Annotated in this window: 107 protein-coding genes, 1 tRNA gene and 1 pseudogene; 67 read left to right on the top strand and 42 right to left on the bottom strand. The window is 69.4% G+C overall.

Going from position 1 to position 113171, the window contains the following annotated elements; translation table 11 throughout:
• Positions 1 to 49: 49 nt before the first annotated feature.
• The 3 genes from ABS78_RS05880 to ABS78_RS05870 all read left to right on the top strand — a co-directional run bounded on the left by ABS78_RS05880 (position 50) and on the right by ABS78_RS05870 (position 3117).
• Positions 50 to 1225, top strand: a complete 1176-nt coding sequence (locus ABS78_RS05880) for a VWA domain-containing protein (RefSeq protein WP_293376008.1) — start codon at positions 50 to 52, stop codon at positions 1223 to 1225.
• A gap of 65 nt (positions 1226 to 1290) precedes the next feature.
• A complete protein-coding gene (locus tag ABS78_RS05875; protein ID WP_293376006.1) occupies positions 1291 to 1950 on the top strand; it encodes a TetR/AcrR family transcriptional regulator in 660 nt (219 codons plus the stop codon).
• Complete coding sequence (locus ABS78_RS05870) at positions 1951 to 3117, top strand: MFS transporter (protein WP_293376004.1); 1167 nt, start codon at positions 1951 to 1953, stop codon at positions 3115 to 3117.
• Here the strand turns inward: ABS78_RS05870 and ABS78_RS05865 are convergent.
• Genes ABS78_RS05865 through ABS78_RS05855 form a run of 3 tightly spaced genes read right to left on the bottom strand, consistent with a single transcriptional unit; the run spans position 3106 to position 7418 of the window.
• Positions 3106 to 4545, bottom strand: a complete 1440-nt coding sequence (locus ABS78_RS05865; protein WP_293376002.1) for a UdgX family uracil-DNA binding protein — start codon at positions 4543 to 4545, stop codon at positions 3106 to 3108. The two genes, ABS78_RS05870 and ABS78_RS05865, sit on opposite strands and share 12 nt — an antisense overlap.
• Complete coding sequence (locus ABS78_RS05860) at positions 4542 to 5768, bottom strand: putative DNA modification/repair radical SAM protein (protein WP_293376000.1); 1227 nt, start codon at positions 5766 to 5768, stop codon at positions 4542 to 4544. The genes ABS78_RS05865 and ABS78_RS05860 overlap by 4 nt, the downstream gene beginning before the upstream one ends.
• 54 nt (positions 5769 to 5822) lie before the next feature.
• Positions 5823 to 7418, bottom strand: a complete 1596-nt coding sequence (locus ABS78_RS05855; RefSeq protein ID WP_293376331.1) for an NAD(P)/FAD-dependent oxidoreductase — start codon at positions 7416 to 7418, stop codon at positions 5823 to 5825.
• A gap of 81 nt (positions 7419 to 7499) precedes the next feature.
• On the opposite strand from ABS78_RS05855, the gene ABS78_RS05850 reads away from it, so the two are divergent.
• The 4 genes from ABS78_RS05850 to ABS78_RS05835 all read left to right on the top strand — a co-directional run bounded on the left by ABS78_RS05850 (position 7500) and on the right by ABS78_RS05835 (position 10643).
• Positions 7500 to 8378: a transglutaminase family protein gene (locus ABS78_RS05850; protein ID WP_293375998.1), complete on the top strand. Its 879-nt coding sequence runs from the start codon at positions 7500 to 7502 to the stop codon at positions 8376 to 8378.
• A 35-nt stretch (positions 8379 to 8413) separates the two neighbouring features.
• Positions 8414 to 8560, top strand: a complete 147-nt coding sequence (locus tag ABS78_RS05845) for a hypothetical protein (RefSeq protein ID WP_293375996.1) — start codon at positions 8414 to 8416, stop codon at positions 8558 to 8560.
• Between the two features lie 84 nt (positions 8561 to 8644).
• A complete protein-coding gene (locus ABS78_RS05840) occupies positions 8645 to 9256 on the top strand; it encodes a DUF6134 family protein (protein WP_293375994.1) in 612 nt (203 codons plus the stop codon).
• 229 nt (positions 9257 to 9485) lie between these two features.
• A complete protein-coding gene (locus ABS78_RS05835; protein WP_293375992.1) occupies positions 9486 to 10643 on the top strand; it encodes an MFS transporter in 1158 nt (385 codons plus the stop codon).
• Here ABS78_RS05835 and ABS78_RS05830 read toward each other — a convergent pair.
• The gene (locus tag ABS78_RS05830) at positions 10607 to 11062 is read right to left on the bottom strand and encodes a hypothetical protein (RefSeq protein WP_293375990.1); all 456 of its coding nucleotides are present in this window, start codon (positions 11060 to 11062) and stop codon (positions 10607 to 10609) included. The genes ABS78_RS05835 and ABS78_RS05830 overlap by 37 nt on opposite strands.
• 261 nt (positions 11063 to 11323) lie before the next feature.
• On the opposite strand from ABS78_RS05830, the gene ABS78_RS05825 reads away from it, so the two are divergent.
• The gene (locus ABS78_RS05825) at positions 11324 to 12652 is read left to right on the top strand and encodes an MFS transporter (protein ID WP_293375988.1); all 1329 of its coding nucleotides are present in this window, start codon (positions 11324 to 11326) and stop codon (positions 12650 to 12652) included.
• 205 nt (positions 12653 to 12857) lie between these two features.
• Positions 12858 to 13316: pseudogene (locus ABS78_RS23890) on the top strand (GNAT family N-acetyltransferase); the annotation flags it as partial.
• A 25-nt stretch (positions 13317 to 13341) separates the two neighbouring features.
• Here the strand turns inward: ABS78_RS23890 and ABS78_RS05820 are convergent.
• The 6 genes from ABS78_RS05820 to ABS78_RS05795 form a co-directional block, all read right to left on the bottom strand.
• Positions 13342 to 13914, bottom strand: a complete 573-nt coding sequence (locus ABS78_RS05820) for an AAA family ATPase (RefSeq protein ID WP_293375986.1) — start codon at positions 13912 to 13914, stop codon at positions 13342 to 13344.
• 2 nt (positions 13915 to 13916) lie between these two features.
• On the bottom strand, positions 13917 to 14993 hold the full coding sequence (locus ABS78_RS05815) for a Glu/Leu/Phe/Val dehydrogenase dimerization domain-containing protein (RefSeq protein ID WP_293375984.1): 1077 nt from the start codon (positions 14991 to 14993) through the stop codon (positions 13917 to 13919).
• Between the two features lie 59 nt (positions 14994 to 15052).
• Complete coding sequence (locus ABS78_RS05810) at positions 15053 to 16078, bottom strand: alpha/beta fold hydrolase (RefSeq protein ID WP_293375982.1); 1026 nt, start codon at positions 16076 to 16078, stop codon at positions 15053 to 15055.
• An 80-nt stretch (positions 16079 to 16158) separates the two neighbouring features.
• Positions 16159 to 16413 carry a DUF3253 domain-containing protein gene (locus ABS78_RS05805; RefSeq protein ID WP_293375980.1) on the bottom strand — a complete coding sequence of 85 codons (255 nt, stop codon included), beginning with the start codon at positions 16411 to 16413 and terminating at the stop codon, positions 16159 to 16161.
• Positions 16413 to 17561, bottom strand: a complete 1149-nt coding sequence (locus ABS78_RS05800) for an acyl-CoA dehydrogenase family protein (protein ID WP_293375978.1) — start codon at positions 17559 to 17561, stop codon at positions 16413 to 16415. The genes ABS78_RS05805 and ABS78_RS05800 overlap by 1 nt, the downstream gene beginning before the upstream one ends.
• Before the next feature lie 30 nt (positions 17562 to 17591).
• On the bottom strand, positions 17592 to 18329 hold the full coding sequence (locus ABS78_RS05795) for a hypothetical protein (RefSeq protein ID WP_293375976.1): 738 nt from the start codon (positions 18327 to 18329) through the stop codon (positions 17592 to 17594).
• Between the two features lie 145 nt (positions 18330 to 18474).
• On the opposite strand from ABS78_RS05795, the gene ABS78_RS05790 reads away from it, so the two are divergent.
• From ABS78_RS05790 to ABS78_RS05720, 15 genes are all read left to right on the top strand, one after another.
• On the top strand, positions 18475 to 18939 hold the full coding sequence (locus tag ABS78_RS05790; protein ID WP_293375974.1) for a PaaI family thioesterase: 465 nt from the start codon (positions 18475 to 18477) through the stop codon (positions 18937 to 18939).
• A 78-nt stretch (positions 18940 to 19017) separates the two neighbouring features.
• Entirely contained in the window at positions 19018 to 19431 is a 414-nt protein-coding gene (locus tag ABS78_RS05785) for a DUF2147 domain-containing protein (RefSeq protein WP_293375972.1), read from the top strand.
• Positions 19432 to 19521: 90 nt separating this feature from the next.
• A complete protein-coding gene (locus tag ABS78_RS05780) occupies positions 19522 to 19878 on the top strand; it encodes a hypothetical protein (RefSeq protein WP_293375970.1) in 357 nt (118 codons plus the stop codon).
• 66 nt (positions 19879 to 19944) lie between these two features.
• Positions 19945 to 21108 carry a glycosyltransferase family 4 protein gene (locus tag ABS78_RS05775; protein WP_293375968.1) on the top strand — a complete coding sequence of 388 codons (1164 nt, stop codon included), beginning with the start codon at positions 19945 to 19947 and terminating at the stop codon, positions 21106 to 21108.
• Complete coding sequence (locus tag ABS78_RS05770) at positions 21108 to 22106, top strand: glycosyltransferase family 9 protein (RefSeq protein WP_293375966.1); 999 nt, start codon at positions 21108 to 21110, stop codon at positions 22104 to 22106. Before ABS78_RS05775 ends, ABS78_RS05770 begins: the two co-directional genes overlap by 1 nt.
• Positions 22107 to 22212: 106 nt before the next feature.
• Positions 22213 to 22734, top strand: coding sequence for a translation initiation factor IF-3 (gene infC, locus ABS78_RS05765; protein WP_293375964.1), 522 nt, complete (start codon positions 22213 to 22215; stop codon positions 22732 to 22734).
• Positions 22734 to 23621: a subclass B3 metallo-beta-lactamase gene (gene bla / locus ABS78_RS05760; protein ID WP_293375962.1), complete on the top strand. Its 888-nt coding sequence runs from the start codon at positions 22734 to 22736 to the stop codon at positions 23619 to 23621. Before infC ends, bla begins: the two co-directional genes overlap by 1 nt.
• Before the next feature lie 150 nt (positions 23622 to 23771).
• The gene (locus ABS78_RS05755) at positions 23772 to 25007 is read left to right on the top strand and encodes an MFS transporter (protein WP_293375960.1); all 1236 of its coding nucleotides are present in this window, start codon (positions 23772 to 23774) and stop codon (positions 25005 to 25007) included.
• A complete protein-coding gene (locus ABS78_RS05750; protein ID WP_293375958.1) occupies positions 25004 to 26206 on the top strand; it encodes an MFS transporter in 1203 nt (400 codons plus the stop codon). The genes ABS78_RS05755 and ABS78_RS05750 overlap by 4 nt, the downstream gene beginning before the upstream one ends.
• Before the next feature lie 111 nt (positions 26207 to 26317).
• Positions 26318 to 26674 carry a hypothetical protein gene (locus ABS78_RS05745; protein ID WP_293375956.1) on the top strand — a complete coding sequence of 119 codons (357 nt, stop codon included), beginning with the start codon at positions 26318 to 26320 and terminating at the stop codon, positions 26672 to 26674.
• A 173-nt stretch (positions 26675 to 26847) separates the two neighbouring features.
• Positions 26848 to 27048, top strand: coding sequence for a 50S ribosomal protein L35 (gene rpmI, locus ABS78_RS05740; RefSeq protein ID WP_293375954.1), 201 nt, complete (start codon positions 26848 to 26850; stop codon positions 27046 to 27048).
• A 13-nt stretch (positions 27049 to 27061) separates the two neighbouring features.
• Positions 27062 to 27418: a 50S ribosomal protein L20 gene (rplT, locus tag ABS78_RS05735; RefSeq protein ID WP_293375952.1), complete on the top strand. Its 357-nt coding sequence runs from the start codon at positions 27062 to 27064 to the stop codon at positions 27416 to 27418.
• Positions 27419 to 27668: 250 nt separating this feature from the next.
• Positions 27669 to 28778: a phenylalanine--tRNA ligase subunit alpha gene (gene pheS, locus ABS78_RS05730; protein WP_293375950.1), complete on the top strand. Its 1110-nt coding sequence runs from the start codon at positions 27669 to 27671 to the stop codon at positions 28776 to 28778.
• Positions 28775 to 31639, top strand: a complete 2865-nt coding sequence (pheT, locus tag ABS78_RS05725; protein WP_293375948.1) for a phenylalanine--tRNA ligase subunit beta — start codon at positions 28775 to 28777, stop codon at positions 31637 to 31639. The genes pheS and pheT overlap by 4 nt, the downstream gene beginning before the upstream one ends.
• Before the next feature lie 46 nt (positions 31640 to 31685).
• A complete protein-coding gene (locus tag ABS78_RS05720; protein ID WP_293375946.1) occupies positions 31686 to 32240 on the top strand; it encodes a TIGR00645 family protein in 555 nt (184 codons plus the stop codon).
• Between the two features lie 92 nt (positions 32241 to 32332).
• On the opposite strand, the gene ABS78_RS05715 is transcribed toward ABS78_RS05720, so the two are convergent.
• Together ABS78_RS05715 and ABS78_RS05710 are read right to left on the bottom strand one after the other, a co-directional pair.
• Positions 32333 to 33028: a PEPxxWA-CTERM sorting domain-containing protein gene (locus tag ABS78_RS05715; RefSeq protein ID WP_293375944.1), complete on the bottom strand. Its 696-nt coding sequence runs from the start codon at positions 33026 to 33028 to the stop codon at positions 32333 to 32335.
• 151 nt (positions 33029 to 33179) lie between these two features.
• Complete coding sequence (locus tag ABS78_RS05710) at positions 33180 to 33794, bottom strand: DUF1134 domain-containing protein (RefSeq protein WP_293375942.1); 615 nt, start codon at positions 33792 to 33794, stop codon at positions 33180 to 33182.
• Between the two features lie 213 nt (positions 33795 to 34007).
• Here ABS78_RS05710 and ABS78_RS05705 point away from each other — a divergent pair, with 213 nt between their 5' ends.
• Positions 34008 to 34592 (top strand): GNAT family N-acetyltransferase, encoded by a 585-nt coding sequence (locus ABS78_RS05705; protein ID WP_293375940.1) that lies wholly within the window; start codon positions 34008 to 34010, stop codon positions 34590 to 34592.
• Between the two features lie 6 nt (positions 34593 to 34598).
• Here the strand turns inward: ABS78_RS05705 and lepA are convergent, their stop codons facing one another.
• From lepA to ABS78_RS05690, 3 genes are all read right to left on the bottom strand, one after another.
• The gene (gene lepA, locus ABS78_RS05700) at positions 34599 to 36407 is read right to left on the bottom strand and encodes a translation elongation factor 4 (RefSeq protein ID WP_293375938.1); all 1809 of its coding nucleotides are present in this window, start codon (positions 36405 to 36407) and stop codon (positions 34599 to 34601) included.
• 71 nt (positions 36408 to 36478) lie between these two features.
• Positions 36479 to 36847: a DUF2784 family protein gene (locus ABS78_RS05695; RefSeq protein ID WP_293375936.1), complete on the bottom strand. Its 369-nt coding sequence runs from the start codon at positions 36845 to 36847 to the stop codon at positions 36479 to 36481.
• Between the two features lie 56 nt (positions 36848 to 36903).
• Positions 36904 to 37098, bottom strand: coding sequence for a hypothetical protein (locus ABS78_RS05690; RefSeq protein ID WP_293375934.1), 195 nt, complete (start codon positions 37096 to 37098; stop codon positions 36904 to 36906).
• A 252-nt stretch (positions 37099 to 37350) separates the two neighbouring features.
• On the opposite strand from ABS78_RS05690, the gene ABS78_RS05685 reads away from it, so the two are divergent.
• From ABS78_RS05685 to ABS78_RS05665, 5 genes are all read left to right on the top strand, one after another.
• Positions 37351 to 37488: an entericidin A/B family lipoprotein gene (locus tag ABS78_RS05685; protein WP_293375932.1), complete on the top strand. Its 138-nt coding sequence runs from the start codon at positions 37351 to 37353 to the stop codon at positions 37486 to 37488.
• Between the two features lie 92 nt (positions 37489 to 37580).
• Complete coding sequence (locus tag ABS78_RS05680) at positions 37581 to 37976, top strand: DUF983 domain-containing protein (protein ID WP_293375930.1); 396 nt, start codon at positions 37581 to 37583, stop codon at positions 37974 to 37976.
• 77 nt (positions 37977 to 38053) lie between these two features.
• Positions 38054 to 38212, top strand: a complete 159-nt coding sequence (locus ABS78_RS05675) for a DUF3309 family protein (RefSeq protein ID WP_293375928.1) — start codon at positions 38054 to 38056, stop codon at positions 38210 to 38212.
• Between the two features lie 60 nt (positions 38213 to 38272).
• A complete protein-coding gene (locus ABS78_RS05670) occupies positions 38273 to 39607 on the top strand; it encodes an MFS transporter (RefSeq protein ID WP_293375926.1) in 1335 nt (444 codons plus the stop codon).
• Positions 39608 to 39611: 4 nt separating this feature from the next.
• Entirely contained in the window at positions 39612 to 40331 is a 720-nt protein-coding gene (locus tag ABS78_RS05665) for a DUF599 family protein (RefSeq protein WP_293375924.1), read from the top strand.
• Here the strand turns inward: ABS78_RS05665 and ABS78_RS05660 are convergent.
• Both ABS78_RS05660 and msrA read right to left on the bottom strand, forming a co-directional pair.
• A complete protein-coding gene (locus ABS78_RS05660; RefSeq protein WP_293375922.1) occupies positions 40297 to 40635 on the bottom strand; it encodes an MmcQ/YjbR family DNA-binding protein in 339 nt (112 codons plus the stop codon). The genes ABS78_RS05665 and ABS78_RS05660 overlap by 35 nt on opposite strands.
• Positions 40636 to 40657: 22 nt before the next feature.
• Positions 40658 to 41311: a peptide-methionine (S)-S-oxide reductase MsrA gene (msrA, locus tag ABS78_RS05655; protein ID WP_293375920.1), complete on the bottom strand. Its 654-nt coding sequence runs from the start codon at positions 41309 to 41311 to the stop codon at positions 40658 to 40660.
• A gap of 202 nt (positions 41312 to 41513) precedes the next feature.
• Between msrA and ABS78_RS05650 the strand changes: the two genes are divergently transcribed.
• Positions 41514 to 41603 (top strand) — tRNA-Ser (locus ABS78_RS05650).
• Positions 41604 to 42444: 841 nt separating this feature from the next.
• Positions 42445 to 42912, top strand: a complete 468-nt coding sequence (locus ABS78_RS05645; protein ID WP_293375918.1) for a hypothetical protein — start codon at positions 42445 to 42447, stop codon at positions 42910 to 42912.
• 628 nt (positions 42913 to 43540) lie between these two features.
• Here ABS78_RS05645 and ABS78_RS05640 read toward each other — a convergent pair.
• The 4 genes from ABS78_RS05640 to ABS78_RS05625 all read right to left on the bottom strand — a co-directional run bounded on the left by ABS78_RS05640 (position 43541) and on the right by ABS78_RS05625 (position 50962).
• Positions 43541 to 44983, bottom strand: coding sequence for an MmgE/PrpD family protein (locus ABS78_RS05640; protein WP_293375916.1), 1443 nt, complete (start codon positions 44981 to 44983; stop codon positions 43541 to 43543).
• Between the two features lie 121 nt (positions 44984 to 45104).
• A complete protein-coding gene (locus tag ABS78_RS05635) occupies positions 45105 to 48032 on the bottom strand; it encodes a TonB-dependent receptor (protein ID WP_293375914.1) in 2928 nt (975 codons plus the stop codon).
• A gap of 102 nt (positions 48033 to 48134) precedes the next feature.
• Entirely contained in the window at positions 48135 to 49544 is a 1410-nt protein-coding gene (locus ABS78_RS05630) for an AMP-binding protein (RefSeq protein WP_293375912.1), read from the bottom strand.
• A gap of 11 nt (positions 49545 to 49555) precedes the next feature.
• Positions 49556 to 50962: an MFS transporter gene (locus ABS78_RS05625; RefSeq protein ID WP_293375910.1), complete on the bottom strand. Its 1407-nt coding sequence runs from the start codon at positions 50960 to 50962 to the stop codon at positions 49556 to 49558.
• 225 nt (positions 50963 to 51187) lie between these two features.
• Between ABS78_RS05625 and ABS78_RS05620 the strand changes: the two genes are divergently transcribed.
• Entirely contained in the window at positions 51188 to 51931 is a 744-nt protein-coding gene (locus ABS78_RS05620; protein WP_293375908.1) for an IclR family transcriptional regulator, read from the top strand.
• Here ABS78_RS05620 and ABS78_RS05615 read toward each other — a convergent pair.
• The 5 genes from ABS78_RS05615 to ABS78_RS05595 all read right to left on the bottom strand — a co-directional run bounded on the left by ABS78_RS05615 (position 51928) and on the right by ABS78_RS05595 (position 59081).
• Complete coding sequence (locus tag ABS78_RS05615) at positions 51928 to 53193, bottom strand: malonyl-CoA decarboxylase family protein (protein ID WP_293375906.1); 1266 nt, start codon at positions 53191 to 53193, stop codon at positions 51928 to 51930. The genes ABS78_RS05620 and ABS78_RS05615 overlap by 4 nt on opposite strands.
• Positions 53190 to 54326: a serine hydrolase gene (locus ABS78_RS05610; RefSeq protein WP_293375904.1), complete on the bottom strand. Its 1137-nt coding sequence runs from the start codon at positions 54324 to 54326 to the stop codon at positions 53190 to 53192. Before ABS78_RS05610 ends, ABS78_RS05615 begins: the two co-directional genes overlap by 4 nt.
• Positions 54323 to 55738 (bottom strand): serine hydrolase, encoded by a 1416-nt coding sequence (locus ABS78_RS05605; protein WP_293375902.1) that lies wholly within the window; start codon positions 55736 to 55738, stop codon positions 54323 to 54325. The genes ABS78_RS05610 and ABS78_RS05605 overlap by 4 nt, the downstream gene beginning before the upstream one ends.
• A 10-nt stretch (positions 55739 to 55748) precedes the next feature.
• Positions 55749 to 57350, bottom strand: coding sequence for a carboxylesterase family protein (locus ABS78_RS05600; RefSeq protein WP_293375900.1), 1602 nt, complete (start codon positions 57348 to 57350; stop codon positions 55749 to 55751).
• Positions 57351 to 57593: 243 nt separating this feature from the next.
• The gene (locus ABS78_RS05595; protein ID WP_293375898.1) at positions 57594 to 59081 is read right to left on the bottom strand and encodes a leucyl aminopeptidase; all 1488 of its coding nucleotides are present in this window, start codon (positions 59079 to 59081) and stop codon (positions 57594 to 57596) included.
• Between the two features lie 276 nt (positions 59082 to 59357).
• Here ABS78_RS05595 and ABS78_RS05590 point away from each other — a divergent pair, with 276 nt between their 5' ends.
• Positions 59358 to 60407: a putative sulfate exporter family transporter gene (locus tag ABS78_RS05590; protein ID WP_293375896.1), complete on the top strand. Its 1050-nt coding sequence runs from the start codon at positions 59358 to 59360 to the stop codon at positions 60405 to 60407.
• Between the two features lie 3 nt (positions 60408 to 60410).
• Here ABS78_RS05590 and ABS78_RS05585 read toward each other — a convergent pair whose 3' ends face one another.
• Positions 60411 to 61451: an ABC transporter substrate-binding protein gene (locus ABS78_RS05585; RefSeq protein ID WP_293375894.1), complete on the bottom strand. Its 1041-nt coding sequence runs from the start codon at positions 61449 to 61451 to the stop codon at positions 60411 to 60413.
• A gap of 65 nt (positions 61452 to 61516) precedes the next feature.
• Here ABS78_RS05585 and ABS78_RS05580 point away from each other — a divergent pair, with 65 nt between their 5' ends.
• The 5 genes from ABS78_RS05580 (at position 61517) to ABS78_RS05560 (ending at position 68615) form a co-directional block, all read left to right on the top strand.
• Positions 61517 to 62638, top strand: coding sequence for a hypothetical protein (locus tag ABS78_RS05580; protein ID WP_293375892.1), 1122 nt, complete (start codon positions 61517 to 61519; stop codon positions 62636 to 62638).
• Entirely contained in the window at positions 62635 to 63369 is a 735-nt protein-coding gene (gene hutC, locus ABS78_RS05575; protein ID WP_293375890.1) for a histidine utilization repressor, read from the top strand. Before ABS78_RS05580 ends, hutC (ABS78_RS05575) begins: the two co-directional genes overlap by 4 nt.
• A 63-nt stretch (positions 63370 to 63432) precedes the next feature.
• Positions 63433 to 64401 carry a 2-oxoglutarate and iron-dependent oxygenase domain-containing protein gene (locus ABS78_RS05570; RefSeq protein ID WP_293375888.1) on the top strand — a complete coding sequence of 323 codons (969 nt, stop codon included), beginning with the start codon at positions 63433 to 63435 and terminating at the stop codon, positions 64399 to 64401.
• A 253-nt stretch (positions 64402 to 64654) separates the two neighbouring features.
• Complete coding sequence (locus tag ABS78_RS05565; RefSeq protein WP_293375886.1) at positions 64655 to 67081, top strand: TonB-dependent receptor; 2427 nt, start codon at positions 64655 to 64657, stop codon at positions 67079 to 67081.
• Positions 67082 to 67247: 166 nt separating this feature from the next.
• Positions 67248 to 68615: a TIGR00366 family protein gene (locus ABS78_RS05560; protein ID WP_293375884.1), complete on the top strand. Its 1368-nt coding sequence runs from the start codon at positions 67248 to 67250 to the stop codon at positions 68613 to 68615.
• Positions 68616 to 68649: 34 nt separating this feature from the next.
• Here the strand turns inward: ABS78_RS05560 and hutU are convergent, their stop codons facing one another.
• From hutU to hutI, 4 genes are read right to left on the bottom strand one after another with little or no spacing between them, the layout of a single operon-like run.
• Positions 68650 to 70317: a urocanate hydratase gene (hutU, locus tag ABS78_RS05555; protein ID WP_293375882.1), complete on the bottom strand. Its 1668-nt coding sequence runs from the start codon at positions 70315 to 70317 to the stop codon at positions 68650 to 68652.
• Positions 70318 to 70324: 7 nt separating this feature from the next.
• On the bottom strand, positions 70325 to 71140 hold the full coding sequence (gene hutG / locus ABS78_RS05550; RefSeq protein ID WP_293375880.1) for an N-formylglutamate deformylase: 816 nt from the start codon (positions 71138 to 71140) through the stop codon (positions 70325 to 70327).
• On the bottom strand, positions 71137 to 72681 hold the full coding sequence (gene hutH / locus ABS78_RS05545) for a histidine ammonia-lyase (protein ID WP_293376329.1): 1545 nt from the start codon (positions 72679 to 72681) through the stop codon (positions 71137 to 71139). Before hutH ends, hutG begins: the two co-directional genes overlap by 4 nt.
• Positions 72666 to 73871, bottom strand: a complete 1206-nt coding sequence (gene hutI, locus ABS78_RS05540) for an imidazolonepropionase (RefSeq protein ID WP_293375878.1) — start codon at positions 73869 to 73871, stop codon at positions 72666 to 72668. The genes hutH and hutI overlap by 16 nt, the downstream gene beginning before the upstream one ends.
• Before the next feature lie 84 nt (positions 73872 to 73955).
• Here hutI and ABS78_RS05535 point away from each other — a divergent pair, with 84 nt between their 5' ends.
• The 6 genes from ABS78_RS05535 to ABS78_RS05510 all read left to right on the top strand — a co-directional run bounded on the left by ABS78_RS05535 (position 73956) and on the right by ABS78_RS05510 (position 81251).
• Positions 73956 to 75317, top strand: a complete 1362-nt coding sequence (locus tag ABS78_RS05535) for a formimidoylglutamate deiminase (RefSeq protein ID WP_293375876.1) — start codon at positions 73956 to 73958, stop codon at positions 75315 to 75317.
• Positions 75314 to 76027, top strand: coding sequence for a histidine utilization repressor (hutC, locus tag ABS78_RS05530; RefSeq protein WP_293375874.1), 714 nt, complete (start codon positions 75314 to 75316; stop codon positions 76025 to 76027). The genes ABS78_RS05535 and hutC (ABS78_RS05530) overlap by 4 nt, the downstream gene beginning before the upstream one ends.
• Before the next feature lie 196 nt (positions 76028 to 76223).
• Complete coding sequence (locus ABS78_RS05525) at positions 76224 to 77276, top strand: hypothetical protein (protein ID WP_293375871.1); 1053 nt, start codon at positions 76224 to 76226, stop codon at positions 77274 to 77276.
• A gap of 142 nt (positions 77277 to 77418) precedes the next feature.
• Positions 77419 to 78027: a VOC family protein gene (locus tag ABS78_RS05520; RefSeq protein ID WP_293375869.1), complete on the top strand. Its 609-nt coding sequence runs from the start codon at positions 77419 to 77421 to the stop codon at positions 78025 to 78027.
• 213 nt (positions 78028 to 78240) lie between these two features.
• Positions 78241 to 80508, top strand: coding sequence for a TonB-dependent receptor (locus tag ABS78_RS05515; protein ID WP_293375867.1), 2268 nt, complete (start codon positions 78241 to 78243; stop codon positions 80506 to 80508).
• Positions 80505 to 81251 (top strand): glutathione S-transferase N-terminal domain-containing protein, encoded by a 747-nt coding sequence (locus ABS78_RS05510; protein ID WP_293375865.1) that lies wholly within the window; start codon positions 80505 to 80507, stop codon positions 81249 to 81251. Before ABS78_RS05515 ends, ABS78_RS05510 begins: the two co-directional genes overlap by 4 nt.
• A gap of 12 nt (positions 81252 to 81263) precedes the next feature.
• Here ABS78_RS05510 and ABS78_RS05505 read toward each other — a convergent pair whose 3' ends face one another.
• Genes ABS78_RS05505 through ABS78_RS05495 form a run of 3 tightly spaced genes read right to left on the bottom strand, consistent with a single transcriptional unit; the run spans position 81264 to position 83566 of the window.
• Complete coding sequence (locus ABS78_RS05505) at positions 81264 to 81638, bottom strand: nuclear transport factor 2 family protein (RefSeq protein WP_293375863.1); 375 nt, start codon at positions 81636 to 81638, stop codon at positions 81264 to 81266.
• A gap of 11 nt (positions 81639 to 81649) precedes the next feature.
• Positions 81650 to 82411 carry an SDR family oxidoreductase gene (locus ABS78_RS05500; RefSeq protein WP_293375861.1) on the bottom strand — a complete coding sequence of 254 codons (762 nt, stop codon included), beginning with the start codon at positions 82409 to 82411 and terminating at the stop codon, positions 81650 to 81652.
• A gap of 33 nt (positions 82412 to 82444) precedes the next feature.
• Positions 82445 to 83566, bottom strand: a complete 1122-nt coding sequence (locus ABS78_RS05495) for a nuclear transport factor 2 family protein (protein ID WP_293375859.1) — start codon at positions 83564 to 83566, stop codon at positions 82445 to 82447.
• A 192-nt stretch (positions 83567 to 83758) separates the two neighbouring features.
• Between ABS78_RS05495 and ABS78_RS05490 the strand changes: the two genes are divergently transcribed.
• The 7 genes from ABS78_RS05490 (at position 83759) to ABS78_RS05460 (ending at position 91216) form a co-directional block, all read left to right on the top strand.
• Positions 83759 to 84652, top strand: coding sequence for an SDR family NAD(P)-dependent oxidoreductase (locus ABS78_RS05490; RefSeq protein WP_293375857.1), 894 nt, complete (start codon positions 83759 to 83761; stop codon positions 84650 to 84652).
• A gap of 4 nt (positions 84653 to 84656) precedes the next feature.
• Positions 84657 to 85655 carry an NADP-dependent oxidoreductase gene (locus ABS78_RS05485; RefSeq protein ID WP_293375855.1) on the top strand — a complete coding sequence of 333 codons (999 nt, stop codon included), beginning with the start codon at positions 84657 to 84659 and terminating at the stop codon, positions 85653 to 85655.
• Between the two features lie 97 nt (positions 85656 to 85752).
• Positions 85753 to 86736 (top strand): NADP-dependent oxidoreductase, encoded by a 984-nt coding sequence (locus tag ABS78_RS05480; RefSeq protein WP_293375853.1) that lies wholly within the window; start codon positions 85753 to 85755, stop codon positions 86734 to 86736.
• A 302-nt stretch (positions 86737 to 87038) separates the two neighbouring features.
• On the top strand, positions 87039 to 88565 hold the full coding sequence (locus tag ABS78_RS05475; protein ID WP_293375851.1) for a flagellar hook-length control protein FliK: 1527 nt from the start codon (positions 87039 to 87041) through the stop codon (positions 88563 to 88565).
• Between the two features lie 3 nt (positions 88566 to 88568).
• A complete protein-coding gene (locus tag ABS78_RS05470; RefSeq protein ID WP_293375849.1) occupies positions 88569 to 89318 on the top strand; it encodes a flagellar hook assembly protein FlgD in 750 nt (249 codons plus the stop codon).
• Between the two features lie 56 nt (positions 89319 to 89374).
• A complete protein-coding gene (locus tag ABS78_RS05465) occupies positions 89375 to 90760 on the top strand; it encodes a flagellar hook protein FlgE (RefSeq protein ID WP_293375847.1) in 1386 nt (461 codons plus the stop codon).
• Between the two features lie 168 nt (positions 90761 to 90928).
• Positions 90929 to 91216 carry a DUF1153 domain-containing protein gene (locus ABS78_RS05460; protein WP_293375845.1) on the top strand — a complete coding sequence of 96 codons (288 nt, stop codon included), beginning with the start codon at positions 90929 to 90931 and terminating at the stop codon, positions 91214 to 91216.
• A gap of 99 nt (positions 91217 to 91315) precedes the next feature.
• Here ABS78_RS05460 and ABS78_RS05455 read toward each other — a convergent pair whose 3' ends face one another.
• Complete coding sequence (locus tag ABS78_RS05455) at positions 91316 to 91672, bottom strand: RusA family crossover junction endodeoxyribonuclease (protein ID WP_293375843.1); 357 nt, start codon at positions 91670 to 91672, stop codon at positions 91316 to 91318.
• A 92-nt stretch (positions 91673 to 91764) separates the two neighbouring features.
• Here ABS78_RS05455 and fumC point away from each other — a divergent pair, with 92 nt between their 5' ends.
• The gene (gene fumC / locus ABS78_RS05450; RefSeq protein ID WP_293375841.1) at positions 91765 to 93156 is read left to right on the top strand and encodes a class II fumarate hydratase; all 1392 of its coding nucleotides are present in this window, start codon (positions 91765 to 91767) and stop codon (positions 93154 to 93156) included.
• A gap of 11 nt (positions 93157 to 93167) precedes the next feature.
• Positions 93168 to 93584, top strand: a complete 417-nt coding sequence (locus ABS78_RS05445; RefSeq protein ID WP_293375839.1) for a GNAT family N-acetyltransferase — start codon at positions 93168 to 93170, stop codon at positions 93582 to 93584.
• Between the two features lie 87 nt (positions 93585 to 93671).
• Here ABS78_RS05445 and ABS78_RS05440 read toward each other — a convergent pair whose 3' ends face one another.
• Entirely contained in the window at positions 93672 to 94640 is a 969-nt protein-coding gene (locus tag ABS78_RS05440; RefSeq protein WP_293376327.1) for a polyprenyl synthetase family protein, read from the bottom strand.
• 160 nt (positions 94641 to 94800) lie between these two features.
• Between ABS78_RS05440 and ABS78_RS05435 the strand changes: the two genes are divergently transcribed.
• The gene (locus ABS78_RS05435; RefSeq protein ID WP_293375837.1) at positions 94801 to 95544 is read left to right on the top strand and encodes a methyltransferase; all 744 of its coding nucleotides are present in this window, start codon (positions 94801 to 94803) and stop codon (positions 95542 to 95544) included.
• Positions 95545 to 95605: 61 nt separating this feature from the next.
• Here ABS78_RS05435 and ABS78_RS05430 read toward each other — a convergent pair whose 3' ends face one another.
• The 3 genes from ABS78_RS05430 to ABS78_RS05420 form a co-directional block, all read right to left on the bottom strand.
• The gene (locus ABS78_RS05430) at positions 95606 to 96445 is read right to left on the bottom strand and encodes a thioesterase family protein (protein WP_293375835.1); all 840 of its coding nucleotides are present in this window, start codon (positions 96443 to 96445) and stop codon (positions 95606 to 95608) included.
• Between the two features lie 63 nt (positions 96446 to 96508).
• Positions 96509 to 96877, bottom strand: coding sequence for a DUF1801 domain-containing protein (locus ABS78_RS05425; protein ID WP_293375833.1), 369 nt, complete (start codon positions 96875 to 96877; stop codon positions 96509 to 96511).
• Positions 96878 to 96879: 2 nt separating this feature from the next.
• Positions 96880 to 97188 carry a GNAT family N-acetyltransferase gene (locus ABS78_RS05420; protein WP_293375831.1) on the bottom strand — a complete coding sequence of 103 codons (309 nt, stop codon included), beginning with the start codon at positions 97186 to 97188 and terminating at the stop codon, positions 96880 to 96882.
• A 218-nt stretch (positions 97189 to 97406) separates the two neighbouring features.
• On the opposite strand from ABS78_RS05420, the gene rsgA reads away from it, so the two are divergent.
• The 3 genes from rsgA (at position 97407) to ABS78_RS05405 (ending at position 101305) form a co-directional block, all read left to right on the top strand.
• On the top strand, positions 97407 to 98495 hold the full coding sequence (rsgA, locus tag ABS78_RS05415; protein WP_293375829.1) for a ribosome small subunit-dependent GTPase A: 1089 nt from the start codon (positions 97407 to 97409) through the stop codon (positions 98493 to 98495).
• Positions 98496 to 98573: 78 nt separating this feature from the next.
• Positions 98574 to 99632: a phosphotransferase family protein gene (locus ABS78_RS05410; RefSeq protein ID WP_293375827.1), complete on the top strand. Its 1059-nt coding sequence runs from the start codon at positions 98574 to 98576 to the stop codon at positions 99630 to 99632.
• 44 nt (positions 99633 to 99676) lie between these two features.
• A complete protein-coding gene (locus tag ABS78_RS05405) occupies positions 99677 to 101305 on the top strand; it encodes an NAD(P)/FAD-dependent oxidoreductase (protein WP_293375825.1) in 1629 nt (542 codons plus the stop codon).
• Between the two features lie 28 nt (positions 101306 to 101333).
• On the opposite strand, the gene ABS78_RS05400 is transcribed toward ABS78_RS05405, so the two are convergent.
• Positions 101334 to 102569: an acyl-CoA dehydrogenase family protein gene (locus tag ABS78_RS05400; protein ID WP_293375823.1), complete on the bottom strand. Its 1236-nt coding sequence runs from the start codon at positions 102567 to 102569 to the stop codon at positions 101334 to 101336.
• A gap of 160 nt (positions 102570 to 102729) precedes the next feature.
• Complete coding sequence (locus tag ABS78_RS05395) at positions 102730 to 103842, bottom strand: acyl-CoA dehydrogenase family protein (protein WP_293375821.1); 1113 nt, start codon at positions 103840 to 103842, stop codon at positions 102730 to 102732.
• A gap of 171 nt (positions 103843 to 104013) precedes the next feature.
• Between ABS78_RS05395 and ABS78_RS05390 the strand changes: the two genes are divergently transcribed.
• Together ABS78_RS05390 and ABS78_RS05385 are read left to right on the top strand one after the other, a co-directional pair.
• Positions 104014 to 104382 (top strand): hypothetical protein, encoded by a 369-nt coding sequence (locus ABS78_RS05390; protein WP_293375819.1) that lies wholly within the window; start codon positions 104014 to 104016, stop codon positions 104380 to 104382.
• Between the two features lie 89 nt (positions 104383 to 104471).
• Positions 104472 to 104771, top strand: a complete 300-nt coding sequence (locus ABS78_RS05385) for a hypothetical protein (protein ID WP_293375817.1) — start codon at positions 104472 to 104474, stop codon at positions 104769 to 104771.
• A gap of 36 nt (positions 104772 to 104807) precedes the next feature.
• On the opposite strand, the gene ABS78_RS05380 is transcribed toward ABS78_RS05385, so the two are convergent.
• Complete coding sequence (locus tag ABS78_RS05380) at positions 104808 to 105737, bottom strand: aldo/keto reductase (protein ID WP_293375815.1); 930 nt, start codon at positions 105735 to 105737, stop codon at positions 104808 to 104810.
• Between the two features lie 179 nt (positions 105738 to 105916).
• Between ABS78_RS05380 and cpaB the strand changes: the two genes are divergently transcribed.
• The 7 genes from cpaB to ABS78_RS05345 all read left to right on the top strand — a co-directional run bounded on the left by cpaB (position 105917) and on the right by ABS78_RS05345 (position 113075).
• Positions 105917 to 106825: a Flp pilus assembly protein CpaB gene (gene cpaB, locus ABS78_RS05375; protein WP_293375813.1), complete on the top strand. Its 909-nt coding sequence runs from the start codon at positions 105917 to 105919 to the stop codon at positions 106823 to 106825.
• Between the two features lie 5 nt (positions 106826 to 106830).
• Complete coding sequence (locus tag ABS78_RS05370; protein WP_293375811.1) at positions 106831 to 108177, top strand: type II and III secretion system protein family protein; 1347 nt, start codon at positions 106831 to 106833, stop codon at positions 108175 to 108177.
• A complete protein-coding gene (locus tag ABS78_RS05365; RefSeq protein ID WP_293375809.1) occupies positions 108174 to 109352 on the top strand; it encodes a cellulose synthase operon protein YhjQ/BcsQ in 1179 nt (392 codons plus the stop codon). Before ABS78_RS05370 ends, ABS78_RS05365 begins: the two co-directional genes overlap by 4 nt.
• A complete protein-coding gene (locus ABS78_RS05360) occupies positions 109352 to 110740 on the top strand; it encodes a CpaF family protein (protein WP_293375807.1) in 1389 nt (462 codons plus the stop codon). The genes ABS78_RS05365 and ABS78_RS05360 overlap by 1 nt, the downstream gene beginning before the upstream one ends.
• A 2-nt stretch (positions 110741 to 110742) precedes the next feature.
• The gene (locus tag ABS78_RS05355; RefSeq protein ID WP_293375805.1) at positions 110743 to 111702 is read left to right on the top strand and encodes a type II secretion system F family protein; all 960 of its coding nucleotides are present in this window, start codon (positions 110743 to 110745) and stop codon (positions 111700 to 111702) included.
• A gap of 3 nt (positions 111703 to 111705) precedes the next feature.
• The gene (locus tag ABS78_RS05350; protein ID WP_293375803.1) at positions 111706 to 112665 is read left to right on the top strand and encodes a type II secretion system F family protein; all 960 of its coding nucleotides are present in this window, start codon (positions 111706 to 111708) and stop codon (positions 112663 to 112665) included.
• Positions 112666 to 112886: 221 nt separating this feature from the next.
• Entirely contained in the window at positions 112887 to 113075 is a 189-nt protein-coding gene (locus ABS78_RS05345) for a YdcH family protein (RefSeq protein ID WP_293375801.1), read from the top strand.
• Positions 113076 to 113171: the final 96 nt, after the last annotated feature.

Here is a 113171-nt window from a genome sequence, read left to right as displayed (position 1 = left end):
CCCATCCTCGGGTTCAAACGACCGTTCGACACCCGAGGGGCCTTCCCCGATGTTCATGCGCTTCTTCACCGAGCTCCGCGAAGCCAAGTTGCCCGTGACGCTCAAGGAATACCTCGCCCTCATGGAGGCGATGGACAAGCAGGTCATCGATCGGACGGTCGACGACTTCTACTATCTGTCGCGCACCGCCCTGGTGAAGGACGAGAAGAACCTCGACAAGTTCGACCGCGTCTTCGGCCATGTCTTCAAGGGCCTGGAGAACGTGAGCGACGAGATCGCCCACGACATCCCGGCCGAGTGGCTCAAGCGTCTGTCCGACCGTTTCCTCACCGACGAGGAGAAGGCCCAGATCGAGGCCATGGGCGGCTTCGACAAGCTCATGGACGCGTTGCAGGAACGCATGCGCGAGCAGAAGGAGCGTCACGAAGGCGGCAACCGCGCCATCGGCACGAACGGGACTTCGCCCTTCGGCGCGGGCGGCTATCATCCCGAGGGCGTGCGGATCGGCCAGGAAAAGGGCCGCCACGGACGCGCCGTGAAGGTCTGGGACAAGCGCGAGTACAAGAACCTGGACGATCAGGTCGAACTCGGCACGCGCAACATCAAGGTCGCTCTGCGCCGCCTGCGCAAATGGGTGCGCGAGGGCTCGGCCGAAGAACTCGACATGGGCGCGACCATCAAGGGCACGGCCGAGAAGGGCTATCTCGACATCAACCTGCGCCCCGAACGGCGAAACAAGATCAGCGTTCTGATCTTCTTCGACATCGGCGGCTCGATGGACAGCCACATCAAGGTCTGCGAGGAGCTGTTCAGCGCCGCCCGCTCGGAATTCAAGAACATGGAGTTCTACTACTTCCACAACTGCCTCTACGAGAGCGTGTGGAAGGACAACCGGCGTCGGCACGCCGAGAAGATCAACACCTGGGACGTGCTCCACAAGTTCCCGCACGACTACAAAGTCATCTTCGTCGGCGACGCCACCATGAGCCCGTACGAGATCACCTATCCGGGCGGCTCGGTCGAGCACTGGAACGAGGAGGCCGGCGCCATCTGGATGGATCGCGTGGCCCAGATCTACGAGCGCATGGTGTGGTTGAACCCCACCGCTGAGCGGCACTGGGACTACACCCCCTCGATTGGTGTCATGAAGCAGCTCGTCGGCGACCGGATGTTCCCGCTGACCATCGACGGGCTGGAAAAGGCGATGAGGGAGTTGTCGCGCTGATCCACGCGCCTGTCGCGAAAACGTCGCGATCGGCTTAAGCTGAGTTCGGCTCACAAGGGATTCGCATGACCGATCCCCTACTTCAGGATCCTCACGACAGCGACGAGGCTCAGGCTGCGACCAAGGCGGCGGTGTTCAACGCCGCTGAGCGGCTGTTCGCCCTGCATGGCTTCCAGAACGTGTCGGTGCGCGACATCACCGCCGAGGCCGGGGTCAACCTGGCCAGCGTGAACTACCATTTCGGCTCCAAGGACGCCCTGCTGTTCGAGATCTTCCGGCGGCGCACGTCCGAGCTGAACCGCGAGCGCGCCCGCATGCTCCACGAGGCCACCGCCCGACACGCCGGCAGCCCGCCCGTGCGCGACATCCTGGAGGCCTATTTCGGCCCACCGCTGCGCTGGGGAACGCCCGACCACGACCGGCGGGTCTCGGCCCAGTTCATCATCCGCGCCCGATCCGAGGGCACGGCCGAGATGCGGGAAGTCCTGCGTAACGACGTGAGCCACCTGGAGCGGTTCGCCGCCGCCCTGATGTCCGCGCGGCCCGACCTGCCGAAGGAAGACGTCTACTGGCGCCTGCATTTCGTGCTGGGCATGGTCCACAACAACCGCTTCGCCGAATTCGACCGACTGCACCACCTTTCGGGCGGCCTGACGCGTGAGGGCGACACCGAGGCGCTGCTGGCCCGGATGCTGGATTTCGCCGAGGCTGGCTTCATGGCCTAGGTGAACCGGCTCCTCCTCGGCGCCTGCGCGCTCCGGTTCCTCGACAGCTTCGTTCTCATCGCGCCGTTCTACACGGTGATGTTCGCCGAGCAGGGCCTGACGCCCGGGCGGATCGGCGTGATCCTCGCCTCGTGGTCGGCGGTCTGCCTGGTGCTGGAAGTGCCTTGCGGGGTGCTGGCCGACCGGGTCTCGCGGCGCTGGCTCCTGGCCATCGCACAGTTCGTCCGCTGCCTGGGCTTTGTCGTCTGGCTGGCTTTCCCCGGCTTCTGGGGTTTCCTGGTCGGACTCATGCTCTGGGGTCTCAAGAGCGCGACTCTCTCGGGCGCGTTCGAGGCGGCACTGTTCGACGAACTGAAAGCGCTGGGACGCGAGACCGAGTACGTGCGGGTTCTGGGCCGAGCCCAATCGGCCCGCTTCGCCGGCCTCCTGACCGCGGCCCTCCTCGCCGCGCCGCTGGCGTCCCTGGGCTATCCCACCCTGATCGGCGGCAGCATCCTGGCCGGCGTCGCGGCCGGCGCGTCGGCGCTGTTGCTGCCCAAGGCGCCTCGCGCCGTTGTCGGCAGCGGCTGGAACACCCTGCGGCACCTTGGACGCGGCCTTCGCGAAGCCGCAAGCCTGCCGGGAATCCCCGCCCTCCTGGCGTTCATCGCCACCACCCAGGCGGTGGTTTCGGCCCTGGCCGACTACTGGCAGATCTTCGGCCAGCAGGTGGGCCTTCCAAAGCCCGCCATCGCGCTCTTCGTCGCCGCGCTCGCCGCCTCGGGCGTCCTGGCCGCCGCCGTTGCGCACCGCCTGCGCGGCCTGCCGACCCTGGCGCTGTGCCTGATGATCGCCGTGGCCGGAGGCTGCGTTGTCGCCGCGGCCCTGACCTGGCGACCTTGGTCGGTCATGCTGCCGGTGATCTACGTCGCCCTGTTCTGGCTCGTGGACGTGAACGCCGACGCCCGGTTCCACCACCGCCTTCAGGCCGAGACGCGCGCGACCGTCGCTTCGGTTAAGGGCTTCGTGATGCAGGGCGGTACGGTGATCCTGATGCTGGCGTTCGGCCTCGTCGCCGAAGCGGCCTCGTACCGAGCCGCCTTCCTCGCGTCCGGCGTCGTGGCCGCTCTGATCGGCCTGGGGTTCTTCGCCGCCGGCCTGCGCCGACGTCCCGCCTCAGGCGGCTAGGGACCAGGCGCTCTTCAGATCCGCGACGAACCCTTCGAACGCCGCCGCCTTGGCCGCGGCGTCCCGCAGGCGCAGCATGTACGAGGGATGCCAGGTGATCACCGCCTGCGTTCCGTCGGCCAGGGAAATCGGCGCGCCCCGGGCCTTGCCGACCGACGTCGCCTTGCCGATGACGCCCAGCGCCGCCGACGCGCCCAGGGCCACGATCACCTTCGGCCGCACCAGCGCACGCTCGGCGTCCAGCCACCAGCGACAGGCCGCGACCTGGCCCGCCGAGGGCGTCTTGTGGATGCGGCGCTTGCCCTGGAGTTCGTGCCGGAAGTGCTTGACGGCGTTGGTGATCCACACCGCGTCGCGCGGGACGCCGGCCTGCGCCAGAGCGCGGTCGAAAAGCTGGCCCGCCGGTCCCACGAACGGCCGGCCGGCAAGGTCCTCCTGGTCGCCGGGCTGCTCGCCGACGAACATGATCCGGGCCGCCCCGGCCCCCTCGCCCGCCACCCCCTGCGTCGCGTCGCGCCACAGATCGCAGCGACGGCAGCCCGAAACGCCCGCCGCGACGGCCTCCAGGCTCTGTGGCGGATCGTCGGACGGCCCCGCCGCCCCGGCGCGCGGAACCCCAGCGATCCGGCGGGCGGGTTTCGAGGCGGGCGCGGCGACCATCTGGCGGGTCCGGTCCTGGGCGTTGGCGACGAGCTCCGGAATGAGCGCCGCCTCGGGCAGGTTCCGCCAGTAGCGCCTGGGCATCTCCTTCGTCATCGCATCCACCTTCAGGCGGGCCGGATTGAAGATCGAGGCGTAGTAGGTGCGCCAGTCGTCCTCCAGCGAGTCGGCTCGCGGCGCCGCCGCGGCGTCGGCGCCCGGCGTGAAGCCGAGGTTCTGCGTATCCCAATGCACGCAGACGTCCGGCGTCAGGATCGAGAACCGCATGTTGGCGAACCTCCGGACGAAGAACGGCGCGGTGGCCTCGGCCACGCGGTGGGCCGGCTCGAACCAGGCCACGAAGGCCTCCCCAGCCGCATCGCGCACCGCCCTGAAACGGACGAAGGCCTTCATCTTGTGGGCCGCCCGGTCGACGTCACGCGCCAGAGCCTGAACCCGCCAGACGTCCGCGTCCGACGCATCGCGCATCAGCCGGGGCTCGTCCTTCAACCGCCAAAGCAGGCGGTAGAGCAGGCCGAACCGCTCGTCCGAGCGGTTCAGGACGGCCCGCTCCGCCACGGCCACGAAATCGCGCGAGACGGTGAATCCTTCCCCCGCATCGGCCTGGCCAACCCCGACCTCCGATGTGATGTCGGCCGCGAACAGGTTTCCCCCGCCCTCCACCGCCCAGAACACGTCTTCGGGCGCCACGCCCTCGGCCCGAAGGCGCCGGGCCGCTTCGCGCCAGCCGGCGAGGTCCGTCTCGTGCGCCAGCCGCACCACTCTCATGCGAAGAGATCGGGCTGGAACGGCTCCAACTGCGCCCGAAGTCCCACGCTGTCGGTCAGGCCGCCCGGCGACCAGTCGGCGGCGACGACGAACGGCTTGAGGGTTTCCAGGCTGCGCGAGATGCGTTTCAGGTCGGCCAGTTCCAGTCGCTTCAGCCGGCGCGCCGCCAGAATACGGTCCGCGCCTCGCACGCCCAGGCCCGGCACGCGCAGCAGCATCTCGCGGTCGGCCGTGTTCACATCGACCGGAAAGTCCTCGCGCCGTCGTAGCGCCCAGGCCAACTTCGGATCGACGGTCAGGTCGAGGTTTGCGTCCTCGTCCAGGATTTCGGCGCGGCCGAAGCCATAGATCCGCATCAGCCAGTCGGCCTGATAGAGACGGTGCTCCCGCACCAGCGGCGGCGGCTTGAGCGGCAGCCGCGCGGCCGCCTCGGGGATGGGCGAGAAGGCCGAATAGTAGACCCGCCGCAACCGGTAGGCGCCGTAGAGCGTCTCGCTGCGCCTCAGGATCTCGCCGTCGCTGGCGCCGTCGGCGCCCACGATCATCTGGGTGGACTGGCCGGCCGGCGCGAACCTCGGCGGCCGGGCCTTGCGCGCCGGCTCGCGGGCGGCGTCCTCGGCGAGACGCACGGCGCCCATGGCCCTGCGGATGCCCGGCGCGTCCTTTTCGGGCGCGAGGCTCTCGAGGCTGTCGTCGCGCGGAAGCTCGATGTTGATCGACACCCGATCCGCGTAGAGCCCCGCTTCGCTCACCAGCGCCGGCGACGCCTCGGGAATCACCTTGAGGTGGATGTAGCCGCGGAAATCGTGGGTCTCGCGCAGCGCCCGGGCCACGCGGACGATCTCCTCCATCGTGTAATCCGGGTTGCGGATGATCCCCGACGACAGGAACAGGCCCTCGATGTAGTTCCGCCTGTAGAACCCCAAGGTGAGATCGACCACCTCGTCCGCCGTGAACCTCGCCCGAGGCGTGTTCGAACTGACCCGGTTCACGCAGTAGGCGCAGTCGTAGACACAGAAGTTCGTCAGCAGGATCTTCAGAAGGCTGATGCACCGCCCGTCCGGCGCATAGGCATGGCAGATGCCCATGCCGCCATCCGTCGACCCCATCCCGCGTCCGCCCCGCGAGTCCCGTTTCACCGACCCCGACGACGCGCACGAGGCGTCATATTTCGCGGCGTCCGAAAGGATCGCGAGCTTCTGCCTGAGCGTGAGGGCGGCCATGCGCGAAGGATAGTGTTCTCCATTTGTTCATGCAAGCGGCGCCGATGCTCGTCGTCAGATCCGGCGGCGGCGGAAATCCTTCAGGATCTCGGCGGCCGCATTGTGGCCCGGCGCGCCGGTCACGCCGCCGCCGGGATGCGTGCCCGCGCCGCACTGGTAGAGCCCGCGGATAGGCGTCCGGTAATCGCCCGCGCCCAGCACGGGACGGGCCGAGAAGAGCTGATCCAGGCTGAGCCGGCCATGCATGATGTCGCCGGCCACCAGGCCGAAGGTCCGCTCCAGGTCCAGCGGCGACAGGATTTGCCGGCCCAGCACCGATTGCGCGAACCCGGGGGCATGGGCGTCCACCGTCGCGATCATCAGGTCGGCGACCTCGTCGCGACAATCGTCCCAGGAGCGGCCGTCCGGCAGCTCGGGCGCGACGTGCTGACAGAACAGGCTCGCCACATGGGCTCCGGGCGGCGCCAGGGTATCGTCCAGTGTCGAGGGGATCAGCATCTCCACGATCGGGGCTTGCGACCAGCCGTTCGCCCGCGCGTCGTGGAAGGCGCGCTCCATGTAGGCGAGGCTGGGGGCGACGATGATCCCCGCGGTGTGGTGGTCGCCCCGCTCAGGCCGGACGGTGAAGCGCGGCAGTTCCGACAGCGCCAGATTCATCCGGAAGGTCCCCGACCCCGACCGATAGCGGCCGATTCGCTCGGCGAAGTCGGTCGGCTGCACGCCCGGGTCCACCAGCGTCCGGAAGAGAAGCTGCGGGTGCAGGTTGGAGACCACGGCCCGCGCGGCCAGCACCTCGCCCGCTTCGGTCACGACGCCCGTGGCGCGACCTTTCACCGTCCGGACTTCGGCCACCGCCGTTCCCGTGCGGACCTCGACGCCGCGCGCCCGGCAGCAGGCGGCCATCGCCTCGGTGATCGCGCCCATCCCGCCGATGGCGTTGCCCCACGCGCCCTTCTTCCCGTTCACCTCGCCGAAGACGTGGTGCAGCAGGACGTAGGCCGATCCCGGCGTATAGGGGCTGGCATAGGCCCCCACCACGCCGTCGAAGCCGTAGGCCGCCTTGATCGGGTCGCTCTCGAACCAGCCGTCCAGCCAGTCGCCCACCGACTGGGCCAGGAGGGCGAGCAGATCGCGTTTGGCGGTCAGGTCGAGGCGGGTCAGCCTGCGACCGATCGCGACGCTCTTGAGCAGGTCCGGCGCCGCCTGCGCCCAGCCGTCCTCGACCAGGTTCGGCGGCGTCACCAGCACCAGTTCGCGCAGCACGTCGGCCACCGCCTCCAGACGCGACCAGTAGGTCGGCAGCCGCTCGGCGTCGCGCGCCGAGAAGCGGGCCGTCTCGGCCTGTGTCAGCCCGTCGCCCACGCAGAAGCCATCGCCGTCCAGCGGCAGGAAGTTGGCCATTCGCCGCTCGACCACCTTCAGCCCGTGGCGCGCCAGATCCAGGTCGCGGATCACCTTGGGATTGAGCAGCGATACGGTGTAGCTGGCCGTGGAGTTGCGGAAGCCGGGGTGGAATTCCTCGGTCACCGCCGCCCCGCCCACCACGGCGCGCCGCTCCAGAACCGTCACCTTCAGCCCCGCCGCGGCCAGATAGGCCGCACAGGTCAGGCCGTTGTGGCCCCCGCCGATCAGGATCACGTCCCGCGCCATGCCCGCCGATGGCACGCCCCGGAACGCGCCGCAACGCCGGTATCGGGTGGAACCGGCCGCCTCCCTGGCCATTCCGACGGGATGGCCCGCCTGTCGATCCGCCACGAAACGCTCTACGCCTATGCGCGGCCCGTGGCGTTTGCGCCCCACCGCCTGCTGGTTCGGCCGCGCGACAGCCACGCCATCCGCGTCGTCGACGCCGTCCTCACGGTCTCCCCGCCCGGCGACGTCCGCTGGCTGTACGACGCGCTCGGCAACTCCGTATGCAGTTTCACGCCCGGCGGCGAGAGCACCACCTTGTCGATCGTGAGCGAGTTGGTGATCGAGCGTTTTCCCGCCCGGCTTTCGGACCCGCGCGTGGAAGATCCACGCACGGCGACCCCGATCGTCTACGCGCCCGCCGACCGCGCCATCCTGTCGCCGTTCGTCGATCCGGTCACCGAGGATGCCGAAGAGCACCTCCTGCGCTGGGTGCGCGAGCAGATGGGCAGCCCCCAAGAGCCGGCCCTGGATTTCCTGCTGCGGCTGAACCGCGCCATCCACGGGGGCTTCGAATACCAGCCCCGGGACGTCGGCGCGGCGCAGGAGCCGGCGCAGACCGTACGCCTGAGGTCGGGGACGTGCCGCGATTTCGCCTGGCTGATGGTCGAGGCGCTGCGGCGGCTGGGGTATGCGGCCCGCTTTGTGACCGGCTACCTGTTCTCGCCCGCCCATGAACAGGTTCGCGGCGCCGGCGCAACCCACGCCTGGTGCGAAGTCTTCCTCCCGGACCTGGGCTGGACGGAGTTCGACCCGACCAATGCGCTGGCCGAGAGCCCGGACCTGATCCCGGTGGCGGCCGCCCGTGCGCCGCAGGACGCCACGCCCGTCAGCGGAGCCATCTACGGGGACCCAGGGGACACCCGGCTGACCGTTCACGTGGATGTGCGCGCGTCCGATTCGCTTCCGGCCGCTGCGTGAGTCAGAAATCACATCGCAAGAAGGAGAACAGGGCGATGACCCGAGGCCTCCAGCAGCAACCCCCCAGCCAGGGCTGGGTCTTTCCGAAATCCTGCGCCTCACCTCAGCACGGCCAGAAGCCGGCCTCCCGGCCCATTCCGGCGCCCGAGCCGCGCAGCTACAAGCCGCGTCCGGGACACTGATGGATCCAAAGGACGCTGGCACGCGTATCGGTTCGCGCTAGAAACTCGCGACACGCGCCCAGAACCCGCGCCCGGAGGCCAATCATGACCGACCGCCTGCTGATCGCCCGCCGCGGCCTGATCCTCGCCGGCGCAGGCCTCGCCCTCGCCCCGTCCTCTTTGGCCGCCCAGCCGCCGCGCCTGGCCTTCTCGGTCTTCCGCAACGGCACGAAGGTGGGCGAACACATGATGACCTTCTCGGGCGACGACGCGAACCGTGTCGTCAACACCCAGGTCGACATGACGGTCAAGATCGGGCCCGTCCCCGTCTATCGCTACAAGCACTCGGCTGTGGAACGCTGGGCCGACGGCCGTTGGGCCAGTATCGAGACCACCACCAACGGCAACGGGAAGATCTACAAGGCGTCGGGCCGGGCCATGGACGGGTTTGTCCAGCTCACGGGGCCCAAGGGCGCCAGCCGCGGCCCCGCCGACGCCATGCCGCTCAGCCACTGGAACCAGGCGGCCTTCCGCCGGCCCCTGTTCAACCAGCAGGAAGGCGCGCTGCTGAAGGTGCGGTGCGCGCAGGTGAAGCCCGGCCATTGGCAGATCCGCGGCGAGGCCGAGATCGACGACTTCTACGACGCCCAGGGCAACTGGCTGGCGCTGAAGGGCAAGCTCGAGGACGGTTCGACCCTGGAGTACAAGCGGATCTAGAATCCGGGACGCTTGGCGCGCCGCAGTCGCGGTCCGCCGAACCGAAAGTCGGTTTTCGCGAACGTCAGCTTTCCGGCGCGGTTGCATGAGCCGCGACCTCGCGGCATCAATTCCTCATGTGTCCCGGCTGCGAACGCCTCAGGGGTTAAGAGCCCCCGCCGAACCCAAGGCTCCCCGCAAGACGCGGGCGTGAGCCTTTGCGCGCACTCCTCTTCCGGGCGTTCCTTCCATGAGCTTCTTCGGCAACGGCGCGGTGAACCGCGTCAATCTGCACACCGTCGTCCAGGCCCTGTCCGAGGGCGCTGGCGGCGTCTTCGTCCTGGTCTTCCTGCTGCAGGCGGGCGTGCCTGCGCCGCTGGTCCTGTGCGCCATGGCCGCGCTGACGGCGGGCCGCTTCGTCCTGCGCCCCGTGGTTCTGCCCCTGGCCCGGCGTATCGGTCTGCGGCGCACGCTGATCCTGGGCACGGTGGGCGAGGCGGCCGTCTTTCCGCTTCTGCCTCTGGTGGCCGGCGTCGACGGCTACTTCCTGGCGTTCGTGCTCATCGGTCCGATCGGCAGCGTGCTCTACTGGACCTGCTATCACGCCTACTTCGCCGCCGTGGGAGACGACGAACACCGGGGTAGCCAGGTCGCCCTGCGGACCGCGCTCACCTCGATCGTGGGCGTGATCGCGCCGTTGCTGGGCGCGGGCCTGCTGGCGGCGGGCGGCCCCTGGTTGGCTTTCCTGGCCGCGGGCGCCATCCAGATCCTGGCCGCCGCCCCCCTGGTCGGGGCGCCCGAGGTTCCGCTGGCGGCGCCCAGCCGCGAACCGCTGAAGGGGGTGGTCACGGGCGCGGCGCTGTCGGCCTGCGACGGCGTCTTCGCCGGGGGGTACTTCTTCGTCTGGCAGATCGCCCTCTTCACCGCCCTGGACGGAAGCTTCACCGCCTATGGCGGCGCCATGGCGCTCGCGGCGTTGGTGGGCGCCGGATTCAGCCTGTGGATCGGCAAGCGGATCGACGCAGGCACCGGCCGCTCGGCCATCGTCATCGCCTTCCTGGTGGCCGCCACAGTGCTCATGTTCCGCGCCGTCAGCATCGGCTCGCCGGGCCTGGCGGTGACGGCCAACGCGGTCGGCGCCCTGGTGACGGCGGTGTGGATGCCGGCCCTGGGCGCCCCGATCTACAATCTGGCCAAGGCCTCGGCCTGCCCGCTGCGTTTCAACGTGGCGACCGAGGGCGGGTGGGACGTGGGCTGCGGCGGAGCGTGCCTGATCGGGGCCGCGATGATCTGGGGCGGCTTCACCTATGCGGCGCCTGTTCTGCTCGGGCTGGCGGGTGCGACGGCCGCATTCGCCATACTGTGGCGCCGCTACGGCCGGGTCGAAACCAGGGCCTTGTCCACATAGGCCTCGAACGCGGTCCGGGCCGTCGTGAGGCAGCCGTCCACCTGGGCCACGGTGACGATCCCGTCGAAGGCGGTCATGTCGGTTTCGGGACAGACCTTGCCCAGTCCCGGCGCCGCGCGACGTACGCGCGGCGGGCCGACCAGCATCTTCAGCACCGCCACGCGGTCTTCGTTGACACTGGCGTACTGCCGGCGCGGCACGATCACTTGGCCCGCCGCGCCGTTCAGCCGGACCACCTGTCCGGCGGTGTCGATGAGGACCACCGACTTGCCCGGCGCGATCTGGACCAGGGTTCCGGCCGCGAACTCCTGGCCGCGCGCCACACCCGGCTCGGTCGAGGACACGACGACGAAATCCGCCGCATGGGCCACCCCGGCGACCAGGATGGCCGCGACGGCGCCAAGAACCACAGATCTCATCGACAAATTCCTCCGACGCACCGCGACATTGGCCTCCGACGCACCCCGACATTGGGCAGGCGCCGCGGCGGCGGTCAAGCACGCTCGCCCCTCAGGCTGGCCGATGCGGCCCACGGCCCATTGCGCGCCCCGCGATTCCTCCTAGCATAGGACGCGGATCGGCTCCGCACGGACCGGACCTTCGAAAACAGGCCGGCGAAACAGGTCAGTGTCAGGGAGCCGTTGGACGCGGGCGCGAAGACCCGTGGCGCGGGCGAGGGATTGGACGCCAAACTCGAGGAAAACGACTCCGACGCCGCGATCGCCGCGGCGGTGACAGACGATCTCGCGGAACGCGAGGCCGCCTACGAGAAGTTCGTCTGGGACAACCTGCGTCGCAACTATCTCGGCAACTACCTCCACGGCATGCTGGGCATGACCGGCTTCCGGCTGGTCAACGCGCCCACCTTCCTGCCGGCCTATCTCTTCGCCGTATCGGGATCGAACGGCATCGTCGGACTGGGGCTGGCGCTCCAGCAACTCGGCGGCGTGATCTCGCCCATCTTCGGCGCCACCAAGATCGAGCACCGCACCAAGGTGATGCCCGCCGCCGTCTGGATGGGCAGCCTGGGGCGGCTGGCCATCCTGGGCATGGCGCTGGCCGGGTGGTTCCTGAGCGGCCAGCCGCTCGTCTGGGCGCTCCTGTTCTTCATCCTCATGTTCGGCGTCTTCATGGGCGCGCAGCGGGTGGTGTTCAGCCTGCTGATGTCCAAGGTGATCCCGATCAGTCGGCGCGGCCGGCTCCAGGCCTGGCGTAACGCCACCGGAGGCCTGATCGCCGCGATCCTGGCCTGGGTGGCGGGCAAGTACTTCATCGAGCCGGACCTGTTCGGCAACGGCTACTCCACCACCTTCCTCTTCGCCTTCTTCCTGACCAGCCTGGGCCTGTGGGCGCTTCAGATCCTGCTGAAGGAGCCCGAGCCGCCCACCACCCGACCGCAGGCCCGCTTCCGCGACCGTCTGCGGGAGTTCCCGGCCCTGATCGCCCAGGATCGGGCCTACGGCTTCTTCCTGCTGGTCCAGATGCTGGCCACCTCGGCCCGCATCGCCACGCCGTTCTACATCCTCTACGTCGGTCGCCAGATCGGCGCCGATGGGGCGACCATCGGCCTGCTCACCTTCGCCTTCCTCGGGGCCGACACCGCCTCGAACCTCCTCTGGGGCTATCTGGGCGACAAGACGGGCTTCAAGCTGGTGCTGACGATCTCGCTGATCGGGTGGACCATCGCGACCCTGATGCTGCTCAACTTCCACCACGGCGCCGCGGTCTTCGCCGCATTCGCGGTCCTGGGCGCCTCGCTCAGCGGCTACATGATGGCCTCCCAGACCATGATCCTGGAGTTCGGAAGCCGCGACGACCTGCCCATGCGCATCGCCGTCTCCGCGACGGCCGAAAGTATCACCGCGACCGCCGGCCCCCTGGCCGGCGGGATCATCGCCGAGCTGTTCGGCTACGACGTCGTGTTCGTGGCGTCCCTGGGCTTCCTGGCCGCCGCCTTCGTGATCCTCGTGACGGCCGTCCGCGACCCGCGGCGAAAGCTCGCCGTCTGACCCACCTCCGTGCTATGGCTGCGGACATGGTTCGCATGGTCGCCAATCCGTCCGGTCGCCCGAACGCCACCCTCGCGGGGCGTCCGAACGGCCGAGCGTGCAGACGCGCCTAGCCTTCCCGGACCCGCCCCGCCGAACCGGCCGGGGCTCCAGCGATCCAGGAAGGTGCCCGTTCCGGCCTCCGGCTCAGACCGTAGAGAGACCGATGGACCACCGCATTCCCCTCCCCCCGACTCCCATCCTCGAGACCGCCCGTCTCATCCTGCGACCGCTGCAGGACCACGACGTCCCGGCGATCCAGCGTATCTTCCCGCAGTGGGAGGTGGTGAAACACCTGAACGCGGCCGTGCCCTGGCCCTACCCCGACGACGGCGCCGCGACGAACATGGCCATGTGCCTCGATCAGCGTGCGAAGGGCGAAAAATTCTTCTGGGCGATCACGCTCAAGGATGACGACGAACTGCGCGGCAGAATCGACCTCTGGCCCGGCGACGCCCAGGTCCGGGACTCGCGCGGCTTCTGGCTCGATCCGCGGCTGCATGGCCAGGGCTTGATGACCGAGGCGGCCGACGCGGTGACCGACTACGCCTTCCGCATACTGGGCTGGCCCGAGCTCTGGCTCAGCAACGCCCAGGAGAACATCGGTTCGCACCGCATCAAGGAAAAGCAGGGAGCCGAACTGGTGGACGTCACGCCCGGAATCTACGTCGGTGGCCCAGGCGTGCGCGAGACCTGGGTCCTGCGGCGGGAGGTCTGGCTGGCGCGGACCGCCTCCCCGTCGAAATCACCTCGGCGACACAGGCCTCGGCGTCGCGGCCGGCGGTGTCGACGACCACCCGTTCGCGGCTCCACGGCCGGTAGTCGCGCTCAACGACCTCCCGCCAGGTCGGCGGCGTCAGGCCCGGGATGTCCGTCTCCCGCGTTTCCACCCGGCGACGATGTTCGACGGTGTCGCGACAGACGATCTCGACCTCGGTCACCTGGGCGCCGGCGTCCAGCCCCGCTGCGCGCCAGGCGTCCCGCGTCTCCATCCAGGGGTTCACGCTGTCCCCCACCACGTCCAGGCCCAGGCGCAGGTTGTCCCGGGCGAGGGCGTAGGCCGCCTGGTAGCCGGCGCCTTCCACAGGGGTGTCCACATCCGCGATCGCCGTCTCGATCGTGTCGATACGCAGCCAGACCGCACCGATCCGTCGGGCCAGTTCGCGGGCTATGGTGGTCTTGCCTGAGCCCGGCAGACCGGCAAGGACGATCAGCCGGGGCATGGTCAAGCCGCCGCGCGCTCGGCTGCGGCGCCCGCGATACGCGCCCTGGCGATGGCGTTGGCGACATCGTGTGTCGGGCGGCGCTCGCGCTGAGCCTGGTCCAGCACTTCGTCCAGGGTCGACATCAGGCGCTCCAGCCGGGCGTCCACCCAGGCGGGATCGAAGGCCTCGCCCCGCTCCAGGGCCCGGATCTCGCCGGCCACGTTGATGATGCCGCCACCGTTGATCACATAGTCCGGTGCGTAGAGGATTCCCCGGCGGAACAGCTCCTGACCGGCCTCGGGGCCGGCGAGCTGATTGTTGGCCGCCCCGGCCACCACCCTGGCCCTCAGGTGCGGTATGGTGTCGAGGCTGACGGCGCCGCCCATGGCGCACGGGGCGAAGACGTCGCAGTCCACGTCGAAGATGGCGCTGGGAGCCGCGGTCTCGGCGTCCGTCTCGGCCGCCACCCGACGCAGCGCCTCGCCGTTGACGTCGGTTAGGACCAGCTTCGCGCCGGCCGCGCGCAGCTTCTTCGCCAGGTGCTCGCCCACATGGCCCACGCCCTGGATCGCCACGCGGACGCCGTCCAAGTCCCGACCCAGCGCCCGGCGAACGCACAGGCGGACGCCACGGAACACGCCCTCGGCCGTCACCGGGCTGGGATCGCCCGAGGCGGCCGGGTGGTCGTCCAGACCCGCCACATAGCGGGTGCGCCGCCGCGCGTGCGCCAGGTCCGCGGGCGAGACGCCGACGTCCTCGGCCGTCCAGTACTTGCCGCCCAGGGCCTCCACCGCCTGGCCGAAGGCCTCGAACAACGCCGGGGTCTTCTGGGTGCGGGAGTCACCGATGATCACACTCTTGCCGCCGCCCAGCTCCAGATCGGCCATGGCGTTCTTGTAGGACATGGCCCGCGACAGGCGGAGGGCGTCGGTCAGCGCCTCCTCCGCGCTCGCGTACGGCCACATTCGGCAGCCGCCGGCGGCCGGTCCGCGGGCGGTCGAATGCACGGCGATGACGCACTTCAGTCGCGACGCCTCGTCGGCGAAGGCGTGGACGCCCTCATGACCCTCGAAGGCCGGAGAATCAAACAAAGTCATGCCTGACGACCTTCAATCATGGGGGTGAATTTTCGGCGTCTACGACGAACGAAGGCATGTCATAATCCCGCCGCATGCCGCGCCCCGTCCGCTTTGTCGGACGCCCCTGGCGAGCCCGGGATGGGCGGCGCATCCGACGGCAGCGGAGCCTCCGGATCGCGAAGGAAAGCCAGGACATCGGCGATCACCACCTCCCGCTGGAGGTCGCGTGTCAGCAGGTGATGGCCCTGGGCGTAATAGGCCGTGCGATCCGAGGCGTTCAGGTTCCGGACGGCGCGGAAGGCGGCCTTCTTCGGCACGATCTGATCGTTGGCGCCATAGAGATAGAGGGTCGGCAGGTCGTCGTCGCCCACCCTGTCGGCCGCACGGTCCATCAGCTTCACCAGACCGTAGAGGGTGTCGGACCGCGCGCCCCAGATCATCAGGCGGTCCCGCCCCATGCGGACCAGTTCCTCACGGTTATCGGTCGGACTGATGCGGTCGGTCACCCAGCGCGGCGGCGTGTAGACCTTGGAGGCGGTGAAGTTGGCCGCCAGCCACAGCAGGGTCTTGTTGGGCAGCGGCTGGGTCCTGAAGCCCCAGACGCCTGGCGCGAGCAGCACCAGCCGGTCGGCGGCCGGCGGATTGTCGTCCGCGAACGCCACGGCGGCCACGGCGCCGCCCATGCTCTCGCCCACGACCGCGACGACGGCCCCGGGGTGCCGGGCGCGCGCGAGCGCCGTCACCGTCCGCAGATCCTCGACCATCAGGCCCTCGCCGGCCCACACGCCCCGCTGCGGCGAGCGGCCGAAGCCACGCTGATCGTAGGCGTAGGTGGTGACGCCGGCCTTGGCCCACTCGGGCGCGGCCAGATTGAAGGCGTTGGCGTAGTCGTTCATGCCGTGCGCCGCCACGATCACCGCCCAGGGCTCGCCGTCGGCGGCCCAGGTGGTCAGGCCCAGGGCCGCGCCATCGAAACTGACGACACGATCGGCCTCGATCCGCGGCCCCTGGAAACCGGGCGGCGGCGTCGCCGCTTGCTGGCGCAGCATCGGCGCACAGGCCGACAGCGCGAACAGCAACAGGATCAGGGCCAGGCGGGTCATCTCGGGGATGGACTATAGCCTACGGCCGCAACCTCGGGAAAAGCCCCCGGCCTTAAGGCGAGGGCGATGTCGCGGGCGGGTCAGGCCGCCCCGTCGGGCTGTGGCAGGCGCATCCGCCACACGCCCTTGAAATCGTCCGGATCCGCCGGCTTGCCGTGGCGCAGGATCACCAGTCGCCCGCTGCGGGCCAGACCGATCGCCACGGCCCGCACCTTGCCCAGTTCCCGCCGCCAGCCGGTTGCGTCCAGGGCCCGGGCCACCTCTTCGGGCGAGACGGACTTGCCGGCCGGCAGCTTGGCCAGGAGATCGAAGATGGCCGTCTCCACGGGGTCCATCAGCCGCCCCGCTTCAGCGTCTCGCGGGCGATGATCACCTGCTGAATCTGGCTGGTGCCCTCATAGATCCGGAAGATGCGTACGTCGCGGTAGAAGCGCTCGATGCCGTAGTCCGCGATGTAGCCGGCCCCGCCGAAGATCTGCACCGCGCGGTCGGCCACCCGGCCCACCATCTCCGAGGCGAAGTACTTCGCCGCCGCCGCCTCCATGGTGACGTTCTGGCCGGCGTCGCGCTTGCGGGCGGTTTCGAGGGTCAACGCCTTGGCGGCCAGCGCCTCGGTCTTCGAGTCGGCGATCATCCCCTGGAGGAGCTGGAAACTCGACAGCGGCTGGCCGAACTGCTTGCGCTCGGACGCATAGGCCACGCAGTCGGCGATCAGACGCTCGGCCACGCCGATGCAGACCGACGAGATGTGCAGGCGACCGCGATCCAGCACCTGCATGGCCACCTTGAAGCCCTCGCCCTCGGCGCCGATCCGGTTCTCGGCCGGCACCCGGACATTGTCGAAGAACACCTCCGAGACGTGGGCCCCCTGCTGGCCCATCTTCTTCTCGGACTTGCCCACGGTAAGACCAGGGCTGTCGCGCTCGACCAGAAAGGCCGAGACTCCGCCGCCACCCGGCTTCGCGGGATCGGTGCGGGCCATCACGGTGAAGAGGTGCGCCTTGTTGGCGTTGGTGATGAAGCGCTTCGCGCCGTTCAGCACATAATGGTCCCCGTCCTTGACCGCGCGGGTCTGGACGTTGGCCGAGTCGGACCCGGCCTCGGGCTCGGTCAGGGCGAACGAGGTGACGATCTCGCCCGAGGCGATGCCCGGCAGGAACTTCTCCTTCTGGGCCTCGGTCCCGAACATCACCAGCGCCTGCGAGCCGATGCCCACATTGGTGCCGAACGCCGACCGGAACGCCGGGCTGGTGCGCCCCAGTTCGATCCCCACCAGGCACTCGTCCTCCATCGAGAGGTCCAGGCCGCCGTAGGACTCCGGGATCGAGAGGCCGAAGAGGCCCAGGCTCTTCATCTCCTCGATGACGTCGTCGGGCATGGCGTCGTCTTCCGCCACCTTGGCCTCGAGCGGACGCAGGCGCTCGGTCACGAAGCGGCGGACGGTTTCGATGAGCTGGTCGCGGGTTTCGGCGTCGAGCGCCATGGGTTGATCCCCCTCTCGGTCTTCAGCGCCTCAAGGACAGGCGCGGGTGGTCGTGGATGTCTTGAAGCGGCTGAGACCGACGCCGACGACCGGCCGTCGCCAGGTCTCGGTGCGGACCGACCGCGCCGCCACCGCGCAGACCGGCGCCTCGGCGGCGATGACCTTGCCACCGCTGTAGACGAGGGCGATGGCGCGGTAGTCGAGGGCCTTGTCGGTCTGGTTCCAGATCTTCATCAGCGTGGCGCGCACCTCGGCCGAACCGTCGAGGGCGACGGCCACCTGGCCGTCCGGGGGCGCATCGAACGCTTCGACGACCTTGCCCGGAGGATGAGCGGCGGCGAGCCGTCCGTCCTCTACGCCGATCAGCACCGGCCAGCCCCGGTCGTCGAGCCGGAACAGCGCCCGCTGGCCCAGCACGACCTGGAGCGTCTCGCCGTCGGCCTTCGTGCGGGCCTCGACGTCCAGCGTCGCGCGCGCGGCCTGATCGGGCCCGTCTTCCGGCTTGATCCCATGCTGCGCCGTCGCCCCCGGTGACGAACCAGGCGGTGGACCGGGCGCGGCCTCGACGTCTTCCTCAGGCTTCGCCGCGTCCGGCGCTGGCGCCGACGCCTCGACGGTGCGCTCGTCCAGACCGGGCGCCTCGGTCACGGCCGGCCGATCGCGCGGCGCCGTGGCCACGGGACCGTCGTCCGGCGCTGCGCCGGGCCTCGCGACGGGCGCGGGCTGGGCGGCGGCGAGCGCGAGCAGGGCGATGAAGGGCGCGGGCATTCATCCTCGGGCGGTGCGGGCGCGCAAACTAGTGGGACGGCCGTCGCGGGGCAAACGGTAAGCGCCGGCCCCTTTTCGATCTCTCCCTCGCGTGCTTAGAGGCCGGCAGGCACGAACAGAACAGAAAAACGGGGATGGCCGGAGCATGGACGGCGGCGACAACCAGACCAGCTACGCGTCGAAGCTGACGCAGATCACCCAGGGCGAATGGGCGGGCTGGTCCTGCTATCCCGGCGGCGACCCCTACGAGGACCTGGCCGGCCCCTTCTACTTCCGTATCGGCGACGACGGCCGGCCGGTCTGCGCGTTCCGCGCCGAGCACAAGCACATGAACGGCGGCATGTTCATGCACGGCGGCTGCTACATGACCTTCGCCGATTTCTGCCTGTTCGTGATCGCCCGAGACCACTTGCAGGACAGCCATTCGGTGACCGCGACGTTCAGTTGCGAGATGGTGGGCGCGGCGCGCATCGGCGACCTCATCGAATGCACGGGCGAGGTGGTGAAGGGCGGTCGCAGCCTGGTGTTCGTGCGCGGGATCATCGCTACGGGCGGCGAACCCCTGATGAGCTTCTCCGCCTCGCTCAAGAAGACACGCCCGCGCAACTGATGCACGGACGCCACAGTATGTGCGGCATACCGGACCGGTCTTGAAAAAGCCGAGGTCCCGGGCGACCTAAGCGCGACCATGTTTCGTAGAACCCTGATTTCCACCGCCCTCGCCGCCGTTGCGCTGGCCACGCCCGCCGCCTCGGCCGCCCAACCCAGCGGCGTGGAGGGCGTGTGGCGGAATCCGAAGAACTCCGTGCATATCCGCATCCAGCCCTGCGGCGAGCATCTGTGCGGCTACGTCGTGTGGGCGACCGAGGATGCCAAGGAGGATGCGCGCAAAGGCGGTACGGCCAACCTTGTCGGCTCCCAGCTCCTGCGCAACTTCTCGCCCAGCAAGAGCGGCTCGTGGCGAGGCCGGGTGTTCGTGCCGGACCTCAACGCCACGTTCTCGGGCTCGGCCCAGCTCGTTGACGAAAACACCTTGCGGGCCCGCGGCTGCCTGATCGCCGGCCTGGGCTGCAAGTCCCAGAACTGGAAACGCATCAGCTAGGCGCGAATTCGACGGGACTGGACTTGGACGGCCAAGCGGCCCAGCCTTTCGCCAAGCCGGCCGCGAGAGCCGGCTGAAGGGAGAGGCAGCATGATCACGGCCGCGTGCCACTGCGGCGCCGCCGTCCTGACGGCGCCCGCCGCGCCCACCGAAGTGACCGAGTGCAACTGCTCGATCTGCCGCCGCCTCGCGGCGCGTTGGGCCTACTATCCGCCAGCGGAGGTCGGCTTGCCCGCCCCGGCGGCGACCCAGGTCTATGTCTGGGGCGACCGCATGCTGGCCTTCCATCGTTGCAGAGCCTGCGGCGTCGCCACCCACTGGCAGAGCCTGAACGGCGCCCGCGACCGCATGGCGATCAACACACGGCTCGTGGACGGCCTCGACTGGTCGACGATCCGGGTGCGCCGGTTCGACGGCGCCGAGACGTGGCGCTACCAGGACGACTGAGACCCGGCGCCGGCCGTCCAGGGCGGGTGTTCTTCGCGCCGCCGAAACAGTCTAGAGAAGGCCCTCGTGAGCCTGCCCCCCAACTTCACCCTGCTGCAGGTGGTGCCTGAGCTGGAGACCGGCGGCGCCGAGCAGAGCACGATCGACGTGGCCAGAGCCGTCGTACGGGCTGGAGGGACTGCGCTGGTCGCCACCCGTGGCGGCCGGATGGCGGCGCGGCTGGAATCGGACGGCGGGCGCATGGCCCAGATGCCGGTGCAAACCAAGAATCCCCTGACCATGCTGGGCAACGCCGCGCGCCTGGTGGGGCTGATCCGTCAGGAGAAGGTGTCGATCGTCCATGCCCGGAGCCGCGCCCCGGCGTTCTCGGCGCTGTGGGCGGCGCACGCCACGGGCACGCCCTTCGTCGCCACCTATCACGGGGTCTACAAGGCCCGGTCCGGATTGAAGCGCTGGTACAACGCCGTGATGACCCGCGGCGACCTCGTGATCGCCAACTCCGACTACACCCGTGACCATGTCCTGGCGGAACACGCCGTCGCTCCCGAGCGCCTGGTGACCATCCCGCGCGGCGTGGACCTGGAGCGGTTCGAGCCCGCCTATGTGACCGAGAGCCGGCTGAGCGCCTTGCGCGAGGCGTGGGGCGTGCAGGCCGGCGAACACCGAACACGCATCCTGCTGGCCGGGCGGCTGACGCGGATCAAGGGACACCTGACGATCATCGAGGCGGCGGCCCGACTGCGCGCCCGCGGCCGTCACGATTTCCTGATCCTGTTCGCCGGCGACGACCAGGGACGCACGGGCTACTCAGCCGAACTGGAGGCGGCGATCGCGGCGGCGGGCCTGGAGGATGCGGTGCGCATCGTCGGCCATTGCGACGACATGCCGGCGGCCTACCTGGTGGCCGACCTGGCCATCCTGCCCACCACCGTGCCCGAGTCCTTCGGCCGCACGGCCGTCGAGCCGCAGGTGATGGGACGCCCCGTCATCGCCTCGAACCACGGCGGCGTGACCGAGACCGTCCAGAACGGCGTCACCGGCTGGCTTGCGCCCGTGGGCGACGCCGAAGCCTGGGCCGAGGCCATCGCCCAGGCCATCGACGTCGGGCCCACCCGGCGGCTGGAGATGGGCGAAGCCGGACGTCGACGCGCCCGGCAGCTCTATTCGGTCGAAGCCATGTGCGAGCAGACCCTGGCCGCCTACCGCCGGGTTCTGGAGGCCCACGCCTGATGCCCCGCAACATAGCGCGCATCCTGGTGATCAAGCTGTCGGCCCTCGGCGATTTCGTGCTGGCCCTGGCCGCCATGAAAAAGATCCGCGAGGCCCACCCCAAGGCCCACATCACACTGCTCACCACGCCGCCATTCGAAGCCCTGGCCCGAAGCTGCCCCTACTTCAACGCCGTCGATACGGGCGGGCGGCCCCAAGGTCTCGCGGCGTGGCTGGATCTCCGGCGCCGGCTGAAGGCTGCGGGCTTCGAGCGGGTCTACGACTTGCAGACTTCCTCACAATCGAACCGGATTTTCCAGGCTCTTCGCCCCGGCCCGCCGGCCTGGTCGGGCGTCGCCTTCGGCTGCTCGATGCCGCACCGCAATCCCGACCGCGACAGGATGCACACCCTGGAGCGACAGGCGGACCAGCTCATGCACGCCGGCATCTGGCCCGACGCGCCGACCGAGCCCGGCTCCGCGCCGCCGCCCGACCTGTCCTGGATCCTCAAGGGCTCCGCGACCGCGCGGTCGACGCCGGGCGCCAACCGGCCTCGACCCTATGTGCTGTTCGTACCGGGCGGGTCGGCCCACCGAATGGACAAGCGCTGGCCGGTGGAGCGCTATTCCGAGCTGGCGCGCATCCTCTACGGCCGCGGCTTCGACATCGTCATCATAGGCGGGCCGCAGGAGACCGATCTGGCGCACACGATCCAGCGCACCACCCCGAGGGCGCGCGATCTGACCGGCCGCACGGACTTCGCCGCGGTCGCCGCGCTGGGGGCCCGCGCCGCGCTGGCGGTCGGCAACGACACCGGACCGCTCCATCTGGCCGCGGCGGCGGGAGCCCCCACGATCGTGCTGTTCTCGAAAGCTTCGGATCCGGCCCTCTCCGCCCCGCGCGGGCGGGTGGCGATCCTGCGGGCCGACGACCTCTCCGACCTCGCCGTGGCCCAGGTGGCGCAAGCCGCGCAGGCCCTTGTTCCGCCGCTCGCACGGCAGGGCGCGCTCGCGCCTTGATAGTGGACCGCGGCTGGCTCATATTCGACTTAGCGACCGGAGCGCTCGAAGCGTCCCGGCGTTTTTGCGTTGTAACGACCTAGGAGCCCTGCCTATTCGCCGCCCCATGCAAGCGCCGCCCGTCAAGGAAGGGCCGCGCATGAACCAAGACATCCGCGTGCCCCGCGTCCTCCTCATCGACCAGCACGGTGAGAAGCAGGGTGTGATGCCCACGTCCGCCGCCATCGAAGCCGCCGAGGAGGCAGGCCTCGATCTGGTCGAAATCGTGCCCAACGCGGATCCGCCCGTGTGCAAGATCCTGGATTACGGCAAGTTCAAGTTCCAGGAACAAAAGAAGAAGAACGAGGCGCGCAAGAAACAGAAGGTCGTAGAGCTCAAGGAAATCAAGCTCCGTCCCAACATCGATGATCACGACTACGACGTGAAGGCCCGGTCGATGCATCGGTTTTTCGAAGAAGGCGACAAGGTGAAGATCACCCTGCGCTTCCGTGGTCGCGAACTCGCCCACCCCGAACTGGGGATGAAGCTACTCCAGAAGGTCAAGGCCGACTTCGAGCCCATCGCCAAGGTGGAGTACGAGCCCCGCATGGAGGGGCGCCAGATGATCATGATCCTGGCGCCGCGGTAGTGCGCGCCCGCCAGCCTCTGGTTTCCGGAACGGCCGCTCTCGCAGCGGCCGTCTTCGTTTCCACCGCCCTCCCTTCGCCGGCGGCGGCCCAGCCTCGGGAAGCCCCGCGCAACGCTCCCGTCGGGCCGTTCAGGATCGGCGAGGGTCTCTACTATGTGGGCGGAAGCGACTATGCGGCCTATCTCATCGCCACCAAGGCGGGTCTGATCGTGCTCGACGGCGGCGACCAGGCCGTGGGCCGCCAGGTCGTCGGAAACATCCGCGCCCTGGGCTTCGATCCGGCCCAGGTGAAGATCCTGCTCAACTCGCATCAGCACTTCGACCACGCCGCCGGACTCGCCGAAATCCGCAAGGCCGCGCCGGACGCCCGCCTGTACGCCAGCGCCGCGGACGGTCCCATCATCGCCGCCGGCGGCAAGGGGGATCCCTTCCTGAAGGGCAAGCCGTTCGAGTACGAGCCCGTCCCCGTGGCCCGCACGCTGAACGACGGCGACAAGGTCACGCTGGGCGGATGGACGCTGACGGCCCACGTCACCGGCGGACACACGGCCGGCTGCACCACCTGGACCTTCCCGGTCACGGTGGCGGGCAAGGTGCGTCAGGCCCTCGTCCACTGCTCGTCCAGCGTGCTGCCGGGCTACAAGCTGGGCAAGACCGAGACCTATCCCGGCATCACGGCGGCCTACGAGAAGAGCTTCGGCACCTGGAGGGCCCTGCCCTGCGAGGTGTTCCTGGGCTCCCACGGCCGCTTCTTCGGCATGGACGCCAAACGCAAGGCCCTGGACGCGGGCAAGGCCGACGCCTTCGTCGATCCAGTCGGCTGCAAGGCCTTCTACGCCCAGCAGGAAGCGGTGTTCCGAGCCGAACTGAAGAAGCAGAACCCTTAGACTCCCGGCTCGCGGGCTCCCCTCTCAACGGACTCCCGGGCGGACCGTCCCGCGCGACTGTTGCGCCGAACCAACGGCCGGACCGGGATCGGCGCTCGCGGCTCGCGTCGCGGTTGCCCGCGTGGCCGGACGCGGCTTAACACCGTTCACATGACACCGACCGCATCCCCGGAGGCGGCGCCGCCCCGCTGGGCCGCGCTGTCGCTGATCGGGATCATCTTCCTGAACATGCTGGGCTTCGGGATCATCGTCCCGTTGCTGCCCTTCTACGCGAAATCGTTCGACGCCTCTCCCTGGCAGATCGCGCTGATCTTCTCCGCGTTCTCGGTCGGCACCTTCATCGGCGAACCGTTCTGGGGCCGGATGTCGGACAAGTACGGCCGCAAGCCGCTCCTGATCATGACCATCTGCGCCAACGGGCTCTGCTACCTGGCGCTGGCGTTTGCGCCGAACGCCTGGATCGCGTTCGTCATCCGGCTGGCGGGCGGCCTGTTCAGCGGCAACGGCTCGATCATCCAGGGCTATATCGCCGACGTCACGCCGCCCGAGCGCCGGACCCGCGCCATGAGCTGGATGGGAGCGGCGTGGAACGTGGGCCTGATCGTCGGCCCATTCCTGGGCGGCGTGTTCGCCAAGCCGTCGCTCGGGCCGATCGGGTTCCAGCTTCCGCTCTTCATCTCCGCCGGACTGTTCCTGACCTCGGCGCTGTTCATCCTGGCGTTCATCCGCGAGAGCCGCCAGCGCGACCTGACCAACAGCTACCGCCCCAATCGCTGGGCTGCGACCGGCGAAGCCGTGCGGCATCCCGTGATCGGACGGCTCATGCTTGTGACATTCCTGGTGGGTTTCGCCTTCACCGGCATCGAGTCGATCTTCGGCCTGTGGGCGCAGGAGCGCTACGGCTGGGGTCCGCGCGAGATCGGATGGGCCTTCATGTTCGTGGGAATCGCGTCCGCGTTCACTCAGCTCCTGCTGACCGGCCCGCTGTCCGAACGCTTCGGCCAGGCGCCCATGCTGGCCATCGGCATGGCGATCACCGTGATCTGCATCGGTTTGCAGCCGTTCTCCGCCAGCGGGACCATGACCATCGTCCTGATGTCGCTGTCGGCGTGCGGCCAGTCCGTCGCATGGCCGAACGTCAGCGCGATGATCTCCGAGACCGCCGATCCCCACAGGCAGGGACAGATCCTGGGACTGAACAACGCCACCGGCGCCCTGGCGCGCGTCGCGGGACCGCTGTGCGCGGGGCTGAGTTTCGCGGGACTCAGCATCCACGCGCCGTTCTTCCAGGGCGCCCTCGTGGTCGTTCCGGCCATATGGCTGGCCCTGGCCGCGGGTCGGAGAGCGACGGCCTGGCGCGCGACGCAGCCGAGCCCGTCGCCATGAGCCAGCCCGCCCGCAATGAAGAACGGCGAGCCCTGGCGGTCCTGCTGTCGGTGATCTTCCTGATGATCGCGGGCTTCGGCCTGGTCATCCCGCTCCTGCCTTTCTTCGCCAAGGCGTTCGACGCTCCGGCCTGGCAGATCACCCTGCTCTTCTCGGCCTTTTCGTTCGGCCAGTTCCTGGGCGAACCGTTCTGGGGCCGCCTCTCGGACCGGATCGGCCGGAGGCCGGTGCTGCTGATCACCATCACGGCCGTAGGCGTCAGCTACGCGGCGCTGGCGTTCGCCCCGAACATCGGCTGGGCGTTCGCCATCCGCTTCCTGACCGGCGTCTTCGCCGGCAATATCTCGACGCTGCAAGGCGCCCTGGCCGATATCACCCCGCCCGACAAGCGCGCCGGCCGCATGGGGATCATGGGCGCCGCGTTCAGCGCCGGCTTCGTCATGGGCCCCGCCATCGGCGGCCTCCTGGCTCAGCCCGAACGCGGCGCCCTGGGCTTCCAGCTACCCCTCCTGGCCGCGGCGGGCTTCACCTTCGCCTCCGCCCTTGCGGTGCTGCTGTTCGTCCGCGAACACCGCGCCGCGCCGCGCGGGCCGACCACGCGCCGGGGCCGCCTGGCCGGACTTCACGAGGCCACCGCGGACCCGATCGTCAGCCGCATGCTGCTGATCAGCTTCATCGTGATGGCAGGCTTCGCCGGGATCGAGGCCACCTACGGCCTGTGGACCGAGGCGCGGTTCGGCTGGGGCCCGCGCGAGATTGGCCTGGCCTTCATGGTCATCGGCCTGCTGGGCGCGGTGTGCCAGGGATGGCTGTCCGGCTGGATGGCCCGGGCGTTCGGTGAAGCGCGAACGCTGGCGGCCGGGCTCGCTCTGATGGGGATCGGGCTCGCGACCCAGTGGCTCTCGCCGAACTGGCCGATGGCCATGGTGGGGTTCGCCTTCGTGTGCGTGGGCCAGTCGATCTGCTTTCCGAACGTCTCGGCCCTGATCTCTCGCGCCGCGCCCGCAGACCGGCAGGGCGAGATGCTGGGCCTCAACATGAGCGGCATGGCGCTGGCCCGCATCGGCGGTCCGGTGGGCGCCGGCCAGCTCTTCTCTACGGTCTCGCCCGGCGCGCCCTTTGCAGCTTCGGCGCTGCTGATCCTGCCGGCGTTGTGGCTGGCCCGCAGCGTCATCCGGCGAGCGCCACGCCTGGCCTGAGCGCCGTTGGCCTGAGCCACGCCCGCTCACGCAATCGTCAAGCTGGGGGTCTCGCGCAGGCCGGCGGGCGGACGCTATCTAGTGCGCCCATCGATCAGGAGACGACATCGGATGAACAACCTCGGCGCCATTCTCGTGGTCTGCAACGACGAGGCCTATGCCAGCGACCTCATCGGCAAGCTGCACGACAAGGGCGCCAGCGTGGTGGGGCCGGTCACCCAGGCCAGCGTGGCCCTGGCGCTCGCCGCCCAGACCTCGCCCAGCATGGCCATCGTCACCCATCCCCTGACCGGCCGGCGCGACGCCGAGGAACTGGCGCGCGAACTGCACGACACCTGGGGGGTCCGCTCCCTGGTGCTCGACGAGGCCATGCCCGGCTCCCAGAAGGTGGGCGAACAGCCCTGGCTGCCCGAGGCCGATGAACTCACCCGCCTGCAGCAGGTGTTGGGGACCGTCGGCGCAGCCTGAGTCGCGGGCCGACCCGCCGGCGCCCTGGCTTTTGGCGCCCTGTCGTCCCTCAGCCTTGCCTTTCACGGGCCTTTCCGCTACTAGCCCGCCCCTTCGGAACCGCCTGGCCCCAAGGCATGCCATGGCAGTTCATCAACACGACCAGAGGACGGGGTTTTCGAACTCCGAGTGAAATGCCGAAACTGAAGACCAAGTCGGGCGTGAAAAAGCGCTTCAAGATGACGGCGTCTGGAAAGCTGAAGGCCGGCGTCGCCGGCAAGCGCCACCGCCTCATCAGCCACAACGGCAAGTACATCCGTCAGAACCGCGGGACCAAGGTGATGAGCGAGGCCGACGCCAAGATCATCAAGCTCTGGCTCCCCTACGGCCTCTAAGGAGAACTGACAGATGGCTCGCGTCAAAAGGGGCGTCGTCGCCCACGCCAAGCACAAGAAGGTTCTCGAGCAGGCCAAGGGCTTCTACGGGCGCCGCAAGAACACCATCCGCACCGCCAAGGCGGCCGTGGACCGTGCCGGCCAGTACGCCTACCGCGACCGCAAGGTTCGCAAGCGCAACTTCCGTTCGCTGTGGATCCAGCGGATCAACGCCGCGGCGCGCCTGGAAGGCTTCACCTACTCGCAGTTTATTCACGGCCTTGAGAAGGCCGGGATCGAGATCGACCGCAAGGTCCTCGCCGACGTCGCCGGCGCCGACCCGACCGCTTTCAAGGCCATCGCCGACAAGGTTCGCGCCGCGCTGGCTTAAGGAGCTGCGGATCATTCGATCCGACTGTTTCTGAAAAGCCCTCCGGCCGAACCGCCGGAGGGCTTTTTGCTGCTCGCTCCTCCCCCGTCGCGCAGGCGACGGGGGAGGTGGCGGCGAAGCCGACGGAGGGGGCGCGAGGCCGGGAGCTCAGCGTCCGCCGCCGGACACCCCCTCCCCCTCCTCCGAACTCTTCGGTTGGGGCGAGGAGCGGGTTCCACTCCACACCAACGTCATCTAGGACGAGCGTCCCATGACCGACTATTCCGAACTCGCGCGCACGCTGGACGAACGGATCGCCGCCGCCGCGGACCTCGCCACCCTGGACGCCATCCGCGTCGAGGCCCTGGGCAAGACCGGGACCATCTCCGAACTGCTGAAGTCGCTCGGCAAGATGAGCCCCGACGAACGCCGCGAGCAGGGGCCGAAGATCAACGGCCTGCGCGACGAGGTCGCCGCCCACATCGCCCGCCGCAGGGCCGCCCTCGAGACCGCCGAGCTGGATGCGCGCCTCGCCTCCGAGCGCGTGGATCTCTCCCTGCCGCCGCCGCCCGAGCGGCGCGGGCGGGTGCATCCCACCATGCAGGTCATGGACGAGATGATCGCCGTCTTCGCCGAGATGGGCTTCTCGCTCGCCGAGGGGCCCGACATCGAGGACGACTTCCACAATTTCACCGCGCTCAACTTCCCGCCGAAGCATCCCGCCCGGGAGATGCACGACACCTTCTGGCTGCCCGTGAACGAAAAGGGCGAGCGCAAGGTCCTGCGCACCCACACCAGCCCCGTCCAGGTGCGCGTGATGCAGCGGCTCAACGAGAAGCTCCCGTCCTGGATCGCCGGCGGCCAGGAGCCGCCGATCCGGGTGATCGTGCCGGGCCGCACCTATCGCTCGGATTCCGACGCCACCCACACGCCGATGTTCCACCAGCTCGAAGGCCTGGTCATCGACCGCGACATCCACATGGGCCACCTGAAGTGGACGCTGGACCAGTTCATCGCCCGCTACTTCGAGACGCCGGTGGTCGAGACGCGGTTCCGGCCGCACCACTTCCCGTTCACCGAGCCCAGCGCCGAGATGGACGTGCGCTGCGACCGCTCGGGCGGCGACGTGAAGATCGGCCAGGGCGCCGACTGGATGGAGATCGTGGGCTGCGGGATGGTGCATCCCAACGTGCTGCGGAACTGCGGCCTCGACCCGGACCAGTGGCAGGGCTTCGCGTTCGGCTTCGGCGTCGATCGGCTGGGGATGCTGAAGTACGGCATGCCCGACCTGCGCGACATGTTCGCCAGCGACGTCCGCTGGCTGGAGCACTTCGGCTTCTCGGCCTTCCAGGCCCCGAACCCGGCGACGGGGCTGTCGTGACCGAAGCCCCCGTTCAGGACTGGCGGTCGCTGGAGAGCTTCGCGTTCGGCGATAGCCCGGAGATGGCCGACCGTTTGCTGGGCTTCGTGCTGGCGGGCGCGAAGACGGCCACCTGCTGGTCGGTCGCCGACGGCCAGCAGACCCATGTGGGCAAGCGCATGGTCGTGAAGGACGGCGCCGGGCGACCGCGCGCGGTCGTCGAGACCGCGTCGCTGGAGCAGATGCGCTTCCGCGACGTGCCCTGGGCGTTCGCCGAGGCCGAGGGCGAGGGTGACTCCTGCCTCGAGGACTGGCGCGACGGCCACCAGGCCTATTTCACCCGCAACGGCGGTTTCTCGCCCGAGAGCGCCCTCCCCTCACCCTTGCGGGGAGGGGTCGGGGGGGGGGGGGCTCACGCCGGCGGCGCGGGATGCTCAACCAGCCCCAGCGCCGACACCCCCACTCCCAACCCTCTCCCCGCAGGGGGGAGAGGGCTCAAGCGAGCTCGCACGATGAAGTTCACGCTCTCCTGGCTCAAGGAACACCTCGATACCGACGCCGGCGTCGATCAGGTCGTCGCGGCCATGACCATGGCCGGCCTCGAGGTCGAACACGTCGAGAACCCCGCCCAGAAGCTGGCGGCGTTCACGGTCGCCAGGATCGTCGAGGCGACGCAGCACCCCAACGCCGACAAGCTGCGGGTCTGCCAGGTCGATACGAAGGACGGCCGGCTGGAGATCGTCTGCGGCGCGCCGAACGCGCGGGCGGGCCTGACCACCATCTATGCCCCGATCAGCGCCCATGTGCCCGGCAGCGGGATCACCCTGGAGGCCCGCCCTGTCCGCGGCGTGGTCTCGAACGGCATGCTCTGCTCGGCCAAGGAGCTGGAGGTCGCCGACGACTCCGACGGCATCGTCGAACTGTCCGACGACCTGGCCGTAGGCGTGTCGGCCGCCGAGGCGTTCGGCCTGGAGGCGGTGATCGACTTCGAGGTCACGCCCAACCGGCCCGACTGGCTGGGCGTGCGCGGCATCGCCCGCGACCTGGCCGCCGCCGGCCTGGGAACGCTGAAGCCCGACCCGGTCCAGCCGGTGAAGGGCGCCTTCCCCTGCCCCATCGAGATCCGCGTCGACGGCGACGCCTGTCCGGTCTTCGCCGGCCGGCTGATCCGCGGCGTGAAGAACGGTCCCTCGCCGGCATGGCTGCAGCAGCGGCTGGCCAGCGTAGGCTTGCGCCCGATCAACGCCCTGGTCGACGTCACCAATCTCATCTCCTACGACCGCGCGCGCCCGCTGCACGTCTACGACGCCAGGAAGTTGACTGGCCCGGTCATCGAGGCCCGCCTGGGCCGGGACGGCGAGACGCTGGCGGCCCTCGACGGCGAGACCTATGCCGTCGGTCCCGAGGTCTGCGTCATCGCCGACGGCTCGGGCGCCATCGGCCTTGGCGGCGTCATGGGCGGCGAGTCCACCAAGTCGCTGGAAGACACCACCGACGTCTTCGTGGAAAGCGCCTGGTTCGACCCGATCCGCACGGCCCAGGCCGGCCGTTCGCTCGGGATCACCTCGGACGCCCAATACCGCTTCGCCCGCGGCGTCGATCCCCAGTCGGTCGTCTCCGGCCTGGAGCAGGCGACGCAACTGATCCTCGACATCTGCGGCGGCGAGCCGTCCGAGATCCGCGTGGCTGGCCACGCGCCCGCCCCGCCCGAGGCCATCGTCTTCGACAGAGCCTATGTGAAGAAGCTGTCGGGCCTGGACGTGACGCCGGCCCGGATCGACGAGATCCTGATCCGGCTGGGTTTCGCCGTGGACGGCGACGCCGTGACCCCGCCGTCCTGGCGCCGCGACGTCGAGGGCAAGGCCGACCTGGTGGAGGAAGTGGCGCGGATCGAGGGCTTCGAGGCCCTGCCGTCCACGCCCCTTCCGCCGATGCCGCGCGCATCGGGCGGCGTGCTCACCCTGCGCCAGCGCCGGATGCGCGACGCCCGCCGCGCCCTGGCGGCCCGCGGCTACGCCGAAGCGGTCACCTGGAGCTTCCTGCGCGAGGCCTGGGCCAAGCTGTTCGGCGGCGGCGATCCCCGGCTGGTGCTGACCAACCCCATCGCATCCGACCTCTCGACCATGCGCCCCTCGGCGCTGCCGAACCTGATCGACGCGGCCGCCCGCAACGCCCGCAAGGGCTTCCCCGACGCCGCCCTCTTCGAGGTGGGTCCGAACTTCCGCGGCGACGAACCGGCCGACCAGTGGACGGCGGTCACCGCGCTGCTGGCGCCGCACGGCGCCCGGCACTGGGCCAAGTCCGCCGGCGATCCGCTGTTCGCGCTCAAGGCCGACCTGCTGGCGCTGCTGGACGACCTGGGCGCGCCGTCCCTCCAGATCGTCCAGGGCCAGAACGCGCCCTGGTGGCATCCCGGCCGCTCGGCCCGGCTCCAACTCGGCCCCAAGGTGGTGGTCGCCGAGTTCGGCGAACTACATCCGGCGGTGCTCAAGGCGATCGACGCAGAAGGGCCGATGCTGGCCTTCGAGATCGCCCTGGACGCCATTCCCGAGCCGAAGAAGAAGGGCGTGAAGACCAAGCCCGCGCTGGAGCTTTCGCCGCTCATGCCGCTCAGCCGCGACTTCGCCTTCCTGGTGGACGCTGCAACGCCGGCCGGCGATCTGGTGCGGCCGCTGCTGGGCGTGGACAAGACGCTCATCGCCGAGGCGCGCGTCTTCGATGTCTATGCCGGCGCCGGCGTGCCCGAAGGACAGAAGTCCGTGGGAATCGAGGTGGTCATCCAGCCGCGCGACAAGACCCTGACGGATGGTGAGATCGAGTCCCTGTCCGCCCGTATCGTCACCGCCGCCGAGAAGGCCGTGGGCGCGAAGCTGCGCGGGTAGCCGGAGCCCCGTTGCGTGGGATGCGCGAGCCGCTATCTAGGCGGCCATGAGCCAGCCCCCCACGCAACGCCCCCGATCGATCAAGCCGCTGCTCGAGCACTATCTGGAGCTCGGCCTGTTCCGTTCGCGCTGGCTCATGGCGCCGTTCTACGTGGGCCTGGTCGTCGCGCTGGGCGCGCTGCTGATCGTCTTCACGAACGAGGCGATCCACGAACTGTCGAACGTCATGACCATGAGCGCCGAGGAGGCGATCCTGATGGTGCTGGCGCTCATCGACCTGTCGCTCGCGGGCAACCTTCTGCTGATCGTGATCTTCTCGGGCTACGAGAATTTCGTCTCCAAGATCGACACCGGCGACGACGAGGACCGGCCGGGCTGGATGGGCACGGTCGATTTCTCGGGCCTGAAGATGAAGCTGATCGCCTCGATCGTGGCCATCAGCGCCATCGCGCTGCTGAAAGCGTTCATGGAACTGGCCGAGGGCAAGGAGATCCCCGACCGCCACCTGATGTGGCTGGTGACGATCCACATCGTCTTCGTGGTCTCGGGCGTGCTGCTCGCCTTGATGGACTGGCTGGCGGGCAAGGCCGAGAAGCACTGAGCCGCGCCGCTTCGGCGTCCGCCCGCCGGCCCGAACCGCCGCCGCCCCACGGCGCGCAGGGCGGCAGGCGGATGGTGTCAGGCGGGACGACGTCAGGCGGCCGAGAGGCCCCGGCGACGACGCAGCGCCGCCCCGGCGAAGCCGAAACCGGCGATCATCAGGGCCCAGGTCTCCGGCTCGGGAACGACACCGCCGGGATCGGTCGGCACGAACGTTCCCCGCACCGCGGTCTGGAAGTCGTCGGTGGGCGAATACTCGTTGCCGCCGGCGAACGCCACCTGGGCGCGGACGGCGCCCTGGGTGGTGCTGACGAGGCCGAAGAAGCCGAAGGACGCCGCCGAGGTCACGCTCTCGATGACGTTGTCATCGACGTCGAAGAAGGTGAGGGTCAAGGTGTCGTCCCCGCCCACGTTCCACATCCCCAGGCCGAAGAAATAGTCGCCGCTGTTGAGCGGGACGATGTTCAGCGGCCCCCGGGCGGGCAGCGAATAGTCCCGGTCGTTCAGCAGGTTGTTCGGCCCCGAGCGCACCACGCCGCCCGTCTGGGCGTAAGGCTGGACCGTGGGCTGGGTCCCGTCGTCCAGGGGCAGGAACCGGATGCCCAGCGACGGCATGGCGCCCACATCGCCGTAGGTGGGGGTCGCAGCCGTATCCCAGGTCTCAAGCGCATACACGTTGAGGACCGCGGCCCGCCAGGCCGCCTCGTCCGTAAAGGCCGTCGCCTGCGCCGCGCCGGCCGTGACGCCGGACAACGCCAGTCCGGCGAGCATCCCGATCGAAAGTCTCATCAGCCCACTCCACATCCTGGAACAATGGGCCCCCGCAACGAACCACGTTCGTCGACTATAGATCGACTGAACGCCGCCCCCCGCACAAGTCAATGCAGACTCGCCTAATGCGCGAGTCCCGACGGCGTCGGCGGGCGGGTCCGCGCAGGCTTCAGAACGGGATGATATTCCGCTTCCGCGTATAGGCCAGGTACCCGACGTTGGCGCCGAGGCGGAGCCCCACGCCGGCGCGGATGGGAGCGAGCGTGATTTCCTCGGCGCGCTGATAGTTCACGCCCAGTCCGCCCACGAGATAGGCCGAGCCCTCGACGCCCGGGAAACGCTGGTAGATCATCTCCGGGACATGGAGGTTGTAGCAGAGGGTGAAGACGCGGCTGGCGTTGCCGCCCCAGTCCCAGCCGATGGAGGGGCCCTGCCAGAAGACCTCCTGAGCCTGACGGTCCTTCATGTACATCAGGCCGCGGCCGTAACGCAGACCCAGCACGAACGAGCCCGAGCCCTCTTCGCCCGCGATGTAGGCGGTGGGACGGCCGTTGCTGGCGAACAGGCGCTCGACCGCCGCGCCGGCGGCCTCGGCGGTCACGCCCAGGAAGTCGGAGACGCTGCGGACGATCTCGTCCTGACTGTAGGTCTCGGTCGGTCCGCCCGACGCATAGGAGGGCGAACTGTTGGGCGGCGGAGGCGCCTCGGCCCCGCGCTGCGCCCAGGCCAACCCTGGTGCGCCCACCGTGGCCAGCCCCGAAACGATGAGTGTGCGTCGGTCCATGGGCGCGTCTCCGCCTCCAAGTTCGTGAATCGGGTTTCCGCCCCGTCCTGGATGGCCGGCCCAGCCTTAACGGCCGATTAACCACGTTCGGGCGGGCGACGGTTTCGTCCTTGCTGCCTTCAGGGGCTTGCCCCCGGGCGCAACTTCGTCGTCCATGACGGCAAAGATGAGACGGGCGTCAGGAATTCTCTCCGCGCTCGCGAGGAGGGGACGATGAGCCGAGAGCCGCAGGTGGAGCGGGCGACCGATGCGGCCGTCGCCGCCGGAACGCTGACAGCGGGGTTCATGGCCGATCCGGTCATGCGCTGGATCTTCGACACGCCCCAGAAGTATCTCACCGGCTTCCCGCGGTTCGCAGCCGCCATGCACGGCGCGGCCTTCGCGCACGACATGACCTTCCAGGTCGGCGATCACGCCGGCGTCGCCATCTGGCTGCCGCCCGGCGTCCAGGGCGACTCGGAGGGCGTGGTCGCCGCCATCCAGGACAAGGTGGCGCCGGAGAAGATGCCGGAGATGTTCGAAATCGCCGCCCAGGTGGGTGGAGCGCATCCCGACTATCCGCACTGGTACCTGCCCTGGCTGGCGGTGGATCCGGCGCGCCAGAGCCAGGGCCTGGGCGCGCGGCTGATGAAGCACTCGCTCAGGATCGTCGATGAATCCGGCCTGCCCGCGTGGCTGGAATCCCCCAACCCGCGGAACATCCCCTTCTACGAGCGCCACGGCTTCGAGGTCGTGGGCCGCACCCAGACGGCCACCGCCCCGCCGATCCACTGGATGCTGCGGCCGGGTCGGGGCTGAGGCCCTTCAGTCCGCGTCCATCTTCAGGGCGGCGATGAAGGCTTCCTGCGGGATCTCCACCTTGCCGAACTGACGCATGCGCTTCTTGCCCTCCTTCTGCTTGTCGAGGAGCTTGCGCTTGCGGGAAGCGTCGCCGCCGTAGCACTTGGCCGTCACGTCCTTGCGCAGCGCACGGACCGTCTCGCGGGCGATGATCCGGCCGCCGATGGCCGCCTGGATCGGAATCTGGAACATGTGCGGGGGGATGAGTTCCTTCATCTTCTCGACCATGCCCCGGCCACGGCTCTCGGCCCGGTCGCGGTGGACCAGCATGGAGAGCGCGTCCACGGGCTCGGCGTTCACCAGGATCGACATCTTCACGAGATCGCCGACCCGGTACTCCTCGATCGAATAGTCGAAGGACGCATAGCCCTTCGAGATCGACTTCAGGCGGTCGTAGAAGTCGAACACCACCTCGTTCAGCGGCAGGTCGTAGACCACCATGGCGCGGTTGCCCACGTAGCTCAGCTCGCGCTGCTGCCCGCGGCGGTCCTGGCACAGCTTGATGATCGCGCCGAGATAGTCGTCCGGCGTGAAGATCGTGGCCTTGATCCACGGCTCGGCGATGCTCTCGATCTTCACCGGATCCGGCAGGTCGGCCGGGTTGTGGAGCTCGATCTCGCCGCCGCCGTGGGCGAGCTGAATCTTGTAGACCACCGACGGCGCCGTCGCGATCAGGTCGAGGTCGAATTCGCGGCTGAGCCGCTCCTGGATGATCTCCAGGTGGAGCAGCCCCAGGAACCCGCAGCGGAAGCCGAAGCCCAGCGCCGCGCTGGTCTCCATCTCGTAGGTGAAGCTGGCGTCGTTCAGGCGCAGGCGGCCGATGGCGGCGCGCAGATCCTCGAAGTCGGCCGCATCGACGGGGAAGAGGCCGCAGAACACCACCGGCTGCACTTCGCGGAAGCCCGCGAGCGGCTTGTCGGTGGGCTTCCGCTCGTCGGTGATGGTGTCGCCCACGGCCGCGTGGGCCACCTCCTTGATCGAGGCGGTGATATAGCCCACCTCGCCCGGCCCCAGCTCAGCCACATCGGTCTGCTTGGGCCGGAACACGCCCAGACGGTCGATCTGATACTGGGCGCCGGTCTGCATCATCTTGACCTTCTGGCCGACCTTCAGCGTCCCGTCGAAGACCCGGACCAGCACCACCACGCCCAGGTACTGGTCGTACCAGGCGTCCACCAGCAGGGCCTTGAGCGGCGCGTCACGATCACCCTTGGGCGGCGGCAGGCGCTTCACGACCGCCTCCAGCACGTCGTGAATGCCGACGCCGGACTTGGCCGAGCATTCCACGGCGTCGGACGCGTCCAGGCCGATCACATCCTCGATCTGCTGGCGCACCCGCTCGGGCTCGGCGGCCGGAAGGTCGATCTTGTTCAGGACCGGGACGATCTCGTGATTGTTGTCGATGGCCTGGTAGACGTTGGCCAGCGTCTGGGCCTCCACGCCCTGCGAGGCGTCCACCACCAGGATCGAGCCCTCGCAGGCCGCCAGCGACCGGCTGACCTCATAGGCGAAGTCGACGTGCCCGGGCGTGTCCATCAGGTTGAGGATGTAGGTCTCGCCGTCATCGGCCTTGTAGTGCAGGCGCACGGTCTGGGCCTTGATGGTGATCCCGCGCTCGCGCTCGATCTCCATGTTGTCGAGCACCTGCTCGGACATCTCGCGGGCGGTCAGCGCGCCCGTCTCCTGGATCAGGCGGTCGGAGAGCGTGGACTTGCCATGGTCGATGTGCGCGACGATCGAGAAGTTGCGGATCTTGTCGAGGGGCGTGGTCATTGTGGCGCCCCTCTAGCACACCCCGCGCCCCGCGCTAGCGCGCCGCCTGTCGCGGGCGGACCGGCCCGCCGTCAGCGCGGAGGTATCCATCGCCACAGCGCGACCACGTAGGCCAGCACCACGACATAGCCCGCGGCGAACACCCAGGCCGGCAGCGGCCAGTAGATCAGGCCGTTCACCCATCGCATGATCAAGGGGTCGGCCGCACCGCCACCCGTCAGCGCCGCTTGCCAGTCGGTCAGGAAACAGGCCCGACCCAGCACCGCCTGCAACGCCACCGCAGCGAGCGATCCCAGGTGCAGAGCGCGCAGCCAGCGCAGCCGCACCCAGCGCCATCCCACGGCTGCGCCTGCGGGCACGAGGACCAAACCCGCCACATTGAAGGCGATCACGACCACATGGACCGCGAGCACGACCTGGCCGAGGGCGGCGGGACTCATCCCCGCAATATGCGCCTGACGATCGGCTGGCGCAGCCGCCGGCCGCCGTCAGCCCTTCAGAGCTGGTTGTACTCGCCGCAGCTGCACTTCACGACCACATCGTTGAGAAAGGTGCGGTCGGCGCGGATGAGTTCGGTGCGGCACGCGCCGCAGGCGAACGCCGAGCCCTCGCCGTCGCGCGGCGCTTCCTCGGCGAGGAGGAGGGTGCGGCGGCCCACGAACAGGCCCGGGAAGGTACGCAACTCGATCATCACTCTGCTCCAGTATGGGTCGTAGGACCGACCCACGGGCGCTGCACTGCAAAAGCCATTCTACGAATTTCTATTGCAGCGCAATGACGGCCTTCGAGATTCACTCCTCAGGCGAGGCCGAGCGCCCGAATGGCGCATCCGGATGGTGCGCAGGCGCCGCAAAAGCGCCCAGGCTTGACGACAAAGGCGGCGTGACCGACCTAAGCTCGACCACGCGCCTCGGACGTGGTCCCGACCCCGAAGGAGCCTTCCATGCGCAAGCTGATCGTCCTGACCGCCGCGGCCGCCGCCCTCCTGGTCGCCGGCTGCAACACCGTCTCGGGCCTCGGCAAGGACGCCCAGGCCGCGGGCCGCGCCGTCACCGGCGCCGCGGAGGACGCCAAGCGCTGATCTCCGACCTGCGACGCCGCGCCGCCGTCGGCGGAAGCTCGAAGGACGTCCAGAGGCCTTCCCAGACGGTCCAAGGCCGGTCATATGGGCGCATGGCCGAAATCGCCTATCCGCTGTTCCGCTCGATCGGGCGGGGTCTGCGCCAGCGCTGTCCCTGCTGCGGGGACGGTCGCCTCTTCGGCCGATACCTGAAGGTCGAGCCCGCTTGCGCGGTCTGCGCCCATACGCTGCAGAAGTATCCGGCCGACGACGGGCCGGCCTATCTGACGATCCTACTCGTCGGCCACCTGATCGTGGCTCCCCTGCTCATCTTCCCGATCGTGTGGGAGGCGCCGCCCTACTATTCCCTGCCGATCATTCTCGGCGCGCTCACGGGGATCACCCTGGTCGCCCTCCCGCGCATCAAGGGACTGTGGATCGGCCTGATGTATTCGCTCCAGGTCACCGACAAGGACCAGAAGCTGCACACCGCCGACGCGGCGGACTGACAACCTCTCCGCGATTCCGGAACCCGGCTTGGCCGCAAGCGTTCGCTACGCCGGTCGGGGAACGGAAGGAGAGCCGCATGTCCCTGGGGACCATCCTCATCATCATCCTGATCCTGCTTCTGATCGGCGCCTTGCCGAGCTGGGGCTATTCGCGGGGCTGGGGCTATTTCCCGAGCGGCGGCCTCGGCCTGGTCCTGGTGATCATCATCATACTTGTGCTCCTGGGCCGGCTTTGACCTAGCCCTCCGGCCGCCGGGCCCCTAGCATCGGGCGAAACGGGGACGGGGGATCACTGCATGACCGCGACGGAGACCGGGGCCGAGGCCCAGATCCCGCCCGGCGCGGTCGCCCCCGGCCTCACCGCCGGCCAGCGCATCAAGGCGATCCTGGGCGGATCGGCCGGCAATCTGGTCGAATGGTACGACTGGTTCGTCTACTCGGCGTTCGCAGTCTATTTTTCGAGCCACTTCTTCCCGGGCGGCGACGATCTGGCCGGGCTGCTCAAGACGATGGCCGTATTCGCCGTGGGCTTCTTCGCCCGGCCGCTGGGGGCGTGGCTGATGGGCCTCTACGCCGACCGGGCGGGCCGCAAGACGGCGCTGACGGCCGCGGTCACGCTGATGTGCGGCGGCTCCCTGATCATCGCGATCCTGCCCGGGTACGACTCCATCGGCGTCGCGGCCCCCATCCTCCTGGTGGTCGCCCGCATCCTCCAGGGCCTGTCGGTCGGCGGCGAGTACGGCGCCAGCGCCACGTATCTCTCCGAGATGGCGGGCCGCCGCCGCCGCGGCTTCTGGTCGAGCTTCCAGTTCGTCACCATGATCATGGGCCAGCTCCTGGCCGTGGGCCTGCTGGCGCTGCTTCAGCTCACGATGGATCGGGCCGCCCTCGAGGAATGGGGCTGGCGCATCCCCTTCCTCATCGGCTCGGCCATGGCGGTGGTGGTGTTCTGGATCCGCAGCCGGATGGAGGAGAGCCAGTCCTACGAGAACGCCAAGGCCGCCGGCGCCGAGCGCGCCCGGACCGTGATGCTGTTCCTGAATTACCCGAAGCAGACTCTGACCATCTTCGGTTTCACGGCCGGAGGCTCGCTCGCCTTCTACGCCTTCACCACCTACATGCCGAAGTTCCTCACCGGGACCGCCGGCTTCGAGGGCCCCACGGCCACGGCGGTCACCGCCGGAGCGCTGGTGGTCTATCTCTTTGCCCTGCCCTTCTTCGGCTGGCTCAGCGACCACTGGGGCCGCAAGGCGACGCTTTACATCGCCTTCGGCGGCGGGGCGCTGGCGGCCTTCCCGGCGCTGTCGATCCTGGCGGTGAATCAGAACCCCTGGGTGGCCTTCGGCCTAGTCTCGATGATGGTGATCCTGATGTCGGGCTACAACGCCGTCAGCGCCGTGGTGAAGGCCGAGCTGTTCCCCGCCAACGTCCGCGCCCTGGGCGTCGCCCTGCCCTACGGCATGGCCACCGCCACCTTCGGCGGCACCGCCGAGCCCATCGCACTGGCTTTCAAGCACGCCGGGAACGAGAGCGGCTTCTATGTCTACGTGGCCCTTGGCCTCCTGATGGCCTTCCTGATCGTCTTCCTGCTCCCCGACAACCGCAAGCACAGCCTGATCCTCGAGGACTGATCCCATGTCGGCGCCCAACATCGCCGCGCTGGCCTTCTTCCTGTTCGCCTGGGTGTTCTACGAGCCGCTGTTCAAGGCCTTCGCCGGCCGCCGGGGCAGCACGCTCAACACCGACATGACGGTCATCCGCTCGGCGTGGATGACCACCATGACAGGCCGCGACCCCAGGCTGATGGATGGCCAGCTCCTGGGCCACGCGCTCAACTCGGCGTCGTTCTTCGCCTCGTCCAACCTGCTGCTGATCGCGGCTGCGGCCGGGGCCCTGTTCGGCGGGGACGCCACCTTCCGATCGGTCTCGGCGCTGGAGGTGGTGAAGACCTCATCGCGCCTGCTGTTCGAGGTGCAACTCGCCCTGGTGCTCGTCACCCTGTCGCGCGGCCTGCTGGACTTCATCTGGGCCATTCGGCAGCTCAACTACTGCCTGGCCGCCATGGGGGCGACGCCCGATCCCCTGAGCGAGACCGAGCGCGCCACTTTCGGCGTCCTGCTGGGCCGGCTGCTGAACCCGGCGCTGGGGGCGTTCAACTCGGGCGTCCGCGGCTACTATTTCGCCCTGGCCGCCGCCGCGTGGCTGTTCGGGCCGTGGGCGTTCGCGGGCGCCACCGCCGGCGCGACGGCCCTCCTCGTCTGGCGTCAACGCCGGTCGAACGCCGCGCAGGCGATCCAGGATTTCCGGCGGCTGCTGGAATCTAGAGACCCAGCTCCGCCCGCACCGCCCGGGTGAGCCTGGCCGCGATCAGTTCGTGCGCGGTCGAAAGCCAGCCGACCGCGTCGTCCGCCTCCAGACCGTCCAGATTCACCACCACCCAGCCGCCCTTGGCGAAATAGGGCGCCTGGCGGCCCGGGCCGCCGGCGGTGGTCAGCACTTCGAAGCCGATCGGGCTCACCTTGAACGCCAGTCCGTCGCCCAGGCCGCATACGGCGAAGACCTTGCCGCCGACCTTGTAGACATCGGACCCACCCCACTGGACGACCTTGGTCGCCGCCGGCAGCGCCAGGGCGCAGGCCTCGACCTCCTCGCGCGTCATGCCCCCCGACCCCAGGCGCTGCTCAGGCGCCGACGCCCACGCCGATGGGGCAGGAGACCCCCGTGCCACCGACGCCGCAGTACCCGTTGGGGTTCTTGGCCAGGTACTGCTGGTGGTAGTCCTCGGCGAAGTAGAATGGGCCGGCGGGCTGGATCTCGCTTGTGATCCGGCCGAAGCCCCGTTTGGACAGTTCGGCCTGATAGGCGTCGCGTGACGCCACCGCCGCCGCGGCCTGTTCGGCGCTCACCGTGTAGACGCCCGAGCGGTACTGGGTGCCGATGTCATTGCCCTGGCGCATGCCCTGGGTAGGGTCGTGGTTCTCCCAGAACACCTTCAACAGGCCGGCGAAGCTCACCACCTTGGGATCGAACACCACCCGCACCGACTCGGTGTGCCCGGTGAGGCCGGAACAGACCTCTTCGTAGGTGGCGTTCGGCGTCAGCCCCTGCTGATAACCCACGGCCGTCACGTACACGCCAGGGACCTGCCAGAAGATGCGCTCCACCCCCCAGAAGCAGCCCATGGCGAAATAGGCCGTCTCCAGGCCATCGGGATACGGCCCCTTGAGGCGACGGCCGTTCACGAAGTGCGTGTCGGCCGTGGGGATGGCCTGGGCGCGGCCCGGCAGGGCGGTCTCGGGCGTCGGCAGGTCGAGCGACTTTCTGGCGAAGAACATCGGGCGTCTCCGGAATTGCGGTCCCGACACAGATAGTCGCGCCGGTCCCGCGTTTTCAGGGTGGCGATCCTAGAACCTGTCGCGCGCCGAGGAAATCGCCCGATCCGGCGATGACGCAGACCGGCGGCGAACCGCCGCTTGCCCGGCCTGCCCACCTGACGGTATATGCCCGCCTTCCGCCGGGGTCCGCCCCTGCGGGCGTGGAGAGGTGGCCGAGTGGTTGAAGGCGCACGCCTGGAACGCGTGTATAGGTGAAAGCCTATCGAGGGTTCGAATCCCTCTCTCTCCGCCACGCAGTCACCCAAAGTCGTCTCTGCGGCATCCGGCCCGGAGAAAGGCTCGACTTTCCGGGCTTTGACGACACGCATTCCGTCAGCCGCGCCTCTCAAATGGCCCCCAAACATCCCCCGACATCGGGCTCATTCTCCGCGACCTGGAGACCGCGACGGTTTCCCCTGAGAACAGGGAAGATAACAGCGGGGCAAACCATGAAGGACGACTCGGAGGCGCTTCCGAGCCGCGCATGGAAATAGCTCTCAGTAAGAATCAGCCGGCGGCAGCGCGCATCCGCTCAAACCACGCACGCTGATCGGCCCACCCCAGCGGCAGCTCTGCCTTGAGCAATATTCGTGGCTTCAGACACGCGGGCTGCTCGCCATCCAAGTTCCGCCACTGCGGATCGGGAGCCAGGAAGGCCAGGCGGCTGAGCTGGCGCTGGTGGGGGAGTTCAGGCGCCTTGGCCGCTTGGACCGAAGCCTAACCGGTACCCAGCGGTCGTATTCCTCCGCCGGTATGACCTCGCGCGCGCCGCCCATCGAACGGGAAGCTATGCCGCATCGGCTTAGCCGTCACTGAGTCAAGTAAGTTGTCACCCGTTCTCGGGCGAATTTGGCAGAGTTTTAGTACGGTCATGGACTGCGGCTGCGCCGCCAGGGCCGTTTTCCACCAGCCCCGACGTTTCGCAGCGTAGCGCCTAACCCCGTCCACTTCTGGTATGACATGGCCGGCTTCCCCGCGCCGGACGACCATCTGCCGAAGCCGGGGGACGTCATATGAATTTCAGCGCTGCCGGTCTACAGCCCGCGTTGCCTTCTTGTTCTTGCTCTTTAACGGAAGCGCGATAGCATCTTCAGATGAGCCAGCTGATCGACACCTCCTCGTTTCCGACGGGTGAAAATCTCGACTACGAGGGCAAGGAGGAGCTCGACCAGCTGGAAGTGCTGCGAGCCGAGGCTTGGCGCTATCTGCATACATACAGGTGGAACCCGCCCATCGCAGATCTCGTTCTCGCCTTCGGCGTCGCTCCCGTCATCTCGCTCTTCCTTGCCCGGCGTGAACCTGGCGCGAGACCCGAAGACGCCGAGCGCTGGGTCGTGGTCGGCAATCTGCCGTCGATGCACTTCGAAACGGACGACACGCCGACGCCGGCTCTTGCGCTGGAACTGTACTGCGCCATCGCCCAGGATTGGGCCGACAACGTCCTGGCGGGCCGCGATCTCGCGGACAGCTATCCGATTCCGGTCGCTCCCACCCGGGAGCACGCCGAGAATCTTCTTGGCCGCATCGATTTCATCCGCACGAAACTGATCCCGCTCGCATAGCAGGACCCGTCGGAGACGGTTCGTCTCTTGACTGCTTCCACCGCCACGCAGTCACCCAAAGCCGTCTCTGCGGCATCGGGCCCGGAGAAAGGCTCGACTTTCGGGGCTTTGACGACACGCGTTCCGTCACCCGCCCATATGCGGCGCCTCTCAAATGGCCCCCAAACATCCCCGACATCGGGCTCATTCTCCGCGACCTGGAGACCGCGACGGCTTCCCCCTGAGAACGGGGAGATAACAGCGGGGCAAACCATGAGAGACGACTCGGAGACGCCTCCGAGCCGTGCATGGAAATAGCTCTCAGTAAGAATCAGCCGGCGGCAGCGCGCATCCGCTCAAACCACGCACGCCGATCGGCCCACGCCAGCGGCAGCTCTGCCTTGAGCAACATTCGTAGCTTCAGACACGCGGGTTGCTCGCCATCCAAGTTCGCCACTGCGGATCGCGAGCCAGGAAGGCCAGGCGGCTGAGCTTGGCGCTGGTTGGGGAGTTCATGCAACTGTTGTCGCCACGCATTGCGGGCCTCTCTTCTTGATGAGTCCCGCCGGCGGCGAAGTGGCCACCCCCCTCACCGCTGCCGACGACGCCTCTCGACCGGCCTGCGAGGGCCGGTCGATCCGACGGCGGGTCAGCGGGAGATCAGAGCGATCAGGCTGGAAACCTCGGTCGCGGCCTCCAGGTCGCGCACCGCCGCGACGATCGCTTCGGCCTTCCCACGTCCGAGAGGCCGGGAGAGAAGTTCGAGGGCCTTGGCCTCGACCTCGCCCCGGCTCATGGGATGCGAAGGGAACCCGACCACATAGGGCACGAAAATCTCGAGCGTCCGTCCCGAGGCGTGGCGGACGCTCACCCGGGCCGACTCGCGGCGGGCCTCTCCGGGCGCATGCTCCTGCTCGGGATCGTGGACGACCTCGACACGCTCCATCAGCGCCCGGACCGCGGCGTCGCCGTGCATGCGTTCGAGCGACTGGGCCCCCACGAAGTCGAGTTCGCCGTCCAGCAGGATGATGGCCATCAGATAGCGCAGATTCAGGGCCGGCATCTCGGCGTCGCGGAACGCCTCCCAGCGGCCCGGCATCTCGATGCGAATGCGCTCGACGTCGGCGACATCCACCTCCGGGAGCAGTTCGAGGATCCCCTGGACCGCCGGCTGGGTCGGCCCGCCGACCGGGAAGCGCTTGTAGGCCGTCAGCGGCAGTTCGGAGCGGACGCCCAGATCCTCTATGAGATAGTTGCGGTCGGCGTCGGACCCCGGTCCGGTGAAGGTCGCCGATCCCATCCAGCCCGCCGGATGATCGAGAGCCTTGCGGACGCCGCGGAAGCCGGCCTCGGTGAACAGCGCCGCCTGCAGGCCGGCCCTGGCTCCCAGACCGGCGAAGACGAAGGACTTCTCGATGTGCTCGACGTCGAGGAGCCACTGATAGCACCCCGAGGCCTGCTGGACGCAGTACGAGAGCAGGTCGCCGATCCGGTCTTCGGGCAGCCGCATCATGGATGCGGCCGCGGCGGCCACGCCGAACACCGGTCCAATGCCGTGATTGGCGATGTTGAAGCGCCGGAGGTTGTCGATTCCCAGCGCCCTTGGAATGCGTCCGGCCAGTTCGTAGCCGGTCACCACCGCGCGCACCACCGCGTCGCCGCCGCCGCCGCGGAGCTCCGCGAGCGCCAAGGCGGCGCTGACGATCGAAGGTCCGGGCTGCACGAACGACGAGGGGATGAAATCGTTGATCTCGGCCCCGTGCCCCGCCATCGCGCTGGCGAAGACCGCATCGATCAGCGCGGCCTTCTCGCTCGTGCCGAGGATGGTGACGGCGTTGCGGCGGGCGTCGCCGCTCTGCTCCAGCGCAAAGGTCCGGGCCAGGACGGACGGTTCCAGATCGCGGCAGGCGACGATCGAGGCCAGGGTGTCGAGGATGTGTCGCTTGGCGAGATCCCTGAACTCCGAGGAGATCTCCGCCTCCGGACTGCCCGAGATGAACCGCGCCACAGGTTCCGTGACGGATGGCGTCAGCCACACTCCCCCCGCCGCCCCATCATCCTCGATCGGCCCCACACCTGACTGGACGCGCATCTGAACTCCATCGGCGTCGCCGCCACGATCGGTTGAACTGAAAGCTGGACCAGGACGCACCCCCAGCGCCCTGGTCCGTGAGTATCCCCGGGAGGAGCGGGGTGACCTCGTCGGAAGCGGGCTAGAAGGACTTCTTCAGGCCCACGTAGTACCGGCGCTGGAGGAGGTCGTAGAGGCCGAGGTCGGTGCTCCCGTTCCCCGTCCAGACCGGCGGCTGGGTGTCGAAGACGTTGAGGACCCCGGCGCGGAACTGGGTCTTTTCGTCATACGACCAGGTGGCGACGAGGTCCGCATAGCTTCGGGTCTTCACACCGGGCTGGCTGGGCGTGGGCGAACCGACATCGGCCGAATGGGTCATGGAATCGAACCACCGGTAGCGGCCGGTCAGCGAAAGCGGGCCATACTCCCAGGTCAGCGACGCCGACACCTTCCATTCCGGGAACGCGATGGCGCCCGGATCGATCTGGCTGTTCCCGATCGTTCCCGCGAAGTTGAGGAACGGGGAGTCCACGGTGTTCTGGATCTTGTACTTGTCGAGATAGGAAACGATGAGATTGAAGCTCAGCGCCCCCACGTCACCGACGCCGAGATCCGCCAGTTCACCGCGCCAGTCCAGTTGCAGGTCCACGCCGGCGACCTCGTAGGAAGCCAGGTTGAGGGTGGGCTGGCGCTGGGTCTCGATGCCGCCGTCCACGCGCCGATCCGTGAGCTGGCAGAAGAAGTTGTTGACGTCGAAGTTCGGGTTTGAGCTTCCGTCGGTGTTGAAGCAACGCTGCACGCCGACCTGCGCCGTGATCACGCCGACCGCATCCTCGACCTGGATATTGTAGTAGTCGAGCGACACTTGGAGGCGTCTCAGCCAGGGGCTGTCGAACGTGCTCTGCCACACCACGCCCGCGGTGTAGGTGTCGGCCGTCTCCTCGCGGAGGTTGGTGTTGCCGGCCGCAACGCCGCTGACCGAGCTGCCCCCGAAGCGCAGGAGGTCGATGACGACATCCGGCACGCCTTGGGCGAGGCAGAGCTGGCGCACGCGGGCGTGGTCCGGGTTGCGGGCGGGATCGCGCCAGCGCGAGTTGGAGGCGCAGGGATCACCGCCGCCCACGCTCGTCGAGCCAAGGCCGGCGGAGGCGCGCTCGGGAGGTGCGTACAGTTCGCCCAGGCTGGGCGCGCGGATCGCCCGCTGATAGCTGCCGCGCAACCGGACGCTGTCGATCACGCCCCAGTCGAGGCTGCCCTTGTAGGTGTGGACCGCTCCCACCGAACTGTAGTCCGAGAAGCGGTAGGCGACGTCGGCGTTCAGGTGCCGGATGAAAGGCTGATCGCGGATCAGCGGGACGAACACCTCGCCGAACAGCTCATAGACTTCGTAGGCGCCGCCGGCCCGGCCCGTCGGCTGGTTGGGCCACACGGTCTGGCGCACCCGCTGCTCGTCGGGCTGATAGTCGTAGGTGGACCGGCGGTAGGTGCCGCCCACCGCGAAGCGCAGTTCGCCGGCGGGCAGGTCGAACAGTCCGCCCTGCATCGTGCCTTCGACGACCTGCTGCTCGAACTGCGTGCGCTCCTGCAGGACCCGGTTCAGATAGTCGAAGCACTTCGGGTCGGTGTCCGAGAGCGATTCCGGCAGGAAGGGGTTGAACCCGCCCGCGCAGACGCTGGCGCCGCCGTCGGGCGCATTGACCAGCGATTGCCAGGCCTCGACGTTGATGAAGCCCGACGTCACCTCCGACGCGTCCGTGCTGCCGTACGAGGCGTAGACGTCCCATCGCCAGTCGCGGATCGGCCCCCGGCCTGTCAGGCCGACCAGGAACTCGTCGATCGAGTACTTGAAGTCGTAGATCGTGCGTCCGACGCGGCCGGTGTTGTAGGTGAAGAACATCGGTGCGGTCGGATTGGGCCGGGACGCCATGATCGTGCGCAGTTCCTGCGGCACGAACGGGTTGGTCACCGGGATCAACCCACGCGGTTCGGAGGCCCCGGCGGACCAGCCCTGGCGGCTGTATTGCGCCCCGTACTGCATGTGATTGAACTGGATATACGCTTCGACGCTCTCGGTGAGTTCGTAGCGACCGCGAACGAAGGCGGTCCAGCGTTCGAGGGGCTGTTGCAGGGGATAGGTGGCGCCCTGCGGGAAGCCCAGCCGGCCCTCGTCGAAAATGTAGGGCTGGCCTTCGGGGAACCGGTTGTTGAGGATCGGAGACTGGGTGGTCAGGATCGTGCCGTCGAGGTTCACGGCGAACGGCGCATTGCGGGCCGGAGGCGTCGCGGATCCATAGATCCCCTGGAACACGCCGTTGAGGGCGGCCTGGGTCGGGAGGTTTGTGGCGTCGGACACGATCGCGCCGCCCTGGAGCGCGCCGGCGACGCCCGAGCGTTCGAAGAACGACCGCGTGCCGCGGAAGACCGCGCCGCGGTCGTAGTACGACATCGAGGCCATGATGTGCCCGCGGCCGTCCGAGATCGGACCGCCGAGGCTGAGGGCGAGGTTCACCGCCTCGGCGTCGCCACGCTCGGTCACGCCATACTGGGCGTCCAGTTCGACGCCCGTGAAGTTGCGCTTCAGACGGAAATTGACCACGCCGGCGATCGCGTCCGAGCCATAGACGGCGGACGCCCCGCCCGTGATGACCTCGACGTTCTCGACCAGCGAGGTGGAGATGGAGTTCAGGTCGATCGCGCCCAGCGCGTCCGACGGCTGCATCCGGCGACCGTCGAGCAGGATCAGCGTCCGCTGGATGCCGAGGCCCCGGAGGTTGGCGTTGTTCCGCCCCTGGCGGGCGGGGCTGCTGCTGGAGTTGGCGTTGGTCGCCGAGAACTGGGGCATCTGGTTGAACGTGGCCTCCAGCGTCTGGGGCCCCGCAAGTTCGACCGCCTCGGCGGTGAGGCTCACGATCGGGCTCTCCGCCGTGTAGTCGGCGCGGGCGATCCGCGACCCGGTCACCACGACCTCCGCCACCTCGCCCTCACCGCCCGACGACTGCGCCACCGCGGCCGGACCGAAGCCCAGCATCAGCGCCATGGCGGAAGCACCGCACCAGATCGTCGCTCGCATCATTCAGCCTCCCCAAATTTAGTTCTATTATATGGAACTTATTTTTGATATAATGCACATAGTCTTCGGAGTCGCAAGCGCATCCGAAAACGCCGCGCCGGATCAGTCGTAGAGGTCGGAGAACGTCGTCCGCAGAAGGGCCTTCTGGACCTTGCCCATCGCGTTGCGGGGGAGCGTGTCCACGAACACCACCCGCTTTGGCGTCTTGTAAGGAGCCAGGCTGCGGCGCGCGGCGGCGATGATCTCCACCTCATCCCCGTCACCGCAGACGATGGCGGTCACGGCCTCCCCGAAGTCCTTGTGGGGTAGGCCGACCACGGCGGATTCGGCGACGCCGGGCAGGCTGTCGATCACGCGCTCGATCTCGGGCGGATAGACGTTCAGCCCGCCGGTGATGATGAGATCCTTCTCCCGACCCGACAGCCACAGGCGGCCGTCCCCGTCGAGGCGACCCACGTCGCCGGTGATGAAGAAGCCGTCGGCCGTGAACGCATCGGCCGTCTTTCCGGGCTGGTCCCAATAGCCGACGAAGACGCTGTCGCCGCGCACCTCGACCGGCCCCACGTCTCCCCCGCCGGCGATCCGGAGCTGCAGGCCGTCCAGGGGAAACCCGACGCTGCCGGCGAGCCTGTCGCCCTCCAGCGGATTGGAGGCGATCACCAGCGCCTCGCTCATCCCGTACCGCTCCAGGATCCGCTGGCCGGTCCGGGCCTCGAACGCCTCGAAGACCGAGGGGGGCAACGGCGCCGAGCCGGACACGAAGAGCCGCACGTCCGCCGCCACGTCTCGGGTGAACTCGGGCCTCGCCAGCAGGCGCACGTAGAAGGTCGGCACGCCCATGAGCACCGTGGCGCGCCGCAGGCCGGCAAGCACCTCGGCCTCGTCGAACCGCGGGAGCCAGAGCATCGGAGACCCGCTCAGAAGGGCGCAGTGGAGGGCGATGAACAGCCCGTGCACGTGGAAGACGGGCAGCGCGTGCAGCAGCACGTCCGACGCCGAGAACCCCCACGCCGCCCGCAGCGCCTCCGCGTTCGCCCGCAGGCCGCCGTGGGTCAGGATCGCGCCCTTCGGTCGGCCCGTCGTGCCGGAGGTGTAGATGATCGAGGCGGCGTGCGTCGGAGAGCAGGCCCAGGTGGACGCGTCGCCGACCCCCCCGGCGCCCCGGCCAGCGGCGCCGGCGACGAAAGCCTCCGCGTCGCGGACGACCACGCTCGGGCGGCAGTCTCCGAGGAAGTAGTCCAGTTCGCTCGGCGTGTAGGCCGGGTTCAGCGGGACGAAGACGCCGCCGATCTTCAGCGTAGCCAGATAGACGGCCACGACCTCCCAGCTCTTCTCGCAGACCAGAACGACACGGTCGCCGGGCCTCACCCCCTCCGCGCGCAACCGTCCGGCCGCGCCGTCCACCGCGGCGGAGAGGTCGCCGTAGGTGATCTCCGACCCGTCCGGCAGGGCGAAGCAGGTCCGTCCGGGCGCGAAGCCCGCGCGGAGGTCGTCGTGGAAGTTCCCCGTCATCGGCCCGGCGCTCAGTCGCCGTCTTCCTGCTGAAGGCGGGCGTTGAACTCCGCCTTCCCGGTATCCAGGGTGCTCGCCTCGATCGCGGCGCGGCGATCCAGTTCTTCCTTGAGGAAGCAGCCGGCCCGCCAGAAGAAGTACGCCGGCACCACATACAGGAACGACGATCCCATCAGGACCAGGCGCACGCTCTCCTTGTCACCCACGTAGGGCTTCAGGAGATCGGAGGCGAAACCGAACGAGAGCGCGCCCAAACCGGTCCCCAGCAGCGTCGTGACGAACAGCATGCTGGCCGTCGCCGTGGCCCGGACACGGCGGCTGACGAGCCCCTGAACCGAGGCGAAGGTGCCGCCGTAATACAGATCGTCGAACAGGTCCGGCAGGATCAGCAGGGCGATCGCCAGCACCCAGTTGTGGGTGTACCAGGCGAAGAACAGGAACGGGATGTTGCAGAGCAGGCCGATCGTCTGCGGCGTCATGTAGTGGCGGGGATTCTTCTGGCCCCACCGATCGGCCAGCACCCCACCGATCCAGGTGCCGAGCGACCCACCGATGCCGCCGATCACCCCCAGCCAAAGACCGGCCTGGGTGGTGGAGAGTTCGTGGTTGCGGAGGAAGTGGATCATTCCCCAGACGCTGCCGCCCGCGCCCAGCAGTGCGGCGGTGGCGACCGCGAGGATGATGTTCACGAAGGCCTTCGAGCCGCGGATCTCGGCGATGACCTCGCGCAACGGAACCTTCGGCTCGGCGCGGCTCAACTCCGCTGTCCGCATCCTGCGCGGGTCCCGCAGAAGGAGCCACATGAGAAGGGCCACGAGAACGCCCGGCACCCCCACAATGAAGAAGGCCGCGCGCCACCCGTACAGATCGTTCAACACCCCGCCGATGGATTTGCCCAGGAACGCGCCGATCGGCGAGCCGAGCCCGAAGATCGCCAGCGCCATCGCGAGCTTCGCCTTGGGCACGGTGTCGGCGATGAGCGAGTGCGCCGGCGGCACGCAGCCCGCCTCGCCCGTGGCCACGCCGATCCGCGCCAGCACCAGGTGCCAGAACGTCTGGGCCGTACCGCAGAGCGCGGTCATGCCGGACCAGAACGCCAGGCAGACGCTGATCAGGTGCACCCGGTTGGTGCGCAGATTGTCGGCGATACGGCCAAGCGGAATGCTGACCGAATTGTAGAAGATCGCGAAGAACAGGCCCGTCACCAGGCCGAGCTGGGTGTCTGAAAGGCCCAGGTCCCGCTTTATCGGTTCGGCGAGGACGTTGATGATCTGCCGGTCGAGCACATTCAGAATCAGGACGAGCACCAGCACGCCCACCAGAAGCCGCTGGTAGCCTGGTGAGAAGCCTGCTCCGGCAGCGGAGTCTGTGGCGGACGCAGGCGGCTCCGACGTGTTCGCTGCGGTTTTGATACTCAAGCTTCCCCTCCCTGAACGCACGCGCCGCTGGCCCGCAGGTCCTCTTCTTTCCCCGAACATCCTCAAACGGCGCAAATTCGTCAACACAGTTCATAATTACAAACTTATGTTCCATTATTTGGACCATTCGAACCGTCTGGCCCAGGGCGACAGCCCGGAAAATTCCAGCTTGCGGATCGTTCCATATAATGGAATGACGTCCAGAGACGGGAAGGCGAACTGCGCATGGATACGACGGTTGCAAAGGGCTTGGCGGTGCTCGCCCACCTGGCGCGCGCGGAGGCTCCGTTGCGACTTTCCCAGGTGGCCCAGGATCTGGACCTCCAGAAGAGCAATACGCATCGCCTGCTCTCGACGCTCTCCGAACTCGGCTATGTACGGAAGGAGCCCGAGACCGGGCGATACGCGCCAACCCTCAAGATCTGGGAGCTGGGGGCCTGCGTCATCAGCGCCCACCCCGCGAAGCGCGCCGCTGCGCCATACCTGCAAGAGCTGCACAGGATCACCGGCGAGACCACGACGCTGAGCCTCCTCGACGGACATCAGGTGCTGGTCCTCGACAAGATCGTGGCGCCCCGGACGCTGCGCTTCACGTCCCGGCCCGGATCGCGGGTCCCGGCTGCGCTCAACGCGTCGGGCCTCGCCATGCTGGCCCAGGAGACCACCCCGGAACCCCTGATCCGCATGGCGCTCGCCGAAAGCCCGCACGGCCGGGATCTCGCCGCGGAAGACATTCTCGCCGAGCTGGAGGTCGTTCGCGGCCGCGGCTACGCCCTGATGCTCAAGTCCAAGTATACGCCGGGCGTCGTCGGCGTCGCCGCCTCCCTGCCCACGCGCGACGGGCATGCGCGCGCCGCCCTGAGCGCCTCGGGTCCGGCCGAACGGTTCACCGGAGCCCACCTCGACGAGATCATCGAAGCGGTCAGGGTCATCGCCGCGCGCGTGGCGAACGCCACGGGGCCCATCTAAAGCGCTCCCCGCCGGGCGAAGGCGCGGACCCGCCGGGCCCCCGCCACCGCGCCATCCCGATCGAGCCTCGCACGGTTCCGCTCCAGGGCCCCCAGGTCGTAGAGGTAGTTGACCATCGCGCCGAAAGACTGGCGCTGCGCCTTCGCCGAGGGATCGGCGCCTGGATGGATGTCGTGGACGCAGGCCCCGTTCCCCAGGTGGAAGCGCCCTACCGGGTCCAGCACCTGTCCTGCCCCCGACTTCGCCGTGAGCAGATACGTCGCCGCCAGCCTGCGCAGCTGATCGGCCGGGGGCGGATCGACGTCCAGCACCGCGCGCGCCGCGGCGCCTAGCACCGGGTCGTCGGCCCGCGACTCGACCCACGCCCTCAGGCCTGGCATCGGGGAGAGCGTCACGAAGGTGCGAAGAGACGGCAGTTCGGCCCGCAGGAGCTCCACCACCTGCTTGATCAGCGACGATCCGAACGGGATGCCGCGAAGACCGTCCTGACAGTTCGAGATCGAATAGAAGACCGCCGTCTGGGCCTGGCCGGGCGGGCAGACGCGACGCACCGGCGAAAGCAGGCTCTCAATGGATCGCGGCGTTCCCGTGGTCAGCGCCACCTCGACGAAGATCAGGGGCTCGTCCGGCATGCCCGAATGAAAGAAGGCGTAACAACGCCGATCCTGGGGTTCCAGGCGCCGCCGCAACTCGTCCCAGTCACCGATCTCGTGCACCGCCTCATAAGCGATGATCTTGCGCAGGAGGCTCGCCGGCGACGACCAGTCGATCCGCTCGAGCCGGAGAAAGCCTGCATTGAACCAGGACGACAGCAGGTGAGCCAGGTCCGCATCCAGAGTGTCCGCATCGTCGATCTCGCGCCGCCAGCGCCCCAGGTCCGTCCGCAACCGCACGAGGCGGGTCGTTCCGTCGCGCGCCAGGTTGAGGTTGCGGAAGAGCTGCTGGCGGCGGGGCTCGGAAGCCGCATGAAGTTCGGCCAGGGCCGCAGGGTCCGGGCGCCGGCCAAACCCGGCGACGGCGCGCTCCAGGCGCACAGGGTCCGGGGCGAGGCGCACGGCCAATCCCGAGAGGAACGCCCGGCGCTCGGTCTCGGGAGCCGCTTCGTAGCCGGAGAGTATCTGCTCGGCGAGGGCGGGCGCGAAGCCCGGCGGCGACCGCGCAAGGTCTTCCGACATCGTCAGCAGCCGATCTGCGGACAGGGGATCCCGGCGCCGGATGGCGGCACGCAGAAGGTCGCGCCCGGCCTCGACCATCGCGATCATGGCGCGTCCCGCCGGCATGGCGCGAGGCCCAGCGCCGGCCCCAGCGCTTCCCAGATCCGGGCGTCCAGACGCGCCGCCGGCCCGCCGGCGCCGCCTTGCGGATCGGCGAACCCCATCGTCGCCACCACGAGCTTCGCCTCGGGAACCACGAACACGTACTGACCGAACGCCCCGGACGCATTGAACATGCCGCAAGGCGCCTGCGGCAGCCGCCCGGTGGTGTTCAGCCACCACAGGAAGCCGTAGTCGGGATTGCGCGCCGAGGGCGTGACCGATTCCCGGACATAGTCGGCGTCGACCAGTTGGCGGCCGCCCCAGCGGCCGCCGTTGAGCCAGAGCTGGCCCAGGCGGGCCATGTCGCGCACCGAGAGCTCGATGGACCCGCCTATGCGGACGTTGCCCCGGGGGTCCACCCCCTCGGCCTGATAGTTCATGTTCTCGACGCCGAGCGGGGTCAGCAGACCCTCGGTCACGAACCGGAGGCTGGACCGTCCCGACGCCGCCGCCACGACGTCGGAAAGATGGTCGGCCGGCACGCCGTCGTAGTGGAACATCGCGCCCGGGGGGATCGTTCGCCCGTACCCGGCGGGTCGACCGGGCTCGGGTTCGGACAGGCGCACGTAGTCCGAGACAGCGGTCTGGGCGGGACGGGATTCGTCGAGCCGCAGGGGACGCCGAGAGCTGGGCTTGGCCACCAGGGTCCCGCCGGACGACATGGTCAGCAGGTGCCGGATGGTCGTGTCGGGGTGCAATCCGGATGTCGCGGGCGGATGATGCCTGGCCACCGGATCGTCCACCGAAACCAGGCCCTGCTGGACCGCTACGCCGACCATCGCCGATCCCCAGGACTTGCCGGACGAGAAGCTCACGTTGCGGTGCGCGGGATCGGCGCGGTGATAGGGACCGCTCCAGTATCGCTCCATGACGATCACGCCGTCCTTGACGATCACCAGCCCCTGGCGGCCGCCGATCCTGCCGATCTGCTCGGCGGCGGCCGCCAGCTTCGCGCCGTCCAGCCCGTGCGCCTCGGGCGAGTCCGACGCCCAGGGTCCGGCGCCGGGGCCTTCGGACGCCTGGCCGGGGCTGGCCACGGCCAGCAACGCGGCGCAGGCGAACCCCGCGACGCCCCTCATCGCCGCGCCTCCGACGGGGCCACCGCGCCCAGCACGTCGCGCGAGAAGCCGGCGATGTCGAACGGCGCCGCCGTGGTGTCGAATCCCCGCCGCACGATGACGACATCGGCGCCGGGGACGACCACGACGTACTGCCCTCGGGCTCCGGCGGCGGCGTAGGTTCCCTCCGGGAGGCCGTGGCGGGGTCCGAACAGCCAGAACTGGGCGCCGTAGCCCCGGCCGTCGGCCCGCGTGGGCTGCGCCGGCGCGGGCGTGGCGACGTAGCGGGCCCAGCCCTCCGGCAGCACGCGTTCCCCTTTCCACATCCCGTCCTGCTGATAGAGCAGCCCGAAGCGGGCGAAATCGCGGGCGGTGGACCAGAGCTGACCCGACATCAGGAAGTCGCCCTTCCAGTCCGTCTCGGGCGTCGTCCGGGTCATGCCGATGCGCCAGAACAGCTTCTGGAACGGATAGGCGAGAAAGCGCGCGTCGTCGTTCATGGCGACGCGAACCGACCGCAGCGCCAGGATCGTGTCGGACCCGGCGTAGACGAACCGCGCCCCCGGCCGGGAATCCATGAGGTTGAGCAGCGACCGCTCGGCGGCCGGGGCGCCGCTCCGGTAGAGTTCCTGCTGCGGGCTGCCGCCGGCCTCGGTGTAGAGGCCGCTCCCCATGTGGAGCAGGTTCTGGACTGTGATGGCGCCGCGCGGGTCGCCCGGCGTGCGCCATTCCGGGAACGGCGCCGGCGCCTTGACGTCCACCAGCCCCTCACCGGCGGCGATGCCGACCAGGGTGGCGGCCATGCTCTTCGCGGCCGAGTTCGTCCGCTGCGGCGTGTGCATGTCGTAGCCGCGGTCGTACTGCTCGGCCACGATCTTCCCGCCCTTGAGAACGATCACCCCCCAGCTCACGCCGGCATACCCCTCGGGCCGGAAGGCGCGCGACACCACCGCGTCGAGCCGCGCCGCCTGCGCCCGCGGAAGCTTCGCCGTCGCCCGCGCGTCGCCCTGCGGCCACGGCTGGGCGTCGAGGTCCGGCGCCGTGAGGCCTGCGGGCAGGCGGGGAACCGGAAACCCGTCGGCCTCCAGCGTTCCGACCGGCAGCAGCACGCAACCCAGAAGCGGACGCCAGACCGCGATCCTCGGCGGCATGTCGGGCGCGTGGCGAATCTCGACCCGCTTCAGGTCGTCCCGGATCACCACGTCCTGCGGCGTGAAGCGGTCGCGGGCCGTCACGTTGCCGAAGATGTCGGCCTCCAGCCGCTCGGCCGAGAGATCCGCGGTGAAGCGGCCCGTGCAGTGATAGAGCGCCCGCAGGCCTGCGGACTGAGCGCGGCCGTGACGTTCGGTGGTCGGGGGATCGGCGGACTGGGCCGCGGCGGTGGCGGGCGCGAGCAACAGGCCCGCCAGCAGGAGGTTGCGCAACAACGACATCACAGGCTCCTCAGAGGTCGCGCCGGTGGATCGTGCGGCCGACCTGCTGCGAGGGATAGGGCTCCATCGCCAGCCGCTCGTCACGATGGGGATCGGCGACCACGCGGCTCTCGGCGTCGAACAGCATGGTGGACCGGACGGTCGCATCGAAAGCCGGCCAGGGCAGCGAGGCCGTGCTGGGATTCCCGGTATGGGCGAAGGTCGCCCAGGCCTTCGACATGGCGCCCGCCACGGCGCGGGCGTCGGCGGAGGGCGGCCCGACCATCGAAGGCGCCCGGTCGGGATTGTTGAAGACGAGCGGCACGCAGAGACTGTGCGGCGTGAAGCGACGGCCGCCCTCGACGGGCGTCCGGAACATCAGCCGGTACGTCCACACCGGCGCCCGCCCCAGCGCGGCCTTGCGCTCGGCCTGCAACGTGGCGTCGCGCACGTAGCCGCGCGCCGAAGCGATCAGGAAGAACAGCTCTGACGGCGTCGCCCGCGGGTTCGAGGCCCGGAAGGTCGACATCACCCCCTCGGCGTCGCCGCCGGCGAGATAGGGCGTCAGCCGAACGCGAAGCTCGGCGTCGGACAGGGCATGGATCGCCGGCTCGGATCCCAGCTGACTCGACAGCTCGGTCCGGGTGGTTCCGATGATCATGGGGACGTCCGCCGAAATCGCCGGAGCCGCCGGATCGAACGGGTGGCCGTGGAACGTCCGACCGTCCGCCACCGGTGAGAACCGGTAGTTCATCTCGGAGATCACCTCCCGCTGCGCGGCGTACACCTGTTCCCACGGCAGGGCCTGGAGACGCCGCGCGTCGCGCTCGCCGAGCCCCAGCCGGTGCAGGAGGCGCGCGGTAAGCGCCTCGGCCTGGGCCGGGACCTGGATGCGCAGGGTGGAGCCGCTCTGGACCACCGCGCGATGGAACACCCCCTTGGCGTCTTCGCCCGCCATGCACAGGCTGACCTTTCTTCCCCCGCCCGACTGGCCGAAGATCAGGACGCGCCCGGGGTCGCCGCCGAAGCGTTCCGCGTTCTCGCGCACCCAGCGCAGCGCGGCGAACACGTCCAGCATGCCGACATTGCCCGATCGGGCGAAATCCCCGTCGGCCGCCGAGAGACTGCAATGTCCGAAGACGTTCAGGCGGTGGTTGATGGTGACCACAACCACGTCCTCGCCCCTCGCCAGAGCGGCGCCGTCGTACCAGGGGCTCGAGCCCGACCCGTTCTCGAAACCTCCGCCATGGAACCAGACCATGACGGGACGGCGCGCCTGGCTCGACAGTGAGGCGGTCCAGATGTTGAGCCGCAGGCAGTCCTCTCCCGGCAACGGATCAGGCGCCGTGGAGGCGTAGATGCCGGTGCGGACGCGTACCGCCTGCGGCGCGATCGGACCATACTCGAAGGCGTCCACGACTCCCGCCTCGGGGACGACCCGTCCGGGCGGCATGAAACGGCCCGCCCCGGCGGTCGAGGCGCCATAGCGCAGTCCGCGGAAGACGAAGACGCCCCCTTCGCGACGGCCGCGGAACCGACCGCTGCTGGTCGAAATGACGGCTTCCGCCCCGGCGTGGCACGGCGTGGCCAGACCTGCCCCACCCAGGCCGATAAGGAACGCGCGACGATCCATGCATCTCCCCAGAATGTTCTGTTATTTGGAACTATAGTCCATTATTGGGTCCATAATCTCCGCCAGGCACATCTCCGTCAATAGCGTTGGGAGGCTTGTCGGCTCCGTCGCAGCAAGGCTGCGAAAGCCCTGGCTTCGCGCCAAGGTCACGCCGTGGCGACGCCACGGACACGTCGAGCGCGCGGCCGCCCGGGATGGCGGGCTGGACGGAGGATCAGGTGGGATTGGAGATAGGAGGCGTCGTCAGGGCTCGAAGCTTTGGCGCACCAACTCGTCCAGGAGACGCACCCCGAACGCGTTCACCCCCGGCCCCGACGCCAGCCCCGGCGCCCGCGTATCCCAGACCGGCGCGGAGATGTCCAAATGGGCCCAGGGACCGTCGCCGGCGAACCGACGAAGGAAACGGGCGGCGATGCTCGCCCCGCCTTGCCGCCCGATACCCAGGGCCACGTTCCGGACGTCGGCCCACGGCGTCTCGATGTGCCGATCGTAGCTCTCGGGCATCGGCAACCGCCACAGGGGCTCACCGCAGCTTCGCCCCGCCGAGAGCAGGGCGTCCGCCAACTCGTCGTCCTCGCAGAAGAGGCCGCCGTAATCCTGGCCCAGCGCGACCATCACCGCGCCCGTCAAGGTGGCGAGATCGATCATCGCCCGGGGCTTGAAGCGCGTGCGGGCGTACCAGAGCGCATCCGCCAGGACCAGCCGTCCCTCCGCGTCGGTGTCCACCACTTCGATCGTCTGCCCCGACATCGAACGCACGACATCGCCCGGACGCTGAGACGCGCCGTCGACCATGTTCTCGGCCAGCGCCAGGACCGCCACGACATTGGCGCGGGCGCGGCGACGCGCCAGGGCCACCATCGCGCCGGCGATCGCGCCCGCGCCGCCCATGTCCCACTTCATCTCCTCGAGACCGGCGGCGGGTTTGATCGAAACGCCCCCGGTGTCGAACGTCACCCCCTTGCCGATCAGCGCAAGGGGCGCCGCCTCGGGATCGTCGGCCCCGGCCCAGCGCATCACCGCCAGGCGGGTTCCCGCGGCGCTCCCGGCGCCCACGCCGATCAGAGCGTCCATCCCCAACGACCGCAGCTCGTCTTCGGCGAGCACCTCCACGGACAATCCTGGGGACTCCAGCGACAGAAGGCGGTCCCCGAACTCGACGGGCCCGAGTACGTTGGCGGGCTCGGAGATCAGGTCCCGCGCGAAGAAAACGCCCTCGCGAAGCGCATCCAGCGGGGCGAAGGCGGACCGGACGGCCGCCACATCCTCGAACACGGTTTCAACGCGCGCCAGGGACGCGGATTTCGCGGCGTCCAGAACCGTCCGGTGCCGCTCGAAGCGGTAGCCCGCAAGCGCTGCGCCGAAGGCGGCTAAGGCCGCCCACGCTGGATCGCCGCGGGGGAAGTCCAGGATCAGCCGGCGCGCGCCGAACGCCTCGGCGGCGCGCAGCGCCTCCGCCCCGGCCCGCTCCGCCGCGCGCTGGTTCCAGTCCGATTCACGCCCTGCGCCGATCAGGATGACGGCGGCCCCGGCCGCGGCGGAACACGCCGGCAAGGTCAATGCGCCCCGCACGCCGGTGAACCGGCCGCCCAGCGCCTGCCGCAGCAGCCCCGAGCCCGCATCCAGCGCCTCGGCCTGGGGGGACAGCACGCCCCCTTCGAAGACGACCACCGCCAAGGCGTCACCCGGCCCCGTCGGCGGCCCCGCCGCGCTCAAGAACTCGACGTCCAACCCGTGTCTCCTGCATCCGGCCGCCACGATATCCGCGCGGCACGCCAAGCGTCGCGGCCAAACCGGGGCCGCCGTGCGGAATCTCCTTCCGTAGGCCTCCTCCGGCGCTGCGCAAAGGTGCAGCGACAGGGCATCGCGACCGACTCCGCCCATAATGTCTAGACATTATCAGACAACCAGTCGAGCATGACGGCTTGACGGGGGACCCATGCCGCGCAGCCGGATCGACCAGACTGATCATCGAACGGAGCCGCGCACGGGTCGGAGCGCCCACGCATGACCCCCGCGACACCGCCGGAGCCGGCGCTGGATGCGGCCGACGGGCGGCTCGGACTGGCGCGCCGCTACGCCCCGGGCGTCGTCCTCACGCTCATCATAACCTGGGCGGCGTTCGGCCTCAGAACCGTCGAGAGCCTTCAGGCGCTGAGTCCGCTCATCCTCGCGATGCTCCTGGGCATGGCCATCCGGAACCTGATCGGCGTGCCCGAACCCGCCCGACCGGGCGTCGTATTCAGTCAGAGACGCCTGATCCGTATGGCTATCGTGCTGCTTGGCCTTCAGTTCACCGTCGGTCAGATCGCGCTGATCGGCCTGCCCGGCCTGGGCGTGGCCGCCGCGGCGCTCGGCGCCACCTTTCTGTTCTCGCTGTGGCTCGGGCGCCTCCTGGGCATCGAGCGCGGCTTCGCCGTCCTGATCGCAGGCGGCGTCTCGGTCTGCGGCGCATCGGCGATCACCGCGTTCAACACCGTCGTCCGCGCCGACGACGAGGACGCCGCCTACGCCGTCGCCGCGATCACCGCCTTCGGCGCCCTGGCGATGTTCGCCTTTCCGCTCACGCCCGCCGTGCTGGATCTCGCCCCCCGGGCCTACGGAATCTGGACGGGCGCCGCCGTGCACGAGATCGCGCAGGTCGCTGGAGCCGGCTTCCAGAACGGGCCGGCCGCGGGCGAGGCGGCGATGGTCACCAAGCTGAGCCGGGTCGTGCTCCTGGCGCCCCTGGTTCTGGTCTTCGCCTGGGCGTCGCGGCGGACCTGGGCGTCGGGCGAGGCCGGGCCGTCGGCCGCCGCCGCTGCCCCGCCGTGGTTCCTCTTCGGCTTCATGGGGATGGTGGCGATCGCCAGCCTGATCCCCCTGCCCCCGCTGGTCGTGAGGACCTCGGCCGAGGTCGTCACCTTCATGATGACCATGGCTCTGGCGGCGATGGGACTCGAGGTGGACATCGCGCGCCTGAAGCGAAAGGGATTCCGTCCGCTGGTCCTGGCCGGCGCGGCGTCGCTGTTCATCGCAGGCCTTTCCCTCGGCCTGATCAAGGCCTGGGGTGTGTGAATGCTAACCCCGCAGCGCGCGGGCGGCGTCCAGCGGTCCGGACGCGATCAGAGCGTCGAAATCGACCGCCGGCGGTATGAAGCCCCCGTCGACGAGATGGTCGTATTTGGCGCGCAGCAGCGCGACCCGGCCGGGGTCGAGGGACACATCCAGCTGACTGTAGATCCGGTCTGAATAGGCCGCCTCGACGAAGTCCTCCGGCAGGCCGGTGTCCACCGCGATGATGCGGCGCATCTCGTCGACGTTCTTGCGCGCCCAGGCGTCGGCGTCGAGCAACCTCGCCAGCCAGCGCGCCACGATGTCGGGGCGTTCGTCCACCAGCGCGCCGCTGGCCGTCAGCACCAGAGGATGCCCATGCCGGGTGTCCCCCTCGCGCTCGGGCGCCGCCAGATCCATGACGGTCGTCAGACCGAGGAAGGCGTCCAGGATCGCCCCCATCGCCGCGTCGCTGTAGAGGACGTCGACCTCTCCCGCCATCAAGGCGCGCACCTCCTCCCGCTGCACGGCGAACTGGCTGCGCGCACCCCACAGGGACTGGCCCGCGCCGTCGCCCGTGGTGGCGTCGTCCGCGTAGGCGCGGCGGATCTCGATCTCGACGAGTTCGACGTCGTCGAACGAAAGCCCGGCCAGGTCCAGCGCGTGCCGGTATCCGGCCAGGACCAGGGCGCGCCACCAGTCGGTGTCGTCGTTCAGCCGCCGCGGCAGGGAGAACCGGCGGCCACGCAGGTCCTGCGGCCCGCGAACGCCGGACTCGGGCAAGGCGTAGAGCGCCGCCGCGCGATCCGGCCAGGCGACGCCCAGCACCTTCAGGTCCGATCCCCGGGATGCGGCCACGAACGGCGGCACATACCCGCCAAACCTGAAGGAGTTGGCCTGGGTATGATTGTAGTGGGACAGGTGCACGTTGCGGTCGTTCGAGGACGCCAGGGACCGCACGTCGATTCCATCCCCGCGGAATTCCTCCGCCAGCCAGCCGTTCCGGATCGCGACGGACGCCGCGGTGGGCGCCGGACAGCGTGTGAACCAGAGGGTGTCGATGGACATCGGGACCTGCCTTGACAACTGTATATACAACTGAACAGACTTGAATATGTCTCGGCAAGCCCTCGATGGATGAAATCTTGGCGATGGACGCTCTCAGCGGTCGACAGACGGCCGCGGCCGAAGGCGCCCGAAACCTGCTGATCGATTGTGCACGGATCCGGCCCGGCGACGAGGTCCTGCTCCTCACGGAGCCCCCCGGCCTCGGGCACTACGACGACGATCTCGGCCCCTATCTCGCCGCCGCCGCAGAAGCGCTCGGCGCAAGAGCCCGCCTCCTGGCCGCGCCGCAGGTGGCCGGACCGGCCGAGACGCCCGCGGACGTGATGGCGGCCATCGGCGCAGCCGACCACGTGATCTTCCTCACGCGCGCCGGAGACCAGCTTCGCTTCCACCCCCTTCCGGGCGTGGGCTCCAAGACCATGTGCTACGCCCTGGACTTCGAGTACCTGGGAGACCGGTTCGCGACGACGCCCTTCGCGCTGATGACCGAGCTGCAGGCCCGGCTGTCGCGCCGGCTCGCGGCCGCCGGCAGCTATCGCATCACCTGTCCGAACGGCACCGACCTGACCGCGAGCATCGTTCCCGAGGACGCCCGCGCGGGGGGAGATTTCACGGTGCGGACCTTCCCGGCGATGATCCTGCCGCCCTTTCCGGCGACGGCGGCCAACGGCGTGCTCGCCGTCAGCCACGCCCTGACCTCGACCTACATCCACGACTATCCCGACAGCGTGATCCCCCTGCCCGAGACCGTCCGACTGACGATCGAGGCCGGCCGGATCGTCGGGATCGACGCCGAGCCTGAGCTCGCCGCCAGGATCGAGCGGCAGCTCACGCGCGTGGCAGGTCTGTTCGGCGGCGAGGCCCTGAGCCTGAACTCCTGGCACTGCGGCCTGAACCCGGCGACCTACTACCCGGCTCCGGCTCTGGCCAATATCGACCGCTGGAGCGGGATCGCCTTCGGAAGCCCTCGCTATACGCACTTTCACATGTGCGGCGACGCGCCGGGCGACGTCTGCGGACAGGTCTTCGACGCCACCATAGAACTGGACGGCGAGATCGTCTGGGACCGGGGCCGGCTCGCGTTTTTCGAAAGCCCGGAGAATCGCACGCTGATCGAGAGCTTCGGACTGGACCCCGCGTCGTTCACCACCCCGCGGCCGCTGGGTTTCGAAGGCGCGCCGTCGTGAGCTCCGCAGCGAAGACGAGATCGCCCCCGCTCTACGAGCAGGTGAAGGAAGACATCCTCTCGCGGATCGCCAGCGGCGAGTGGCCGCGTGGCGCGCGCCTGCCCTCGGAACACGAGCTGGTCGAGCGGTTCGGCATATCGAGGATGACGGTCCATCGCGCCCTGCGGGAACTCTCCGACAAGGGGGTGATCGAGCGCTTCCAGGGCGTGGGCAGTTTCGTGGCCGCGCCAACCCCACGATCCGACCTCGTCTCCATCAGCGACATCAGCGAGGAGATCCACAAGCGCGGGAACAACCACAGGGCTCAAGTGGTCGAGTTGGGCGCCATCCGCACCAACATCGAACTGGCGACCACATTCGAGCTGAACGTCGGCGCGCGGATCTTCCACTCGGTGGTCGTCCACTTCGAGGAGGATTCGGCCATCCAGCTGGAGGAGCGGTTCGTGAACCCCACCTTCGCGCCGCACTACCTGGAGCAGGACTTCACCCAGATGACGCCCGGCCGATATCTGCAGGACGTCGGCGCGGCGACCGAGGTCGAACAGATCCTCTATGCAGCCCTCGCGGACGAACGCGCGCAGACCCTGATGGGGGTCGGGCCCGACGAAGCCTGCCTGCTGCGCATGCGGCGAACCTGGGTGGACGGGGTCGCAGCCACCAAGAGCTTCTTCGTCTACCCCGGATCCCGCTACAGCCTCGGAAGTCGCTACCAGGTGCCGGCCACCAGCTAAAATCTTTCAAGTTGCCTATACAACTGAACAATGCCTAGGCTTCGACCTTCGGAGGAGGTCCAGATGTCAAGCGCCGCAATTCCCCTCATCGATTTCGCGCCGGCGAGGTCGGGCGATGCGGCCGGGCTGGCGGCCGTCGCCCGGCAGATCCACGAAGCGTGCACCGCGACGGGGTTCTTCTACATCACGAACCATGGGGTGCCGCAGGCGGTCATCGACCGGGCCGTCGGGGCGATGCGGGATTTCTTCGATCTGCCCGCCGAGCAGAAGCGACGGGTCGCGGTGAACAGCATCCACCGTGGCTGGCACGAGATCGGCGGGGCCTTGATGTACCAGGCCAAGAAGCCGGATTTCAAAGAGTTCTTCGGCATCGGCCTCGAACTGCCGGCCGACGATCCAGATGTCCTGGCCGGCCAGGCCCTGCGCGGACCCAACAACTGGCCGGCGTTCATGCCGCAGGTGCAGGAAGCGTTCTACGCCTACTACGAGGCCATCGGCGTCTGCGGCCAGGATCTTCTGCGCGCCGTCGCCGTCAGCCTGGACATCGACCCGGACTTCTTCGCCGACCGCTATCGGAAGCGGATGCAGCGTACCCAAGCGGTGTTCTATCCGCCTCAGCCGCCCCAGATGGGCGACGATCAGTTCGGCGTGGCTCCGCACACGGACTATGGTTGCATCACCCTGCTCTGGCAGGACGATGTCGGCGGCCTCGAAGTGCGCAATCTGGACGGCCAGTGGATCGACGCGCCGCCCATCGACGGATCCTTCGTCATCAACGTCGGCGACCTTCTCGCGCGCTGGTCGAACAACCGGTTCGCGTCGACGCCGCACAGGGTCGTCAACCGGTCCGGAAAGAAGCGGATGTCGATCGCCACCTTCTACGATCCGGACTATTCCGCCGTGGTCGATCCTCTCGATCTCGGCCTCAAGGGCGCGTCGGCGCGCTATGAACCCGTGGCCGCAGGCGACTACATCCTCGGGCGGATCGACGACTCCTTCAAGTATCGGTCACAAAACACCATCGGCGCCTAGGGGAAGGGCGGCGGGGGCTCTGGCCAAGCTTATTCCTATTTGATAGATAGGCTTTTGACGCACCAAATTCGTGCACAGATGCCTATACAAGTGCACATATCATTGCTTCAGGTTTTAAAAGGATTTCGAAGCAGGAAAGTCTCGCCGCCGCAAGTTGTCTAGATAACCATTGTCCAGACGCGATGGGCGGCAGCCTTCAAGACGGGCGTCATCAGAAATCGGACGGCAGCGTCCAACAGAACGGGGAATCTGAATGAAATACGCCTTCGCGCAGACGAGCCTTCTCGCGCTCGCCGCGAGCCTTGCGGCCGCACCGGTTTACGCCCAAGGCGCTGCCGCCGACACGGCCATCGACGAGATCGTGGTCACCGGCACGAAACGCGCCGACGTCACGGCCCTGTCGTCGGCGACCCCGGTCGACGTGGTCAGCGCGGAGGCTCTGGGAACCAACGGCTCCCCGACACTCGTGCAATCCCTTCGCACCCAGGTTCCGTCCGCCACCTTCTCACAGGTGGGCGGCATCATCGGCGCGCGTCTGGCCAACTCGGTGTCGCTTCGCGGCCTGCCCGCCGGCAACACGCTCGTGCTCGTGAACGGCAAGCGCCGCAACCCCACCGCCAAGATCTCCACCGGCAACGAATGGAGCCGCGGCTCGCAACCGGTCGACCTCAACGACCTGCCGCTCGAAGCGGTGGCGCGCGTCGAGGTGCTGCGCGACGGCGCCTCGGCCCAGTACGGCTCGGACGCGGTGGCCGGCGTGGTCAACGTGGTGCTCCGGGGGAACGAACCCGGCGGCTTCGTCAGCGCCACCTATGGAGAGTTCTACAAGGGCGACGGCGTCAGCCGCGACATCGCGGGATGGTACACGGTTCCGCTGGGCGACAGCGGCTTCCTCAATGTCACCGCCCATCTTCGGAACAGCGGCACGACGGATCGCGACAACCCCGACATCCGCACCTACTTCTTCCCGGGCGATCCCCGCGAAGCGCTCGTCGACAAGGATTTCGGCTTCTACGGCAATCCCAACGCGCGCTCGGCGGTCGGCAGCTTCAACAGCGAGTACGACCTGTCGGAGAACCTGACCGTCTATGGGTTCGGCACGGCCGCGTACCGGAAGTCGATCACCAAATACATGATCCGCCCGGCCGCGGACAACAATGTCCGCGCCCTGTTCCCGGCGGGCCGGATGGCCCAGGTGGCCTACATCTTCCGCAACTACGACATGGCCGGCGGCCTGAAGTACGACGCGGGCGCCGCCGGGACCTTCGACTTCAGCCTGGAGTATGGCCACGGCCGGCAATCCTCCAGCATGTACAACTCCCAGAACGCCACCTACGGCCTCGCCACGCCGGACGATTTCTTCCTGGGGAACTACAATCAGGAGCAGTTCAACGCGCAACTCGACTACGTGCGCGAGATCCCGGTCGGCTTCTCGAAGTTCCCTCTCACGCTTTCGGCCGGTGTCGGATACCGCGAAGAGACGTTCTCGATCGACGCGGGCGACCTCGCGTCCTACGCCGACGGCGGCGTGCCGATCCTCGACGGGCCCAACGCCGGCCGCCGGCCGAGCCCTGGCGCGGCCGACTTCGCCGGGCTCCAGCCCGCCGACGCAGGCAAGTACGACCGCGAGATCTTCAGCGCCTATGTGGGCCTCGAGCAGCAGTTGACCGAACAGTTCCAACTCGGCGCGGCGGCGCGGTTCGAGGACTATTCGGACTTCGGCTCCACGGTGACCGGCAAGCTCTCCGGCCGCTACGACTTCACACCCGCCGTCGCGGTCCGCGCCAGCGTCTCGAACGGCTTCCGCGCGCCCAGCATGGGGCAGATCGGCGCCTCTCAGACCACTTCGCTGTGGATTCAGCCGCCCACGGGTCCCCAGTTCCTGGGCGTGTCGGCGTTCTATCCCGTGACCAACCCGGTGGCGCGCGCGCTCGGCGCGCAGGACCTGGAGCCCGAGAAGTCCATCAACTTCTCCGCAGGTCTCGTCCTGCGCCCGGCGCCGGGCCTGTCGCTGACGGTGGACGCCTACCGGATCGAACTCGACGATGTGATCCTGCCGGTCGACAACCTGACCGGCGCGGCCATGACGTCGATCCTGGCCCGGTTCGGGGTGACCAACGTCAGCGCGGTCCGCTTCTTCGCCAACCAGGCCGACATCACGGTCAAGGGCGTCGACGTGGTGGCGCGCTACGACTGGTCGTGGGACGGCGTCGGCCGGTTCGGCGCCACCCTGGGGGCCAACTTCAACGACGTCGGAATCGACACGATCAAGCCCAACCCGCCGGCTCTGGCCGGCACCGGCCTCGTGCTGGTGGGCCGCGTGTCCCAGGGCTACCTCACGCAATGGGCGCCCGACAGCAAGATCACAGCGGCGCTGAACTACACCTCGGGTCCGTTCGCCGTGGACTTCACCGCCGTGCGCTACGGCAAGTACAAGAACACCGTCGCAAATCCGGCCAACGACCAGGTGTTCAGCGCCCAATGGGTGGCCAAGCTCGCGGTCTCCTACAGCTTCTGGAACCAGACCAAGATCACCGTGGGGGCGGACAATCTCTTCGACAGCTATCCCGACCGTCCGCTGCCGCAGAACCGCTTCAACGGGTTCAACAACTACGACCTCGTCGCGCCGGAAGGCGGCAACGGCGGATACTACTACGTGTCGCTCAGCAAGCGCTTCTGACCCCGCCGGCGCGCAGGCCGGGCTCCCGGCCTGCGCACGTCCGACGGTTTGACATCTCCGCGCGGCGGGATCGGGCGCCATCGTCCTCTTCCGCCGCGCCATTGCTATACGCCCTGCTCCGCGCGTGCTCCGGCACGCCCGAGGCGCCCATAGAGGAGGTCGCGGCGTGAAGCTGCGGATGCCCCACACGCTGGCTCTCCTGCTGGCCGTCATGGTGCTGGCCTTGGTCGCAACGTGGCTGCTGCCGTCCGGCGCCTATCAGATGAGCGAGGCCGCGAACGGACAGAAGGTCGTCGTTCCCGGCACCTACGCGCCGCTCCCCGACCGCACATACCTGCCGCCCTGGACCCTCTTCACGATCATCCCCAAGGCATTCGCCTCGGCGCAGGGCGTGATCTTCTTCGTCATCCTCATGGGCGGGGTGTTCGGCGTCCTGCAGAAGACCGGCGCCATCGAGGCGGCGATCGGACGGACCATGATCCGCTTCCAGGGGCGCCAGACGCTGCTGATCTTCTTCGGCATGGCGATCTTCACCCTCCTTTCAGCCTCGTTCGGCATGGCGTCGGAGTACATCGCCTTCACCGCGATGCTCGTCGCCCTGTGCGCGGCGGTCCGGCTGGACGCCATGGCCGCCAGCGCCATCCTGCTCGTGGGCTATGGCGTGGGCTACGGCGCCTCGACCACCAACCCCTTCACCGTCGTGGTGGCCCAGGAGATCGCCGGCGTGCCGATCGGCTCGGGCCTGTGGTTCCGGATCGTCGTCCTGGTCCTGGCGTTCCTCATCGCCTTCCACCACGTGTGGAGCTACGCGCGTCGGGTTCGCCTGGATCCGACCCGCGCGCTCGCGCCGCCGCCGGCGGACGACAAGAGCACGCCATCGGACTTTCCGCCCATGACCGTCACGCGCGGGCTCGTCCTGGGCGCGCTCGGCCTGACGGTCGCCGCATTGATCGCGGGCATCGTTCTGGCCAAATGGTCCCTGCCCCAGGTCGGCGCGCTGTTCCTGGGCCTGGGCTTCAGCGCGGTCCTGATCGCGCGGATCCGGATCGACGAAGCCTGCGACGCTTTCCTGGCGGGCGCCGCCCGGCTGACGGGCACGGCTCTGCTCGTCGGCGTCGCGCGGGCGATCGGGCTCATCCTCGAGGACGGCCAGGTGCTGCACACCCTGGTGTTCATGACCGCGACGCCGCTCGCCGCTCTGCCCGCCGAGGCGTCGGCGGTGGGCATGTTCCTGATCCAGGCGTTCCTGAACGTCTTCATTCCGTCCGGCAGCGGACAGGCCTTCGCGACCATGCCGATCATGGCCCCGATCGGCGACCTCGTGGGTGTTTCGCGCCAGGCTTCGGTCCTGGCCTTCCAGTTCGGGGACGGCTTCACCAACCTCATCATCCCCACCAACCCGTTCCTGATGGCGATCCTGGGCCTGACCGGCGTGACCTACGGCGCGTGGGTCCGCTTCGTGTGGCCGCTGATGGTGAAGTTGATGCTGCTGTCCGCGGCCGCCATGGTGGCCGCCGTTGTCGTCGGTCTCTGACGCCGCCCCCCGAATCATCGGGGCGAGCCCGGCCTCAACCGAGGATGCCGGGCAGATCGAGCTTCTTCTCTCGAGCGACGGTCAGCGCGATCTCGTAGCCCGCATCGGCGTGGCGCATGACGCCCGTCGCCGGATCGTTCCAGAGCACGCGTTCGATCCGCCGCGCCGCCGCCTCGGTGCCGTCGCAGACGACGACCATGCCGGCGTGCTGCGAGAAGCCCATGCCGACACCGCCGCCGTGATGGAGGGACACCCAGGTGGCGCCCGATGCGGTGTTCAGCAACGCGTTCAGCAACGGCCAGTCCGAGACCGCGTCGGAACCGTCCCGCATCGCCTCCGTCTCCCGGTTGGGAGAGGCCACCGAGCCGGAATCGAGGTGGTCGCGGCCGATCACGATCGGCGCCTTCAGCTCACCGCTCGCCACCATGGCGTTGAAGGCCAATCCCAGCCTGTGCCGATCGCCCAGGCCCACCCAGCAGATGCGCGCCGGCAGGCCCTGGAACTTGATCCGGCGGGCGGCCATGTCGAGCCAGTTGTGCAGGTGCGGGTTGTCCGGGATCAGCTCCTTCACCTTGGCGTCCGTCCTGGCGATGTCTTGCGGATCGCCCGACAGCGCCGCCCAGCGGAAGGGTCCGATTCCGCGGCAGAACAGCGGACGGATGTAGGCCGGCACGAAACCTGGGAAGTCGAAGGCGTTGGCCACGCCGGCTTCCTTGGCCATCTGGCGGATGTTGTTGCCGTAGTCGACCGTCGGCACGCCCGCGGCCTGGAAGTCGAGCATCGCCTGGACGTGCTCGGCCATCGACGCCCTGGCCGCCTCCTCGACCTGTTTGGGATCCTGGGCCCGCATGGCGAGCCAGCGCTCCAGCGTCCAGCCCTTCGGCAGATAGCCGTTGACCGGGTCGTGGGCCGAGGTCTGGTCGGTGAGCAGGTCGGGCCGCACGCCCCGGCGATACAGTTCCGGCAGCACCTCGGCCGCGTTGCCGAGGAGGCCGACCGAGATGGGCTGCTTGTCGCGAACCGACTGCTCGATCCAGTCCAGCGCCTGATCGAGGTCTTCGGTCGACCGGTCGAGGTAGCCGGTGCGCAGGCGCATCTCGATGCTCGACGGCTGACACTCGATGGCGAGACAGGACGCGCCGGCCATGACCGCGGCCAGGGGCTGCGCGCCGCCCATCCCGCCCAGACCGGCCGTCAGGAGCCAACGCCCGGAAAGGTCGCCTGCATAGTGCTGGCGGCCCATTTCCACGAGCGTCTCGTAAGTGCCCTGAACGATGCCCTGGGCGCCGATGTATATCCACGACCCCGCGGTCATCTGCCCGTACATCGCCAGGCCGGCGCGGTCGAGTTCGTTGAAATGGTCCCAGGTCGCCCAGCGGGGCACCAGGTTCGAGTTGGCGATCAGGACCCGCGGCGCGTCGGCATGGGTGCGGAACACGCCGACCGGCTTGCCGGACTGCACGAGCAGGGTCTCGTCGTCCCCGAGCCTGCGCAGAACCTCGACGATCTTGTCGAAGCTCTCCCAGTCGCGCGCGGCGCGGCCGATGCCGCCATAGACGACCAGCTCGTCCGGCCGCTCGGCGACGTCCGGGTGCAGGTTGTTCATCAGCATCCGCAGCGGCGCTTCGGTGAGCCAGCTCCGCGCAGAGCGCTCGGCGCCGGTCGCAGGACGGATGATGCGATTGGGATCCTTGCGGGTCATTCAGGCCTCAAGACTGGGCGAAGGCGAGACAAGCCTTCAGAACATTCACCAGCGCCGCGCGCATGGGCGCGGCCCGGGTTTCCGAGAAGGGTGCGGGCCAGTTTTCCGGGGTCAGCGCCCCAGGCGGGTCGTCCATGTAGCCGCGACAGGCCAGCTCCATCTGGATCGCGTGCACGCCCAGCTCCGGCTGACCGTAGCGGCGGGTCGTCCAGCCCCCCTTGAAACGACCGTCGACGACATGGCTGAACGCCGTCGCGCCGCACGTCGCCGCCACGGCGGCGGTCAGGGCGGGATCGCAGCTCGCACCGGAATTGTCGCCGATGTTGAAGTTCGGCAGGTCGCCCTCGAAAAGCCTCGGGATCACCGACCGGATCGAGTGGGCCTCGTACAGCACCACCTTGCCGTGGATCGCCCTCGACCGCTCGACCTCGGCGGAGAGCGCATCGTGATAGGGATCGAACCACGTGGCGCGGCGCGCCTCGATCTCCGCCCGATCCGGCTCGCCCCCGGGACGGTACAGGGGCTCACCGTCGAAAGTGGTGGTCGGGCAGAGCTCGGTGGTCGCCTGTCCCGGATAGAGGCTGGCGCCGCTGGGATCGCGGTTCACGTCGATCACGGTGCGCGACATCCGCGTGCGGACCGTCGTCGCCCCGAGGTCCGCGGCGAAGTCGTAGAGCCGGTCGATCCACCAGTCGGCGTCCTTCCTCGCGAGCCACGGCGAAACCAGCCGGGGCTCCAGCTCGGGCGGGATTTCGATGCCGGTATGCGGAAAGCTGACGATCAGCGGCGCCTCGCCGCGACGCACCTCGAGCCAGTCGGTCATGCCACCCCCGGCAGGGCCACCGCGCCCGCGGCGCGCACCACCTCCCCGGACATCACCAGGGTGTTCGACGCCTCCATGTCGGGATGGAAGTGACGGTCGTCGTCCAGATGCGGAATCCGGCTCCGCAACAATCTGCGCACCGCCTCGAGGGGCGCGCTGGACTCCAGGGGCGCGTGAAAGTCGCACCCCTGAGTCGCGGCCAGCAGTTCTATGCCCAGGACGGCGCCGGCGTTCCGCGCCATCTCCAGCAGCCGTCGGGCGCCGTGGGCGGCCATGGAGACGTGGTCCTCCTGGTTGGCGGACGTGGGGATGGAATCCACGCTGGCCGGATAGGCGCGCTGCTTGTTCTCCGAGACCAGGGCGGCGGCGGTGACCTGCGGGATCATGAAACCCGAGTTCAGCCCCGGCTTCGGCGTCAGGAAGGCCGGCAGTCCGGACAGCGCCGGATCGACCAGCATGGCCACGCGTCGCTCGGCCAGCGATCCGATCTCGCAGATCGCCAGCGCGATCATGTCGGCCGCGAACGCTACCGGCTCGGCGTGGAAGTTCCCACCCGAGAGCGCCTCGTCGCCCTCGGCGAAGATGAGCGGATTGTCGGTGACGCCGTTGGCCTCGGTCGCCAGGGTCGCCGCGGCCTGGCGCAACAGATCCAGGACGGCCCCCATCACCTGCGGCTGGCAGCGCAGGCAGTAGGGATCCTGCACCCGCTCGTCGTCCACCAGGTGCGAGGCGCGGATCGCGGATCCGGCCATCAGGCGGCGCAGCGCTTCCGCCGTCTCGATCTGGCCCGCATGCCGACGCAAGGCGTGGATGCGGGGATCGAAGGGGGTATCGGACCCCTTCGCCGCTTCCATGGACAGCGCGCCGGTGACCAGCGCCGTCTGGAACAGGGTCTCGGTCTCGAAGAGCGCCGCGAGGGCGTTCGCCGTGGAGAACTGCGTCCCGTTCAGCAGCGCCAACCCTTCCTTGGGGCCAAGGGTGAGCGGCGCCAGGCCGGCCGCGGAAAGCGCTTCGGCGGCCGGCATGCGGACACCTTCGAGGCGGATATCCCCCACGCCGATCATGGTGGCGGCCATGTGGGACAGCGGTGCGAGATCGCCTGAGGCGCCGACCGAGCCTTGGGACGGCACGACCGGCGTGAGTCCACGGGTCAGCATGGCCTCCAGCATCGCCGTCGTCTCGAGCCTCACGCCAGAGGCGCCCTGCGCCAGGCTCGCGAGCTTGAGCGCCATCATCAGCCGGACGACGGGCTCGGGCGACGGATCGCCCACGCCGGCCGCATGCGAGACGACGATGTTCCGCTGCAGGGTTTCGAGGTCGGCAGCGTCGATCCGGACGCTCGCGAGCTTACCGAAGCCGGTGTTGATGCCGTAGATCGGCTGGCCCTTCGCCAGGATGCGCCGCACCGCCTCGGCGCCCGCCAGGATCGGCGCGCGGGACGCCGGATCGAGCGCCGCCGCGCCGCCGCGGTAGATCGCCCTCCACGCAGAAAGCGCCGTCTCGCCCGGACGCAGGACCGTCACCGTCATTGCCCCCTCCAGACGCGCGCATGGAGCGGGTTGAAGCCCATGCGATAGACGAGCTCCGCCGGTCGCTCGACATCCCAGATGGCCAGATCGCACTGCTTGCCGGCCTCCAGCGAGCCGGTGTCGTGGAGCAGGCCCAGGGCGCGCGCCGCTTCGCGCGTGAACCCGGCCAGGCATTCCTCGACCGTCATCCGGAAGAGGGTGGCGGCCATGTTCATGGCCATCAGCGGCGAGGTGAGCGGCGAGGTGCCCGGATTGCAGTCTGTGGCCAGCGCCATCGGCACGCCGGCCGCGCGCAGCGCCTCGATCGGCGGACGCCGCGTCTCGCGCGTGAAGTAGAAGGCGCCGGGGAGCAGGGTGGCCACCGTGCCCGCGCGCGCCATCGCGGCCACGCCCGCCTCGGTGAGATGCTCGAGATGATCGGCCGACAACGCGCCGAACTCGGCCGCCAGAGCCGCCCCCTGGAGATCCGACAACTGCTCGGCGTGCAGCTTCAGCGGCAAGCCGTGCGCCCGCGCGGCGGCGAACACCCGTCGGACCTGATCGGGCGAAAACCCGATGGTCTCGCAGAACGCGTCCACCGCGTCGGCAAGGCCGGCGGCCGCCACGGCCGGGATCATCTCGTCGCACACGAGGTCGACGTAGGCGTCGGGATCGTCCCTGAATTCGGGCGGCGCCGCATGGGCGCCGAGGAACGTGACGCGCACGTCCACCCCACGGGCCTCGCCGAGACGCCGCGCCACGCGAAGGCACTTCAGCTCATGTTCGAGCGAGAGCCCGTAGCCGGACTTCACCTCGACGGTGGCGACGCCTTCGGCCAGCAGGGCGTCAAGGCGGGGCAGCGTCGCGGCGAGGAGCGCCGCCTCGTCGGCGACGCGGGTGGCCGCCATGGTCGAGACGATCCCGCCCCCGGCCCGGGCGATCTCCTCGTAGCTCGCCCCGTTCAGACGAAGCTCGAACTCGTGGGCGCGGTCGCCGGCGAACACCAGATGGGTATGAGGGTCGATCAGGCCGGGCGTGATCCACCGCGCGCCGCAATCGACGACCTCGGCCGCCTCGAACCCCGGCGCGCCATCGGCCGCGCCCGCATAGAGGATCCGACCCCCGGACGCCGCGACCAGACCGCCATCGACCACGCCGAGGCCCGGCCGCCCCGGGGCGAGCGTGGCCAGTCGCGCGTTCGTCCAGACCCTGTCGCAGCGCAACCGATCATCCCCGCCAGACCTGCACGCCTCTTGCAGCGCGCGCCAATAAGTATAGACATATTTTCATCCGCCGGGGATTGTCCAGTGACCAAAGCGCATTTCTTCTTCGACCGGGCCCTGCTTCCCACCGGGTGGGCGCGCGATGTCCGGATGAGGGTGGACGACGGGATCGTCGCGACCGTCGAGGCCGGCGTCGCGGTGCGGTCCGGCGACCTCCGCCATGGCGTCGCCCTCCCCGGCCTCTGCAATCTCCACAGCCATGCGTTCCAGCGCGGCATGGCGGGGCTGGCCGAGGTGCGTGGCCCGGCCGGCGACACCTTCTGGACCTGGCGCGAGGTGATGTACCGGTTCCTGGACCGGCTGGATCCGGACATGGTCGAGGCCATCGCGGACCTGGCGTTCGCCGAGATGCTGGAGGCCGGTTTCACCCGCGTGGGCGAGTTCCACTATCTGCACCAGGCGCCCGACGGCGCGCCCTACGACAACCCCGCCGAGCTGACCGACCGCATCGTGGCCGCCGCGTCCGACACGGGGATCGGCCTGACCCTGCTGCCGGTCTTCTACGCCCATTCGGATTTCGCCGGCGCGCCGCCCAAGCCCGGCCAGCGCCGGTTCATCCATACGCTGGACAGCTTCTCGCGCCTGCTGGACGCCGGCCGCGACGCCGCGAGGCGCCTGCCCGACGCCCGCGTCGGGATCGCCCCCCACAGCCTGCGCGCGGTGACGCCCGAGGAACTCGCCGTTCTCCTCGACGCCGCCGGCGACGCGCCTGTCCATATCCACGCCGCCGAGCAGGACAAGGAGGTCTCCGACTGTGTCGCCGCCCTGGGCGCGCGGCCGGTGGAGTGGCTGATCGCGAACGCGCCGGTCGACGCCCGTTGGTGCCTGGTGCATGCGACCCAGATGACGGCCGCCGAGACGAACGCGCTCGCCGGGAGCGGCGCCGTGGCGGGGCTGTGCCCCGTGACCGAGGCCAATCTGGGGGACGGCGTGTTCCCGAGCGAGGCCTACCTGAACGCCGGCGGGCGCTTCGGCCTGGGAACCGATTCCAACATCCACATCGACGCCGCGATGGAGCTCCGTAGCCTGGAGTACGCCCAACGCCTGTCGATCAAGGGACGCAACGTGCTCGCCGACGCGCCGGGCGCCTCGACCGGCGTCAGCCTGTTCCAGAAGGCGCTGGCGGGCGGCGCCCAGGCGCTCGCCGCCGACTCCGGGCTCGTTCCCGGGGCTCCGGCCGACTTCCTGACTCTCGACGAGAATCATCCGAGCCTCTTCAATCGCCATGATGACGCCCTGCTCGACAGCTGGGTTTTCGCGGCCGGCCGCGAAGCCGTCGACGGCGTATGGCGGCGAGGCCGTCAGGTGGTGCGCGAGGGTCGGCACGTGCGGCGCGCCGAGTTCGTCGAACGCTACCGGCTCGCGCTGAGGAGGCTACTGGATTGACCGCGTCGCGGCCGCTGCATCAGCGAATTCGCGGGGACATCGAATCCCGCATCCGCTCGGGCGAGTGGCCGCCGGGCTACCGGGTTCCGTTCGAGACCGAACTGATGGCCGAGTACGGCTGTGCGCGGATGACCGTCAGCAAGGCGATGTCCTCCCTCGCCGACGCCGGCCTGATCGTCCGGCGGAAGCGCGCGGGGTCGTTCGTCGCCCCGCCGAAGATGCATGCGCCGGTGCTCAACATCCCGGACATACAGTCCGCCGTGCTCGCGCGCGGCGAGGCCTACACCTTCCGCCTTCTTTCGCGCCGGATCCGGGGCCCGCGCCGCGGCGACGCCGACGAGCAGGCGCTCGCGGCCGGCGGCCGGCTGCTCGACCTCGAAGGCGTGCACGACGCCGCGGGCCGCCCGTTCGCGCTCGAACGCCGCCTGGTCAGCCTGAAGGCGGCGCCGGACATGGCGAACGCCACCTTCACCGAGCGTCCGCCCGGCGCCTGGCTGCTCGAGAACATCGCCTGGACGGAGGCCGAGAGCCGCATCGGCGCGGTGAACGCCGACCCGGAGATTTCGCGCCGCCTCGCGCTCGACCCCGGGACGGCCTGTCTGGTGGTCGACCGGAAGACCTGGCGGACCGGAGAACACGTCACCCGGGTGACGCAGATCTTCCCCGGAGAAGTCTTCAACCTGATCGCCCGCTTCGGCCCGGACGCCTGAGGCCGGCTCACGCCTCCAGGCCGACCGAGGGCTCGCCGATGTTCGCGCCGCGCTTCGGACGCCGCGACGGCGCCTGGGTCCCCAGACGGCCAGGACGCCTCCCTCCGGCGAACACCGCCGGTCTGCGGAGCCGTTGACACGTTCCGGCGCCGCTCCTACCGAATACATTTAGAATACTAACTGTTCGGGTCGCCCCATGCTCCTTCCAGGCCTTCCGCTGCTGCCGACGACCATCGTCGGGAGCTATCCGCAGCCCGACTGGCTGATCGACCGGGAAGGCCTGAAGTCCCGCCTGCCGCCCCGCGTCCGCGCCCAGGAGCTATGGCGCATCAAGGACCCGCAGCAGCTGGCCGACGCCCAGGAGGCGGCGACGCTGGTGGCGATCAGCGACCAGAAGCTGGCGGGCATCGACATCGTCGGCGATGGCGAGATGCGGCGCGAGAGCTATTCCAACCGGCTGGCGACGGCGCTGGCGGGCATCGAGACCGATCCGCCCGGCATGGCCATGGACCGCACCGGCGCCATGAACCCGGTGCCGCGCGTCGCCGGGAAAATCCGCCGCGCCGGCCCCATCGAGGCGCAGGACGCCGGCTTCCTGAAGCAGCGGGCCGGCGGGCCGGTGAAGATCACCATCCCGGGTCCCTTCACCATGACCCAGCAGGCCCAGAACGACCACTATCCCGACGCCCGCGCGCTGGCGCTGGACTACGCCGACGCGGTCAACGCCGAGGCGCGCGACCTCTTCGCCGCGGGCGTGGACATCGTGCAGCTCGACGAACCCTACCTTCAGGCCAAGGCCGACGAGGCGCGCAGCTTCGCGATCGAGGCCATCAACCGCGCCGTGAAGGGCCTGTCCGGCCTCACGGCCCTGCACATCTGCTTCGGCTACGCCCACGTCCACCGCGGCGCCTCCAAGCCCGGCGGCTACGCCTTCCTGGAGGAACTCGAGGCCTCCGACGTCGACATCATCTCGATCGAGGCCGCCCAGCCGCGGCTGGACCCCTCGATCCTGCGCGAACTGCCCACCAAGCACATCATGTACGGCGTGATCGACCTCAACGATCCCGAGGTCGAAACGGCCGAGACGGTGGCCGCGCGAATCCGCGAGGCGCTGCCCCACATCGACGCCGAACGGCTGATCGTCGCCCCCGACTGCGGGATGAAGTATCAGAGCCGCGAGGTCGCATTCGGCAAGCTCAAGGCGATGGCCGACGGCGCCGCCATCGTCCGGCGGGAGATCGGGGGATAGCCGCGCGCCCTCGCCCGTAGAGGTAATGCCGCCTTCCCGGGACGCGCGATGCAGACCGTCAATCAAATTGACGAACGCCGACAACGGGCGTTTAATTTCGCATCACAATGATCGAGCGTCGGCTCGAACCCGGGAGGACGACATGGCCCAGCCGGCCAATCGTGAGTTCGACATCCGTGGCGTGAACCACCTCGCCCTGGTCTGCAAGGACATGGCGAAGACGGTGGAGTTCTACCGCGACGTGCTCGGCATGCCGCTGGTGAAGACCATCGACCTGCCGAACGGCATGGGCCAGCACTTCTTCTTCGATATCGGCAACGGCGACTCGCTGGCCTTCTTCTGGTTCCCGGATTCGCCTGCGGCCGCCCCAGGCGTCGCGGCGCCGGCGCAGCTTCCCGGTGGCGGCGACATCCGCTCGGCCCACGGCTCGATGAACCACATCGCCTTCAACGTCCCGGCCGACAAGTTCGACGCGTACGTCGAGAAGCTGAAGGCCAAGGGCATCGAGACCGGCCCTGTGCTGAACCACGACAACTCGCCCAACCAGGTGAGCCCCGAGGTCACCGACGACGTGTTCGTCCGCTCGGTCTACTTCTGGGATCCCGATGGGGTGATGCTGGAATTCGCTTCTTGGACCCACACGGGATTCACCGAGAAGGACGTGGCGCACGAAGCGGTCGACGCCGAGGGCCGCAAGTCCCGCCCGGTGGTCCTGAAGGCGCCCGTCCGACAGCTCGAAGCGGCAAAATAGCCACACCCGCCCGAAACCGGGCGTCCCTCCGGACACCCGGCGCGGGATCTGTTGACAGAAACACTTAGTAATCTAATTATACATCTAAGGATTATCGGTGCGTGACCGCCCGGACCCGGCCCCCTTCAGGACCGGAACGCCGCGTCGGAAACGCCGGACGCGGACAAGGTCGACCAGAGAACGTCGGCACGAATTTCAGAGGGGGAGGCGGCGATGAACGCCCGGATTCTATTTGCCACGACCATGCTGGCGAGCGGACTGGCCACGGCCGCCCTCGCCGCCGAAGAGACCGCCGCCAGCGTTGTCGGCGAGGTGGTCGTGACCGCCCAGAAGCGGGCCCAGAACCTGCAGGACGTGCCGATCTCGATGGAAGTGGTCTCGGCCAGCGCGCTCGAGGCCTTCCACGCCGAAGGCTTCCGGCAGGTCAGCGTGCCGAACATGAACGTCCAGAACATCGGCGGCAACGACGTCATCTACATCCGCGGCTTCGGCTCGCCATCGCAGAACTACTCGTTCGACCAGGCGGTCAGCCTCTACGTCGACGGCGTCTACGCCGGACGGGGCCGCCAGTTCATGGCCCCGTTCTTCGACCTGCAGCGCGTCGAGGTGCTGCGTGGCCCGCAGGGCGCCCTGTTCGGCAAGAACACGGCCGCCGGCGCCATCAGCGTGGTTTCGGCCCTGCCCACCGACACCTTCGAGGCCTCGGCCACCGGCATCTACCACTTCAACCAGGACGGCCCCGAGCTGTTCGGCTACGTCTCAGGTCCGCTGACCGAACAGCTCAGCGCGCGTCTGGCCATCAAGGCCCGCGACCAGGACGGGTACATGAAAAATGCGGGCCAGGGCCGCGAAGAACTCACCAACAAGCAGTTCCTCGCGCGCCTCACCACCCGCTACGTCGCGAACGAGGCGTTCGACTACGTCGGCAAGGTCGAGTTCAGCCAGTCGCGGCAGCGCGGCAACGTCACCGCGGCCGGCCTGCTGACCACCGAGCAGACGCCGCGGAAGACGCGTTTCACCACCGACGGCCCGCTGGGCGAGGCCGGCTTCGACACCATCGCCTGGAACGTGGCCGGCACCGGCACCCTGGACCTCGGCGCGGTCAGCTTCGTCTCGGTCTCGGGCTTCTCGTCGTTCAAAGCCAAGCACACCAACGACTTCGACCAGACGATCCCCGGCGGCGGGGTTACGCCCCACACCGTTTCGAACAATTATCCGGAATACTTCCAGCAGTGGTCGCAGGAGTTCCGCCTGCAATCGCCGACCGGACAGCGCCTCGAGTACATCCTCGGCGCCTATTACGACAACGCCCAGTACGTCGTGGACCAGTACAATTATTACGGCATCGCCGCCCTCGGCGAGTTCATCATGTACAGCCACTTCAAGCAGCAGTCGGAATCCTGGTCGGTCTTCGGCCAGGGCACCTTCCACGCCACCGACTCGCTGCGCGTCCTGGGCAGCCTGCGCTACTCGCACACCAAGAAGCGGGGCGCGTTCAGCGTCCGCTCGCTGCTGGGTCCGTTCCCCTTCCGCCCCATCACATCCGCGAACGCCAACATCTCGGAAGGCGACGTCGACCCCTCGATCACCGTCCAGTACGACGTGACGCCCGACGTCATGGTCTATGCGACATACGGCCAGGGCTCGAAGTCGGGCGGCTTCGTCAGCAACACCTACGCCACCACCAACGCGACCTTCGTCTTCGAGCCCGAGAAGTCCGAGAACTTCGAGGCCGGCGTGAAGAGCACCCTGGCCGACGGCCGCCTCGTGCTGAACGGCGCCATCTACAAGACCACCTTCGACGACCTCCAGGTCTCGACCTACAACTCCAACGTCCAGAGCTACATCGTCGGCAACGCGGCCAAGGCCAGCGGCAAGGGCGTCGAGCTGTCGATGACCTGGTATCCCACCGACAACTTCGACATCAACGCGACCGGCGCCTATCAGGACGTGAAGTACGACGACTACCCGGGCGCGCAGTGCCTGGCCAGCCAGCCGCTCACCGAGTGCAACCCCTCGGTTCCGGCCAGCGTCACCGCGAACAACCTGCGCGGCTCCCCGCTGCCCAACATCTCGAAGTGGAGCGGCACGGTGCGCGCGCGCTACGTGGCCGAGGTCAGCGACAACCTGCAAATGACCACCACCGTGGCCGTGGCGGGTCGCTCGAAGTACTTCAACTCCGACGACCAGAGCCCGCTGTACGGTCGCCAGAAGGGCTACGCCAAGGTGGACGCCCGCATCGAACTGTCGCCGCCCGAGAAGCAGTGGCACGTGGCCCTCGTCGGCACCAACCTGACCAACGAACTGACCACCAGCGGCTCGTTCCGCCTGCCGGTTCCGGTCACGACCGTCTCGCGGGCCCTCTACTGGGTCGAACCGCCGCGGAACATCGCGATCGAAGCGGGCGTGAAGTTCTGCGGCGCGTCCCGCGCGCCGCCCCCAGCCTCGCCGCTCATTTCTCGAGGAGCCGAAGCCCCATGATCGACGTCCACTTTGTGCCCACGCCCAACGGGAACAAGGTGACGATCATGCTGGAAGAGGTCGGGCTGCCGTACCGCCTCATCCCCTACAACATGCTCGAAGGCGAACATCTCACGCCCGAGTTCCGGCGCATCAACCCCAACGGCCGGCTGCCCGCCATCGTGGATCATGAGCCGCCGGGCGGCGGAGAGCCGTTCGCCGTGTTCGAATCCGGCGCGATCCTGCTTTACCTGTCAGAGAAGGCCGGCGGGGCGCTGACGCCCGCCGATCCCCGTGGCCGTTCGCTCGCCCACCAGTGGCTGATGTGGCAGATGGCGGGTCTGGGACCGATGCACGGCCAGGCGCACCACTTCATCCGCTACGCGCCCGAGGGCCAGGACTACGGCGTCGCCCGATACGGCGCCGAGGCGGCGCGCCTTCTCGCGGTGATGGACGCCCGCCTGGGCGAAGCCGACTACCTCGCCGGCGAGTACTCGGTGGCCGACATCGCCGCCTGGCCGTGGGTGCGCGCCACCTACGCGATCGGCCTGGATCTCGAACCGTATCCGAACGTCCGCCGCTGGGTGGACGCCGTCGGCGCCCGGCCGGCCGTGCAGCGGGGCGTCGAGACCCGCAACGCGCCCAACCTGCAAAGCCGTCGTCCGACCCTCACGCCGCAGCAGTGGTCCAACCTGTTCGGCGAAAACATGCACCGCAGCTTCGGCGTCACGTCGCCTCCCGCCGACCGCGACCCGCGGCGCTGACGATCCCCGCCGTCAGGACCAGAAGTCGTCCCAGTGCGCCTGGTCGCCGACGCTCTCCCAGTGGTCGGTGAGCTTGCCGTCCTCGAAGCGCCACAGGCCGAAGCCCCATGTGTCCAGCGTCTTGCCGTTCCGCTCGGCGGTCATGCGGTGGACGACCAGACCCCAGGTATCGTCGGCGAAGAACGTTCCCTGCAACGACTCGTGGAAGGTGTTGTTGGTCAGGGCGTGGATGCGTTCGATATGGGCCTTGAAGGCCGCCGGGCCGACGTAGGTCCCCGCCAGGATGTTCTGACCGGGCGAATGTACGGTGAAGTCGTCGCGCATGTTGCCCCACAGGGCCTCGCGGTCCTTGGCGTAGATGCGCTTCAGCAGTTCCAGATTGTTCATCGCCCGCCTCCTCAGTTGGCCATGCCGCCGCCGTCCACGGCGATGTCCGCGCCCGTGATGAAGGCGCTTTCGTCCGAGGCCAGGAACAGGGCCGCAGCCGCCACGTCCTCGGGCTCGCCGATCCGCTTGACGAGCTGCCGCGCGATGGCCCGCTCGGTCCAGCCCTGCTGGCGCATCAGGGGTTCGGTCTGCGCCGAACGGATCATGCCCGGCGAGATGGTGTTGGCGCGGATACCGTAAGCCCCGCCTTCGCAGGCGTACTGGCGGGTCATGGCGGTCACGGCGCCCTTGGCCGCGGAATGCGCCAGCATCCCCTGTCCGGTGGAGCCCTTCTTCGCGGCCGTAGAGGCGGTGTTGATGATCGAGCCGCCGCCGGCGGCGATCAGGTGCGGCCAGGCGGCCCGGCAGAGGTGGAAGATGATGTCCACCTCCTCGACCTGGGTCCTGTTGAACGTCGCGTAGTCCATGTCGGCGACGAACGCGAAATAGGCCATCGCCGCGTTGTTGTAGACCACGTCGATCCGGCCGTAGTGCTCCAGCGCGAAGGCCACCAGGCGGTCCGCGCCCTCGGCCACCGACAGGTCGAGGGGCTGTAGCGAGACCATCTCGCCGCCCGCCGCCGCCACCGCGTCCGCCGTGGCGCCCGCCGCCGGATTGATGTCGCAGCCCACGACCTTCGCGCCCTCGCGCGCGAACATCAGCGCCGCCGCCCGGCCCATGCCGCTGCCCGTACCGGTGATGATCGCGACCTTGCCCGCCAGACGTCCCGCCACCCTGTTCTCCTCCTGATCGACGCCGCGCGCCGCCTACCTGCGATCCAGCAGCGCCGCGACGACCGGGCGCGAGACGTCGGCGTCGCCGCGCTGGCCGCGGAACTGCGGCGGCGTCTGTCCGAGCGTGCCGTCCCGGACCGGGCGGTCGTGCCGCCACTCGACCAGCGTCTGCCGCTCGGCGATCTTCCAGCGCCCGTCGCGCCGCTCCAGGCGGTCGATGTAGCGGCCGCCGGCCACGCCCTCGTACGGCTCGTCGCGCCCACCCCAGAACGTCTGCGGCGCGGTGGTCGGCACCGCGTGGAAGGCGGTCACATAGGTCTCGGCCCAGGCCTGATCGCCGTCGACCGTGATCAGCATGTTGCCGGTCTGGTGGTGCGTGCCGGTGAGTGGCCCCAGCATGGTGCGGGCGCTCTCCATCACCTGCGGGATCGTCCGCACCGCCTCCAGGAAGCGGCTGGTCGCATCGCGATGGAAGACGTCGTCCACCAGCTCCCAGCGATGGCGGTCGACCATGTGGCAGAAGCGGTTCACCACGTCGGCGATCTCGGCCCGCGCCGCGAGTTCCTCCAGCGTGTCGGGCTTCCGCGGCGCCGTCTCGCCGCGCCACCCCGCCACGACCGGCAGCGAGACGTCGTCGTCCCCCCACTGCCCGCGGAAGCGCATCGGCGTCTCGCTCAGCCCGCCCTCGTTCACCGGCTGATAATGGCGGAACTCAGCGGCCGAACGGCGCTCGGCGATGCGCCAGACCCCGCCGCGGCGCTCGAAGCGGTCGATGTAGCGCGCGCCGAAGATCGCATCGTAGGCCTCGCCCGTCCCGCCGAACGGGCCGCCCGGCGGGGCGTCGGCGGGCACCTGGTGGAAGGCGGTGATATAGGTCTCGGCGTGGGCGACATCGCCTTCCAGCGCGATCTGGATGTTGCCCACCTGATGGTGCGTCACGCCCACCGGCGCCAGGAGCGCGGCGCCCTGCTCGACGAACTCGCGCCACGATCCCCCGATCACCGAGAGGTGGCAGGTCGCGTCCTCGTGGAAGACCGTGTCCATCAGCCACCAGCGGCGCCGGTCCGTGGCGTGACAGTAGCGATGGATCACGTCGGAGATCTCGGCGCGCGCCGCGAGCGCAGCAAGGCCGTAGTCGGCGGATTGGGTCGCCATGCATCCTCCCGGGCGTCCGTCCGCGTGGGCCGCGGATCATCACTTAGCCATCTAACTAAAGGTCAGGTCCGACCCGATTGCAACCTCGCCGGCGCGCAAAACCGTAAACTTCGTTGACATGATCGACCCCCGCCCTAGGGTCGCCGGCAAGGCGCGGAAACGGCGCCGCGGGAACGCCCAGGGAGACGCCGAATGCAGGACCTCGAGGACAAGGTCGCCTTCGTCACGGGGGCCGCCTCGGGCATCGGGCTGGCCACCGCCCAGGCGCTGGCGCGCCGCGGCGCGCGCCTGATCCTCGCCGACATCGACGCCGCCGGGGCGACCGCCGCGGCCGCCGGGCTGCGCCGCGAAGGGACCGACGCCCTGGGCCTCGCCCTCGACGTGACCGACGAGGCCGGCTGGGCGCGCGCCGGCGAGGCCGCGGCCGGGTTCGGAGAGGTGCGGCTGCTGTTCTCGAACGCCGGGGTCGGCGGCGGCTCGGGCGCGTTCGAGACCTACGACCCCGAGGTCTGGCGCTGGGCCTACGCGGTGAACGCCCATGCCCATCTCTACGCCTGCCGCACCTTCCTGGGCGCCATGAAGGCCAGCGGCCAGCCCTGCCACGTGGCTCTCACCTCATCCCTCGTGGCCATCGTGCCGCCGCCGATCTCGGTGGCCTACATATCGTCCAAGTTCGCGACCCTGGGCATCGCCATGGCCCTGCGGAACGAGTTGGCCGACACGAACGTCGGCGTCTCGGTCCTCTGTCCCGGCATGTCGGCCACCGGCATCGTCGCCACCACCGCCCGGCTGCGCCCGGTGGCGCCGGAACATGGCCGGGCGGCGCAGACGGCCCAGAACATGACCGGCGTCCTGGCGGGCGGGATGTCGCCCGAGAAGATCGGCGAGTTCGTCGTCCGCGCCATCCAGGCCGGCGAGTTCTTCATCGTCACCCATCCCGAATGGAAGACGATGGCCGAGGCCCAGTTCGCCGAGGTCCTGGCCGCGTTCGGCGCGTCGGCCGATCCCGACTACGCCGGTGACGACATCGCCGGCCTTGTCGCCGCCAACGGAGCCCGCCGCATGAACCTGGCCGTGGGGCGCTAGGGCGATGACCCGGGTCAGAACCGCCGTCCGCCTCAAGGCGCGCCCCACAGGCCTGCCGGGTCCCGAGCACTGGGACGTCCAGGAGGAGCCGATCGCCCCGCTCGCGCCGGGCGAGGTGCTGGTCGCCAACCGCTACATCTCGGTCTCCCCGTCCCTGCGCGCCCAGATGGACGCGGGCGGCGCCTACCTGCCGCCGGCGGCGATCGGCGACGTCGTCCGCGCCCGCGGCGTCGGGGTGGTGCTTGAGAGCCGGGCCGAGGGCTTCCGGGAGGGCGACACCGTCGAGGGGCCGCTGGGCTCCCAGAGCCACTATTCCGGGCCGGGCGAGGTGCTGAGCCCCGTCGATCCCGCCTTTCCCCTGCCCCGCCACCTGGGGGTGCTCGGCATGACCGGCCTCACCGCCTATTTCGGCATGCTGGACATCGCCGCGCCGAAGCCCGGCGAGACGGTGCTGGTGTCGGCCGCGGCGGGCGCGGTGGGCAGCGTCGCGGGCCAGATCGCCCGGCTGCGCGGCGCGCGGGTCATCGGCGTGGCCGGCGGGCCCGACAAATGCGCCCACGTCGTCGAAGCGCTCGGCTTCGACGCCTGCATCGACTACCGGTCCGAGGACGTCCGCGACCGCCTCGCCGAACTGGCGCCCGAGGGGATCGACGTCTACTTCGACAACGTGGGCGGCCCCACGCTGGAAGCCGCCCTGCTCAGCCTGCGCCACCGCGCCCGCATCGCCGTCTGCGGCTTCGTGGCCGATTACAACGACATCGGAAACCTGAGGGGCGCCCGCAACTACCTCAGGCTGCTCGAGACGCGGTCGCGCATGGAGGGCTTCTCCGTCTACGACTTCGCCGGGCGCTATCCCGAGGGCCGGGCCGCCCTCGCCGGCTGGCTGAGCCGCGGCGAAATCGCCGCGTACGAGCATGTGGAGGAAGGCTTGGAACGCTTTCCCGAGGTGCTCCGCCTGTTGTTCGGCGGCGCGCAGGTGGGCAAGCTGGTGCTGAAGGTCTGACCGTCGAGTCCCCAGGGGCGAGGCGTCCGAGGCGGCTCCACCGTCGTCGATCAACCGTCGGACCCGCAACGGAAACGCCCAGAACGGAAGCCCAAGGATGACTCAGAGCCGCCAGATCCACCTCGTCCGCCGCCCGCAGGGGGCGCCCAAGGTCGACGACTTCGCCGTCGTCGGCGTGGAGACGCCCGACGCCGCCGACGGCCAGGTCCAGCTCCAGGCCCTGTACGTCTCGGTCGATCCCTACATGCGGCCGCGCCTCGACGCCGACCAGGCGCTGGATGCGCCCATGCTGGGCGGCGGGATCGCCCGCGTGGTCCAGTCGCGCCACCCCGACTTCCGCGAAGGCGACGTGATCCGCCACGCCATGGGCATGCAGGAGCGGTTCGTCTCGGACGGCCGCGGCCTGCTGAAACTCAGCCCCGATCCGGACCTGCCGCTCAGCGTCTACATGCACGCCCTGGGCGGCACGGGGATCACGGCCTACGGCGGCCTGCTGGAGGTCGGCGCGCTCAAGGACGGCGAGCAGGTGTTCGTCTCCACCGCCGCGGGCGCGGTAGGGTCGGTCGTGGCCCAGATCGCGAAGATCAAGGGCTGTTATGTGGCCGGCTCGACAGGCTCGGACGACAAGGCCGCCTGGCTGCGTGACGAGGTCGGCCTGGACGCCGTCGTCAACTACCGCGAACAGCCGCTGGCCCAGGCGCTGCGCGAGGCCATGCCGAAGGGGATCGACGTCTATTTCGAGAACGTGGGCGGCGACCATCTCGACGCCGTCCTGCCCCGCATGAACGTCCGCGGCCGCATCCCCGTGTGCGGGATGATCTCGACCTACAACGGCGACCGCATCGGTGTGAAGAACCTCTCCAGCATGATCTACAGCCGCGTCCGCATGGAGGGCTTCGTCGCCACCGACTTCCCTCACCTGAACGCCCGGTTCCAGAGCGACATGACCGGCTGGCTGAAGGACGGCCGGATCAAGTACCAGGAGACCATCCTCGACGGCTTCGAGCGCGCGCCGGAGGCCCTTGTCGGCCTGTTCGAAGGTCGCAACACCGGCAAGATGCTGGTCCGCGCCGCCGCCTGACGTCCTTTCGCCGCCTCTGGCGGCCGTCCTCGCCCCTCGACGTCCACAGCGGACGTCGCGGGGCGTTCTTCCTCGGCGCGGGCTTGAGGACCACCCGGCCCCACACGGCAGTTAACGCCCCAGCCGGGCGTCTTCGGCTCGGCAAAATCCGCCATCGCGGCTGCCTTCGATCGCGGCAAGATTGGCGTTTATTCATATAAATCAACACGATCTGGAACTGGCGCCGGCATTGCTCCGGTCCTCGTCGAATGAGCCCGGCGCAGGACGCGCTTCCCTCACACCGAAGTGCCGCTTCCGCCGCCATGACCGCGTCCGCGCTCAATTCCGCCTCGATGACGACGTCGGCCGCCCGTGCTCCGGACGCCCGTGCGCTGAACGCCGCCGGCGCGACCGTCGGCACAGGCTTCGACGCCCTCATGGCCGCCCTCTTCCCGCCGGGACAGCTCCCGCAGGACCCGGGCGCCCGGGCCTCACCGGTCGCCGCGCAGACCGGAACGCTCGCGCCGAACACCGACACCCGGCCGGAGACCGGCGTCGCGGGGTCGGAAGACGCCGACGGTCTCGCCGACGATCTTGTGGCCGGGGAAGCGACAGCGCCCGACCTCCGCCTGGCCGACGCCGTCCCGCTTCCGCCAGCCCCGCCGCCCGCCGCGCCGACCGCGGCCGACACCAGCCTGGACGCCGCCGCCCGCACCCCGGCTCCGCCGGCCGCCGCCACGGCCTGGCCCACCGACACCCTGGCCGCGCCGGCCGGGGAGACCACGGGCGCTGCCGACCCCGCCGCGACGGCCGACCTCACGCAAGACGCCTCGGCCCGCGACACCGCCCCGGACCTCCGGACCGGAACCGCGGCCGCCGCGCCGGCGGGATCCCAGGCCACTCTGCGTGGAGCGGCCGCCGCCGCGCCTACGGCGCCGGCCCAGACCGCACCGGTCGGCGACGGCCTCCCGCCCGTCACCACGCCGACGACGCCGGCCACGGGCTTGTCCACCGCCGCGCCTGACGCTGCATCCCCGAACGCCCCGCCTCTGGCCGCCTCGCAAGCCGCCGCACAGGCGACCTCCCGGTCCGAACCGGCGACGGCGCCGCGCGCCGCCCGCGCCGATCGACGCGCGGCGACCGACGAGGCTTCCCCCGCACCGGCGACCCGAGAGGGCATGAAGGCGGCGGCGGAAAAGGCCGCCAAGTCCGACGCCCTGACCGCCGCCACGATGGCCGCCGCCGACGCGACAGCTTCCGATGGGGCCGGCCAGGACGCGGCCGCCCAGGACGCCGGCCCGTTCCTCGAGCCGTCCGAGACGGCTCCGGCCGTCGCGTCGCGGGCCGCCGCGCACACCGAGGCCACGCCCTCGACCGCACCCGCACCGGCGCCGGTCCGCGGCTCGCCCGAGACTGTGGCCAATCTGGCGGCCCAGATCGCGAAGAAGCTCGAAGGCCGCTCCACGCGCTTCGACGTCGAGTTGAACCCCGAGGGCCTCGGCAAGGTGGACGTCCGTGTCGAGATCGGCGCCCACGGCCGCCTGACCGCGGCGCTCGCCTTCGACAACCCCCAGGCGGCGCAGGATCTCAAGGCCCGCGCGACCGACCTCCAGCGGGCGCTGGAACAGGCCGGCTTCGACGTCGCAGGCGGCCTCAGCTTCGACGTCGCCCAGGATCAGGGCGGCGGTCGTCAGGCCTGGCAGGACGCCCGCTCGGAGCTTGGTGAGAACTTCCGTGGCCGGGCCTTCCGCGCCGCGCTCGAAACCGCCGGCGACGCCGCCGACATCGCGACCCAGGGGGCGCTGAGACTGCGCCAGGGCGTGAACGCCGGCCTGGACCTGAGGATCTGACCCATGGCTGTCGACGCCGTCTCCTCCGCCGCCTCCGCCTCGGCGACCGGCCGCACCCGCCTCGCCGAGAACTTCGACACGTTCCTGACGCTGCTCACCACCCAGCTCAAGAACCAGGACCCGCTGTCGCCGATGGACTCCACCCAGTTCACGCAACAGCTCGTCCAGATGACCGGGGTCGAGCAGCAGCTCCTCACCAACGATCTCCTGGAGAAGCTGGTCGCCAACACCGGCTCGGGCGTCGCCACGGCGGTCAGCCTGATCGGCAAGGAGGTCCGCGCCGACTCCAATCTGTCCGCGCTTTCCGGCGGCAAGGCCGAGTGGGTGTACAAGCTCGACCGGGCGGCCGACGACGTGAAGGTCGAAGTCCTCGATTCCAAGGGCCGCATCGTCCAGACGGTGGCGCCGACCGACAACGCAGCCGGCGAACACACCTTCATCTGGGACGGCAAGACCGCCGACGGCTCCAAGGCCGCCGACGGGATCTACAGCCTGCGCGTGACCGCCAAGGACAGCGAGGGCTCCACCGTCGCCAGCGGGGTCCTGGCCCAGGGCGTCGTGACCGGCGTCCAGCAGGTGGACGGCCAGACCCTCATCACCATCAACGGCGCCCAGATCCCCTGGGAGAAGATCACCCTGATCCGGGCGCCCGCCACTCCGGCGCCGGGCGAGACCACGACGGCCTCGACCGGCTCCAGCAGCAACACCCCCAACAACCCGGACGACGAAACGTCGTCTCAAGCGGCGGCCTGAGCGGCCGAACCTCCGCAGGACGCGGAACCGCCTAAGGACAAGAACGGAACAGAACCATGAGCATCAATTCCGCCATGCTCGCCGGCGTCTCGGGGCTGGTGGCCAATTCCTCGGCCCTCGCCGCGATCTCGGACAACATCGCCAACGTCAACACCGTCGCCTACAAGCGCAATCAGGTGAACTTCGCCAACGTGGTCACGGCCCAGTCCGTGAAGGGCAAGTATTCGGCCGGCGGCGTCCAGGGCATCACCCGTCAGTTCGTCAGCCAGCAGGGCCTGATCCAGTCTTCGGGCTCGTCGACCGATCTCGCCATCTCGGGCGACGGCTTCTTCGTCGTGGCCCAGAAGGGCGCAGGCCTGACCGCCAGCGACGCCCGGTCGTTCACCCGCCAGGGCTCGTTCAGCGTCGACGCCGAAGGCTACCTGGTGAACGACTCCAACCTCTACCTGCAGGGTTGGCCGCGTCAGGCCGACGGGACCTACAACGTCAACCCGTCCGACCTGAACAACATGCAGTCGATCAACGTGAAGAACCTGGGGGCCGCCGTCGCGCCGACGACCCGGACCACGGTGAACGCCAACCTGAACGCCGCAGGCGTCATCTCGGCCGCCGAGGCCACCTACAACGGCACGACCGTCGCCTCGATGGCCGACTACGCCGACGATCCGTCCACGGGCACCCGGCCCGACTTCGTCATCGAGCTGAACCTGGTCGACTCCCAGGGCGGGGCCCGGAAGGTGAACATGGCGTTCCTCAAGGCGGACTCGCCGACCGGCAACACCTGGCACGCCGAGATCTACGCCGTCCCCGCCAGCGACGTGGACGTGGCCGGACGCCCCGGCCAGATCGCCGCCGGCCAGGTGATGTTCAACGCCGACGGCTCCATCGACCTGACCAACACGACCCTGTTCGGCGCCGCCGGCGCGACTCCCGAGATCGTCCTGGACGCCTCGGGCGGCGCGCAGCCGAAGTGGAGCGACGGGCTGGGAATCGACGCCCAGACCGTCAGTCTGAACCTCGACAAGATCACCCAGTACGCCCAGACCTCGACGGTCAACTCGATCGGCCAGAACGGCGCCGGCGTCGGCAACATCGTCGCCATCGAGGTGAGCGAGAACGGGATCGTCTCGGCGATCTACGACAACAGCCAGATCCGCGAAGTCGCCAAGATCGGCATCGCCACCTTCCCGAATCCCGACGGCCTCACCCAGGTGAGCGGCAACGCCTACCGGACCACGCTCGCCGCTGGCGAGATGACGATCAAGGAAGCGGGTGTCGGCGGCGCGGGACAGATCTCGCCGTCCAGCCTCGAAGCCTCCACGGTGGACCTGTCGGCCGAGTTCACCGGACTGATCCAGACGCAGAAGGCTTACTCAGCGTCTTCAAAGATCATCACAACCGCAGATCAGATGTTGGAAGAACTTATAAACATCAAGAGGTAATATTAGAATTTAACAAACTTCGAAATTTTCACATGAACTCTATTGTACTAATTTGGTACACGGGGGATCGCATGGTTAGGACTTTCTTTACTAAGGCGATTCAGCGGCCGTTAGGAGCATCGACCTATGCTGCCCGCAAGACAGTGACGGTGAGGCGGTAGAAAGCCGATGCTTCAACAACAACAGACGCGCACGAACAGCCGCGGCGAGGCGTATGTCATCGGCCCCACGGGCGCGCCCCTGACCAAGAACGACCTGCCGCCGCCGAACACGGGCCGCTGGGTGATCCGCCGCAAGGCCGAGGTCGTGGCCGCCGTCCGTGGCGGGCTGATCTCGCTGGAGGAAGCGCTGGAGCGGTACTCGCTGACCAACGACGAGTTCCTGTCCTGGCAGCGCTCCATCGAGCGGCATGGGATGCCCGGCCTCCGTACGACGCGCCTGCAACAGTATCGCTGAGCCTCTCCACGAGAGGTTCGGACACGAGCCGGCCGCGCCCCACACCCCGGGCGCGGCCGGCTTTCTTTTGGCCGCGGAGTCTTCAGGCCAGCCCGCGCTTCACGACAGCTTGCGCACGAGGATGGTGATCCGCTCGCGCTCGCCCGGACGCCGCTCCACCAGCAGCCGCGCCACCTGGGCGTCGTCGTGGAAGGCGTAGCCCTTGATGGCGTCCAGCAGCGCCTTGGCCAGGTTGTCGAGGTCGAGCCACGGGGGTTCGCCCACATACTCCATGCCGATCTCGACCGAGAAATCGCCCCAGCTGGGCCGCGAGCCACGCCACGCCTTGCGGAAGAATTCGTAGATCAGCGGCTTGTAGTACTTGGCCTGGGTGGTCAGCCCGTCGACCACCACCTCCAGCACGCCGTCCGCCTCACGCGCGCGCACCTTGCCATGCTGGGTCCAGAGCTCGTTCATCGAAAGCCGTCATAGCGGCGGGGCGCCTTGCAGTCTCGCCCTCACGGTTTAAACGGTGGGCCGCCCGAACCAGGACGCACCAGGGGGATCTGATGAGCGCGACCCGTACCGAGACCGACACCTTCGGCCCCATCGAGGTGCCCTCCGACCGCTACTGGGGCGCGCAGACCCAGCGCAGCCTCGGCAACTTCAAGATCGGCTGGGAAAAGCAGCCCAAGCCCGTGATCCGCGCCCTGGGCGTCGTGAAGCGCGCCGCCGCCGAAGCCAACATGGCGCTCGGCAAGCTCGACCCCGAGATCGGCAGGTTCATCGTCGCCGCGGCCCAGGAGGTCATCGACGGCAAGCTGGACGACCACTTCCCCCTGGTGGTCTGGCAGACGGGATCGGGCACCCAGTCGAACATGAACGCCAACGAGGTGATCTCGAACCGCGCCATCGAGATGATGGGCGGGGTCATGGGCTCGAAGGCGCCGGTCCACCCCAACGATCACGTCAACATGAGCCAGTCGTCCAACGACACCTATCCCACCGCCATGCACATTGCGGCGGCCGAGGAGGTGGCGCGTTCAGTCATGCCCGCGCTGGAGCACCTGCACGCCGCGCTGAAGAAGAAGTCAGCCGAGTTCGATCACATCATCAAGATCGGCCGCACCCACACCCAGGACGCCACCCCGCTGACGCTGGGCCAGGAGTTTGGCGGCTATTCGCACCAGGTCGCCATGTCGGTGCGCCGGATCAAGGAGACACTGTACGGCCTCTACGAACTGGCCCAGGGCGGCACGGCGGTGGGCACGGGGCTGAACGCGCCGATCGGCTTCGCCGAGAAGGTGGCCGAGAAGATCGCCGAGATCACCAAGCTGCCCTTCGTCACCGCCCCCAACAAGTTCGAGGCCCTGGCCGCCCACGACGCGATGGTGTTCAGCCACGGCGCCCTGACCGCCGCCGCGGGCGCCCTCTTCAAGATCGCCAACGACCTGCGCTTCCTGGGCTCGGGCCCGCGCGCGGGCCTGGGCGAACTGGCGCTGCCCGAGAACGAGCCGGGCAGCTCGATCATGCCCGGCAAGGTGAACCCGACCCAGGCCGAGGCCCTGACGATGGTCTGCGCCCACATCATGGGCAACCAGACGGCCATGGCCTTCGCCGGCAGCCAGGGCCATTTCGAGCTGAACGTCTTCAACCCCGTGATGGCCTACAACTTCCTCCAGTCGTGCCGCCTGCTGGCCGACGGCGCGGTCAGCTTCACCGACAACATGGTGGCCGGGACCGAGGCCCGCGAGGACAACATCAAGGCCAACCTCGAACGCTCGCTGATGCTGGTCACGGCGCTGAACGGCAAGCTGGGCTACGACAACTGCGCCAAGATCGCCAAGGCGGCCCACAGGAACGGCACCACCCTGCGCGAAGAGGCCGTCGGCGGCGGCTACCTCACGAACGAGGAGTTCGACGAATGGGTGCGGCCGGAGAAGATGATCAGCCCGGGGTGATCCGCGCGTCCATGATCCAGCTGGTCCGCCTCGAGCGCGAACCGCCCGAGGGCTTCGACGCCCTGGTGGCCGACGCCGAGGCCGAGGGGCATCGCCACCTCACACGCCTGAAGGTCGAACTGAGCGAGGCCGCGCCCTTCACGGCGATCCTCGCGGCGTTTCACGACGGCGACCTCGTGGGCGTCAGCGCCCTCACGCCCGAACCGGCCGATCCCGCACGCCAGCGGATGCGCCGCTTCTATGTCGCCCCGCGAGCGCGGCGGCTTGGCGTGGCGCGGGCGCTCGCCAACGCCCTGTTGCAGGAGGCCCTGCAACACACCCGCCACGTCACGGTCCATGCCGGCGACCCGCAGGCGGCGTGGTTCTGGGAGGCGATGGGCTATGCGCCCGTCGAGGCGCAGCCCTGGAGCCACGTCTACGCGGGCTGACGACGGCCGGAAACGGCGATGCCCTCTGCGGATGGGCAAGGCCGAATTGGAGATCGAGATCGACGCCGATCTTCTCGCGAGAGGCTTCTAAGCCCGCCGGCGCACGGCGAAGTCGGCGAGGTCCTCCAGGGCCGGACGCCAGCTGTTCGAGCCCGGATCGGCCAGGGCCGCCTTGGCGCCGTCGGCGTAGCGGACCGCGAGCGCCAGGGTGTCGTCCAGGGCGCGGGTCTCGCGCATCAGATCGCGGGCGCGGTCGAGGTCGGCGGGGGTCTGCTCGCGCCGGTCGATGGTGCGGACCCAGAAGTCGCGCTCGCCGGCGCCCGTGCGCGACATGGCCAGCAGCAGCGGCAGCGTGACCTTGCCTTCCCGGAAGTCGTCGCCGGGATTCTTGCCCAGGGTTTCGGCGTCGCCCGAATAGTCCAGGGCGTCGTCGATCAGCTGGAAGGCCAGGCCCAGCTCCTGGCCATAGCGGCGCATGGCGCGGCAGCGCTCGGGCGAGGCGCCGGCCGACACCGCGCCGGCCTCGGCCGCGGCGGCGAACAGCTCGGCGGTCTTGGCCTTGATGATCTCGATGTAGACCTCCTGGCCAAGGTCCAGGTCGTGACTGCGGGTGAGTTGCAGCACCTCGCCCTCCGAGATCACCCGGCTGGCGCGGGCCAGGATCTCCAGCGCCGCCATCGACCCCGCGCCCACCATCAGCTCGAAGGCGCGCGCGAACAGGAAGTCGCCTACCAGCACGCTGGCCGGCGCGCCCCAGATCAGGTGCGCCGCCACGCGCCCGCGGCGCAGCTCGGACGAATCCACCACGTCGTCGTGCAGCAGGGTGGCCGTGTGGATGAACTCCACCGCAGCCGCCAGCTTCAGGCAGGCGTCGTCGCGGGCGCCGCACAGCCGCGCCGAGGCGATGGTGAGCAGCGGCCGCAGCCGCTTGGCCGAACCGGCGATCAGGTGGTCGGCCAGGGCCGGGATCACCGGGACCGGGCTGTCCATATGCTCGCGGATCAGGCCGTCCACAGCGCGCATGTCGGGGCCGGCCAGCGCCAGGAGATGGTCCAGCGAGGGCGGCGCGGCGAGGGCCGGGGCGGCTTCCAAAAGTTCGTTCCTCAAGACCGTGTCGGACGCCCGAGCCCTTAGCGGCCGCCGTTTGCCGGGACAATGGTGACGGGATAGGGCACGGTCAAGCGAAGCCGGCCCCGTCCCACACGATCCCCGACCCATGACGAACGTCACTGAAGACCTGTTGCTGGATGGTCGCATCCGTCTGCGCCAGCCGGCGCGGGGATATCGCGCCGGCCTCGACGCGGCGCTGCTGGCGGCCGCGTGCGACGCCGGCCCCGGCGCGCGGGTGATCGAGGCGGGCTGCGGCCCGGGGGCCGCCCTGCTGGCGGCGGCGGCGCGGCGCCCCCAGGCGCGGTTCGTCGGCGTGGAACGGGAAGCGGACGCCCTGGCCCTGGCCCTCGCGAACGTGGGCCTCAACGATCTCCAGGGGCGTGTGGAGGCGTTGGCCGGCGACGTCGCCGCGCGATTCAAGGCGCTGGGCCTTCCGCCGTTCGACGCCGCGTTGGCCAATCCCCCCTTCTTCGACGACCCCGCGACCCTGCGCGCGCCGGCGCCGGAGAAGGCCGCCGCCTGGATCGCCGACGAGGGCCTGATGGCCTGGGTCGAATTCCTGCTGAAAGCCGTGCGCGAGGGCGGGACGATCACGGTCGTCCACCGCGCCGACCGGCTGGCCGACCTGCTCGGCCTGCTGGCGCCCAAGGCCGGCTCGTTCCAGATACGGCCTGTTCACCCCTTCGCCGACGAACCCGCCAAGCGCGTCCTGGTGCGGGCGGTCAAGACGGGCCGGGGCCCCTTGCGCCTCCTGCCGCCCCTGGTGCTGCACGACCGCGGCGGCGCCAAGCACCGCCCCGAGGTGGAAGCGATCCTGCGCGGCGAGGCCGACCTGCCCTGGCTCCGATAGGCGGCGAAGCGGCGCCCTCATTCATGAACCGCGGAAGGCGCGGAGGCTCGAAAGCGCCCCTTCAGTCCTTCCACCAGACGACCTGAGTCGTCGTGGCCAGGAGCTGGCCGCCGGCCGACCACAGCTCGCCGATCTGGTCGTTGAAGCCGTGGCGGAAGGCCCGGACGTCGCTGACGCCCAGGACAGGCTGCGTCCCCTGCGCCACCATCTCGGCCTCGTCGGCCAGGAAGTAGGTCGTGAGCGAGACCGTGGCCACCGGCGGCAGGTCGCCCCGCACCTGGATGACCTTCACGAAGAAGCTGTCGCTCAGCGATGCGAGGGCGGGGTAGTCCAGCGGGCGCTCGGGAGCGTCGCGCACCCACACCACGGTGCGTCCGTCGGCCGGCGTCTCCAGCCGCCCGCGCCACGCCGGCAGGCCTTCCACGAACCGCATCTCGAACGCGCGCGTCCACGCCGGCCGGCCCGTCATGTCGGCGGCCGCCACCTGCTCGGCGGACGGAACCCGCGGCATGACGCCCGGCGCATGGGTCCAGGTCTGGCGCTCGGCGGCCGTGACCACGCTGGCGGTCGTGGCGACACCGCGGTCGTCAAGCATCTCCACGCTCCAGTGCTGGGTCGAGCGCCCGCCGCGCACCAGCCTGACGACGATCTCGAACGCGCCCTCGGCCAGGGCGCCGCAGAAGTTCACCGTCAGCGCGAGCGGGCGACCCCGCCGCTCGGGATGATCCAGGACGGCGCGCAGCATCAGCGCGCCCGTGATCCCGCCGAACGGGCCCGCCATGTTCCAGTAGGCGGGATGGGTGCGGCCCTGCCAGCGGCCCTCGCCCAGCGGCCGGAGCGACAGGGCCTGATCGAAGGGGTGCAGGCGGGCGGGCGCTGCGGCGACGTCGGGATCGTTCATGCCGGCCCGACTATCGCGCCGGGCGCGCGGCGTCGATGACCTCCGGGGTCATCGTCTCGCGACTCAGTCCTCGGCCGCGTCCAGACGCGCCGTATCGGCCAGCAGCTTGTCCACCAGGGCCAGATCGATCTGCTCGGGCCGGCGGAAGCGGATGCAGCTCTTGCCCGCGTCCAGCCCCTTCAGCGCCTCGGCGTTCTGTGCGTGCACGCGCGGGCTGACATAGAGCGAGATGTACTGCTTCTGGCTGTTGAAGGCGAAGGCCGGGTCGGTCGTCACGTCCTTCGCATAGGTCGGCATGCCGTAGCGCATGCCCTCGGTCAGCCCCGGGAAGTTGCGCAGGGCCGCCGCGCGTACGGCCTCCAGCACCGGCCGCCGCGCCGGCTCCACCGTCTCCAGCCAGTCGTCCACCGTGGCGGCCTTGGACTGGACCACGGTCAGCCCAGCCCGAGCCGGGTCTTGTAGGTGTCGTGGACGATGTCGTGCCACTCGGGATGCTTGGTCACCCAGCCCGACATGAAGGGGCAGATCGGGATCACCTTCCGGTCGTTCTCCCGGGCGTAGGTGAACGCCGCCACCGCCAGCTTGCTCGCGATGCCGCGCCCCTCGAAGGCGGTGGGCACCACCGTGTGGGGCAGGATGATGCCGTGGTCCACCAGCCTGTACTCGGCGAAGGCCGTCTCGCCGTCGAGCGTCACCTCGAACCGGCTTTCGGCCTCGTTGTTGGTCACCTGGATGTCGGCCATGATGTCTCCTCGTTCGTCGCATTCTTGACGGAGACGACGCGGGTCGCCAAGGTCCGCGCGTCCTTTGAACGCCAGCCGCAGAGGAGGTTGTGACATGACGCCCATTGTTCGCGCAGCCCTTCGCTGCGTCGCCGTCGTCTGCGCCTGACGGGCGCGAGGTCCTTGCCGGGGCTGGACGGCCGACGCCCGACCGGCTTGCGACCTCAAGGACATTTCCCGTGCTGACATCCTCCACGCTGGTCTCCTATGGCTGGAGCCAGACGCTCCACGACCAGTTCCAGGCCCTCCCCGCCGACGGACTCATCCCCGCCCGCATCCTCGTCCAGCAGCGCGGCGGTTATCGCCTCGTCACCGAAGACGGCGAGATCGACGCCCGCGCCTCGGGCCTGCTCATGAAGGGCCCCGAAGCCGAGCGCCCCGCCGCCGGCGACTGGGTCGCGGTCGAGCCTCGCCCCGGCGAGACCCTCGGCCTGATCCAGGCGGTGCTGCCCCGCCGCACCGCCTTCATCCGCAAGGCCGCGGGTCCGCGGGGCGGCGCCCAGGTGGTGGCCGCCAACGCCGACGTCGCCTTCCTGGTCGCGTCCATGAACGCCGACCTGAACCTGCGCCGGCTGGAACGCTACCTGGCCACCGCCTACGAGAGCGGCGCAGAACCGGTGATCGTGCTCACCAAGGCCGACCTCACGCCCGACCCCGCCGCCGTCTGCGCCGAAGTCGATGCGATCGCGGCCGGCGCGCCCGTCCTGGCCGTCTCGTCCAAGACCGGCGCAGGCCTCGACGAGGTGGCCGCCCGCCTTCCGCCGGGTCTCACGGCCGTGCTGCTGGGATCGTCGGGCGCCGGCAAATCGACCCTGCTCAACGCCCTGGCGGGCGAGGCGCGCATGGCCATCGGCGAGATTCGCGAAGACGACGCCCGCGGGCGGCACACCACCACCCACCGCGAACTGGTGCTCCTGCCGTCCGGCGGACTGGTGCTGGACACGCCCGGGATGCGCGAGCTGGGCTTGTGGGAGGCCGACGCCGGCGTCTCGGCGACCTTCGAGGACGTCGAGGCCCTGGCCGCCCAGTGCCGCTTCAGCGACTGCCGCCACACGGGCGAACCGGGCTGCGCGATCCGCGTCGCCGTCGCCGCCGGTGACCTCGCCGAGGACCGGCTGCGGGCGTACGAAAAGCTCCAGGCCGAACTGGCCTACGAGCACCGACGCCAGGACCCGGAAGCCGAGCGGCAGAACCGCAGGCTGTGGGCGTCGCGCCACAAGGCCGGTCGCGCCCGGACAAAGGCCAAGCGGGCGGGACCCGACGACTGACGGCGCCGGGGCGCTTGCATTCCCCAGCGACCGGTCACTCACCGTGGCGAAAAGCCCCACAGGGGCCGGGAGGATGCGATGAACGCTGCGGACCCCTCGCTGGACGCCTGGCGGAACCTGGTCGACCTGGATCGCCTGGCCGCCTGGATGGACGGCCGGGGGCTGGAGGCCGGGCCACTGGACGTCGCCGGCCGTCCGCCGGGCGGGACCCAGAACATCCTGCTGCGCTTTCGGCGGGGCGACCGCGAATTCATGCTGCGCCGCCCGCCGCTTTCGCCCCACATGAACGGCAGCGAGACCATGCGGCGCGAGGCTCGCGTGCTGGCGGCGCTGGCCGACACCGACGTGCCGCACCCGCGCCTGATCGCCGCCTGCGCCGAGGAGGATGTGCTGGGCGCGGCCTTCTACCTGATGGAGCCGGTCGACGGCTTCAATCCCACCGTGGGCCTGCCGCCGCTGCACGCGGGCGATCCCCAGGTGCGCCGGGCCATGGGCTTCGCCCTGGTGGACGGCATCGCCGCCCTGGGCCGGGTGGACCACGTGGCGCGCGGCCTGTCGGACCTGGGCCGGGCCGAAGGTTTCCTCGAACGCCAGGTCGGCCGCTGGAAGAAGCAGCTCGACAGCTATCACGAGTACGAGGGCTGGGCCGGACCCGGCGGGATCGAGGGGATCGACGCGGTCGGGGCCTGGCTCGACGCCCATCGGCCGCCGGGGTTCACACCCGGCCTGATCCACGGCGACTACCACCTGGCCAACGTCATGTACCGCTTCGACGGACCCGAGCTGGCGGCCATCGTGGACTGGGAGCTGACCACCGTGGGCGACCCGCTGCTGGACCTGGGCTGGCTGATGGCGACCTGGCCGCAGTCCGAGGCCATCGAGGCCGGGAACGTCTCGGTGCAGCCCTGGACCGGCTTTCCCACCGCCGACGAACTGGTGGACCGCTACGCCGCCGGGACTCACCGCGACCTGTCGCACATGCGCTGGTATGGCGTGCTGGCCTGCTACAAGCTCGGAATCATCCTGGAAGGCGCCCACGCCCGCGCGGCCGCCGGCAAGGCCGAGATCGCCACCGGCGAGCGCCTGCACGCCCAGACCGTCGGCCTGTTCCAGCGGGCGCTGCGCTGGATCGGGTGACGCGCCCCCTGCACACGCCCGCCGGACCCGCTACATAGGCCGCGATGCTGCGGATCTCGGAACTCAAGCTGCCGTTGGACCATGCGCCCGAGGCCCTGCCTGCGGCGATCGCCCAGCGGCTGGGCGTGCCCGACGCCGACCTTCTCAGTTGGTCCGTCTGGAAGCGGGCCCACGACGCGCGGAAGAAGGCCGCCATCCTCAAGGTCTACATCGTCGACGCCGAGGTGAGCGACGAGGCGGCAGTTCTCGGGCGGCTGGCCGGCGACCCGCATGTCCGCCCGACGCCGGACACCGCCTATCGCCACGTCGCCGCCGCGCCGCCCGCCCTGCCCCTCCGCCCGGTCGTGGTCGGCGCCGGGCCCTGCGGCCTGTTCGCGGGGCTGATCCTGGCCGAGATGGGCTTCCGCCCCATCATCCTCGACCGTGGCAAGGTGGTGCGCGAGCGTACGAAGGACACCTGGGGCCTCTGGCGGCGGAGCGAGCTGAACCCCGAGTCCAACGTCCAGTTCGGCGAGGGCGGAGCCGGCACGTTCTCGGACGGCAAGCTCTACAGCCAGATCAAGGACCCGCGTTTCCTCGGCCGCAAGGTGCTCACCGCGTTCGTGGACGCCGGCGCTCCGTCCGAGATCCTCACCGAGGCCCACCCCCACATCGGCACGTTCCGACTGGTGACGATGGTGGAGAGCCTCCGCGCACGGATCGAGGCCCTGGGCGGCGAGTATCGCTTCCAGCAGCGCGTGACCGGCGTCGAACTGAGCCCGGCCGGAGACGGCGCCCGGCGGCTGCGCGGCCTCCACCTCCACACGGGCGATTTCCTCGAGGCCGACCAGGTGGTGCTGGCGGTGGGGCATTCCGCCCGCGACACGTTCGAGATGCTGCACGGCCAGGGCGTCCACATCGAGGCCAAGCCGTTCTCCATCGGCTTCCGGATCGAGCACCCCCAGTCGTGGATCGACCGCGCCCTGTTCGGCCCCTGCGCCGGCCACCCCGACCTGGGCGCGGCCGCCTATTCGCTGTCGCATCACGCCGCCAACGGCCGGACGGTCTACAGCTTCTGCATGTGTCCGGGCGGCACGGTCGTGGCGGCGACCTCGGAGCCGGGCCGCGTCGTCACCAACGGCATGAGCCAGTATTCGCGCAACGAGCGGAACGCGAACTCCGGCTTCGTGGTGGGGATCACGCCTGCGGACTACCCCGGCGATCACCCCCTCGCGGGTATCGAACTCCAGCGGCGGCTGGAAAGCGCGGCCTATGTCGCGGGCGGCGGCGGCTACCATGCGCCGGGCCAGACGGTAGGCGACTTCCTGGCCGGCCGCGCTTCCATCGAACTGGGCGAGGTCATCCCCAGTTATCGCCCCGGCGTGCGGCCCACCGACCTGGCGCCCCTCATGCCGGACTATGTGATCGAGGCGATGCGCGAGGCGCTGCCCGTCTTCGGCCGCAGGATTCCGCGCTACGACGATCCCCAGGCGCTTCTGACCGGCGTCGAGACCCGCACGTCGTCACCCCTGCGCATCACCCGCGGCGCCGACTTCCAGAGCCTCAACGTCCGTGGCCTGTTCCCCGCAGGCGAAGGCGCGGGCTACGCGGGCGGCATCCTCTCGGCCGGCGTCGACGGCATCAAGGTCGCCGAGGCCGTGGCCCGGGCGATCGTCGGCCAGGCCGCGGCGTAGATCGGACGGCCGCGTCGGCCGGCTCCGCCTAACGCCCCGTCGGCACGTCCTTGAACGCCACGTCCTTGTCGACGCGGATGTCACCGGGCAGGCCCAGGACGCGCTCGGCGATGATGTTGCGCAGGATCTCGTCCGTGCCGCCGGCGATCCTCAGTCCCGGCGCGCTCAGCAACGAGGCGTGGAATCCGCCTTTTAGGGGCGCCAGCGCCGGGTCGTTGATGATCCCGTACTGGTCCAGCATCTCCACCGCGCTGTTGGCCAGGTCCTGCATCTGGTTGGCGGCCACCACCTTGCCGATCGAGCTTTCCGGCCCCGGCGTCTGGCCGCGGCTCAGCGCCGTCATGGTGCGGTTGCGGGTGTGGCGGAGGCCCTCGGCCTGGACATACCAGTCGGCGATCTTCTCGCGCACCGCCTGGTCCTTCAGCGCCGGCGCGCCGTCCAGGCCCGTGACGTTCCGCGCCGCCTCCATGAACTCGGCCCAGCCCGCGCCCGACGAGCCGCCCACCGCCAACCGCTCGTTCATCAGGGTGACCAGACTCACCTTCCAGCCGTCGCCCACTGCGCCCAGCCGCTGGCTGTCCTTGACCCGCACGCCGGTGAAGAACACCTCGTTGAAGCCCGAGCCGCCCGACATCTGGTGGATCGGCCGCACCTCGACCCCCGGATCGCTCATGTCGATCCAGAACATGGTCATGCCCTTGTGCTTGGGCGCATCCGGGTCGGTCCGGCAGACGACGATGCCGAAGTTCGAGAACTGGGCCCCCGTCGTCCACACCTTCTGGCCGTCGATGATCCAGTCGCCCGAACCGTCCGGCGCCCGCACGGCCTTGGTCCGCGCCGCCGCCACGTCCGACCCGCCCGACGGCTCGGAGAAGAGTTGGCACCAGATCTCCTCCCCCCGCAGCGCCGGCCCCACGAACCGCGTCTTGGTCTCGGCGTCGGCGAACGCCATCACCGTCGGCACGCACATGCCCAGCCCGATGGTGAACGGGTTCGGCGGCACGGGATACTTCGCCTCCTCGGTGTTGAAGATCACCTGCTGGATCGGCGTGCCGCCCGGCCCGCCCCACTCCTTGGGCCAGGTGATCTGGGCGTAGCCGGCCGCCGCCTTCTTGGCCTGCCAGGCCTTGGAGGCGGGCATGGTGTCCTTGGTCCCGCCCTCCAGGTCGTCGCCGCCGACGGCCACCTTCGGCGCATTGGCCTCCAGCCACTGGCGCACCTGGGCGCGATAGGCAGCTTCCTCGGGGCTGTCGTTGAAGTCCATATCCTAGGTCCTCATCGTCAAATCCGCGCACTCAAAAAGGCGCGCTCGCGCGCGAAACCGCGGAAAACGCGGAAAGTCGCGGAAGGGACTTCGCCCTGGCCGCTCCACCTTCCGCGTCCTTCCGCGTTTTCCGCGGTTCCATTCTTCGCCTCCGGCGGTCCTAAGCCGCGTTCCGCCGTTCGAGCTGGCTTACCAGCCGTTCCTTCCACACCCGCGGCGCGCCGGCTACGAGGCTGAGCTGGCGCGAGCGGCGGTAGTAGAGGTGGGCGTCCACCTCCCAGGTGAAGCCGATGCCGCCGTGTGTCTGGATGTTCTCCTTGGCCGCGAACCAGAACGCCTCGGACGCCGCGATCCGCGCCGCGCTGGCCGCCACCGGCAACTCGGGCGCGTTGGTGTTGAGCGCCCACGCCCCGTAGTAGGCGTTCGACCGGGCCAGCTCGTTCTTGATGTAGATGTCGGCCAGCTTGTGCTTGATCGCCTGGTAACTGGCGATCACCCGGCCGAAGGCGTAGCGCTCCAGCGCATAGGCCTTGGCCATCTCCAGCGCCTTGTCGGCGCCGCCCGTCTGCTCGAACGCCAGCAGCACCGCCGCCCGGTCGTTGATCTGCTCCAGCAGCGCCAGCCCCTCGCCCGCGCCGCCCAGCCGCTCGGCCGCCGCACCCGCGAACGTCAGCTTGGCGGCGTCCCGCGTCGGGTCCAGGGTCTTGAGCGCCTCGCGGGTCACGCCCGCCGCCACGTCCGCCAGGAACAGGCCCACCTGCCCGCCCTCCTTGGCCAGCACCAGCGCATGGGTGGCGATGTCGCCGTCGGTCACCGGCAGTTTCGTCCCCGCGAGCTTGCCGCCCGACACCGTCGCCTGGACCGACGCCGCGCTCACCGGCCCCGGGCCCTCGGACGTCGCCACGCAGCCGATCACCTCGCCGGCCGCGATCTTCGGCAGCAGCGCCGACTTCTGGGCGTCGCTGCCCGCGAGCATCACCGCCTCGGCCAGGAAATAGACCGTCGAGGCGAACGGGATCGGCGCCACCGCGCGCCCCAGTTCCTCGGCGATGGCGCACAGTTCGATATGGCCCAGCCCCAGGCCGCCGTGTTCCTCGGGGATCGCGGCGCCCAGCCAGCCCTGGGCGGCGACGGCCGTCCACAGGTCGGCGTCGTACGGCTTCAGGTCGTCGTTCAGCACCTTGCGGACGTGCGCGGTCGTGCAGTTGGCGTCGAGGAACTTGCGCGCCTCGTTCTTCAGGAACTTCTGGTCGTCCGAATAGTCGAAATTCATCTGCCCGATCCCGCCTTGCGGCCGCCGGCTGACCCGGTCTGGCGTTTCCTCGGTGCGCAGCATTGCGCGGCCGGCGGCCGGAAGAAAAGCGTGACCTCGCGGAAGGCCCGGCGGCAGGGTGTTCGACAGGTTCGATCGCCGCCAAGGTGCGGCCGGGCGCAGGAGGATGGCATGGCGGACGGCGACCACTACCTGGCGGTCTTCACCAGCGACAAGACCGGCCCGCGCTGGCGGGCCTGGTACGCGATGTCCGAAGCCGAGCGGCGGGCCACGGACGAGAAGGGGCTGGCGGCCCTGGCGGCGTGGGACGAGGCCCACCGCGACGTCATCGTCTACGAGGGCGGCCCGCTCGGGCCGACCAAGCGCACCACGGCCGAGGGCGTGGCCGACGTGGTGAACCACCTGACGGTGTTCGTGGTCGTGCGCGCCCCGTCGCACGAGGCGGCGGCGAAGCTGTTCGAAGGCCATCCCCACTTCACCATCTTTCCCTGCGACGGGGTGGAGGTGATGCCCCTGCTGGGGCCGAAGCCACAGCCATGAATCCACGGCCCTAAGGCGGTCGGGCGCGGACGCCCGCAACTCCCCTCCGCGCGCCGGCGTTCTCTCTTCGCTACAGCGAGGAGCCCGCCATGACCATCCGGACCCAGGACGCCTTCGAAGCCGCGCTAGAGGAGGTCGTCCGCCGCCTCGACGCCAGCGCGGCGAGCGAGGCCGAGACCGCCGAACTTGGACGGCTCATGGCCGAGATCGACGCCTATCGACCGACCTTCACCGCGCCGGCCGACGCCGAAGACGACCTGTCCCGGCGCGCGCAAGACCTGATTGCGCGCGCCCGGGCGCTGAAGGCGGCGTTCGACGCCCACACCTCATCGCCGTGGAACAGCCTGCCCACGGATGGCCGCGGCGTCGGCCCGACCACGGGCGTCTGACGCCCGGACCGCCAACGCCGTCCGCCGGAACGGACCTCAGCCCACCAGCTTCGCGACCTCTTCCACCTCTTCCGGCGTCAGGGCCCAGTCCGCGGTGGCGGCGTTGGTGTTGACCTGTTCGACCGTCGTGGCGCCGGCGATCACCGAGCTGACCGCCTCGTGGCCCAGCAGCCATGCGAAGGCCAGTTGCAGGATCGTATGGCCGCGCGCCTCGGCCCAGGCCGTCAGAGCCTCGACCTTGTCGAAGCTGGCCTCGCTCATCGCCGCCTGGCCCCGTGCGCCCCACGCCGCCAGCCGCGTGCCCTCGGGCGGCGCCACACCCCGCGCGTACTTGCCCGACAGCAGGCCCGACGCCAGCGGGAAGAACGGCAGAAAGCCCAGGCCGAAATGTTCGCACGCGGGCAGCACCTCGCGCTCCACGTCCCGCTCCAGCAGGGAATAGAGGTTCTGGGCCGAGACGAAGCGCGTCTGGCCCGCGGCCGTCCAGTCGGCGTCGGCGATCTGCCAGCCCGTGTAGTTCGAATTGCCCAGGTAGCGGACCTTGCCCTGGGTCACGAGGTCGTCCAGCGCCCGCAGGGTCTCGTCGACCGGGGTGTCGGGGTCGGGACTGTGGTGCTGGTAGAGGTCGATGTAGTCGGTCCCTAGCCGCTGCAGGCTGTCCTCCACCGCCTGCATGATCCACCGGCGCGAGCCGCCCTTCTTCTTCGGGTCGCCGCCCACGGCCATCCCGAACTTGGTGGCCAGCACCACCTCGTGGCGGCGCTTGCCCAGCGCCCGGCCCAGGAACACCTCCGACTGAGTCCCGCCATAGACGTCGGCGGTGTCGAAGAGCGTGATCCCCGCGTCGATGGCGGCGTTCACCACGGCCTCGGTCTGGGCCGCGTCGATCCGCATGCCGAAGTTGTTGCAGCCCAGGCCGACGACACTGACCTTGAGCCCGGAATTCCCCAGTCGCCTCACCTTCATCGCGCGTCCTCTCCGCCTCTTTTCTGGGCCCCAGCCTAGCCGTGGGGCCGCCCGTCGCGCCAGCGGATACCGGCCCTTCAGAAACCCTACCGCGATCTTCACCCTGTTTGTTCGGGATACCCTAAGGCGCACGTCGTTAACGTCGCCACGCAACCAGAAAAGCGTCGGCCGGGAAGCGAATGCGCGTCGTCACCATCGTCAGTCTGGCGGCCTCGGCCGCCCTCGGCCTGGGCGCCCTGTTCATCGCCAAGATCGCGCTCCCGAACGCCGCCTCGGCGCGGAACCCGATCGTGCGCGCCGAGGTCCAGGGCGAACCCGTGGTCGTCGCCTCCAGGGCGATCAAGTACGGCGAAAAGCTCGAGCCCGGGATGCTCACGGTCATCAAGGTTCCGAAGTCGGTCCTGCCCGACGGCGCCTACGCCTCGCTCGACGTCATCATGTCGGCCGACAAGGGCGGCCCGCCCGTGGCCCTCTTCCCCATCGCCGAGCGCGAACCGCTGCTGCCGGCCAAGCTGTCGGGCCCCGGTTCGCGGCCCACCGTCTCGGCCGCCATCACCGAGGGCATGCGCGCCTACACGCTGAAGGTCGACGACGCCGCGGGCGTGGGCGGCCACGCCATGCCGGGCGACCACGTGGACGTCGTCCTGATCCGCGACCTCACGCCCGACGGGCCGCAGCGCAACTACATCTCCTATGTGGTGGTCCAGAACGCCCGCGTGCTGGGCATGAACCTGAACGCCGACCCCACCTCCGACAAGCCGGCGGCGCCCAGCACCGCCACCATCGAGGTCTCGGTCGAGAACGCCCAGAAGCTGTCGGTCGCGGCCACCCTCGGCGAGCTGTCGCTGGCGCTCCGGCGCAACGGCGCCGCCGAGATCGCCAAGGCCCCGCCCATCCGTACCGGCGACTTTCTGGGCGGCGGCGGTGCGGCGCGGGCCGCCGGTCCGGCGCGGCCCTACTCGGCCATCCTCATCGTCGAGGGCGAACCCGCCAAGCGCAGCCGGCCGAAGATCTCCCCGGCGCCCGACACGAAGGCCCCCAGCCTGCAAGGTCCCGCCGCCGACGCCGGCCCGAGCGCCAAGAGCTGATCGACATGACCCGCCTGCCCAAAATGTCCCGAACCGTCCTGAGCGCGCTGCTCGCGTTCTCGCTGACCGGCGCAACCCTGGCGACTGCGACGCCCGCCGCCGCCCAGATCCTGGCGAGCGAGCCCGTCCTGCGCCGCACCATCCACGTTCCGCGGGACAAATCGCTGTCGTTCCGCCTGCCCGGCCCGGCGTCGCGCATCGTCGTCGCCCAGCCCGAGATCGCCAAGGTCACGGCGACGTCGGAGTCGTCGTTCTACGTCCAGGGCATCGAGTTCGGCGCCACCAACATGCTGGTCTACGGGCGCGGCGGCGGCCTCTCGGAAGTCATCGACGTCCGCGTCGGCCATGACGCCGACGGCCTGCAGCAGGACCTGCGGGCCGCCTTCCCCGGCGAGCCGATCCAGGTCCGGAACCTGGGCGAGATGCTGATGCTGGCCGGCGAGGTGTCCAACTCGGGCGTCCAGAACAGCGCCGAGAAGATCGCCCAGTCCTACGCCCCCGACTCGGTGATCTCGCGCCTGACGGTGCAGAACGCTCAGCAGGTGATCCTCGAAGTCCGCATCCTGGAGGCCAACCGCTCGGCCCTGAAGGACATGGGCTTCAACCTGAACATCTTCAACGAGTCGTTCGCCGTGGTGACCGGGACGGGTCTGATCGGGGTCAATCCGCCCCACGGTTCGATCGGCACGAACGGCGGTTGGAACGCCGCCAACATCCAGACCCAGCTCCAGGCGCTGGAGGACAAGGGCGTCGTCCGCACCCTGGCCAAGCCCAACCTGGTGGCCATCTCGGGCCAGAAGGCGAGCTTCCTGGCCGGCGGCGAGTTCCCGTTCCCCGTGCCCCAGGACCTGGGCCGGATCGTGATCGAGTTCCGGCCCTACGGCGTGAAGCTGAACTTCGTGCCCGTGGTGCAGCACAACGGCTGGATCCGCCTGGCGGTCGAGCCCGAGGTGAGCGCGCTGGACTACAACAACGCCCTGACCCTGAACCAGCTCACCGTCCCGGCCCTCACCGTGCGCCGCGCCAACACCACGCTGGAGTTGCGCGACGGCGACACCTTCGCGATGGCGGGCCTCTTCCAGCGCGGCTACGAGAACGTGGTCCAGCAGACCCCCTGGATCGGCGATGTCCCGGTTCTGGGCGCCCTCTTCCGCTCGGCGCGCTGGAAGCGCCAGGAGAGCGAGCTGCTGATCCTCGTCACGCCGCGTCTGTCGACGCCGGCCGACCACCGCGTCGAACGCCTCGACGCCCTACCCGGCCGCGAACCGTCCGCCGAGCGGCTGATGCTGGACGGCAAGTCCGGCGACAGGCCCTTCGGCCAAGGCCCATTCGCCGAGGGGGAGGGGCGTTGAGCGCACGTTCAGTACCGCTTACCGGGCAGCGTATCCTGGCCCTGGGCGCCGGCCTCGCCGCCTACGCCGACAACGCCCTCGCCGGGAGCCGCTTCGAGGCCGGCGCCATCGAGCAGGTCGCCGCACTGGGCGTCGAGCCCGCCGACCTCGTCCTGATCGACGCCGACGCGTGGGACGCCGCCGCGATGGCGACCGTGATCCGCGCCCTGTCGGCCCTGCGCGCGCCGCCGCCGGTCCTCGTGGCGGGCGAGAACCTGCCCGCGGGGCTCGTGCGCAACGTCCTGCGGATGCCGGCGGCCGATATCCTCGAGGCCCCGTTCACGCCCGAGCAGCTCGCCGCGGCGGTCCAGGCGCTTCTCGCCCAGGGCCAGCCTGCAGCCGCGCCCGCGGCTTCCGGCGTCGAGTCGCGCTGCTGGGGCGTCACCGGCGCCGTCGGGGGTTCGGGCGCCACGACCATCGCCATCGAGATCGCCCACACCCTGGCCCAGCGCGCCGCCCGGGACCGCGCGGTCTGCCTCGTGGACCTGAACCTGGCCGACGGGGCCGCCGCCGCCTACCTCGGCTGTTCGCCCACCACCCGCCTCGCCGATTTCGGCCAGGCGGCCGACCGGATCGACGCGGCCATGCTGCACGCGTTCGTCACGCCGGTGTCGAAGGGGCTCGACCTGATCGCGGGCGTCCGCGACGCCGACGCCTTCGACGCCATGAGCCGCGAGTCGATGCTCCGGATGCTCGAAGTCGTCTGCGAGTGCTACGAGTGGGTGGTCCTGGACATTCCGCGCCATCGCCGGCCCTGGACCCTCGAGGCGCTCGCCGGCTGCGACGAGGTGCTGGTGATCTCCGAGCTGACGGTTCCCGCGCTGCTGGCGGCCCGCGCCCATTCCGACGAGATCGAGGACAGCGTGAACTCGGGCCTGCGTCCCCGCATCGTGCTGAACCGCCTGGCCAGCCGGATGTTCGGGCCCGCCCCGTCGATGTCCGAGGCCGAGAAGGCGCTTCAGCGCAAGGCCGAGGCCGGGATCAGCTCCGACTGGGAAGCCGCCGCCGCCTCGGCCAACCTGGGCGGCCCGATCGCCCAGCACCGGCCCAAGTCCAAGATCGTCAAGGACGTGCAGAATCTGGTCGACCGCCTGTCGGCCCAGCCCCTGCGCCGCGACGCCAGCAGGGCCGCCTGATGGGACGGTTCAGCCTCGCCCGTTCGGCGCCGGCGACCCCGAAGCCCGCGCCCGCCGCCACCCCCGCGCCGCAGCCGGTCGCCAAGGCCGAGCCGAAACCCGCCAAGGGGCCGCCGCGCGACCCCAACCTGGACCTGCGCCTGCGGCTCCACGCCCGTCTGATCGACGAACTCGACCTCGCCAAGCTGGACAAGCTGGAGGAAGGCGAACTGCGTCGCCAGGTCCTGGGCCAGGTGACCGAGTTCGCCCGGCTGGAACGCATGGCGCTCAACGCCAAGGAACTCGACGTCCTCGGCGCCTCGATCTTCGACGAGATGGTGGGGCTGGGGCCGATCGAGCCGCTGCTCAAGGACGAGTCGATCAACGACATCCTGATCAACGGGCCGTTCCAGGTGTACGTCGAGCGCCGCGGCGAGCTTGAGCTGACCCCCATCCGCTTCCGCGACAACGACCACTTGCTGCGGATCGTGAACCGCATCGTCGCCGGCGTGGGCCGCCGCATCGACGAGAGCCAGCCGATGGTCGATGCGCGCCTGCCCGACGGCAGCCGCGTGAACGCCGCCATCCCGCCCATCGCCATCGACGGCTGTTCGGTTTCGATCCGGAAGTTCTCCAAGAAGCCGCTGACGCTGGAGAAGCTGGTCGAGTTCGGCGCCATGACCCCCGCGATGGCCGAGTTCCTGCACGGCGCGGTCAGGAGCCGCGTCTCCACCGTGATCTCGGGCGGCACGGGTTCGGGGAAGACCACCCTGCTGAACGCCCTGTCCGCCGCCATCAGCCACGGCGAGCGCCTGATCACCATCGAGGACGCCGCCGAGCTCCAGCTCCAGCAGCCGCACGTGGTGCGCATGGAGACCCGCCCGCCGAACATCGAGGGCAAGGGCGAAATCCGCCAGCGCGAGCTGGTGAAGAACGCCCTGCGGATGCGCCCCGACCGCGTGATCCTGGGCGAGGTCCGCGCCGAAGAAGCGTTCGACATGCTCCAGGCCATGAACACCGGCCACGAGGGCTCGATGGCCACCATCCACTCGAACAACCCGCGCGAGGCCATCAGCCGCCTGGAACAGATGGTGGCGATGGGCGGCCTGAACATCGGCGCCGACGCGGTGCGCTACCAGATCGCCTCGGCGGTCGGGATGGTGGTGCAGGTGAACCGCCTGTCGGACGGCAAGCGCAAGGTCACCCACGTCACCGAGATCGTCGGCATGGAGGGCGCGGTGGTCCAGATGCAGGACATCTTCCTGTTCAACCGCACCCACACCGACGAGGACGGCACGGTCCACGGCGAACACCGCGCCACCGGCCTGCGTCCGCGCGCCCTGGACGAGATGCTGCGCCGGGGCATCCACTACGACACCGCCAACTTCGACCCCAACCGGGCGCTCTGAGCATGGATATCGACGCCCGGCTCATCGTCATGATCATGATCGGCGCCGCGGTCTTCGCCGGCGTCCAGGGCCTGACCGGCCTCCTCTCGGTGGCCACCCAGAAACGTCAGGTGAACCGTCGCCTGAAGGTGGGCGAAAAGGTCGAGGGCATCTCGGCCCTGGTGGTCGAACTGCGCAAGCAGCGAGGCCTCACCGCCAGCGGCGCCCGCTCCGAGCGCCTGCGCTGGCTCTCGGACCTCATCGTCGCCTCGGGACTGCCCTACGATCAGCGGAAATGGCTCACCTATGTCGCCGCCGCCGCGATCCTGGGCGCCGCGGGGGCGGGGATCCTCACCCGCATGCCGGTCGCCGCCCTGGGCGGGGCGCTGGCCGGCGGCGTCCTGATCCCGCTGATGGTGCTCAAGGTCTACGCCAACAAACGCAACACCGCGCTGGGCTTCCAGCTTCCCCAGGCGCTGGACATCATCGTCCGCAGCCTAGAGGCCGGCCACCCCGTGCCCGCGGCGGTGGGCCTGGTCGGCCGCGAGATGAGCGATCCCATCGGCACCGAGTTCGGCATGGCCGCCGACGAGATCGCCTATGGCGCTACGCTGGAGCAGGCCGTCGAGCGCATGTCCGACCGCTGCCAGCATCCCGACGTCGACCTGTTCGCCGCCACCGTGCGCCTCCAGGAGCGCACCGGCGGCAACCTGACCGGCCTGCTCAAGCTCAACGCCACCACCGTGCGCGACCGCCACAAGATGCGCCTGAAGATCAAGGCCGCATCCTCCGAGGGCCGCGCCTCTGCCATGATCCTGACCGCCGCGCCGTTCCTGGCGCTGGGCCTGATCGTGATGATCTCGCCCAGCTTCTACGGCGACGTGATCGACGAGCCGATGGTGAAGTTCGGCCTGGCCGGACTGGGCTTCTGGATCTTCCTCGGCAACATGATCATGCGGCGCATGATCGACATGCGGCTCTGACCCATGCCGATCGAGACGCTCATCTATGTGGCGGGGCTGGTGCTGACCCTGGGCGCGGTGGGCGGTCTCGCCGTGCTCGGAATCGGCGAGCTTCGGGTCCGCGCCCAACGGCGCAGCCGCCTCGCCGGCGCCGCGGCCGGGGGCTCGGCCCCGGTTGTCGAGGAGTCCGGAGGGGCGCTTGGCGGCCGGCTCCTGGAAGGCGTCCGCCGCCTGGGCCAGCAGAGTGCAGTCCGCGATCCCGCCCAGGTCTCGCTGCTGCGCTCGCGCCTGATGCAGGCCGGCTACTACAACCGCGAGGCTCCGGTCATCTTCCTGGGGGTGAAGGCCGCCTGCCTCGCCGTGGCCACCGTCGCCGTGGTGCTCACCCTGCCCATGATGATCGGACAGAAGGGCGGCAACCTGGGCGCTCTGGCCCTCGCCGTCGGGGTCTCGCTGGTCGCCCTCTACGGCCCCGAGATGGTGCTCAAGAGCCGCAAGGCTACGCGGGAGCGGGAGTACGCCGACGGATTCCCCGATCTCCTCGACCTGCTGGTCGCGTCGGTCGAGGCGGGCCTTTCCCTCGACGCGGCGGTCACCCGCGTGACCGAGGAGCTTGACCGCCGCTATCCCCAACTCACCATCCACCTGCGGTTCCTGGTGCTGGAGCTGCGCGCGGGACGGGCCCGCAAGGACGCCTGGTCCGCCTTCGCCGACCGCCTGGGCATCGACGACGCCCGCGCGCTGGCCACCATGCTGCGCCAGGCCGAGGAGATGGGCACCAGCCTTGGTGAAACGCTCTCGGTGTTCTCGGCCGACATGCGGGCCAAGCGGATGCTGCGGGCCGAGGAGAAGGCGCTGGGTCTCTCGGCCAAGCTCACCGTGCCGCTCATCCTGTTCATCTTCCCGGCCCTGCTCGGCGCCCTGATGCTGCCCGCCGTCGCCCGCCTGATCCGTGTCTTCGGCGAGGGAACGCCCGGGAGTTGACCGACCGCGGCTGACACACGGCGGCCTAGAGAGAACAATGTTTTATTTTCTCGCCCCCCTGGCGCCCCCGGAATAGTCGCCTAACTTGAAGGTGCGGACCGGGCCCCTCTGGCGATCCCCCCGATCGTGATGTCGGACCGCGCGAAAAGGCGCGCCCGGCCCGATCTTGCCTCTCCCCCCGCAGCAGGGGTCGGGCGCGCCTCCAGCACGGAGGAGCGAATTTGCCCATCAGTCACAGACTCTATCGGCTCTACGAACAGCATCGCTGGATCGACCGCATGCTGCGCGACGAACAGCGTCGCCCCGAACCCGACGACCTTCGCCTTCGCGACCTCAAGCGCCGCAAGCTCCAGGTGAAGGACGAGATCCGCATCGCAGAGGCCGGACTCGTTCCCGCCAGCACAGGTTAGAGCGCGTTGGCCCTAGATTGAATCGAAGATTCCGCGGGGAGGCGGATCATGATTCAAGCTGTGTGCTGGGTGGAGGTCAGCACAGATGGTGAAGCC

It is taken from the genome of Phenylobacterium sp. SCN 70-31, from assembly GCF_001724605.1.
Taxonomy (GTDB): Bacteria; Pseudomonadota; Alphaproteobacteria; order Caulobacterales; family Caulobacteraceae; genus Phenylobacterium.
This window is presented reverse-complemented; position numbering and strand designations above follow the sequence as displayed.

Coding starts and splice junctions, on each gene's coding strand:
- ABS78_RS05880 (WP_293376008.1), top strand. CDS start 50: ATGTTCATGCGCTTCTTCACCGAGCTCCGCGAAGCCAAGTTGCCCGTG.
- ABS78_RS05875 (WP_293376006.1), top strand. CDS start 1,291: ATGACCGATCCCCTACTTCAGGATCCTCACGACAGCGACGAGGCTCAG.
- ABS78_RS05865 (WP_293376002.1), bottom strand. CDS start 4,545: ATGAGAGTGGTGCGGCTGGCGCACGAGACGGACCTCGCCGGCTGGCGC.
- ABS78_RS05860 (WP_293376000.1), bottom strand. CDS start 5,768: ATGGCCGCCCTCACGCTCAGGCAGAAGCTCGCGATCCTTTCGGACGCC.
- ABS78_RS05855 (WP_293376331.1), bottom strand. CDS start 7,418: ATGGCGCGGGACGTGATCCTGATCGGCGGGGGCCACAACGGCCTGACC.
- ABS78_RS05850 (WP_293375998.1), top strand. CDS start 7,500: ATGGCCCGCCTGTCGATCCGCCACGAAACGCTCTACGCCTATGCGCGG.
- ABS78_RS05845 (WP_293375996.1), top strand. CDS start 8,414: ATGACCCGAGGCCTCCAGCAGCAACCCCCCAGCCAGGGCTGGGTCTTT.
- ABS78_RS05840 (WP_293375994.1), top strand. CDS start 8,645: ATGACCGACCGCCTGCTGATCGCCCGCCGCGGCCTGATCCTCGCCGGC.
- ABS78_RS05835 (WP_293375992.1), top strand. CDS start 9,486: ATGAGCTTCTTCGGCAACGGCGCGGTGAACCGCGTCAATCTGCACACC.
- ABS78_RS05830 (WP_293375990.1), bottom strand. CDS start 11,062: ATGAGATCTGTGGTTCTTGGCGCCGTCGCGGCCATCCTGGTCGCCGGG.
- ABS78_RS05820 (WP_293375986.1), bottom strand. CDS start 13,914: ATGCCCCGGCTGATCGTCCTTGCCGGTCTGCCGGGCTCAGGCAAGACC.
- ABS78_RS05815 (WP_293375984.1), bottom strand. CDS start 14,993: ATGACTTTGTTTGATTCTCCGGCCTTCGAGGGTCATGAGGGCGTCCAC.
- ABS78_RS05810 (WP_293375982.1), bottom strand. CDS start 16,078: ATGACCCGCCTGGCCCTGATCCTGTTGCTGTTCGCGCTGTCGGCCTGT.
- ABS78_RS05805 (WP_293375980.1), bottom strand. CDS start 16,413: ATGGACCCCGTGGAGACGGCCATCTTCGATCTCCTGGCCAAGCTGCCG.
- ABS78_RS05800 (WP_293375978.1), bottom strand. CDS start 17,561: ATGGCGCTCGACGCCGAAACCCGCGACCAGCTCATCGAAACCGTCCGC.
- ABS78_RS05795 (WP_293375976.1), bottom strand. CDS start 18,329: ATGCCCGCGCCCTTCATCGCCCTGCTCGCGCTCGCCGCCGCCCAGCCC.
- ABS78_RS05790 (WP_293375974.1), top strand. CDS start 18,475: ATGGACGGCGGCGACAACCAGACCAGCTACGCGTCGAAGCTGACGCAG.
- ABS78_RS05785 (WP_293375972.1), top strand. CDS start 19,018: ATGTTTCGTAGAACCCTGATTTCCACCGCCCTCGCCGCCGTTGCGCTG.
- ABS78_RS05780 (WP_293375970.1), top strand. CDS start 19,522: ATGATCACGGCCGCGTGCCACTGCGGCGCCGCCGTCCTGACGGCGCCC.
- ABS78_RS05770 (WP_293375966.1), top strand. CDS start 21,108: ATGCCCCGCAACATAGCGCGCATCCTGGTGATCAAGCTGTCGGCCCTC.
- infC (WP_293375964.1), top strand. CDS start 22,213: ATGCAAGCGCCGCCCGTCAAGGAAGGGCCGCGCATGAACCAAGACATC.
- ABS78_RS05755 (WP_293375960.1), top strand. CDS start 23,772: ATGACACCGACCGCATCCCCGGAGGCGGCGCCGCCCCGCTGGGCCGCG.
- ABS78_RS05750 (WP_293375958.1), top strand. CDS start 25,004: ATGAGCCAGCCCGCCCGCAATGAAGAACGGCGAGCCCTGGCGGTCCTG.
- ABS78_RS05745 (WP_293375956.1), top strand. CDS start 26,318: ATGAACAACCTCGGCGCCATTCTCGTGGTCTGCAACGACGAGGCCTAT.
- rpmI (WP_293375954.1), top strand. CDS start 26,848: ATGCCGAAACTGAAGACCAAGTCGGGCGTGAAAAAGCGCTTCAAGATG.
- rplT (WP_293375952.1), top strand. CDS start 27,062: ATGGCTCGCGTCAAAAGGGGCGTCGTCGCCCACGCCAAGCACAAGAAG.
- pheS (WP_293375950.1), top strand. CDS start 27,669: ATGACCGACTATTCCGAACTCGCGCGCACGCTGGACGAACGGATCGCC.
- ABS78_RS05720 (WP_293375946.1), top strand. CDS start 31,686: ATGAGCCAGCCCCCCACGCAACGCCCCCGATCGATCAAGCCGCTGCTC.
- ABS78_RS05715 (WP_293375944.1), bottom strand. CDS start 33,028: ATGAGACTTTCGATCGGGATGCTCGCCGGACTGGCGTTGTCCGGCGTC.
- ABS78_RS05710 (WP_293375942.1), bottom strand. CDS start 33,794: ATGGACCGACGCACACTCATCGTTTCGGGGCTGGCCACGGTGGGCGCA.
- ABS78_RS05705 (WP_293375940.1), top strand. CDS start 34,008: ATGAGCCGAGAGCCGCAGGTGGAGCGGGCGACCGATGCGGCCGTCGCC.
- lepA (WP_293375938.1), bottom strand. CDS start 36,407: ATGACCACGCCCCTCGACAAGATCCGCAACTTCTCGATCGTCGCGCAC.
- ABS78_RS05695 (WP_293375936.1), bottom strand. CDS start 36,847: ATGAGTCCCGCCGCCCTCGGCCAGGTCGTGCTCGCGGTCCATGTGGTC.
- ABS78_RS05690 (WP_293375934.1), bottom strand. CDS start 37,098: ATGATCGAGTTGCGTACCTTCCCGGGCCTGTTCGTGGGCCGCCGCACC.
- ABS78_RS05685 (WP_293375932.1), top strand. CDS start 37,351: ATGCGCAAGCTGATCGTCCTGACCGCCGCGGCCGCCGCCCTCCTGGTC.
- ABS78_RS05680 (WP_293375930.1), top strand. CDS start 37,581: ATGGCCGAAATCGCCTATCCGCTGTTCCGCTCGATCGGGCGGGGTCTG.
- ABS78_RS05675 (WP_293375928.1), top strand. CDS start 38,054: ATGTCCCTGGGGACCATCCTCATCATCATCCTGATCCTGCTTCTGATC.
- ABS78_RS05670 (WP_293375926.1), top strand. CDS start 38,273: ATGACCGCGACGGAGACCGGGGCCGAGGCCCAGATCCCGCCCGGCGCG.
- ABS78_RS05665 (WP_293375924.1), top strand. CDS start 39,612: ATGTCGGCGCCCAACATCGCCGCGCTGGCCTTCTTCCTGTTCGCCTGG.
- ABS78_RS05660 (WP_293375922.1), bottom strand. CDS start 40,635: ATGACGCGCGAGGAGGTCGAGGCCTGCGCCCTGGCGCTGCCGGCGGCG.
- msrA (WP_293375920.1), bottom strand. CDS start 41,311: ATGTTCTTCGCCAGAAAGTCGCTCGACCTGCCGACGCCCGAGACCGCC.
- ABS78_RS05645 (WP_293375918.1), top strand. CDS start 42,445: ATGAGCCAGCTGATCGACACCTCCTCGTTTCCGACGGGTGAAAATCTC.
- ABS78_RS05640 (WP_293375916.1), bottom strand. CDS start 44,983: ATGCGCGTCCAGTCAGGTGTGGGGCCGATCGAGGATGATGGGGCGGCG.
- ABS78_RS05635 (WP_293375914.1), bottom strand. CDS start 48,032: ATGCGAGCGACGATCTGGTGCGGTGCTTCCGCCATGGCGCTGATGCTG.
- ABS78_RS05630 (WP_293375912.1), bottom strand. CDS start 49,544: ATGACGGGGAACTTCCACGACGACCTCCGCGCGGGCTTCGCGCCCGGA.
- ABS78_RS05620 (WP_293375908.1), top strand. CDS start 51,188: ATGGATACGACGGTTGCAAAGGGCTTGGCGGTGCTCGCCCACCTGGCG.
- ABS78_RS05615 (WP_293375906.1), bottom strand. CDS start 53,193: ATGATCGCGATGGTCGAGGCCGGGCGCGACCTTCTGCGTGCCGCCATC.
- ABS78_RS05610 (WP_293375904.1), bottom strand. CDS start 54,326: ATGAGGGGCGTCGCGGGGTTCGCCTGCGCCGCGTTGCTGGCCGTGGCC.
- ABS78_RS05605 (WP_293375902.1), bottom strand. CDS start 55,738: ATGTCGTTGTTGCGCAACCTCCTGCTGGCGGGCCTGTTGCTCGCGCCC.
- ABS78_RS05600 (WP_293375900.1), bottom strand. CDS start 57,350: ATGGATCGTCGCGCGTTCCTTATCGGCCTGGGTGGGGCAGGTCTGGCC.
- ABS78_RS05590 (WP_293375896.1), top strand. CDS start 59,358: ATGACCCCCGCGACACCGCCGGAGCCGGCGCTGGATGCGGCCGACGGG.
- ABS78_RS05585 (WP_293375894.1), bottom strand. CDS start 61,451: ATGTCCATCGACACCCTCTGGTTCACACGCTGTCCGGCGCCCACCGCG.
- ABS78_RS05580 (WP_293375892.1), top strand. CDS start 61,517: ATGGATGAAATCTTGGCGATGGACGCTCTCAGCGGTCGACAGACGGCC.
- ABS78_RS05570 (WP_293375888.1), top strand. CDS start 63,433: ATGTCAAGCGCCGCAATTCCCCTCATCGATTTCGCGCCGGCGAGGTCG.
- ABS78_RS05565 (WP_293375886.1), top strand. CDS start 64,655: ATGAAATACGCCTTCGCGCAGACGAGCCTTCTCGCGCTCGCCGCGAGC.
- hutU (WP_293375882.1), bottom strand. CDS start 70,317: ATGACCCGCAAGGATCCCAATCGCATCATCCGTCCTGCGACCGGCGCC.
- hutG (WP_293375880.1), bottom strand. CDS start 71,140: ATGACCGACTGGCTCGAGGTGCGTCGCGGCGAGGCGCCGCTGATCGTC.
- ABS78_RS05525 (WP_293375871.1), top strand. CDS start 76,224: ATGCTCCTTCCAGGCCTTCCGCTGCTGCCGACGACCATCGTCGGGAGC.
- ABS78_RS05520 (WP_293375869.1), top strand. CDS start 77,419: ATGGCCCAGCCGGCCAATCGTGAGTTCGACATCCGTGGCGTGAACCAC.
- ABS78_RS05515 (WP_293375867.1), top strand. CDS start 78,241: ATGAACGCCCGGATTCTATTTGCCACGACCATGCTGGCGAGCGGACTG.
- ABS78_RS05510 (WP_293375865.1), top strand. CDS start 80,505: ATGATCGACGTCCACTTTGTGCCCACGCCCAACGGGAACAAGGTGACG.
- ABS78_RS05505 (WP_293375863.1), bottom strand. CDS start 81,638: ATGAACAATCTGGAACTGCTGAAGCGCATCTACGCCAAGGACCGCGAG.
- ABS78_RS05495 (WP_293375859.1), bottom strand. CDS start 83,566: ATGGCGACCCAATCCGCCGACTACGGCCTTGCTGCGCTCGCGGCGCGC.
- ABS78_RS05490 (WP_293375857.1), top strand. CDS start 83,759: ATGCAGGACCTCGAGGACAAGGTCGCCTTCGTCACGGGGGCCGCCTCG.
- ABS78_RS05485 (WP_293375855.1), top strand. CDS start 84,657: ATGACCCGGGTCAGAACCGCCGTCCGCCTCAAGGCGCGCCCCACAGGC.
- ABS78_RS05480 (WP_293375853.1), top strand. CDS start 85,753: ATGACTCAGAGCCGCCAGATCCACCTCGTCCGCCGCCCGCAGGGGGCG.
- ABS78_RS05475 (WP_293375851.1), top strand. CDS start 87,039: ATGACCGCGTCCGCGCTCAATTCCGCCTCGATGACGACGTCGGCCGCC.
- ABS78_RS05470 (WP_293375849.1), top strand. CDS start 88,569: ATGGCTGTCGACGCCGTCTCCTCCGCCGCCTCCGCCTCGGCGACCGGC.
- ABS78_RS05465 (WP_293375847.1), top strand. CDS start 89,375: ATGAGCATCAATTCCGCCATGCTCGCCGGCGTCTCGGGGCTGGTGGCC.
- ABS78_RS05460 (WP_293375845.1), top strand. CDS start 90,929: ATGCTTCAACAACAACAGACGCGCACGAACAGCCGCGGCGAGGCGTAT.
- ABS78_RS05455 (WP_293375843.1), bottom strand. CDS start 91,672: ATGAACGAGCTCTGGACCCAGCATGGCAAGGTGCGCGCGCGTGAGGCG.
- fumC (WP_293375841.1), top strand. CDS start 91,765: ATGAGCGCGACCCGTACCGAGACCGACACCTTCGGCCCCATCGAGGTG.
- ABS78_RS05445 (WP_293375839.1), top strand. CDS start 93,168: ATGATCCAGCTGGTCCGCCTCGAGCGCGAACCGCCCGAGGGCTTCGAC.
- ABS78_RS05435 (WP_293375837.1), top strand. CDS start 94,801: ATGACGAACGTCACTGAAGACCTGTTGCTGGATGGTCGCATCCGTCTG.
- ABS78_RS05430 (WP_293375835.1), bottom strand. CDS start 96,445: ATGAACGATCCCGACGTCGCCGCAGCGCCCGCCCGCCTGCACCCCTTC.
- ABS78_RS05420 (WP_293375831.1), bottom strand. CDS start 97,188: ATGGCCGACATCCAGGTGACCAACAACGAGGCCGAAAGCCGGTTCGAG.
- ABS78_RS05410 (WP_293375827.1), top strand. CDS start 98,574: ATGAACGCTGCGGACCCCTCGCTGGACGCCTGGCGGAACCTGGTCGAC.
- ABS78_RS05405 (WP_293375825.1), top strand. CDS start 99,677: ATGCTGCGGATCTCGGAACTCAAGCTGCCGTTGGACCATGCGCCCGAG.
- ABS78_RS05400 (WP_293375823.1), bottom strand. CDS start 102,569: ATGGACTTCAACGACAGCCCCGAGGAAGCTGCCTATCGCGCCCAGGTG.
- ABS78_RS05395 (WP_293375821.1), bottom strand. CDS start 103,842: ATGAATTTCGACTATTCGGACGACCAGAAGTTCCTGAAGAACGAGGCG.
- ABS78_RS05390 (WP_293375819.1), top strand. CDS start 104,014: ATGGCGGACGGCGACCACTACCTGGCGGTCTTCACCAGCGACAAGACC.
- ABS78_RS05385 (WP_293375817.1), top strand. CDS start 104,472: ATGACCATCCGGACCCAGGACGCCTTCGAAGCCGCGCTAGAGGAGGTC.
- ABS78_RS05380 (WP_293375815.1), bottom strand. CDS start 105,737: ATGAAGGTGAGGCGACTGGGGAATTCCGGGCTCAAGGTCAGTGTCGTC.
- cpaB (WP_293375813.1), top strand. CDS start 105,917: ATGCGCGTCGTCACCATCGTCAGTCTGGCGGCCTCGGCCGCCCTCGGC.
- ABS78_RS05370 (WP_293375811.1), top strand. CDS start 106,831: ATGACCCGCCTGCCCAAAATGTCCCGAACCGTCCTGAGCGCGCTGCTC.
- ABS78_RS05360 (WP_293375807.1), top strand. CDS start 109,352: ATGGGACGGTTCAGCCTCGCCCGTTCGGCGCCGGCGACCCCGAAGCCC.
- ABS78_RS05355 (WP_293375805.1), top strand. CDS start 110,743: ATGGATATCGACGCCCGGCTCATCGTCATGATCATGATCGGCGCCGCG.
- ABS78_RS05350 (WP_293375803.1), top strand. CDS start 111,706: ATGCCGATCGAGACGCTCATCTATGTGGCGGGGCTGGTGCTGACCCTG.